General features: G+C 60.1%; 121 protein-coding genes, 1 tRNA gene and 1 pseudogene (1 of these 123 cut by a window edge). 66 read left to right on the top strand and 57 right to left on the bottom strand.

The genetic code is table 11. The annotated features are described in order from the left end of the window. Positions 1-190 carry the 3' end of an MFS transporter gene (locus tag BB029_RS17175; RefSeq protein WP_065940077.1) on the top strand. It extends 944 nt beyond the left edge of the window, so only the last 190 of its 1,134 coding nucleotides appear in the window; the start codon falls outside the window, past its left edge; it ends in the stop codon at positions 188-190. Position 191: 1 nt separating this feature from the next. On the opposite strand, the gene BB029_RS17170 is transcribed toward BB029_RS17175, so the two are convergent. After that, positions 192-713, bottom strand: coding sequence for a DUF3087 domain-containing protein (locus BB029_RS17170; RefSeq protein ID WP_065940076.1), 522 nt, complete (start codon positions 711-713; stop codon positions 192-194). 134 nt (positions 714-847) lie between these two features. Between BB029_RS17170 and BB029_RS17165 the strand changes: the two genes are divergently transcribed. Both BB029_RS17165 and BB029_RS17160 read left to right on the top strand, forming a co-directional pair. Next, positions 848-1,027 (top strand): hypothetical protein, encoded by a 180-nt coding sequence (locus tag BB029_RS17165; RefSeq protein WP_065940075.1) that lies wholly within the window; start codon positions 848-850, stop codon positions 1,025-1,027. A 12-nt stretch (positions 1,028-1,039) separates the two neighbouring features. Further along, complete coding sequence (locus BB029_RS17160) at positions 1,040-1,240, top strand: DUF6021 family protein (protein WP_065940074.1); 201 nt, start codon at positions 1,040-1,042, stop codon at positions 1,238-1,240. A gap of 32 nt (positions 1,241-1,272) precedes the next feature. Here the strand turns inward: BB029_RS17160 and BB029_RS17155 are convergent, their stop codons facing one another. Then, positions 1,273-1,509 carry a DUF6555 family protein gene (locus BB029_RS17155; protein WP_027606320.1) on the bottom strand — a complete coding sequence of 79 codons (237 nt, stop codon included), beginning with the start codon at positions 1,507-1,509 and terminating at the stop codon, positions 1,273-1,275. A gap of 120 nt (positions 1,510-1,629) precedes the next feature. On the opposite strand from BB029_RS17155, the gene BB029_RS17150 reads away from it, so the two are divergent. After that, the gene (locus BB029_RS17150; protein ID WP_065940073.1) at positions 1,630-2,469 is read left to right on the top strand and encodes an arylamine N-acetyltransferase; all 840 of its coding nucleotides are present in this window, start codon (positions 1,630-1,632) and stop codon (positions 2,467-2,469) included. Between the two features lie 122 nt (positions 2,470-2,591). Beyond that, positions 2,592-3,344, top strand: coding sequence for an outer membrane beta-barrel protein (locus BB029_RS17145; protein ID WP_065940072.1), 753 nt, complete (start codon positions 2,592-2,594; stop codon positions 3,342-3,344). A 126-nt stretch (positions 3,345-3,470) separates the two neighbouring features. Here the strand turns inward: BB029_RS17145 and nuoN are convergent, their stop codons facing one another. The 22 genes from nuoN to BB029_RS17035 all read right to left on the bottom strand — a co-directional run bounded on the left by nuoN (position 3,471) and on the right by BB029_RS17035 (position 29,586). Next, positions 3,471-4,934, bottom strand: coding sequence for an NADH-quinone oxidoreductase subunit NuoN (gene nuoN, locus BB029_RS17140; RefSeq protein ID WP_003174731.1), 1,464 nt, complete (start codon positions 4,932-4,934; stop codon positions 3,471-3,473). A 7-nt stretch (positions 4,935-4,941) separates the two neighbouring features. Continuing rightward, positions 4,942-6,474, bottom strand: a complete 1,533-nt coding sequence (gene nuoM / locus BB029_RS17135) for an NADH-quinone oxidoreductase subunit M (protein ID WP_017527174.1) — start codon at positions 6,472-6,474, stop codon at positions 4,942-4,944. A 39-nt stretch (positions 6,475-6,513) separates the two neighbouring features. Continuing rightward, complete coding sequence (gene nuoL / locus BB029_RS17130; RefSeq protein ID WP_065927062.1) at positions 6,514-8,367, bottom strand: NADH-quinone oxidoreductase subunit L; 1,854 nt, start codon at positions 8,365-8,367, stop codon at positions 6,514-6,516. Further along, the gene (nuoK, locus tag BB029_RS17125) at positions 8,364-8,672 is read right to left on the bottom strand and encodes an NADH-quinone oxidoreductase subunit NuoK (protein ID WP_003174727.1); all 309 of its coding nucleotides are present in this window, start codon (positions 8,670-8,672) and stop codon (positions 8,364-8,366) included. The genes nuoL and nuoK overlap by 4 nt, the downstream gene beginning before the upstream one ends. A 2-nt stretch (positions 8,673-8,674) precedes the next feature. Beyond that, positions 8,675-9,178, bottom strand: a complete 504-nt coding sequence (nuoJ, locus tag BB029_RS17120; RefSeq protein ID WP_003174726.1) for an NADH-quinone oxidoreductase subunit J — start codon at positions 9,176-9,178, stop codon at positions 8,675-8,677. Between the two features lie 9 nt (positions 9,179-9,187). Next, on the bottom strand, positions 9,188-9,736 hold the full coding sequence (gene nuoI, locus BB029_RS17115) for an NADH-quinone oxidoreductase subunit NuoI (RefSeq protein ID WP_003174725.1): 549 nt from the start codon (positions 9,734-9,736) through the stop codon (positions 9,188-9,190). An 11-nt stretch (positions 9,737-9,747) separates the two neighbouring features. Continuing rightward, positions 9,748-10,755, bottom strand: coding sequence for an NADH-quinone oxidoreductase subunit NuoH (nuoH, locus tag BB029_RS17110; protein ID WP_017137518.1), 1,008 nt, complete (start codon positions 10,753-10,755; stop codon positions 9,748-9,750). Next, on the bottom strand, positions 10,752-13,466 hold the full coding sequence (gene nuoG / locus BB029_RS17105; protein ID WP_065940071.1) for an NADH-quinone oxidoreductase subunit NuoG: 2,715 nt from the start codon (positions 13,464-13,466) through the stop codon (positions 10,752-10,754). Before nuoG ends, nuoH begins: the two co-directional genes overlap by 4 nt. A gap of 135 nt (positions 13,467-13,601) precedes the next feature. After that, positions 13,602-14,957 (bottom strand): NADH-quinone oxidoreductase subunit NuoF, encoded by a 1,356-nt coding sequence (nuoF, locus tag BB029_RS17100; RefSeq protein ID WP_027606325.1) that lies wholly within the window; start codon positions 14,955-14,957, stop codon positions 13,602-13,604. Continuing rightward, positions 14,954-15,451, bottom strand: a complete 498-nt coding sequence (gene nuoE / locus BB029_RS17095) for an NADH-quinone oxidoreductase subunit NuoE (RefSeq protein WP_010566874.1) — start codon at positions 15,449-15,451, stop codon at positions 14,954-14,956. Before nuoE ends, nuoF begins: the two co-directional genes overlap by 4 nt. 2 nt (positions 15,452-15,453) lie before the next feature. Beyond that, a complete protein-coding gene (nuoC, locus tag BB029_RS17090) occupies positions 15,454-17,238 on the bottom strand; it encodes an NADH-quinone oxidoreductase subunit C/D (RefSeq protein WP_065940070.1) in 1,785 nt (594 codons plus the stop codon). Between the two features lie 72 nt (positions 17,239-17,310). Beyond that, complete coding sequence (locus tag BB029_RS17085; protein ID WP_003174719.1) at positions 17,311-17,985, bottom strand: NADH-quinone oxidoreductase subunit B family protein; 675 nt, start codon at positions 17,983-17,985, stop codon at positions 17,311-17,313. A gap of 10 nt (positions 17,986-17,995) precedes the next feature. Then, complete coding sequence (locus tag BB029_RS17080; RefSeq protein ID WP_003219575.1) at positions 17,996-18,409, bottom strand: NADH-quinone oxidoreductase subunit A; 414 nt, start codon at positions 18,407-18,409, stop codon at positions 17,996-17,998. A 593-nt stretch (positions 18,410-19,002) separates the two neighbouring features. Beyond that, complete coding sequence (gene aceA, locus BB029_RS17075) at positions 19,003-20,328, bottom strand: isocitrate lyase (protein WP_003219577.1); 1,326 nt, start codon at positions 20,326-20,328, stop codon at positions 19,003-19,005. Positions 20,329-20,821: 493 nt separating this feature from the next. After that, entirely contained in the window at positions 20,822-21,559 is a 738-nt protein-coding gene (locus tag BB029_RS17070; protein WP_027606327.1) for a secretin N-terminal domain-containing protein, read from the bottom strand. 230 nt (positions 21,560-21,789) lie between these two features. Continuing rightward, a complete protein-coding gene (locus tag BB029_RS17065; RefSeq protein ID WP_065927066.1) occupies positions 21,790-22,212 on the bottom strand; it encodes a GNAT family N-acetyltransferase in 423 nt (140 codons plus the stop codon). Further along, the gene (locus BB029_RS17060) at positions 22,205-23,371 is read right to left on the bottom strand and encodes a cupin domain-containing protein (RefSeq protein WP_027606329.1); all 1,167 of its coding nucleotides are present in this window, start codon (positions 23,369-23,371) and stop codon (positions 22,205-22,207) included. Before BB029_RS17060 ends, BB029_RS17065 begins: the two co-directional genes overlap by 8 nt. Before the next feature lie 84 nt (positions 23,372-23,455). Then, the gene (gene purB / locus BB029_RS17055; protein ID WP_027606330.1) at positions 23,456-24,826 is read right to left on the bottom strand and encodes an adenylosuccinate lyase; all 1,371 of its coding nucleotides are present in this window, start codon (positions 24,824-24,826) and stop codon (positions 23,456-23,458) included. Positions 24,827-24,951: 125 nt separating this feature from the next. Further along, positions 24,952-25,575, bottom strand: coding sequence for a high frequency lysogenization protein HflD (gene hflD, locus BB029_RS17050; protein ID WP_027606331.1), 624 nt, complete (start codon positions 25,573-25,575; stop codon positions 24,952-24,954). Then, the gene (mnmA, locus tag BB029_RS17045; RefSeq protein ID WP_065940069.1) at positions 25,572-26,696 is read right to left on the bottom strand and encodes a tRNA 2-thiouridine(34) synthase MnmA; all 1,125 of its coding nucleotides are present in this window, start codon (positions 26,694-26,696) and stop codon (positions 25,572-25,574) included. Before mnmA ends, hflD begins: the two co-directional genes overlap by 4 nt. Positions 26,697-26,755: 59 nt before the next feature. Then, positions 26,756-27,202: an NUDIX hydrolase gene (locus BB029_RS17040; protein ID WP_065940068.1), complete on the bottom strand. Its 447-nt coding sequence runs from the start codon at positions 27,200-27,202 to the stop codon at positions 26,756-26,758. 158 nt (positions 27,203-27,360) lie between these two features. Next, positions 27,361-29,586, bottom strand: a complete 2,226-nt coding sequence (locus BB029_RS17035; protein WP_065940067.1) for an NADP-dependent isocitrate dehydrogenase — start codon at positions 29,584-29,586, stop codon at positions 27,361-27,363. Positions 29,587-30,079: 493 nt separating this feature from the next. On the opposite strand from BB029_RS17035, the gene icd reads away from it, so the two are divergent. Continuing rightward, the gene (icd, locus tag BB029_RS17030) at positions 30,080-31,336 is read left to right on the top strand and encodes an NADP-dependent isocitrate dehydrogenase (protein WP_027606337.1); all 1,257 of its coding nucleotides are present in this window, start codon (positions 30,080-30,082) and stop codon (positions 31,334-31,336) included. A 68-nt stretch (positions 31,337-31,404) separates the two neighbouring features. On the opposite strand, the gene cspD is transcribed toward icd, so the two are convergent. Further along, complete coding sequence (gene cspD, locus BB029_RS17025; RefSeq protein ID WP_065940421.1) at positions 31,405-31,713, bottom strand: cold shock domain-containing protein CspD; 309 nt, start codon at positions 31,711-31,713, stop codon at positions 31,405-31,407. A gap of 224 nt (positions 31,714-31,937) precedes the next feature. On the opposite strand from cspD, the gene clpS reads away from it, so the two are divergent. Beyond that, positions 31,938-32,306, top strand: coding sequence for an ATP-dependent Clp protease adapter ClpS (gene clpS, locus BB029_RS17020; protein WP_010567912.1), 369 nt, complete (start codon positions 31,938-31,940; stop codon positions 32,304-32,306). 29 nt (positions 32,307-32,335) lie between these two features. Continuing rightward, on the top strand, positions 32,336-34,606 hold the full coding sequence (gene clpA / locus BB029_RS17015) for an ATP-dependent Clp protease ATP-binding subunit ClpA (RefSeq protein ID WP_027606339.1): 2,271 nt from the start codon (positions 32,336-32,338) through the stop codon (positions 34,604-34,606). A gap of 170 nt (positions 34,607-34,776) precedes the next feature. Here the strand turns inward: clpA and infA are convergent, their stop codons facing one another. The 3 genes from infA to aat all read right to left on the bottom strand — a co-directional run bounded on the left by infA (position 34,777) and on the right by aat (position 36,539). Next, positions 34,777-34,995 carry a translation initiation factor IF-1 gene (gene infA / locus BB029_RS17010; RefSeq protein WP_002553999.1) on the bottom strand — a complete coding sequence of 73 codons (219 nt, stop codon included), beginning with the start codon at positions 34,993-34,995 and terminating at the stop codon, positions 34,777-34,779. Positions 34,996-35,095: 100 nt separating this feature from the next. After that, positions 35,096-35,803 carry an arginyltransferase gene (locus tag BB029_RS17005; protein ID WP_027606340.1) on the bottom strand — a complete coding sequence of 236 codons (708 nt, stop codon included), beginning with the start codon at positions 35,801-35,803 and terminating at the stop codon, positions 35,096-35,098. Between the two features lie 55 nt (positions 35,804-35,858). After that, positions 35,859-36,539: a leucyl/phenylalanyl-tRNA--protein transferase gene (gene aat / locus BB029_RS17000; RefSeq protein ID WP_065940066.1), complete on the bottom strand. Its 681-nt coding sequence runs from the start codon at positions 36,537-36,539 to the stop codon at positions 35,859-35,861. 498 nt (positions 36,540-37,037) lie between these two features. On the opposite strand from aat, the gene BB029_RS16995 reads away from it, so the two are divergent. Genes BB029_RS16995 through cysG form a run of 6 tightly spaced genes read left to right on the top strand, consistent with a single transcriptional unit; the run spans position 37,038 to position 44,540 of the window. Further along, entirely contained in the window at positions 37,038-39,446 is a 2,409-nt protein-coding gene (locus BB029_RS16995) for a DNA translocase FtsK (RefSeq protein ID WP_027606342.1), read from the top strand. 54 nt (positions 39,447-39,500) lie between these two features. Next, a complete protein-coding gene (gene lolA, locus BB029_RS16990) occupies positions 39,501-40,124 on the top strand; it encodes an outer membrane lipoprotein chaperone LolA (RefSeq protein ID WP_016975527.1) in 624 nt (207 codons plus the stop codon). A gap of 27 nt (positions 40,125-40,151) precedes the next feature. Continuing rightward, positions 40,152-41,474 (top strand): replication-associated recombination protein A, encoded by a 1,323-nt coding sequence (locus BB029_RS16985; protein ID WP_027606344.1) that lies wholly within the window; start codon positions 40,152-40,154, stop codon positions 41,472-41,474. Further along, the gene (gene crcB, locus BB029_RS16980; protein ID WP_027606345.1) at positions 41,474-41,848 is read left to right on the top strand and encodes a fluoride efflux transporter CrcB; all 375 of its coding nucleotides are present in this window, start codon (positions 41,474-41,476) and stop codon (positions 41,846-41,848) included. The genes BB029_RS16985 and crcB overlap by 1 nt, the downstream gene beginning before the upstream one ends. Before the next feature lie 16 nt (positions 41,849-41,864). Next, on the top strand, positions 41,865-43,145 hold the full coding sequence (gene serS / locus BB029_RS16975; protein WP_065940065.1) for a serine--tRNA ligase: 1,281 nt from the start codon (positions 41,865-41,867) through the stop codon (positions 43,143-43,145). Continuing rightward, positions 43,146-44,540, top strand: coding sequence for a siroheme synthase CysG (gene cysG / locus BB029_RS16970; protein WP_065940064.1), 1,395 nt, complete (start codon positions 43,146-43,148; stop codon positions 44,538-44,540). Positions 44,541-44,668: 128 nt separating this feature from the next. On the opposite strand, the gene BB029_RS16965 is transcribed toward cysG, so the two are convergent. The 6 genes from BB029_RS16965 to tusD form a co-directional block, all read right to left on the bottom strand. After that, positions 44,669-45,664: a glutathione S-transferase family protein gene (locus tag BB029_RS16965; protein ID WP_065940063.1), complete on the bottom strand. Its 996-nt coding sequence runs from the start codon at positions 45,662-45,664 to the stop codon at positions 44,669-44,671. Between the two features lie 88 nt (positions 45,665-45,752). Next, positions 45,753-46,754: a glycosyl transferase family protein gene (locus BB029_RS16960; protein WP_065940062.1), complete on the bottom strand. Its 1,002-nt coding sequence runs from the start codon at positions 46,752-46,754 to the stop codon at positions 45,753-45,755. Beyond that, positions 46,751-47,086 (bottom strand): TusE/DsrC/DsvC family sulfur relay protein, encoded by a 336-nt coding sequence (locus tag BB029_RS16955; RefSeq protein ID WP_065940061.1) that lies wholly within the window; start codon positions 47,084-47,086, stop codon positions 46,751-46,753. The genes BB029_RS16960 and BB029_RS16955 overlap by 4 nt, the downstream gene beginning before the upstream one ends. Further along, on the bottom strand, positions 47,083-47,361 hold the full coding sequence (tusB, locus tag BB029_RS16950; RefSeq protein WP_065940060.1) for a sulfurtransferase complex subunit TusB: 279 nt from the start codon (positions 47,359-47,361) through the stop codon (positions 47,083-47,085). The genes BB029_RS16955 and tusB overlap by 4 nt, the downstream gene beginning before the upstream one ends. Beyond that, positions 47,361-47,711: a sulfurtransferase complex subunit TusC gene (gene tusC / locus BB029_RS16945; RefSeq protein WP_027606352.1), complete on the bottom strand. Its 351-nt coding sequence runs from the start codon at positions 47,709-47,711 to the stop codon at positions 47,361-47,363. Before tusC ends, tusB begins: the two co-directional genes overlap by 1 nt. A gap of 1 nt (position 47,712) precedes the next feature. Further along, positions 47,713-48,105 (bottom strand): sulfurtransferase complex subunit TusD, encoded by a 393-nt coding sequence (tusD, locus tag BB029_RS16940; protein WP_065940059.1) that lies wholly within the window; start codon positions 48,103-48,105, stop codon positions 47,713-47,715. 157 nt (positions 48,106-48,262) lie between these two features. Between tusD and BB029_RS16935 the strand changes: the two genes are divergently transcribed. Beyond that, entirely contained in the window at positions 48,263-49,438 is a 1,176-nt protein-coding gene (locus BB029_RS16935) for a CaiB/BaiF CoA-transferase family protein (protein WP_065940058.1), read from the top strand. A 96-nt stretch (positions 49,439-49,534) separates the two neighbouring features. Here the strand turns inward: BB029_RS16935 and BB029_RS16930 are convergent, their stop codons facing one another. Then, positions 49,535-50,029 (bottom strand): SprT family zinc-dependent metalloprotease, encoded by a 495-nt coding sequence (locus BB029_RS16930; protein WP_027606355.1) that lies wholly within the window; start codon positions 50,027-50,029, stop codon positions 49,535-49,537. A gap of 129 nt (positions 50,030-50,158) precedes the next feature. Beyond that, positions 50,159-50,761, bottom strand: coding sequence for a Yip1 family protein (locus BB029_RS16925; protein WP_027606356.1), 603 nt, complete (start codon positions 50,759-50,761; stop codon positions 50,159-50,161). Between the two features lie 264 nt (positions 50,762-51,025). On the opposite strand from BB029_RS16925, the gene ttcA reads away from it, so the two are divergent. Both ttcA and BB029_RS16915 read left to right on the top strand, forming a co-directional pair. Continuing rightward, a complete protein-coding gene (gene ttcA / locus BB029_RS16920) occupies positions 51,026-51,850 on the top strand; it encodes a tRNA 2-thiocytidine(32) synthetase TtcA (RefSeq protein WP_065940057.1) in 825 nt (274 codons plus the stop codon). An 80-nt stretch (positions 51,851-51,930) separates the two neighbouring features. Beyond that, the gene (locus tag BB029_RS16915; RefSeq protein WP_027606358.1) at positions 51,931-52,602 is read left to right on the top strand and encodes a DNA-3-methyladenine glycosylase I; all 672 of its coding nucleotides are present in this window, start codon (positions 51,931-51,933) and stop codon (positions 52,600-52,602) included. Positions 52,603-52,609: 7 nt separating this feature from the next. Here BB029_RS16915 and BB029_RS16910 read toward each other — a convergent pair whose 3' ends face one another. Genes BB029_RS16910 through arsC form a run of 3 tightly spaced genes read right to left on the bottom strand, consistent with a single transcriptional unit; the run spans position 52,610 to position 53,965 of the window. Further along, on the bottom strand, positions 52,610-53,017 hold the full coding sequence (locus BB029_RS16910; protein ID WP_065940056.1) for a DUF2069 domain-containing protein: 408 nt from the start codon (positions 53,015-53,017) through the stop codon (positions 52,610-52,612). Next, positions 53,001-53,615, bottom strand: coding sequence for an NAD(P)H:quinone oxidoreductase (gene wrbA / locus BB029_RS16905; protein ID WP_027606360.1), 615 nt, complete (start codon positions 53,613-53,615; stop codon positions 53,001-53,003). The genes BB029_RS16910 and wrbA overlap by 17 nt, the downstream gene beginning before the upstream one ends. Then, complete coding sequence (gene arsC / locus BB029_RS16900; protein WP_065940055.1) at positions 53,612-53,965, bottom strand: arsenate reductase (glutaredoxin); 354 nt, start codon at positions 53,963-53,965, stop codon at positions 53,612-53,614. Before arsC ends, wrbA begins: the two co-directional genes overlap by 4 nt. A 115-nt stretch (positions 53,966-54,080) precedes the next feature. Here arsC and BB029_RS16895 point away from each other — a divergent pair, with 115 nt between their 5' ends. Further along, on the top strand, positions 54,081-54,542 hold the full coding sequence (locus BB029_RS16895) for a TlpA disulfide reductase family protein (RefSeq protein WP_065940054.1): 462 nt from the start codon (positions 54,081-54,083) through the stop codon (positions 54,540-54,542). Positions 54,543-54,682: 140 nt separating this feature from the next. On the opposite strand, the gene BB029_RS16890 is transcribed toward BB029_RS16895, so the two are convergent. The 4 genes from BB029_RS16890 to BB029_RS16875 all read right to left on the bottom strand — a co-directional run bounded on the left by BB029_RS16890 (position 54,683) and on the right by BB029_RS16875 (position 59,362). After that, positions 54,683-55,087 carry an META domain-containing protein gene (locus tag BB029_RS16890; protein WP_027607328.1) on the bottom strand — a complete coding sequence of 135 codons (405 nt, stop codon included), beginning with the start codon at positions 55,085-55,087 and terminating at the stop codon, positions 54,683-54,685. Then, positions 55,084-55,524: a hypothetical protein gene (locus BB029_RS16885; RefSeq protein ID WP_065940053.1), complete on the bottom strand. Its 441-nt coding sequence runs from the start codon at positions 55,522-55,524 to the stop codon at positions 55,084-55,086. Before BB029_RS16885 ends, BB029_RS16890 begins: the two co-directional genes overlap by 4 nt. Positions 55,525-55,595: 71 nt before the next feature. Continuing rightward, positions 55,596-56,585, bottom strand: coding sequence for a 2-hydroxyacid dehydrogenase (locus tag BB029_RS16880; RefSeq protein ID WP_065940052.1), 990 nt, complete (start codon positions 56,583-56,585; stop codon positions 55,596-55,598). 23 nt (positions 56,586-56,608) lie between these two features. Continuing rightward, positions 56,609-59,362 carry a response regulator gene (locus BB029_RS16875; RefSeq protein ID WP_065940051.1) on the bottom strand — a complete coding sequence of 918 codons (2,754 nt, stop codon included), beginning with the start codon at positions 59,360-59,362 and terminating at the stop codon, positions 56,609-56,611. 205 nt (positions 59,363-59,567) lie between these two features. On the opposite strand from BB029_RS16875, the gene BB029_RS16870 reads away from it, so the two are divergent. Both BB029_RS16870 and BB029_RS16865 read left to right on the top strand, forming a co-directional pair. Next, positions 59,568-60,296 carry a response regulator transcription factor gene (locus BB029_RS16870; RefSeq protein ID WP_065940050.1) on the top strand — a complete coding sequence of 243 codons (729 nt, stop codon included), beginning with the start codon at positions 59,568-59,570 and terminating at the stop codon, positions 60,294-60,296. Continuing rightward, positions 60,286-61,653, top strand: a complete 1,368-nt coding sequence (locus BB029_RS16865) for a sensor histidine kinase (protein WP_065940049.1) — start codon at positions 60,286-60,288, stop codon at positions 61,651-61,653. Before BB029_RS16870 ends, BB029_RS16865 begins: the two co-directional genes overlap by 11 nt. A gap of 3 nt (positions 61,654-61,656) precedes the next feature. Here the strand turns inward: BB029_RS16865 and BB029_RS16860 are convergent, their stop codons facing one another. Continuing rightward, positions 61,657-62,172, bottom strand: a complete 516-nt coding sequence (locus tag BB029_RS16860) for a DUF2062 domain-containing protein (protein ID WP_065940048.1) — start codon at positions 62,170-62,172, stop codon at positions 61,657-61,659. A gap of 135 nt (positions 62,173-62,307) precedes the next feature. On the opposite strand from BB029_RS16860, the gene BB029_RS16855 reads away from it, so the two are divergent. The 8 genes from BB029_RS16855 (at position 62,308) to murB (ending at position 69,163) form a co-directional block, all read left to right on the top strand. Next, positions 62,308-64,533 (top strand): ComEC/Rec2 family competence protein, encoded by a 2,226-nt coding sequence (locus BB029_RS16855; protein WP_256558352.1) that lies wholly within the window; start codon positions 62,308-62,310, stop codon positions 64,531-64,533. A gap of 109 nt (positions 64,534-64,642) precedes the next feature. Then, positions 64,643-65,278 (top strand): MotA/TolQ/ExbB proton channel family protein, encoded by a 636-nt coding sequence (locus BB029_RS16850; protein ID WP_065940046.1) that lies wholly within the window; start codon positions 64,643-64,645, stop codon positions 65,276-65,278. Next, complete coding sequence (locus tag BB029_RS16845) at positions 65,275-65,703, top strand: biopolymer transporter ExbD (RefSeq protein WP_027607319.1); 429 nt, start codon at positions 65,275-65,277, stop codon at positions 65,701-65,703. Before BB029_RS16850 ends, BB029_RS16845 begins: the two co-directional genes overlap by 4 nt. Next, on the top strand, positions 65,703-66,713 hold the full coding sequence (gene lpxK, locus BB029_RS16840; RefSeq protein WP_065940045.1) for a tetraacyldisaccharide 4'-kinase: 1,011 nt from the start codon (positions 65,703-65,705) through the stop codon (positions 66,711-66,713). The genes BB029_RS16845 and lpxK overlap by 1 nt, the downstream gene beginning before the upstream one ends. A 23-nt stretch (positions 66,714-66,736) precedes the next feature. Continuing rightward, the gene (locus BB029_RS16835; RefSeq protein WP_003174668.1) at positions 66,737-66,922 is read left to right on the top strand and encodes a Trm112 family protein; all 186 of its coding nucleotides are present in this window, start codon (positions 66,737-66,739) and stop codon (positions 66,920-66,922) included. Beyond that, positions 66,919-67,683, top strand: coding sequence for a 3-deoxy-manno-octulosonate cytidylyltransferase (kdsB, locus tag BB029_RS16830; RefSeq protein WP_065927093.1), 765 nt, complete (start codon positions 66,919-66,921; stop codon positions 67,681-67,683). The genes BB029_RS16835 and kdsB overlap by 4 nt, the downstream gene beginning before the upstream one ends. After that, complete coding sequence (locus tag BB029_RS16825; RefSeq protein WP_065940044.1) at positions 67,683-68,147, top strand: low molecular weight protein-tyrosine-phosphatase; 465 nt, start codon at positions 67,683-67,685, stop codon at positions 68,145-68,147. The genes kdsB and BB029_RS16825 overlap by 1 nt, the downstream gene beginning before the upstream one ends. Beyond that, positions 68,144-69,163 (top strand): UDP-N-acetylmuramate dehydrogenase, encoded by a 1,020-nt coding sequence (gene murB / locus BB029_RS16820; protein ID WP_065940043.1) that lies wholly within the window; start codon positions 68,144-68,146, stop codon positions 69,161-69,163. The genes BB029_RS16825 and murB overlap by 4 nt, the downstream gene beginning before the upstream one ends. Before the next feature lie 63 nt (positions 69,164-69,226). On the opposite strand, the gene BB029_RS16815 is transcribed toward murB, so the two are convergent. Next, positions 69,227-69,898 (bottom strand): Bax inhibitor-1/YccA family protein, encoded by a 672-nt coding sequence (locus BB029_RS16815; RefSeq protein ID WP_027607314.1) that lies wholly within the window; start codon positions 69,896-69,898, stop codon positions 69,227-69,229. A gap of 152 nt (positions 69,899-70,050) precedes the next feature. On the opposite strand from BB029_RS16815, the gene BB029_RS16810 reads away from it, so the two are divergent. After that, positions 70,051-70,141 (top strand) — tRNA-Ser (locus BB029_RS16810). Positions 70,142-70,256: 115 nt separating this feature from the next. Here BB029_RS16810 and BB029_RS16805 read toward each other — a convergent pair. The 9 genes from BB029_RS16805 to BB029_RS16765 all read right to left on the bottom strand — a co-directional run bounded on the left by BB029_RS16805 (position 70,257) and on the right by BB029_RS16765 (position 74,397). After that, a complete protein-coding gene (locus BB029_RS16805; protein ID WP_065940042.1) occupies positions 70,257-71,306 on the bottom strand; it encodes a tyrosine-type recombinase/integrase in 1,050 nt (349 codons plus the stop codon). 1 nt (position 71,307) lies between these two features. Next, positions 71,308-71,550 carry a DUF4224 domain-containing protein gene (locus BB029_RS16800; protein WP_065940420.1) on the bottom strand — a complete coding sequence of 81 codons (243 nt, stop codon included), beginning with the start codon at positions 71,548-71,550 and terminating at the stop codon, positions 71,308-71,310. Between the two features lie 251 nt (positions 71,551-71,801). Beyond that, on the bottom strand, positions 71,802-72,344 hold the full coding sequence (locus BB029_RS16790; RefSeq protein ID WP_065940041.1) for a phosphohydrolase: 543 nt from the start codon (positions 72,342-72,344) through the stop codon (positions 71,802-71,804). Continuing rightward, the gene (locus BB029_RS16785; protein WP_065940040.1) at positions 72,341-72,562 is read right to left on the bottom strand and encodes a hypothetical protein; all 222 of its coding nucleotides are present in this window, start codon (positions 72,560-72,562) and stop codon (positions 72,341-72,343) included. The genes BB029_RS16790 and BB029_RS16785 overlap by 4 nt, the downstream gene beginning before the upstream one ends. Continuing rightward, complete coding sequence (locus BB029_RS16780; RefSeq protein WP_065940039.1) at positions 72,559-72,978, bottom strand: hypothetical protein; 420 nt, start codon at positions 72,976-72,978, stop codon at positions 72,559-72,561. The genes BB029_RS16785 and BB029_RS16780 overlap by 4 nt, the downstream gene beginning before the upstream one ends. A 58-nt stretch (positions 72,979-73,036) precedes the next feature. Continuing rightward, positions 73,037-73,354 (bottom strand): pyocin activator PrtN family protein, encoded by a 318-nt coding sequence (locus BB029_RS16775; protein ID WP_065940038.1) that lies wholly within the window; start codon positions 73,352-73,354, stop codon positions 73,037-73,039. Further along, complete coding sequence (locus tag BB029_RS32920) at positions 73,347-73,526, bottom strand: hypothetical protein (RefSeq protein ID WP_141696558.1); 180 nt, start codon at positions 73,524-73,526, stop codon at positions 73,347-73,349. Before BB029_RS32920 ends, BB029_RS16775 begins: the two co-directional genes overlap by 8 nt. Then, positions 73,513-73,797, bottom strand: a complete 285-nt coding sequence (locus BB029_RS16770) for a phage antirepressor KilAC domain-containing protein (protein ID WP_065940037.1) — start codon at positions 73,795-73,797, stop codon at positions 73,513-73,515. The genes BB029_RS32920 and BB029_RS16770 overlap by 14 nt, the downstream gene beginning before the upstream one ends. 9 nt (positions 73,798-73,806) lie before the next feature. Further along, positions 73,807-74,397 (bottom strand): hypothetical protein, encoded by a 591-nt coding sequence (locus BB029_RS16765; RefSeq protein ID WP_065940036.1) that lies wholly within the window; start codon positions 74,395-74,397, stop codon positions 73,807-73,809. A 421-nt stretch (positions 74,398-74,818) separates the two neighbouring features. On the opposite strand from BB029_RS16765, the gene BB029_RS32285 reads away from it, so the two are divergent. Then, positions 74,819-75,970: a DNA cytosine methyltransferase gene (locus tag BB029_RS32285; protein WP_083236438.1), complete on the top strand. Its 1,152-nt coding sequence runs from the start codon at positions 74,819-74,821 to the stop codon at positions 75,968-75,970. Positions 75,971-75,991: 21 nt separating this feature from the next. Further along, complete coding sequence (locus BB029_RS32280; protein WP_083236437.1) at positions 75,992-77,719, top strand: ATP-binding protein; 1,728 nt, start codon at positions 75,992-75,994, stop codon at positions 77,717-77,719. A gap of 79 nt (positions 77,720-77,798) precedes the next feature. Here the strand turns inward: BB029_RS32280 and BB029_RS32275 are convergent, their stop codons facing one another. Further along, positions 77,799-78,446, bottom strand: coding sequence for a LexA family transcriptional regulator (locus BB029_RS32275; RefSeq protein WP_083236436.1), 648 nt, complete (start codon positions 78,444-78,446; stop codon positions 77,799-77,801). A 99-nt stretch (positions 78,447-78,545) separates the two neighbouring features. Between BB029_RS32275 and BB029_RS16745 the strand changes: the two genes are divergently transcribed. The 34 genes and pseudogenes from BB029_RS16745 (at position 78,546) to BB029_RS16590 (ending at position 107,151) form a co-directional block, all read left to right on the top strand. Next, positions 78,546-78,779: a hypothetical protein gene (locus BB029_RS16745; protein WP_065940032.1), complete on the top strand. Its 234-nt coding sequence runs from the start codon at positions 78,546-78,548 to the stop codon at positions 78,777-78,779. Between the two features lie 329 nt (positions 78,780-79,108). After that, positions 79,109-79,627: a phage regulatory CII family protein gene (locus tag BB029_RS16740; protein WP_065940031.1), complete on the top strand. Its 519-nt coding sequence runs from the start codon at positions 79,109-79,111 to the stop codon at positions 79,625-79,627. Further along, positions 79,515-79,835, top strand: coding sequence for a TraR/DksA C4-type zinc finger protein (locus BB029_RS34305; protein ID WP_371914625.1), 321 nt, complete (start codon positions 79,515-79,517; stop codon positions 79,833-79,835). The genes BB029_RS16740 and BB029_RS34305 overlap by 113 nt, the downstream gene beginning before the upstream one ends. After that, a complete protein-coding gene (locus BB029_RS16735; RefSeq protein ID WP_065940030.1) occupies positions 79,825-82,041 on the top strand; it encodes a VapE domain-containing protein in 2,217 nt (738 codons plus the stop codon). The genes BB029_RS34305 and BB029_RS16735 overlap by 11 nt, the downstream gene beginning before the upstream one ends. Then, positions 82,034-82,393, top strand: a complete 360-nt coding sequence (locus tag BB029_RS16730) for a hypothetical protein (RefSeq protein ID WP_065940029.1) — start codon at positions 82,034-82,036, stop codon at positions 82,391-82,393. Before BB029_RS16735 ends, BB029_RS16730 begins: the two co-directional genes overlap by 8 nt. Before the next feature lie 527 nt (positions 82,394-82,920). Continuing rightward, a complete protein-coding gene (locus BB029_RS16725; RefSeq protein WP_065940028.1) occupies positions 82,921-83,265 on the top strand; it encodes a phage holin family protein in 345 nt (114 codons plus the stop codon). A gap of 206 nt (positions 83,266-83,471) precedes the next feature. Further along, positions 83,472-84,074, top strand: coding sequence for a terminase small subunit (locus BB029_RS16720; protein ID WP_065940027.1), 603 nt, complete (start codon positions 83,472-83,474; stop codon positions 84,072-84,074). A 3-nt stretch (positions 84,075-84,077) separates the two neighbouring features. After that, a complete protein-coding gene (locus tag BB029_RS16715; RefSeq protein ID WP_065940026.1) occupies positions 84,078-86,114 on the top strand; it encodes a phage terminase large subunit family protein in 2,037 nt (678 codons plus the stop codon). A gap of 1 nt (position 86,115) precedes the next feature. Further along, positions 86,116-86,322 (top strand): phage head-tail joining protein, encoded by a 207-nt coding sequence (locus tag BB029_RS16710; protein ID WP_032889620.1) that lies wholly within the window; start codon positions 86,116-86,118, stop codon positions 86,320-86,322. Beyond that, a complete protein-coding gene (locus BB029_RS16705; RefSeq protein ID WP_065940025.1) occupies positions 86,322-87,803 on the top strand; it encodes a phage portal protein in 1,482 nt (493 codons plus the stop codon). Before BB029_RS16710 ends, BB029_RS16705 begins: the two co-directional genes overlap by 1 nt. Then, entirely contained in the window at positions 87,800-88,930 is a 1,131-nt protein-coding gene (locus BB029_RS16700; RefSeq protein ID WP_065940024.1) for a head maturation protease, ClpP-related, read from the top strand. Before BB029_RS16705 ends, BB029_RS16700 begins: the two co-directional genes overlap by 4 nt. Further along, complete coding sequence (locus BB029_RS16695) at positions 88,927-89,265, top strand: head decoration protein (protein ID WP_065940023.1); 339 nt, start codon at positions 88,927-88,929, stop codon at positions 89,263-89,265. The genes BB029_RS16700 and BB029_RS16695 overlap by 4 nt, the downstream gene beginning before the upstream one ends. Positions 89,266-89,327: 62 nt before the next feature. Continuing rightward, positions 89,328-90,323 carry a major capsid protein gene (locus BB029_RS16690; RefSeq protein ID WP_065940022.1) on the top strand — a complete coding sequence of 332 codons (996 nt, stop codon included), beginning with the start codon at positions 89,328-89,330 and terminating at the stop codon, positions 90,321-90,323. Between the two features lie 2 nt (positions 90,324-90,325). Next, complete coding sequence (locus BB029_RS16685; RefSeq protein ID WP_065940021.1) at positions 90,326-90,646, top strand: hypothetical protein; 321 nt, start codon at positions 90,326-90,328, stop codon at positions 90,644-90,646. Further along, entirely contained in the window at positions 90,643-91,302 is a 660-nt protein-coding gene (locus BB029_RS16680) for a hypothetical protein (protein ID WP_065940020.1), read from the top strand. The genes BB029_RS16685 and BB029_RS16680 overlap by 4 nt, the downstream gene beginning before the upstream one ends. Continuing rightward, positions 91,302-91,817 carry a hypothetical protein gene (locus BB029_RS16675; RefSeq protein WP_065940019.1) on the top strand — a complete coding sequence of 172 codons (516 nt, stop codon included), beginning with the start codon at positions 91,302-91,304 and terminating at the stop codon, positions 91,815-91,817. The genes BB029_RS16680 and BB029_RS16675 overlap by 1 nt, the downstream gene beginning before the upstream one ends. Positions 91,818-91,846: 29 nt before the next feature. Continuing rightward, entirely contained in the window at positions 91,847-92,380 is a 534-nt protein-coding gene (locus BB029_RS16670) for a phage baseplate assembly protein V (RefSeq protein WP_065940419.1), read from the top strand. 56 nt (positions 92,381-92,436) lie between these two features. Then, entirely contained in the window at positions 92,437-92,715 is a 279-nt protein-coding gene (locus BB029_RS16665; protein WP_065940018.1) for a hypothetical protein, read from the top strand. 5 nt (positions 92,716-92,720) lie between these two features. Continuing rightward, on the top strand, positions 92,721-93,047 hold the full coding sequence (locus BB029_RS16660; protein WP_065940017.1) for a GPW/gp25 family protein: 327 nt from the start codon (positions 92,721-92,723) through the stop codon (positions 93,045-93,047). Continuing rightward, complete coding sequence (locus BB029_RS16655; RefSeq protein ID WP_065940016.1) at positions 93,044-93,931, top strand: baseplate J/gp47 family protein; 888 nt, start codon at positions 93,044-93,046, stop codon at positions 93,929-93,931. Before BB029_RS16660 ends, BB029_RS16655 begins: the two co-directional genes overlap by 4 nt. Next, complete coding sequence (locus tag BB029_RS16650) at positions 93,928-94,536, top strand: phage tail protein I (protein ID WP_065940015.1); 609 nt, start codon at positions 93,928-93,930, stop codon at positions 94,534-94,536. The genes BB029_RS16655 and BB029_RS16650 overlap by 4 nt, the downstream gene beginning before the upstream one ends. Beyond that, positions 94,529-96,874, top strand: a complete 2,346-nt coding sequence (locus tag BB029_RS32265) for a phage tail protein (protein WP_083236435.1) — start codon at positions 94,529-94,531, stop codon at positions 96,872-96,874. Before BB029_RS16650 ends, BB029_RS32265 begins: the two co-directional genes overlap by 8 nt. Continuing rightward, the gene (locus BB029_RS16640; protein WP_065940014.1) at positions 96,871-97,479 is read left to right on the top strand and encodes a hypothetical protein; all 609 of its coding nucleotides are present in this window, start codon (positions 96,871-96,873) and stop codon (positions 97,477-97,479) included. The genes BB029_RS32265 and BB029_RS16640 overlap by 4 nt, the downstream gene beginning before the upstream one ends. 101 nt (positions 97,480-97,580) lie before the next feature. Continuing rightward, complete coding sequence (locus tag BB029_RS16635; RefSeq protein WP_065940013.1) at positions 97,581-98,747, top strand: phage tail sheath family protein; 1,167 nt, start codon at positions 97,581-97,583, stop codon at positions 98,745-98,747. Positions 98,748-98,759: 12 nt separating this feature from the next. Then, positions 98,760-99,263 (top strand): phage major tail tube protein, encoded by a 504-nt coding sequence (locus BB029_RS16630; RefSeq protein WP_065940012.1) that lies wholly within the window; start codon positions 98,760-98,762, stop codon positions 99,261-99,263. Positions 99,264-99,277: 14 nt separating this feature from the next. Further along, positions 99,278-99,553 (top strand): annotated as a pseudogene (locus tag BB029_RS33830) (phage tail assembly protein); the annotation flags it as partial. A 39-nt stretch (positions 99,554-99,592) separates the two neighbouring features. After that, a complete protein-coding gene (locus tag BB029_RS33825) occupies positions 99,593-99,877 on the top strand; it encodes a phage tail assembly protein (RefSeq protein WP_065940418.1) in 285 nt (94 codons plus the stop codon). A 150-nt stretch (positions 99,878-100,027) separates the two neighbouring features. Beyond that, entirely contained in the window at positions 100,028-102,892 is a 2,865-nt protein-coding gene (locus BB029_RS16620; protein WP_065940011.1) for a phage tail tape measure protein, read from the top strand. A gap of 10 nt (positions 102,893-102,902) precedes the next feature. After that, a complete protein-coding gene (locus BB029_RS16615; protein ID WP_065940010.1) occupies positions 102,903-103,748 on the top strand; it encodes a phage tail protein in 846 nt (281 codons plus the stop codon). Next, positions 103,723-103,929: a tail protein X gene (locus BB029_RS16610; protein ID WP_065940009.1), complete on the top strand. Its 207-nt coding sequence runs from the start codon at positions 103,723-103,725 to the stop codon at positions 103,927-103,929. Before BB029_RS16615 ends, BB029_RS16610 begins: the two co-directional genes overlap by 26 nt. A gap of 96 nt (positions 103,930-104,025) precedes the next feature. After that, positions 104,026-105,072, top strand: a complete 1,047-nt coding sequence (locus BB029_RS16605; protein ID WP_065940008.1) for a phage late control D family protein — start codon at positions 104,026-104,028, stop codon at positions 105,070-105,072. Between the two features lie 48 nt (positions 105,073-105,120). After that, on the top strand, positions 105,121-105,684 hold the full coding sequence (locus BB029_RS16600; RefSeq protein ID WP_065940007.1) for a glycoside hydrolase family 19 protein: 564 nt from the start codon (positions 105,121-105,123) through the stop codon (positions 105,682-105,684). Next, positions 105,666-106,208: a lysis system i-spanin subunit Rz gene (locus BB029_RS16595; protein ID WP_065940006.1), complete on the top strand. Its 543-nt coding sequence runs from the start codon at positions 105,666-105,668 to the stop codon at positions 106,206-106,208. The genes BB029_RS16600 and BB029_RS16595 overlap by 19 nt, the downstream gene beginning before the upstream one ends. Before the next feature lie 148 nt (positions 106,209-106,356). After that, entirely contained in the window at positions 106,357-107,151 is a 795-nt protein-coding gene (locus tag BB029_RS16590) for a DNA adenine methylase (RefSeq protein ID WP_065940005.1), read from the top strand. A gap of 121 nt (positions 107,152-107,272) precedes the next feature. Here the strand turns inward: BB029_RS16590 and BB029_RS16585 are convergent, their stop codons facing one another. Beyond that, entirely contained in the window at positions 107,273-109,171 is a 1,899-nt protein-coding gene (locus tag BB029_RS16585) for an acyltransferase family protein (protein ID WP_065940004.1), read from the bottom strand. 97 nt (positions 109,172-109,268) lie between these two features. On the opposite strand from BB029_RS16585, the gene BB029_RS32915 reads away from it, so the two are divergent. Beyond that, complete coding sequence (locus BB029_RS32915) at positions 109,269-109,499, top strand: hypothetical protein (protein WP_141696557.1); 231 nt, start codon at positions 109,269-109,271, stop codon at positions 109,497-109,499. 653 nt (positions 109,500-110,152) lie between these two features. On the opposite strand, the gene BB029_RS16580 is transcribed toward BB029_RS32915, so the two are convergent. Next, positions 110,153-111,315 (bottom strand): IS3 family transposase gene (locus BB029_RS16580; protein WP_141696496.1). Its coding sequence is split into 2 segments (ribosomal slippage): positions 110,153-111,063 and positions 111,063-111,315, totalling 1,164 coding nucleotides; the frame shifts between segments, so codons are not numbered across the junction. Between the last annotated feature and the right edge of the window lie 64 nt (positions 111,316-111,379).

Genomic DNA, 111,379 nt, shown 5'->3' with positions numbered 1-111,379 from the left:
CCCCGGTTCGCTGCGGGTGTCGGCCCTGGCGTCGAATGCGGTATGGCGTGACATCGGTGCGGGCCTCGGGCCACTGCTGGCAGGCCTGCTGTTGCCGGTGGCCTCGGCCCCCCTGGTGTTTGGCGTGGCGGGTGCGGCGATTGCGGTGAGTGCGTTGTTCTGCTGGCGCACCCGTGTGGCAGCAGACTGACTTACGTGCGTTTCAATCCTTCCAGCCAGGCGGGATCAAAGCGGGTTTGTTCGGTGTCGATCCCCAGCACGTGCATCTTCGCCTGATGTGCTTCGATTTCCCCCACCAACTGCGCCTGGGCACTGGAGTTGGCGTCCAGGGCGTGCATCTGCGTCAGCCCCAGGTGATAGAAACGCAGGACCTTCATCGCCGTCGGATCATTCGCCTGTACACGCTCGGTGACGGTGTGCATCACGTTGGTCACGCGCATCAGGGTGCGCTTGAGCTGCCAGCCATACACGGCCGGTGCCAGCCACGGTTGGGTGCGGAACGGGCCGCGCAGCAGGGCGACCGTTATCAACACCCCGGCGAATACGCCACCGACATTGAAGCGGAAGTTGTCACCGTCGGGTTCGCCGAACAGCATCACCGCCAGGCTCGACAGCAGCATGGCCAGGGCCACGAACAGCACGGCCACGATCAGCGTGCTGCGGCGCGTCTGTTGGCGATAGGTGACGGGGTCGCAGTGTTTGAGCTCGAACATCCGGTCCAGGTCTCCAGGGCGGGTAGGGGGACGGCATCTTCTCATGGTCAGCGGTCAGTGGTGGGGCAATCAAGTTGAACCATGATCTGGGGCAGTTTCTCTAAAACGCTGTAGTCCCTTTGAGGTCAACCACCATGCCCGAATACAAGCAGCCACCGCCCGGTACCCCGGACCCCGATCGCACGCCCGGCGAAGAGGAGCGCGACAACGATGCCTTGCGCCCCAATGACCCGAAAGAGCGTGACGCCCAGGATGATGTGGAGCGCGTCGAAGAAGACCTGGAAAACCTCCACGACAAAGCTCGCCCGCTATAACAGGAGACCATGATGAACAAGCGCTCGGATGGACCGCCCTCCAACGAACACGCCAGCGGCAAGGATGAGCTGGGATTTGACCCGGACTCGCCCGATGTGGCTGATCCGCAGGTTGATCCCATCGGTCCGGCCATCGCCCCGCTGGATAAAAAGGCCAAGGACGACGCGAAAAAAAAGCCGCCCTACGATCCGTTGGGCGACTTGAAGAAATGAACTGAGCCCCGCCAATGAGCGGGGCTTTTTATTTATCTGGGCGGCATCCAGGTGACGTCGGTAATGCCGTACTTTTCGGCCCACGGGCGCGTGGTTTTTTTCACTTGCTCATGGCCGACGCGGCCGATACGACTGACATGCGCAATGTCAGCGTCAACGGCTGCCCAGTGCCAGGCCTCGGCGTTGTTCATCACTTCGGCACGCACCACAAAGGACTTCGGTTGACCGTGCAGTTGGTAGTGGATGGTGTAGATTTTTGCGGTACTCATGTTGCCTCCCTGTCTTGTTATAGATGGAGAGGGAACGGTTTAAAAAGGTTCATTCAAAATGACAATCTGCATGCTTGCGCGGCATAGTGACGCATTGCTCCCGCGCCCAAGGATCGCGCCATGACCCTCCTGAACCACAGTCGCCTGTACCTGCAACGCCTGGGTTACGATGCGCCGCCACCGCCCACCCTGCAGACCCTGCGGGATTTGCAACTGCGTCATGTGTGCACCTTCGCCTTTGAAAGCCTGTCGACCCTGCTGCGCCTGCCGGTGCCGATCGACTTGCCCAGCGTCGAGCAGAAAGTCCTGTTCGATGGGCGGGGTGGGTATTGCTATGAGTTGAACCAGATGTTCCTGGCGCTGTTGCAGGAACTGGGCTTCGAGGCCCGCGGCATTACCGGGCGGGTGGTGATGGGCGGGCCACCGGAGGCTCGTACGGCGCGCACCCACCGCCTGAGCCTGGTGACCCTGGACGGCGTGCGCTACATCACCGACGTCGGCTTTGGTGGCATGGTGCCCAGCAGTCCGCTGCAGTTGGACACGCAAGCCGTGCAGGCCACGGCCCATGAGCCGTATCGCCTGACTCTCAATGAACAGGAGAGCAGCTACACCTTGTGGGCCGAGGTCGCGGGGGAGTGGCGTGGCTTGTATGTCTTCGATCTGCAAGTGCAGGCCGACATCGACTATGAAATCGGTAACTGGTACGTCTCGACCCATCCGGGATCGCCGTTCCTGGGTCAATTGAAAGTCGCACGCCTGGCAGCGGGCGAACGCCACACGTTAAACAACGCCCATTATGGGATTCACTATCTGGATCGGCCGAGTGACAAGCGTGTGATCCAGAGCGCCGACGAGCTGCTGGACGTGCTGGGCACTACCTTTGGGATTCGTGTGCCGGGTCACCCTCAGCTTGATTCAACCCTTGATGGCTTGGTAATGGCTGTACGCCAGGAGTATTGACCTAGAGCCATCGCTGAACCGTTTTACCTCCAGGTGGGGGCAAATTTTTCGAACCTTTGGTGCCAATCTGGGTTCGAAGCGTTTCCTGGATAATTTGCCCACCAGACAAGGAGATGTAAACGATGTCCAAACTATTCGGAAGCTTCCTCAAAAATTCCTCACTGCTGGCGCTGGTCGCCGCGCCAGCAGTGGTGTTCGCCGCACCGTCCACTGGCCCGATTTCTACCTTTGGGATCCTGGGCAGCTACAACGACTTCAAGCTCGAAGGCGGTAGTGAAAGTGATAAGGACCACATGCCCGAAGCCGGCCTTTTCTACAATTTCGGCAACAAGCTCACCGCCGAGTCGGGCTTTATCTACCAGGCAGGTGTGGAAGCCAAGTACGGTAAAAAGAGTGATAACAAACTCAAGGAAGGCCAGGCCGACCTGGATCTCGGCTGGCGTGCCGCGCTGGATGCGCGCAACTTCGTCGATGTGATCGTGGGCGGCGGTTACAGCTGGACCCGCTATGAGCTGGACTCGAACGACTACGACATGGAACTCACCAACAAGTCGCCGTTCGCCAAGGCAGCCCTGGGCTACAACCATCAGTTCGATGACATGACGCTGCGTTTCGAAGCCGGTGCGCGTCGCACCATTGATGGTCGTACCAAGCTCAAGGTGGACGGCGTGGGCAGCGACACCGTAGACCTCAAGGACCGCACTAACCCGTATGCGGAAGTCAGCCTGCTGATGAACCAGAAGGGCGACTTGCCGGTGATGGCGGGCCTTTACTACACCCGCACCGAATACAAGCTCGACGGTGATTCCGAAGTGGCCGATAACACTCGTCTCAAGCGGGATGAGTACGGGGTCAAGGTCGGTATCGCGTTCTGACGCGGTTGCAATGTAAAACGCCCCGAACATTCGGGGCGTTTTTTTGGGGGCTGTTGCAGGTCAGCCCAGAACGCAAAAACGGCGCCCTGGGGCGCCGTTTCTGTTGGTTCACATACCGCTAAGGGATCAAACCCCCAGCACCGCGTGCTGCACCAGGGTCAGCAACGGTTGTGGGTACACGCCGAGGAAGAAGGCGAGCAGGGCGATGGCCAGCAGCATCACGCCACCGGCTTTCTGTTCCCAGTGCAACTCGGCATCCACACGGCGCAGGTTTGGCTCGATCAGGTACAGGGTGACCATCACGCGCAGGTAGTAGAACACGCCGATGGCACTGCCCAGTACCAGGGACGCAACCAGCCACCACTCGTGGGCTTCGACACCGGTCGCGACGATGTAGAACTTGCCGATAAAGCCCGCGGTCAGCGGGATACCGGCCAGGGACAGCATCATCACGGTGAGTACGGCGGTCAGGTACGGACGGCGCCAGAACAGGCCGCGGTATTCGTACAGGGCGTCGGCGTCACGGCCTTTGTAAGGCGAGGACATCAAGGTGATCACGCCGAACGCGCCGAGGCTGGTGATCACGTAGGTGACCAGGTACACGCCGATGGCTTCCACGGCCAGGCCTTTGCTCGCCACCAGGGCGATCAGCAGGTAGCCGAAGTGGGCGATGGACGAGTAACCCAGTAGGCGCTTGAGGTTGTTCTGGGTCAGCGCCAGCAGGTTACCGAACAGGATCGACGCGATGGCGATCACGGTCAGTACGTTGCTCAGCACGCCGGTGTTGGCGGCAGGCGAGATCTGGAACAGACGCACCATCACCGCAAACACAGCGACCTTGGACGCGGTCGCCAGGAACGCCGCCACCGGCGCCGGGGCGCCTTCGTACACGTCCGGGGTCCACAGGTGGAACGGCACCAGCGACAGCTTGAACGCCAGGCCGATCAGCATCATCGCCAGGCCCAGTTGGGCGATCGGCGCGGGGCTGTTGGTGGCGGCCAGGGCGTGACCGATACCGGTGAAGCTCAGGCTGCCGGCTTCGGCGTAGAGCAGGGCCATGCCGAACAACAGGAACGCGGAACCGGCGGCCGACAGCACCATGTACTTGATGCCGGCTTCCAGGGAGCGCTTGTTGAAGAAGGCGTAGGCCACCAGGCCGTAGGTCGGGATCGACAGCAGTTCCAGGCCGATGAACAAGCCGGCCAGGTGCTGCGCGCTGACCAGCACGATACCGCCGGCCGCAGCCAGCAGGATCAGCAGGTACAGCTCTTCGCGGTTGCCCGGGTAGCCGGTGCCGCCTTCGCCGAGGTAGGCGTGGGCGAGGGTGACGCAGGCGAGGGTGGCGACGAGGATCAGCGCGATATACAGCAGCGCGAAGTCATCGACCATCATCAGCGGGGTCACCGCCAGTGGCGCGACCTTGAGTGCCGGGATAATCGACAGCAGGGCCAGGTTCAAACCGGCGCAGGACAGCAGGAACGTTTGTGAATGATTGCGGCGCCAGGCGATCGCCAGCATCACCACCACGATGGTGAGGCTGGTGATCAGCAGCGGCGCAAGCGCGATAAAGTGTTGGATCGTGAATTCCATAGCGCTCTTACCGGGCCGAAGCGAGTTGAGAGAAGGCGGTGCCGAACCACTGCTGCACGCCATGCATCGTCGCGGCAGAAGTGTCCAGGAACGGTTGCGGGTACACGCCGATGTAGATCAGCAATACCGCAAGGCCGAGCACCATGATCAGTTCGCGAGCATCCATCCCCTTGAGGACGGTGTCGGACTTGGCCGGGCCGAAGTAGGCGCGGTGGATCATGATCAGCGAGTAGACCGAACCGAATACCAGGCCGGACGTAGCAATGGCACTGATCCACGGCGTTTGCACGAAGGCACCCATCAGGATCAGGAACTCGCCGATAAAGTTGCCGGTACCCGGCAAGCCCAGGGACGCGGCGGCGAAGAACAGGCTGATCGCCGGCAGGTACGCAATGCGCGACCACACGCCGCCCATCTCACGCATGTCACGGGTGTGCAGGCGCTCGTACAACTGGCCACTCAGGATAAACAGTGCGGCGGCGGAGACACCGTGGGCCAGCATCTGGATCACGGCGCCTTGCAACGCCAGCTGGCTGCCGGAGTAGATGCCGATCAGTACGAAGCCCATGTGGGAAACGGACGAGAAGGCAATCAGACGCTTGATATCGGTTTGCGCGAACGCCAGGAACGCACCGTAGAAGATCCCGATCAGACCGAGGGTCATGGCAATCGGCGCGAACTCGGCCGAGGCATTCGGGAACAGCGGCAGGGCGAAACGCAGCAGGCCGTAGGCCGCCGTCTTCAGCAGGATACCGGCCAGGTCCACGGAGCCGGCGGTCGGCGCCTGGGCGTGAGCGTCAGGCAGCCAGGAGTGGAACGGCACCACCGGCAGCTTCACCGCGAAGGCGATGAAGAAGCCCAGCATCAGGATGTACTCGGTGGTCAGGGACATCTTGGTTTTCAACAGGTCGGCGTAGTTGAAGGTAATCACGCCCGTCGAGTTGAAGTTGACCAGTACCAGGCCCAGGATCGCCACCAACATGATCAGGCCGGAAGCCTGGGTGAAGATGAAGAACTTGGTCGCCGCGTAGATCCGGGTTTTCTTGCCGTCCGAAGAACTGTGACCCCAGAGCGCGATGAGGAAGTACATCGGCACCAGCATCATTTCCCAGAAGAAGAAGAACATGAACAGGTCGAGGGCGAGGAACACGCCGACAACGCCGCCCAGGATCCACATCAGGTTCAGGTGGAAGAAGCCTACGTGACGCTGGATCTCTTTCCAGGAGCAGAGTACCGAGAGGATACCCAGCAGGCCGGTCAGCAGGATCATCAACAGCGACAGGCCGTCGAGGGCCAGGTGCACGTTGATGCCGAAGCGCTGGATCCACACGTGCTTGAATTCAAGCGCGAACGTCGGATCGACACCCGGTGCCGGAGCGAATGAATAGTCGCCATGGGCCCACAGCCAGAGGCCGAGTGCGAGTTCCAGGGACATGGTCAGCAACGCAATCCAGCGGGGGAGGGTGGCGCCGAAGCGTTCACCCATCCAGCAGAGCAGGCCGCCGATAAAGGGGATCAGGATTAGCCAGGGCAGAATCATGACGGGCTCGTTTCCTTTCGCAAGTTCGCAAAGTTCATATCAGACCGCTACCACAACGATGGCGCCGATCACCAGCACGGCACCGGCCGCCATGGAAGCTGCATACCAACGCAACTGGCCGGTCTCGGTACGGCTCAGGGCGGTGTGACCGCCTTTGGCCGCGCGCGGGATCAAACCGATGGTCTGGTCGAGCGGGTCTTTACGCAGTACATGACTGATGGCCAGGTAGGGCTTGACGAACAGTTTGTCGTAGAGCCAGTCGAAGCCCCAGGCGGCGAACCACCAGGCCGAGAGGAAACGGCCGATGCCACTGTTGGCCACGGCGGTCACGAAGCGACGCTTGCCGAGGAACAGCAGGGCCGCCAGCAGGATGCCGGCGATGGCAATGGCGCCCGAGGCGATTTCCAGGCTGTGCTTGGCGGCGCCGCCGGCATGACCGGCGCTTTCCGGCAGCACACCGGCCAGTGGCGGGGTGATCAGCGCGCCGATGAAGGTCGACAGGATGATCAGCACCGACAGTGGCAACCAGTGGGAGATGCCATGGCCTGCGTGGGCTTCGGTCTTGGCTTCACCGTGGAAGGTAATGAAGATCAGGCGGAAGGTGTACAGCGAGGTCATGAACGCACCCACCAGGCCTGCGTACAGCAGGTTCTGGTTACCGCTGGCAAAGGCTTCCCAGAGGATTTCGTCCTTGGAGTAGAAACCGGCGGTCACCAGCGGCAGGGCGGCCAGGGCGGCACCACCGACGATGAAGCTGGCGTAGGCCAGTGGCAGTTTCTTCCACAGGCCGCCCATCTTGAAGATGTTCTGCTCGTGGTGGCAGGCCACGATCACCGCACCGGAGGCCAGGAACAGCAGGGCCTTGAAGAAGGCGTGGGTCATCAGGTGGAAGATCGCCGCGTCCCAGGCGCCGACGCCCAGGGCCAGGAACATGTAGCCGATCTGGCTCATGGTCGAGTAGGCGAGGATCCGCTTGATGTCGGTCTGCACCAGCGCGGCGAAGCCGGCCAGTACCAGGGTCACGCCGCCGACGATGCCCACCAGGTGCAGGATGTCCGGCGCCAGGGTGAACAGGCCGTGGGTACGGGCGATCAGGTAGACACCGGCGGTCACCATGGTTGCGGCGTGGATCAGTGCCGACACCGGGGTAGGACCGGCCATGGCATCCGCCAGCCAGGTCTGCAGCGGCAGTTGCGCGGATTTACCTACGGCGCCGCCCAGCAGCATCAGGGTTGCCAGGGTGATCCAGAAGTCGCCGACCTGGAATTTCTGCGGTGCCAGCACCAGCAGTTCCTGGATGTTCAGCGTGCCCACCTGTTGGAACAGGATGAACAGGCCGATGGCCATGAACACGTCGCCGATGCGGGTGACGATAAATGCCTTGAGTGCCGCGTTACCGTTGTTGCGGTTGCTGTAGTAGAAACCGATCAACAGGTACGAGCACAGGCCTACGCCTTCCCAACCGAAGTACAGGAACAACAGGTTATCGCCAAGCACCAGGAACAGCATGCTGGCGATAAACAGGTTGGTGTACGAGAAGAAGCGCGAGTAGCCCGCTTCACCGCGCATGTACCAGGACGCGAACAGGTGGATCAGGAAGCCCACGCCCACCACCACGCCAAGCATGGTGATCGACAGGCCGTCGACGTAGAGGGCGAAGTTGGGCTTGAAGCCTTCCACCGACATCCACTGCCACAGCACCAGGGTGTAGTGGCCACCTTCCGGCGGCGCCACGTTGAATTGCCAGATGACGTAGGCGGCAACGATGGCCGACAGGCCAATGGAGCCCACACCGATCAGGGCCGAGAGGTTTTCCGACCAGCGTCCGCGAGAGAACGACAGCAGCAGGAAACCGATCAGGGGAAATACGAAAGTCAGAAAGATCATGTTCATCCGCGCATCTCACTGGCAGCGTCGATATCAAGCGTGTGGAAGCGACGATACAGTTGCAGCAGGATCGCCAGGCCGATACTGGCCTCGGCGGCTGCCAGGCTGATCACCAGGATGAACATGACTTGTCCATCCGGCTGGCCCCAACGTGCACCTGCAACGATGAACGCCAGTGCTGCAGCGTTCATCATGATTTCCAGGCTCATCAACACGAACAGAATGTTACGGCGAACCATCAGGCCGACCAGGCCAAGGCAGAACAGGATGCCGGCGACCGCCAGACCATGCTCCAAAGGGATAGCAGGCATCGTCATTGCTCCTTGGCTTCGTTGCGGCCCAAGTGGAAGGCGGTGATGGCTGCGGCGAGCAGCAGCATCGAAGCCAGTTCGACCACCAGCAGGTACGGGCCGAACAGGCTGATGCCCACGGCTTTCGCGTCCACGGTGGTATGGCCGATGGCCTGGCCGCTCTGGTGAGCGAACAGCACATACAGCAGTTCACCCAGCAGCAGCGCTGCGAGGACAACCGGGCCGAGCCAGATGCCGGGCTTGAGCCAGACGCGTTCCTGGGCGACCGAGGCCGGCCCGAGGTTGAGCATCATCACCACAAACACGAACAGCACCATGATGGCGCCGGCGTAGGCGATCACTTCCAGCACACCGGCAAACGGCGCGCCGAGGCTGAAGAAGGTCATGGCCACGGCGATCAGCGAAATGATCAGGTAGAGCAGGGCGTGCACGGGGTTGGTGTTGGTGATCACGCGAAGCGTGGACACAACCGCGATACCCGATGCGAAATAGAAAGCGAATTCCATCTTTCTTCCTTAAGGCAGCAAGCTCTTCACGTTGATCGGCTCGGCTTCGTTTTGTGCGGCGCCTTTCGGCTTACCGGCAACGGCCATACCTGCAACACGATAGAAGTTGTAATCAGGGTTTTTACCGGGACCAGAGATCAAAAGATCTTCTTTCTCGTACACCAGGTCCTGACGTTTGAACTCGGCCATCTCGAAATCCGGTGTGAGCTGGATCGCGGTGGTCGGGCAAGCTTCCTCGCAGAGGCCGCAGAAAATGCAGCGCGAGAAGTTGATGCGGAAGAAGTCCGGGTACCAGCGACCGTCTTCGGTTTCAGCTTTCTGCAGGGAGATGCAACCCACCGGGCACGCCACGGCGCACAGGTTGCAGGCTACGCAACGCTCTTCGCCATCGGGGTCGCGGGTCAGCACGATGCGGCCGCGATAGCGCGGCGGCAGGTACACCGCTTCTTCCGGGTATTGCAGGGTGTCGCGTTTACGGAAGCCATGACCGAACACCATCACCAGGCTTCGCAACTGGGTACCGGTACCCTTAACGATGTCGCCAATATATTTGAACATGGGTCAAATCCTCACTGAACCGCGCCCGCTGGCGTGTTCAACAACACAACGGCAGCAGTCACCAGCAAATTGATCAGGGTCAGCGGCAGGCAGAAGCGCCAGCTGAAATCCATCACCTGGTCGTATCGTGGACGCGGAATGGAAGCGCGCAGCAGGATAAACAGCATGATGAAGAACGCGGTCTTCAGGAAGAACCAGAAGAACGCCAGCTGTGGCAGGATGCCGAACGGACCGTGCCAGCCGCCGAAGAACAGCGTGACCAGCAGGGCCGAGATCAAGATGATGCCGATGTATTCACCGACGAAGAACATGCCCCATTTCATGCCGGCGTATTCAATGTGGTAACCGTCGGCCAGTTCCTGTTCCGCTTCCGGCTGGTCGAACGGGTGACGGTGGGTCACGGCGACGCCGGCGATGAAGAAGGTACAGAAGCCGAAGAACTGCGGAATGATGAACCACAGGTTCTGCGCCTGGTACTCGACGATGTCGCGCATGTTGAACGAGCCGACCTGCACCACGATGCCCATCAGCGCGAGGCCCATGAACACTTCGTAGGACACGGTCTGGGCCGAGGCCCGCAGGCTGCCCAGCAGGGCGAACTTGTTGTTGCTCGACCAGCCGGCGAACAGCACCGCGTAGACCGACAGGCCGGCCATGGCGAAGAAGAACAGCAGGCCGATGTTCAGGTCCGCCACGCCCCAGGTCGGGGTGATCGGGATGATCGCGAAGGCGATCAGCAAGGCGCTCATGGCCACGACCGGTGCCAGGGTGAAGATCACCTTGTCGGCAAACGGCGGGGTCCAGTCTTCCTTGAAGAACATCTTCAGCATGTCGGCGGCGATCTGGAACATACCGAACGGGCCAACGCGGTTCGGACCGTAACGGTCCTGCCACCAGCCCAGCAGGCGACGTTCGACGAAGCTGAGCAGGGCGCCCGCGACGACCACGGCCAACAGGATCACGATGGCCTTGACGACCGAGATGATCACGTCGATCACTTCAGGGGTGAACCAGGTCATTGCGCTGCCTCCTGCAGACCGTCAACGGTTTTGCCGAAGATCGCCGGCGGAATGCCGGCGAGGCCTTTAGGCAGGGCAACCAGGCCGGCACCCAGCTCTTCGTTGATACGCAGCGGCAGACGCAGGGTCTGGCCGGCCACGGTCACGCTGAGCAGGGCGCCGTCGTTGACGCCCAGGCGGTCGGCTTCGGACTTGGCCACGGACACGTAGGCTTCGGGAATGCGCTCTTGTACCGGCGCGGCCTTGGAAGAGGTCTCTTCGCTGCCGAACAGGTGGAAGAACGGCACAACCTGCCAGGTGCCCTGGGCCGGGTTGAACGGACGCGGCACCGCAGCGAACCAGTTCAGCGCGTCGCCCTGGGTTTCGATCAGGCGGGTGCCCGGGTCGCCGGCGCGGATGTGACCACCGACTTCGTCCTGGAACTTGTTCCAGGCCTGTGGCGAGTTCCAGCCCGGCGACCAGGCAAACGGCACCTGCTGACGTGGCTCGACCGAACCCGAGTAACCTTCCATGGAGAAGGCGAATGCGGTGTCGTTGTCTTGCGGGGTACGCGGTTCGTGCACGCTGATGTCGGCGCGCATGGCGGTACGACCGGAATAACGCAGCGGCTCACGGGCGAGCTTCATGCCCTTGATGCGGAACGCGGCGGACGGTGCGGCGTCGACGATACGCGCCAGCTGCGGCGCGCTCGCGGCGGCTGCGGCGGTGACGTGGTCGAGCTGGGTCCAGTCGATCGGCTGGTTCAGCAGGGTCGCGCGCAGGGCATGCAGCCAGCGCCAGCCTTCGTGAACCAGGATGCTGGCGTCCATGTACTTCGGATCGAACACCTGGAAGAAGCGCTGGGCACGACCTTCCTGGCTGACCAGGGTGCCGTCGCCTTCGGCGAAGGTGGCGGCCGGCAGTACCAGGTCGGCGCGATCGCTGGTGGCGGTCTTCTGGTGGTCGGCGACGATCAGGACCTTGGCGGCATTCAGCGCAGCGTCAACCTTGGCGGCGTCGGTGCGGGTGTACAGGTCGTTTTCCAGCACCACGATCGCATCGGCGGTGCCGTCGATCACGGTTTGCAGGGCCGCGTCCAGGGACTCGCCACCGAGCATGGCCAGGCCGAGGCTGTTGGCTTCCGGCACCACCAGGCTGATGGAACCGTTCTTGTCGCGCAGCTTCAAGGCTTTGGCGATGTTGGCGGCGGCTTCGATCAAGGCCTTGGAACCCAGCGAGGTACCGGCAATGATCAATGGACGCTTGGCTGCCAGCAAGGCATCGGCAATGCGTTGGGCCAGTTCGGCGGCTTCAGTGTCCAGGCCTTCGACTGCCGGTGCGCTGGCGTCGAGGGCGTGGGCCACGGCGAAACCGATGCGGGCCAGGTCGTCCGGTGCGGCGTGGACGCATTCTTCGGCGATGTCGTCGAGCTTGGTTTCCGCCAGGCTGGCGATAAACAGCGGGTTCAGCGCGTGCTGGCCGATGTTTTTCACCGCAGCGTCGAGCCAAGGCTGGACGCGCATGGCGTCGGCCATGTCTTCGGCCTTGCCTTTGACCGACTGACGCAGGGACAGCGCGATGCGCGCGGCGGTCTGGGTCAGGTCTTCACCGAGCACGAAGATGGCATCGTGGTCTTCGATGTCGCGCATGTTCGGCACCGGGAGCGGGCTGTCGTTCAGCACCTGCAGGACCAGGCGGATGCGCTCCAGCTCACCGGCTTCGATACCGGAGTAGAAGTGCTCGGCACCCACCAGCTCGCGCAACGCGTAGTTGCTTTCGAGGCTGGCGCGGGGCGAGCCGATACCGACGATGTTGCGGCCGCGCAGCAGGTCGGCGGCTTTGTCCAGCGCCGCGTCCAGGCTCAGCTTGGCGCCATCGGCCAGCAGTGGCTGGCGTGGGCGGTCTTCGCGGTTGACGTAGCCATAGCCGAAACGGCCACGGTCGCACAGGAAGTACTGGTTGACCGAACCGTTGAAGCGGTTTTCGATGCGACGCAGTTCGCCGTAGCGCTCGCCCGGGGAGATGTTGCAACCGCTCGAGCAGCCATGGCAGATGCTTGGCGAGAACTGCATGTCCCACTTGCGGTTGTAGCGCTCGGAGTGGGTCTTGTCGGTGAACACACCGGTCGGGCAGACCTCGGTGAGGTTGCCGGAGAACTCGCTTTCGAGCACGCCGTCTTCAACGCGACCGAAGTACACGTTGTCGTGGGCGCCGAATACGCCGAGGTCGGTGCCGCCGGCGTAGTCCTTATAGAAGCGTACGCAGCGGTAGCAGGCGATGCAGCGGTTCATTTCGTGGGAAATGAACGGGCCCAGCTGCTGGTTCTGGTGGGTACGCTTGGTGAAGCGATAGCGGCGCTCGTTGTGGCCGGTCATCACCGTCATGTCTTGCAGGTGGCAGTGACCGCCTTCCTCACAGACCGGGCAGTCGTGGGGGTGGTTGGTCATCAGCCATTCGACAACGCTGGCGCGGAACGCCTTGGATTCTTCATCGTCGATGGAGATCCAGGTGTTGTCGGTGGCTGGGGTCATGCAGGACATGACGATACGACCACGGGTGTCGTTTTCGTCGGTGTACTGCTTGACCGCACACTGGCGACAGGCACCGACGCTACCAAGCGCGGGGTGCCAGCAGAAATACGGGATGTCGAGGCCGAGCGACAGACACGCCTGTAACAGGTTGTCCGCCCCATCGACTTCGAGCGCTTTGCCGTCTACGTGGATAGTGGCCATGGTTCAAAGTTCTTCGTTGGCCCGTTGTCAGCGGGCGTGGCTAATGGAATCTTGTTATTCATGTGCATCTACACAGCCTTCACGGCGTCAGCACATGAGCAGGCGAAGGGCACGGACCCTTCGCCTGTTTAAGCGTTACGCGCCGACTACGATCGGCCTTGCCAGAGGCGGGACGGCGGCGCTGGTGGGCGCGATGCCGGCTTCGAACTCCGAGCGGAAGTATTTGATTGCGCTGCCCAATGGCTCCACGGCGCCCGGTGCGTGAGCACAGAAGGTCTTGCCTGGGCCGAGGAAACCGACCAGGCCCAGCAGGGTTTCGATATCACCCTCGCGGCCTTCGCCGTTTTCCAGGGCCATCAGCAGCTTGACGCTCCACGGCAGGCCGTCGCGGCATGGGGTGCAGAAGCCGCAGGATTCACGGGCAAAGAACTGCTCCATGTTGCGCAGCAGCGAGACCATGTTCACGGTGTTGTCCACCGCCATCGCCAGGCCGGTACCCATCCGGGTGCCCACCTTGCCGATGCCGCCGGCATACATCTGTGCGTCGAGGTGCTCGGGGAGCAGGAAGCCGGTGCCGGCGCCGCCTGGCTGCCAGGCCTTGAGGGTGTAGCCGTCGCGCATGCCGCCGGCGTAGTCCTCGAACAGCTCGCGTGCGGTCACGCCGAACGGCAGCTCCCACAGGCCAGGGTTCTTGACCTTGCCGGAGAAGCCCATGAGCTTGGTGCCCATGTCTTCGCTGCCTTCGCGGGCCAACGATTTGTACCAGTCCACGCCGTCGGCGATGATCGCCGGCACGTTGCACAGGGTCTCGACGTTGTTCACGCAGGTCGGCTTGCCCCACACGCCCACGGCGGCAGGGAAGGGCGGCTTGGAGCGCGGGTTGGCGCGGCGGCCTTCGAGGGAGTTGATCAGTGCGGTTTCTTCGCCGCAGATGTAACGCCCGGCGCCGGTGTGCACGAACAGTTCGAAGTCAAAGCCCGAACCGAGGATGTTCTTGCCCAGCAGGCCTGCGGCCTTGGCTTCTGCCACGGCACGGTTGAGGTGCTTGGCGGCGGTGGTGTATTCGCCGCGCAGGAAGATGTAGCCACGGTAGGTTTTCAGCGCGCGGGCGCTGATCAGCATGCCTTCGATCAGCAGATGGGGCAGTTGCTCCATCAGCATGCGGTCTTTCCAGGTGTTGGGTTCCATTTCATCCGCGTTGCACAGCAGGTAGCGGATGTTGATGGATTCGTCTTTGGGCATCAGGCCCCACTTAACACCGGTGGGGAAGCCTGCACCGCCGCGACCCTTGAGGCCGGCGTCCTTCACGGTCTGGACGATGTCGTCCTGGGCCATGTCGGCGAAGGCCTTGCGCGCAGCGGCGTAGCCGTTCTTGGCCTGGTACTCGTCAAGCCATACCGGCTCGCCGTCGTCACGCAGGCGCCAGGTCAGCGGGTGGGTCTCGGCCGAACGCTTGATCAGGTTGGCCGGGCCGAAGGAAGTCAGGGTCATGGGTAGCCCTCGAGCAATTGGGTCACGCCAGCAGGCTGCACGTCACCGAATGTGTCGTCGTCGATCATCAACGCCGGCGCCTTGTCGCAGTTGCCCAGGCAGCACACCGGCAGCAGCGTGAAGCGGCCGTCCGGGGTGGTCTGGCCGAGGCCGATGCCCAGCTTGGCCTGGATCTCGCTGACCACTGATTCGTGGCCACCGATGTAGCAGACCATGCTGTCGCACACGCGAATGATGTGGCGGCCGACCGGCTGGCGGAAGATCTGGCTGTAGAACGTCGCCACGCCTTCAACGTCGCTGGCGGGAATGCCGAGGATCTCGCCGATGGCGTAGAGGGCGCCGTCCGGCACCCAGCCACGTTCCTTCTGGACGATCTTCAAGGCTTCGATCGACGCCGCGCGCGGGTCTTCGTAGTGATGCAGCTCGTGCTCGATGGCCGAGCGCTCGGTTTCACTCAAGGTGAAACGGTCTGTCTGGATAAGCGTGCTGTTCATGCTTAGCGGTCCACGTCGGCCATAACGAAATCGATACTACCCAGGTACGCAATCAAGTCCGCGACCATCTCGCCTTTGATCACCGAAGGGATCTGCTGCAAGTGGGCGAAGCTTGGGGTACGTATCCGGGTGCGGTAGCTCATGGTGCCGCCATCGCTCGTCAGGTAATAACTGTTGATACCCTTGGTCGCTTCGATCATCTGGAAGGATTCGTTGGCCGGCATTACCGGGCCCCACGAAACCTGCAGGAAGTGCGTGATCAGGGTTTCGATGTGCTGCAGCGTGCGCTCTTTCGGCGGCGGCGTGGTCAGCGGGTGATCCGCCTTGTACGGGCCGGCCGGCATGTTGCGCATGCACTGCTCGATGATCTTCAGGCTCTGGCGCATTTCTTCGACGCGCACGATGCAACGGTCGTAGGCATCGCCATTGGCGGCCAGCGGTACTTCGAACTCGAAGTTTTCGTAGCCCGAGTACGGACGCGCCTTGCGCAGGTCGAAATCGCAACCGGTGGAACGCAGGCCGGCACCGGTGACGCCCCATTCCAGGGCTTCCTTGGTGTTGTACTGGGCGACGCCGATGGTACGGCCCTTGAGGATGCTGTTGTCCAACGCAGCCTTCTGGTATTCGTCCAGGCGCTTGGGCATCCAGTCGATGAATTCCTTGACCAGGCGTTCCCAGCCATTCGGCAGGTCGTGGGCGACGCCGCCGATGCGGTACCAGGCCGGGTGCAGGCGGAAACCGGTGATGGCTTCGATGACCTTGTAGGCGCGCTGACGGTCGGTGAAGGTGAAGAACACCGGGGTCATGGCGCCGACGTCCTGGATATAGGTACCCAGGAACAGCAGGTGGCTGGTGATCCGGAAGAACTCGGCCATCATGATGCGGATGGTGTCGACGCGGTCCGGGACCTTGATGCCGGCCAGCTTCTCGACCGAGAGCACGTACGGCAGGTTGTTCATCACGCCGCCGAGGTAGTCGATACGGTCGGTGTACGGGATGAAGCTGTGCCACGACTGACGCTCGGCCATCTTCTCGGCACCACGGTGGTGGTAGCCGATGTCCGGTACGCAGTCGACGATTTCTTCGCCGTCCAGTTGCAGGATGATGCGGAAGGCACCGTGGGCCGAAGGGTGGTTCGGGCCCAGGTTGAGGAACATGTAGTCCTCGTTGGTGCCGGAGCGCTTCATGCCCCAGTCCTCCGGACGGAAGCGCGCGGCCTCTTCTTCAAGCTGCTGCTTGGCGAGGTTGAGGCTGAACGGGTCGAATTCGGTGGCGCGGGCAGGGAAGTCCTTGCGCAGCGGGTGACCTTCCCACGTTGGCGGCATCATGATGCGCGTCAGGTGCGGGTGGCCCGGGAAGTCGATACCGAACATGTCCCAGACTTCGCGCTCGTACCAGCTGGCGTTCGGCCAGATACCGGTCACGGTCGGCACGCTCAGGTCGCTCTCGGACAGTGCGACCTTGATCATCACGTCGCTGTTACGTTCGATCGACAGCAAGTGATAGAACACGGTGAAATCGGCGCCGCTCGGCAGGCCCTGGCGCTTGGTGCGCAGGCGCTCGTCCACGCCATGCAGGTCATAGAGCATGACGTACGGCTTGGGCAGGTTGCGCAGGAAGGTCAGGACTTCGACGAGCCTGGTACGCGCCACCCACAGCACCGGCATACCGGTGCGTGTGGCCTGGGCGGTGAAGGCGTCAGGGCCAAAACGGTTATTGAGTTCGACGACCACATCCTGGTCGTCTGCCTTATAAGGCGGGATGTACAGAGCACTGCCTGTAGTCATGGTTTTTTATCGCTTTCGGTCAACGTAAAGAATGAAGCCAGGTTTTCGTTCTATAAAAGAAGCGGTGCTGGATCAGACTTCGTCGGGGCTGCGCAGGTTGGTGACTGCGATTCGCTGTTCGCGGCGCTGTTCCTTTTGCGACGGCATCTCGGCGCGGTACACGCCTTGATCGCCGACGACCCAGGAAAGCGGGCGACGCTCCTTGCCAATCGATTCCTGCAACAGCATCAAGCCTTGCAGGAATGCTTCGGGGCGGGGCGGGCAGCCAGGCACGTAGACGTCCACGGGCAGGAACTTGTCCACCCCCTGAACCACGGAGTAGATGTCGTACATGCCACCGGAGTTGGCGCACGAACCCATGGAGATAACCCACTTCGGCTCGAGCATTTGCTCGTAGAGACGCTGAATGATCGGCGCCATCTTGATAAAGCAGGTACCGGCGATAACCATGAAATCCGCCTGGCGCGGTGATGCCCGGATAACTTCGGCGCCAAAGCGCGCGATGTCGTGGGGCGCCGTGAAGGCGGTGGTCATTTCCACGTAGCAGCACGAAAGGCCGAAGTTGTACGGCCACAGGGAGTTCTTACGTCCCCAGTTGACCGCGCCACTCAGCACGTCTTCGAGCTTGCCCATGTAGATGTTCTTGTGGACTTGGTCTTCTAACGGATCGGAAACGGTTTCCCGTTCGCCGATGGGGTACTGCTCGTTAGGAGCATCCGGGTCGATCCTGGTGAGATTGTATTGCATCGCCAAAGCCTCATTGTTTCAGCTTCGCTTGCCGCTTACGACGAGCTTCCGGAGCCCAGTCAAGGGCGCCCACTCGAAATAGGTAGACAAGGCCTGCCAACAGAATTGCTATGAAAACGAGGGCTTCGACGAATCCGGTCCAGCCGCTTTCGCGGACGGACACAGACCAGGCAAAGAGAAAGAGGGCTTCGATGTCGAAGATCACGAAGAGCATCGCGACCAGATAGAATTTGGCTGAGAGCCGCAAGCGGGCGCCACCTGTAGGCAGCATGCCGGATTCGAACGGTTCATTCTTGCTGCGGCCCCAGGCTTTTGACCCGAGGAGGCTGGACACACCGAGCATGAAGGCGCAAAGGCCGACAACACCGAGGAGGAAAATGGCAAAGCCCCAGTTGTGGGCCATGAGTCCTGTCGCTTCGGTCATGCTGGAAATCCTTAACAGAGAGCAAAGGTCTCTGAGCTCGAAAAAGTAACGATGCAGTGACGATATGTCGCACTGCAATCAATCGCGGTGATTTTATGGCTAAACACCGGGCAAGTAAAATTCCTAGGGCGAAATTATTCGATGGAATAAGCACATAGTGCACCTTCTTGGGGCTGTAGCCCTTGCGGGGCGGGCATTAGCGGGCATTTGATCAAATGTGTTTTGTTTAACCTGTAACGAAGTTTTTAGACTCTAAATGATAATGAATATTGTTTGCGTGGGGTTTAAGCGATTGTTTCTCATACAGCGGAGTAAGTTGCCGTTACTTGCCTGATTAGCGCGAGTTGTTGGAGCGGATCTTTTAACTGATTTATCTGCTGCGAATACCGCTCTGGATCAAGGTTTTGTACAAAATCTTCAGGTTGCGAGGGTTCCTCATGTGGGAGGGGTTGCCTCCTCCAACATTTGGCTTTGGTGAGTCAGCGTGATGTGTACCGGCAAAAAAAACGCCCCGAACCAGTCGGGGCGTGATTGTCGTGCGGCACTGCGGTTAGCTCTTTAACGGGTCCGCCGTGGCCGTGTACTCACATCGATCAGTGGAACTGCTCTTCTTCGGTCGAACCGGTCAGCGCGGTCACGGACGAGGTGCCGCCCTGGATCACGGTGGTCATGTCGTCGAAGTAGCCGGTGCCGACTTCCTGCTGGTGGGCCACAAAGGTGTAGCCCTTGGCGGCGTCAGCGAATTCCTGTTCCTGCAGCTTCACGTAGGCAGTCATGTCGTTGCGGGCGTAGTCGTGCGCCAGGTTGAACATGCTGTGCCACATGTTGTGAATGCCGGCCAGGGTGATGAACTGGTGCTTGTAGCCCATGGCGGACAGTTCGCGCTGGAACTTGGCGATGGTCGCGTCGTCCAGGTTCTTTTTCCAGTTGAAGGAAGGCGAGCAGTTGTAGGACAGCAGCTGGTCCGGGTATTCCTTCTTGATCGCTTCGGCAAAGCGGCGGGCTTCGTCCAGGTCCGGCTTGGCGGTTTCGCACCAGATCAGGTCGGCGTACGGCGCGTAGGCCAGGCCGCGGGCGATGGCCTGGTCGAGACCGGCGCGCACTTTGTAGAAACCTTCCTGGGTACGTTCGCCCGTCACGAACGGCTGGTCGTACGGGTCGCAGTCCGAAGTCAGCAGGTCTGCAGCGTTGGCATCGGTACGGGCCAGGATGATGGTCGGCGTGCCGGCAACGTCAGCCGCCAGGCGGGCAGCGGTCAGCTTCTGTACGGCTTCCTGGGTCGGTACCAGTACCTTGCCGCCCATGTGGCCGCATTTCTTCACCGAAGCCAGTTGGTCTTCGAAGTGCACGCCGGCCGCGCCAGCCTCGATCATGCTCTTCATCAGCTCATAGGCGTTCAGTACGCCGCCGAAACCGGCTTCGGCGTCGGCCACGATGGGCGCGAAGTAGTCGATGTAGCCTTCATCACCCGGGCCTTTACCGGCTTTCCACTGGATCTGGTCGGCACGACGGAACGAGTTGTTGATGCGCTTGACCACGGTCGGCACGGAGTCCACCGGGTACAGCGATTGGTCGGGGTACATGGATTCAGCGGAGTTGTTGTCCGCTGCCACTTGCCAGCCGGACAGGTAGATTGCCTGGATACCGGCTTTCACCTGTTGGACTGCCTGGCCGCCAGTGAGGGCGCCCATGCAGTTGACGAAATCTTTCTCGGGGCGGAAGGACGGCTTGGCACCTTGGGTGACCAGCTTCCACAGCTTCTCGGCGCCGAGTTTTGCAAAGGTGTGCTCAGGTTGAACCGAGCCACGCAGGCGGACGACGTCAGCAGCGGAATAAGCGCGGGTTACGCCTTTCCAGCGTGGGTTTTCAGCCCAGTCTTTCTCGAGGGCTGCAATTTGCTGTTCGCGTGTCAGTGCCATGGGGGAAAACCTCGTCGCATAGGTCTAGGTGGAAAATTCCATTTGCCAGCCACGTAGTGAATGCGTGGTTATGGCTGCTCGCTGACCAGAAGCTCAGGTGTTCAAGTCAAGTTCGGCGGGGCAGGCGACGGGATGAACGATGGCTCAAGGGGGAGTTGAGCAGGTAAGGGCGAACTGCGAACGGTCTTCGGGCATCGTGGGCCTTTGTACGATTCATCAGTGTGTAGCCGGGTTACCTGGTTAGCTTCCGTCCCTCGGGACAACTTCGTTCCAGTCGCAACCTCGTCAAACACACCTTGTGGGCGGTACAGACACGAATCGGCTCGGGTGGGTAGCTTGGAGCGGCGATCCGAAGGCCCTTGCCAGGGCCCCTGATTAGCGGGAGCGAGGCCATCATGCCCATGCTTTTTTGGATCGTCAAATGTTTTGTAGTGCTTTTTTTCAGGCACTACATCTTTAGTCTAATACGACTCATCAGTCAGTTTTTGGTGCTTCAGTTCAGGGTGTCGACCTTGACCCGCAATGTCAGGTCATCGCGGCCCTGGGTAGAGTAGCTGCGGGTTGTGGAGGATTTGTCGGCCTGGGTCTCGCGGTTGATGCCGGCCAGGGGGATCCATTCGCCAAGGCGCCCGCTGACGGTTGTGTCGGTACTTTGCACATTCACTACATCGGGACGTTCCTGGCTCATGCGGTCACGGTTGGTACTGATCGCCAGGTGCACGGTCTCGCCGGTGACGCTGGCGGTGACATAGAAGCCCTGGGTGACGTTGCGGTACTGGGTCTGGTTCTGCGGACGGCCGTAGGCGTCGGGTTGGGTTGTGGTCAGTGGCACGCTCTGGCCGACCTGGATCAGGGCGGGCACGCCTTCGCTGGCCTGGATCTGCTGGATGCCGCCGTCGCGGCTGGCGGTACCGTAGCTGATGATACGGGTCTGGCTGTCGCCGCTGTTCTGCTGGTTGTTTTCATTTGTATCGACGGTGATCAGCAGGCGCTTGGCCGGTGTGTCCAGCTGGGCGAGCAGCGCGCGCAGGTCCTGGATCTTGCCGGGGGCAGCGTTGACGATAAGCTGGTTGCCGTAGGCGCTGACGGTGCCGTCCTTGCCGATGAAGTTCTGTGCAACCGGGAGCAGGTCGGTGCTGGTGCGGTTGCTCAGGTTGACGACTTCGGTGTCGGCCATTGCCGAGCAGCTGGCGGTGAGGAGGAGGGCGGTGAGCAGGGTGCGTAGGGACATGTCCGTTATCTCTGCGAGTCGGTTAGGCTTGATAGTGCCAGTTTGTCGGCCTGGGGTGTAGTGAGCGGGCTTGCCTGTGGTGAGCGGGCTTGCCCCGCGCTGGGCTGCGTAGCAGCCCCTATAAAAAACGCCGCGTTCTTACGGAAAGAATGCGGCGTTTGGTTTGGGGCTGCTGCGCAGCCCAGCGCGGGGCAAGCCCGCTCACCACGGGCAAGCCCTTACAGCAGGGATCAGGCCCCGCGCACCATATCGACATGGGGAATCCCGACTTCCAGGAATTCCTCGCTGACGATCTTGAAGCCCAGTCGCTCATAGAACGGCGCCGCATACACCTGCGCACTCAGGAACTGCTTGGTCTGGCCCCGTTGCTCGGCCACGCCAATCACCGCTTCCATCAGCTTGTCGCCGACCTTCAGCCCGCGCCAGTCCTTGAGCACCGACACCCGGCCGATCTCGCCGCTGGGCAGCAGGCGCGCGGTGCCAATCGGAAAGTCGCCTTCGAATGCAAGGAAATGCACTGCGTCTGCGTCGTCCGCATCCCACTCAAGCTCAGGTGGAACCGATTGTTCAGCGATAAATACCGCTTCACGAATGCGCCGAATCTCGGCGATATCCTTATGCCAGTCCGCGACACCTACGTGAATCCTATTCATCGGCAAACCCCAGGCTTCCTTGCTTGACCAGCTCGCACAGCAGGTCACGGGCGTCTTCGTCCAACAGCCATTCGCCGAGGTTTTCGGCGTGCAGGGCATCGGCGGCGCAGACCAGTTTCAGCAGTTCGCGCAGTTTGCCCGGCAGGTAACGGCTCTGGCCGCTGGCGAACAGCAGGACGTCATCGTCGACTTCCGACCAGGCCATGCGCGCGCTTGGGTTGCGCACCAGGATCGCGCCGTCCTGCAGGCTGTTGATGAAGTCGTCTTCGCCCAGTTCTTCGCCTGCTACCAGTTCCGGGTAGCGCGGCTCGGTCATGAATTGGCCGAACCAGGTCAGCAGCATGCGCTCGTCGCTCATGTGCTCGGCCAGCAGGCTCTTGAGGCGGTCGAGGGCGTCGCTCTGGATCTGGTGCGGGTCGCTGACCGGCTGCGCGTCGGCGTCGGTGTAGCGCTCTTCGTCGGTCAGGTACTGGGCGAGGAAGTCGGTGAAGTGGGTCAGTACTTCTGCGGCGCTTGGGGCGCGAAAGCCCACCGAGTACGTCATGCAGTCATCTTCGGCGATGCCGAAATGCGCCAGGCGTGGCGGCAGGTAGAGCATGTCGCCCGGTTCCAGCACCCATTCGGCGCTTTCTTCGAATTCGGCGAGGATGCGCAGGTCGGCGTGTTGCAGCAGTGGGCTTTCGGAGCTGCACATCTGGCCGATCTTCCAGTTGCGCTTGCCCTGGGCTTGCAGCAGGAATACGTCGTAGTTGTCGAAGTGCGGGCCTACGCTGCCGCCGGGTGCGGCAAAGCTGATCATCACATCGTCGATGCGCCAGCTTGGCAGGAAGCGGAACTGCTCCAGCAACTCGGCCACTTCCGGCACGAACTGGTCGACCGCCTGCACCAGCAGGGTCCACTCACGCTCAGGCAGGGTGCTGAAGGCGTCTTCGGCGAACGGGCCGCGGCGCAGTTCCCACGGGCGTTCGCCGTGTTCGATCACCAGGCGCGATTCGACTTCTTCTTCCAGGGCCAGGCCGGCGAGTTCGTCGGCGTCGATCGGGCTTTCGAAGTCAGGGATCGCCTGGCGGATCAGCAGCGGTTTTTTCTGCCAGTAGTCGCGCAGGAATTCCCGTGCCGTGATGCCGCCCAGAAGTTGAAGAGGGATATCAGGATTCATGTGTAACCTATTGAAAAAAAGCACTTTTCAGACTGAAATAAAAACGCCCGGCGCGGCCGGGCGTCTCAAGGGGGCTTGCGCGAATCAGATGCGCTTGGCTTGCTCTACAGCGTTGCCGATGTAGTTGGCTGGGGTGAGCAGTTTCAGCTCGGCCTTGGCCGCGGCTGGCATGTCCAGGCCGTCGATGAAAGTTTGCAGTGCTTCAGGGCTGATGCCCTTGCCACGGGTCAACTCTTTCAGCTTCTCGTAAGGGTTTTCGATGTTGTAGCGGCGCATCACGGTCTGGATCGGCTCGGCCAGTACTTCCCAGCACGCGTCCAGGTCAGCGGCGATTTTCTGCGCGTTGAGCTCCAGTTTGCTGATGCCTTTGAGGCTGGCTTCGTACGCGATCACGCTGTGGGCAAAGCCCACGCCGAGGTTGCGCAGTACGGTGGAGTCGGTCAGGTCGCGCTGCCAGCGGGAGATCGGCAACTTGCTGGCCAGGTGCTGGAACAGGGCGTTGGCGATGCCGAGGTTGCCTTCGGAGTTTTCGAAGTCGATCGGGTTGACCTTGTGCGGCATGGTCGACGAACCGATTTCACCGGCAATGGTGCGCTGCTTGAAGTAGCCCAGGGAGATGTAGCCCCAGATATCGCGATCGAAGTCGATCAGGATGGTGTTGAAGCGCGCGATGGCGTCGAACAGTTCGGCGATGTAGTCGTGGGGTTCGATCTGCGTGGTGTACGGGTTGAAGCCCAGGCCCAGTTCGTCTTCGATGAAGGCGCGGGCGTTGGCTTCCCAGTCGATCTCCGGGTAGGCCGACAGGTGGGCGTTGTAGTTGCCGACAGCGCCGTTGATCTTGCCCAGCAGTGGGACTGCTGCGACTTGAGCGATCTGGCGCTCCAGGCGGTACACCACGTTGGCGAGTTCTTTGCCCAGGGTGGTCGGCGACGCCGGCTGGCCGTGGGTACGCGACAGCATCGGCACGTCGGCGAAACGGATGGCCAGCTCGCGGATGGCTTCGGCGGTCTGGCGCATCAGTGGCAGCATCACGTCATCACGGCCTTCGCGCAACATCAGGGCGTGGGACAGGTTGTTGATGTCCTCGCTGGTGCAGGCAAAGTGGATGAATTCGCTGACCTGGGCCAGTTCCGGCAGCTTGGCCGCCTGCTCCTTGAGCAGGTATTCGATGGCCTTGACGTCGTGGTTGGTGGTGCGCTCGATCTCTTTCACACGCTCGGCGTGCTCCAGGGAGAAGTTGTCCGCCAGTGCATCGAGTACAGCGTTGGCTTCGGCGGAGAACGCCGGCACTTCGCTGATGGCGGGGTGAGCGGCCAGGCGCTGGAGCCAGCGCACTTCAACCAGTACACGAGCACGGATCAGGCCGTATTCGCTGAAAATAGGGCGCAGGGCCTGGGTTTTGCCGGCGTAGCGGCCGTCAACAGGGGAAACCGCAGTGAGCGAAGAGAGCTGCATGGGGTGTTCTCGGACAGTCGGGCAACGAAATGGGGCGCGTATCATACATGAAAAAATCCGCCGGTCCGTTGCCAACTGACCGGCGTATTACGCGTAACGGCTTGAAAATAGCCTGTCGGTGCGACTTATTCGTTGCGCATCAACGGGTAAAGCTCTTTGAGCAATTTGCGTCGGCTGATCACCAGTTGCCAACGATGACCGCCCAATTGCCGCCACAACCGCGCCGAACGAATGCCGGCGAGCAGCAGTGCGCGGATTTTCGAGGCGTTGTTCGGTTGCTGCAGGTTGCGCATGTCGCCGTGCACCTGGATGCGTTGGCGCAAGGTGCTCAAGGTGTCCTGGTACAGCGCACCGCAGGCGGCGATCACGTTTTCGTGGGCCGGGCCGAAGTGTTCTACCTGGGACTGGATCTGTGGCAGGCGTTTGCCGATGGTTTCCAGCATGTCTTCGCGCTTGGCCAGCTGGCGCTCCAGGCCGAGCATCGACAGGGCGTAGCGCAGCGGCTCGCGCTGCAAGGTGCTGGGGTCGCGCTCCAGGGCGCCGATCAGGGCGCGATAACCTTCACGCAGTGCGAGGTCGTCGCCGCCGTAGACTTCCAGGGTGTCCTTGGGGTCGCGGATCAGCAGGCTGCCGAGCATGCAGGTCAGGCCGGCTTCGGTGACCTGGCCGGTCTTGGCGATCTTGTCCACCAGCACGGCGGAAAGAAATACCCCGCCGAGTGCCGTCAATTGCTCCTGGGTCGGGCTCATGCCGGGTTGCTCCAGGCTTCGGCGACTTCAATCACGCCGCCGCCCAGGCAGATTTCGCCGTCATAGAACACCACGGACTGGCCAGGGGTGACCGCACGTTGCGGGTCATCAAAGGTGGCGCGGTAGCCCGTCGCGGTTTTTTCCAGGGTGCAGGGCTGGTCGCTCTGGCGATAGCGTACCTTGGCCGTCAGGCGGCGCGGGGCGCTCAGGTCGATCGGGTTGACCCAATAGATCTCCGAGGCCAGCAGTGCGCCCGAGAACAGCAGCGGGTGTTCATTGCCCTGGCCGACGATCAGCACGTTGTGCTCCAGGTCCTTGACCAGCACGTACCACGGCTCTTCGCCGGCATCCTTCAAGCCGCCGATGCCCAGGCCCTGGCGCTGGCCGATGGTGTGGTACATCAAGCCATGGTGACGGCCGATCACTTCGCCGTCGGTGGTCTTGATCTCGCCCGGCTGCGCCGGCAGGTACTGCTTGAGGAAGTCGCTGAAGCGGCGCTCGCCGATAAAGCAGATCCCGGTGGAGTCCTTCTTCTTGGCGGTCGCCAGGCCGTGTTGCTCGGCGATCCTGCGCACTTCGGGCTTTTCCAGCTCGCCCACCGGGAACAGGGTCTTGGCGATCTGTTCACCGCCGACGGCGTGCAGGAAGTAGCTCTGGTCCTTGTTCGGGTCCAGGCCCTTGAGCAGTTCGGTGCGGCCATCGATGTCGCGGCGACGCACGTAGTGGCCAGTGGCAATCAGGTCGGCGCCAAGGATCATGGCGTAGTCGAGGAACGCCTTGAACTTGATTTCGCGGTTGCACAGGATGTCCGGGTTCGGCGTGCGACCGGCCTTGTATTCGGCCAGGAAGTGCTCGAACACGTTGTCCCAGTACTCGGCGGCGAAGTTGGCGGTGTGCAGCTTGATACCGATCTTGTCGCACACGGCCTGGGCGTCCGCCAGGTCGTCCATGGCGGTGCAATATTCCGTTCCATCGTCTTCTTCCCAGTTCTTCATGAACAGGCCTTCCACCTCATAACCCTGCTCCATGAGCAGAACGGCGGAAACGGAAGAATCCACGCCGCCGGACATGCCGACGATGACGCGCTTCTTTTGTGTGTCAGAAGGGGCTGGATCACGCATAGGGTTTCAACGGGTGTCTTGAAAAAGGACGCGATTCTAACAGGCCTGGGCCCGCAAGGCTAAAGAGAAGGGCGGATCAATTCCAGGCTGTGACGCTGGCCGGCCAGATAATCATCGATACAGCGGATGATCAGCTCGCTGCGCCAGGCGTCGCGCACGGCCATCAGCTCGTCACGGCTCAGCCAGCGGGCGCGCAGGATGCCTTCGTCCAGTTGATAGTCCGGATGGTGTTTCAGTGCCTTGGCAATAAAGCAGACGCGTTGATAGGTAACCCCGTTGCTGGGTGCGGTGTACAGGTAGATGCCGACGATGCCGGTGGCTTCCACGTCCCAGCCGGTTTCCTCGAGGGTTTCGCGCACGGCGGCCTCGGTCAGGGTCTCATCTGGGTCGAGGTGGCCGGCAGGCTGGTTGAGCACGGCGCGGCCGCCCTTGAGTTCTTCGACCATCAGGAATTTGCCGTTATCTTCGACGATGGTGGCGACGGTGATGTGGGGTTGCCAGGTCATGGGGGGGCTCGATTCAAGATATGACGCGGTGTTTGGGCAGAATTGCGGCCAGTGTGGGAGGGGCAAGCACTCTCCCACATTGAATCCGGTTTCTTCTGTTGAGCGGTAGAAACAGAAACCCCGGCGCAGGGCCGGGGCTTCTTTGCATCCTTACAACCTTACTTCAACTTGGCAATTGCCGCGTTGAGGGTGTTGCTTGGGCGCATGGCCTTGCTGGTCAGCTCCGGGTTCGGCGCGTAGTAGCCGCCGATGTCCACTGGCTTGCCCTGTACGGCATTGAGCTCGGCAACGATGGTTGCTTCGTTCGCGGCCAGGGTCTTGGCCAGTTCGCTGAATTGGCCTTGCAGTGCCGTGTCTTCGGTCTGGGCGGCCAGGGCCTGGGCCCAGTACAGCGCCAGGTAGAAGTGGCTGCCGCGGTTGTCGATGTTGCCGACTTTGCGCGATGGCGACTTGTTGTTGTCGAGGAACTGGCCGGTGGCCTGGTCCAGGGTCTTGGACAGCACCAGGGCTTTAGGGTTGTTGTACGTCACACCCAAATGCTCGAGGGAAGCGGCCAGGGCCAGGAACTCGCCAAGGGAATCCCAGCGCAGGAAGTTCTCTTCCAGCAGCTGTTGCACGTGCTTCGGTGCCGAGCCGCCGGCGCCGGTTTCGAACAGGCCGCCGCCATTCATCAGCGGCACGATGGACAGCATCTTGGCGCTGGTGCCCAGCTCCATGATCGGGAACAGGTCGGTCAGGTAGTCACGCAGCACGTTGCCGGTCACCGAGATGGTGTCCAGGCCCTTGCGGGTACGTTCCAGGGTGAACTTCATCGCGTCGACCGGCGACATGATGCGGATGTCCAGGCCTTCGGTGTTGTGGTCTTTCAGGTAGGCCTGGACTTTCTCGACCACGACGCCGTCGTGTGCACGCTTGGGGTCCAGCCAGAAGATGGCCGGGGTGTTGCTGGCGCGGGCGCGGTTGACGGCCAGCTTGACCCAGTCCTGGATCGGTGCGTCTTGGGTCTGGCACATGCGGAAGATGTCGCCGGCTTCGACTTTCTGTTCCATCAGCAGGTTGCCCTTGCTGTCGGTCACGCGGACGACGCCGTCAGCCTTGACCTGGAAGGTCTTGTCGTGGGAGCCGTACTCTTCGGCTTTTTTCGCCATCAGGCCAACGTTCGGCACGCTGCCCATGGTGGTAGGGTCGAAGGCGCCGTTGGCCTTGCACTCTTCGATCACCGCCTGGTAGATGGTGGCGTAGCAGCGATCCGGGATCACGGCCTTGGTGTCGTGCAGCTGGCCGTCGGTGCCCCACATCTTGCCGGAGTCACGGATCATGGCCGGCATCGAGGCGTCGACGATGACGTCGCTCGGCACGTGCAGGTTGGTGATGCCTTTGTCGGAGTTGACCATCGCCAGGGAAGGGCGAGCGGCGTAGACCGCCTGGATGTCAGCTTCGATCTGCGCCTGCTGCTCGGCCGGCAGGGCCTTGATGCGGGCGTACAGGTCGCCGATGCCGTTGTTCAGGTTGAAGCCGATCTGTGCCAGCACGTCTGCGTGCTTGGCCAGGGCGTCTTTATAGAACTCGGCAACGATCTGGCCGAACATGATCGGGTCGGAGACCTTCATCATGGTGGCTTTCAGGTGGACCGACAGCAGCACGCCTTGTTTCTTGGCGTCTTCGATTTCAGCGGCGATGAAGCTGCGCAGGGCTTTCTTGCTCAGTACCGCGCTGTCGATGATTTCGCCGGCCTTGACGGTGGTCTTTTCTTTCAGGACGGTGGTGGTGCCGTCCTGGGCGACCAACTCGATCTTGACCTCGTCAGCGGCTTCGATTTGCACGGCTTTTTCGCTGCCGTAGAAGTCGCCGTTGCTCATGTGGGCAACGTGGGACTTGGAGTCCGCAGCCCAGGCGCCCATCTTGTGCGGGTGCTTGCGAGCGTAGTTCTTGACCGACAGCGGCGCGCGGCGGTCGGAGTTGCCTTCGCGCAGTACCGGGTTCACGGCGCTGCCCTTGACCTTGTCGTAACGGGCACGGGTTTCTTTTTCCGCGTCGGTGGTTACGGTTTCCGGGTAGTCCGGCAGGGCGTAGCCCTGGGCCTGCAGTTCCTTGATCGCCGCTTGCAGCTGCGGGGTCGAGGCGCTGATGTTAGGCAGCTTGATGATGTTGGCTTCAGGGGTAACGGCCAGGTCGCCCAGTTCGGCGAGGTGGTCCGGTACGGCCTTGGTGCCCAGTTGCTCGGGGAAGCTTGCGAGGATGCGCCCTGCGAGGGAGATGTCGCGGGTTTCCACGGCAATATCAGCGGAAGCGGTGAAGGCCTCTACGATAGGCAGCAGTGAATAGGTGGCGAGGGCTGGGGCTTCGTCGGTGAAGGTGTAGATGATCTTCGAGCGGGTGGGCATATTCGGATTAACTCTCTTCTTTGCTGAAAGCGTGCGCAGAAACTCGAGATGCGCCGGGTGGAGCGCGTTCGTTCAAAGTCATCCATGAGCGAAAGGTCGAGGTTTCTTCGCGGTGATGTTGGGTTGCATCAGTCGAGCGTCAAGCGGGTGGACTATTGTATTAGTCCTGCTTTGTAGCGGAGGGCCCTGTTCCAGAGCGGTCTGCCATCGTGACTCTTTGGTCAGCGGCGGCATTATACATAGGTCGCTATGCTTACGCCGAGCCTTCATACAAAAGGTGTGTCGTCCATTGGTCTAAAGGTCGCAGGTACCGGGTTACGCCTAAAGTCGCACGAAGTGCTCAAGATTGGCGCTTTTCCCTTTGCTTTCAGGCTTGTAGGCGACAATTTATGCTGTTTTCGATGCAAATGAGCATGGCGCGAGGTTTCAGTCGCCATTTATCTGGAGTAGGCTCGAACGCAGCCAGATGTTCAATCCATAGATGGAGTTCAGCATGGGATACAAGAAGATTCAGGTTCCGGCAGTCGGCGACAAAATCACCGTCAATGCAGACCATTCTCTCAATGTTCCTGACCAACCGATCATCCCGTATATCGAAGGTGACGGTATTGGCGTCGACATCAGCCCGGTGATGATCAAGGTGGTCGACGCAGCTGTTGAAAAGGCCTACGGCGGCAAGCGCAAGATCTCCTGGATGGAGGTGTACGCCGGCGAGAAAGCGACCCAAGTCTACGACCAGGACACCTGGCTGCCCCAGGAAACCCTGGATGCGGTCAAGGATTACGTGGTGTCCATCAAGGGGCCGCTGACCACTCCGGTAGGGGGCGGCATTCGTTCGCTGAACGTGGCCCTGCGCCAGCAACTCGACCTCTACGTCTGCCTGCGCCCGGTGCGCTGGTTCGAAGGTGTGCCCAGCCCGGTCAAGAAACCAGGCGACGTGGACATGACCATTTTCCGCGAAAACTCCGAAGACATTTACGCCGGGATCGAGTGGAAGGCCGGCTCGCCGGAAGCGACCAAGGTCATCAAGTTCCTCAAGGAGGAAATGGGCGTCACCAAGATTCGTTTCGACCAGGATTGCGGCATTGGGATCAAGCCGGTATCGCTGGAAGGTACCAAGCGCCTGGCGCGCAAGGCCCTGCAATATGTAGTGGATAACGATCGCGACTCGCTGACCATCGTGCACAAGGGCAACATCATGAAGTTCACCGAAGGCGCCTTCAAGGAATGGGCCTACGAAGTGGCGGCTGAAGAGTTCGGTGCGACCCTGCTGGACGGCGGCCCGTGGATGCAGTTCAAGAACCCGAAGACCGGCAAGAATGTGGTGGTCAAGGATGCCATCGCCGATGCCATGCTCCAGCAGATCCTGTTGCGTCCGGCCGAGTATGACGTGATCGCGACCCTCAACCTGAACGGCGACTACCTGTCCGACGCCCTGGCGGCAGAGGTGGGCGGTATCGGGATTGCGCCGGGTGCCAACCTGTCCGACACCGTGGCCATGTTCGAGGCCACCCACGGCACTGCGCCCAAGTATGCGGGCAAGGACCAGGTCAACCCGGGCTCATTGATCCTGTCGGCGGAAATGATGCTGCGTCATATGGGCTGGACCGAAGCGGCCGACCTGATCATCAAGGGCACCAACGGCGCTATCTCGGCCAAGACCGTGACCTATGACTTCGAGCGCCTGATGGACGGTGCGAAGCTGGTGTCGTCGTCGGGCTTTGGGGATGCGCTGATTTCGCATATGTAAGTCAGCGTTATAAAAAACCGGCCATTCAGGATGGCCGGTTTTTTTACAGGCTGTTACTCAAAAGCAGATCAGGCCGTTTGTTTCTTTTTTGGTTGAGTGGGCTGTTCTGCTTTGCGCTTCGTTTCATGTGTTTCGTCGTGGGCTTTTTCGGGTGTAGCTGCGCAGGCTGCACAAATTTCGACGGCGTGCAGCCCTTTCGGTCCTTGAATGATTTCAAACTCCACAGGTTGGCCCGCCTTCAGCGTCTTGTATCCTTCCATGTTGATCGCTGAATAATGCGCAAAGAGATCTTCGGACTTCCCGTCCTCTACAACAAAACCATACCCTTTGGCATTGTTGAACCACTTGACCTTGCCACTGATCTTGACGCCAGACATACCCATATCCCTCTGCACCAGACTCCATCACTGGAGTATCATCCAGTTTATCCGTCCTAACCCGAATAAATAAGGTTGACTGCGCGGACCTTTTTTACCCACTGTGGGTTCTATTGGTTGTAACACCGATTTGCCGATAGTCAAGGCGACTGAACGGTCAGAGTTGAAATTCTGACAGGTCGCCCCCACCACTGTATTTGAACCACTGACGAACCTTTCTTTCCATGCATGCAATCAGCCAGATTCGACTAACATTCAATCAGGATCGACCGGATCACGAACACGATGACGACGGTTCTGCAGGCATTGCTGTTCAGGAGGCCAAGCCTGCTTTACAGGCGCCGCCGATGTACAAGGTGGTTTTGTTCAACGATGACTACACACCGATGGATTTCGTGGTCGAAGTGCTCGAGGTGTTTTTTAACCTGAACCGCGAGTTGGCGACCAAGGTAATGCTGGCCGTTCACACAGAAGGACGGGCAGTATGTGGAGTGTTTACCCGTGACATCGCCGAGACAAAGGCCATGCAGGTCAACCAGTACGCCAGGGAAAGCCAGCATCCGCTACTCTGTGAAATCGAGAAGGACGGTTAACGCCGACCACTTGGGTATGAGGTGAAGCTATGTTAAACCGCGAGCTCGAAGTCACCCTCAATCTTGCCTTCAAGGAGGCTCGTTCGAAGCGTCATGAGTTCATGACCGTCGAACACCTGCTGCTGGCACTTTTGGATAACGAAGCTGCCGCCACGGTTCTGCGTGCGTGCGGCGCCAACCTCGACAAGCTCAAGCATGACCTGCAGGAGTTTATCGACTCCACCACGCCACTGATCCCCGTGCATGACGAGGACCGTGAGACCCAGCCAACCCTGGGCTTCCAGCGGGTATTGCAACGTGCTGTTTTCCACGTACAGAGCTCCGGTAAGCGTGAAGTCACAGGCGCCAATGTGCTTGTGGCGATATTCAGCGAACAGGAAAGCCAGGCAGTGTTCCTGCTCAAGCAGCAGAGCGTTGCCCGTATCGATGTCGTCAACTACATCGCCCACGGTATCTCCAAGGTGCCTGGGCACGGCGATCATTCCGAGGGTGAGCAGGATATGCAGGACGACGAGGGCGGTGAGTCTTCTTCTTCAAGCAACCCGCTGGATGCCTATGCCAGCAACCTCAACGAGCTGGCGCGCCAGGGACGGATCGACCCGCTGGTGGGGCGTGAGCTTGAGGTGGAGCGCGTAGCGCAGATCCTGGCGCGCCGTCGCAAGAACAACCCGTTGCTGGTGGGTGAGGCGGGCGTGGGCAAGACCGCGATTGCCGAAGGCCTGGCCAAGCGCATCGTCGACAACCAGGTGCCGGACCTGCTGGCCAACAGTGTCGTCTACTCCCTTGACCTGGGCGCGTTGCTCGCCGGGACCAAGTACCGTGGCGATTTCGAGAAGCGCTTCAAGGCCCTGCTCGGCGAGCTGAAAAAACGCCCGCAGGCGATCCTGTTCATCGACGAGATCCACACCATCATTGGTGCCGGTGCGGCATCCGGTGGGGTGATGGACGCTTCCAACCTGCTCAAGCCATTGCTGTCGTCGGGTGATATCCGTTGCATCGGTTCGACCACCTTCCAGGAATTCCGCGGCATCTTCGAGAAAGACCGTGCCCTGGCGCGTCGCTTCCAGAAAGTCGACGTGTCCGAGCCGTCGGTCGAAGACACCATCGGCATCCTGCGTGGGCTCAAGGGGCGGTTTGAAGCGCACCACGGCATCGAGTACACCGATGAGGCGCTGCGTGCGGCGGCCGAGTTGGCGTCGCGCTACATCAATGACCGGCACATGCCGGACAAGGCCATCGATGTGATCGACGAGGCCGGGGCCTACCAGCGCCTGCAGCCGGTCGAGAAGCGTGTTAAGCGCATCGACGTGCCTCAGGTCGAGGACATTGTCGCGAAGATCGCGCGGATTCCACCAAAACACGTCAACAGTTCTGACAAGGAGCTGCTGCGTAACCTGGAGCGCGACCTCAAGCTCACCGTGTTCGGCCAGGACGCAGCAATCGACGCGCTGTCCACCGCGATCAAGCTGTCGCGTGCGGGCCTCAAATCGCCGGACAAGCCCGTCGGTTCGTTCCTGTTCGCCGGTCCTACCGGTGTCGGCAAGACCGAGGCGGCACGGCAATTGGCCAAGGCCATGGGGATCGAGCTGGTGCGCTTCGACATGTCCGAATACATGGAGCGTCACACCGTGTCGCGCCTGATCGGTGCGCCTCCGGGCTATGTCGGTTTCGACCAGGGCGGCCTGTTGACCGAAGCGATTACCAAGCAGCCCCATTGCGTACTGCTGCTCGATGAGATCGAGAAGGCCCATCCGGAAGTCTTCAACCTGCTGCTGCAGGTGATGGACCACGGGACCCTGACCGACAACAACGGGCGCAAGGCGGACTTCCGCAATGTCATCCTGATCATGACCACCAACGCCGGTGCCGAGACGGCCGCGCGGGCTTCGATCGGCTTTACCCACCAGGATCACTCGTCCGATGCGATGGAAGTGATCAAGAAGAGCTTCACGCCGGAGTTCCGCAACCGCCTGGACACCATTATCCAGTTTGGTCGCCTCAGCCATGAGGTCATCAAGAGTGTGGTGGACAAGTTCCTTACCGAGCTTCAGGCGCAGTTGGAAGACAAGCGCGTGCAACTGGATGTCACGGAAGCGGCACGCAGCTGGATCGCCGAAGGTGGCTACGATGCGGCAATGGGCGCTCGCCCGATGGCGCGTCTGATCCAGGACAAGATCAAGCGGCCGCTGGCCGAAGAGATCCTGTTTGGCGAGCTTTCCGACCATGGTGGCGTGGTGCATATCGACCTGAAGGATGGCGAGCTGACCTTCGAGTTCGAAACCACGGCTGAAATGGCCTGATCGTTCTGTAACAACGCAAAAGGCGCCGAAAGGCGCCTTTTTGCTGTCTTGAAATGCAATTCTCAGAATGGGGCTTGCCCCCCCCCCCCTCCCGCAGGATCCCTCGGTGTTTGAGAAATCCCATGCACACAAAAACGCCCGGCATAACCGGGCGTCTTGTATTGACTTGCTTAGCGAGCGCGGTAAGTGATACGCCCTTTGCTCAAGTCATAGGGCGTCAGCTCGACGCGCACTTTGTCACCGGTAAGAATACGAATGTAGTTCTTGCGCATCTTGCCGGAGATATGCGCGGTTACGACGTGCCCATTTTCCAACTCCACACGAAACATGGTGTTGGGCAGGGTGTCGACGACAGTGCCTTCCATTTCGAAGCTGTCTTCTTTCGACATGCAGTAAAGCCCTCGGTATCCAGTGAATGGCCCGGTGCAACTGCGCCAGGCAAAAGCGGCGTGCATTGTGCCCGAAAAAGGGTGTTTAAGCCAAGGGGTTCTAGTTAAGCGTGACCCATCTTTGATTAATCAGCAGTTCTATGGGGCGATATTGGGTCTTGTAGTTCATCTTTTTGCAGTTCTTGATCCAGTATCCGAGGTACACCGCCTCGAGTTCCAGGCGCAGTGCTTCACCGATTTGCCAGAGGATCGCGAAGCGCCCGAGGCTGCGCCGCTCTTCGGCCGGCTCGTAGAAGGTGTAGACCGCTGACAGGCCGTTAGGCAGCAAATCGGTCACGGCGACGGCCACCAGGCGGCCGTCCGCGCGAAATTCGTAAAAGCGCGAGAACGGCAGGTCACGCACCAGGAAGGTGGAAAACTGGTCGCGGCTGGGTGGGAACATATCGCCGTCGGCGTGGCGCTGCTCGATATAGCGCTGGTACAGGTCGAAATACTCTTCGGTGAATCGTGGCTTGGCAGCTGCCACCGTCAGGTCGGCATTGCGCTTGAGGATGCGCTTCTGATTGCGGTCCGGCAGAAACTGCGCCACAGGGATGCGTGCCGGCACGCAGGCATTGCAGTTCTGGCAGTGGGGCCGGTACAGATGATCGCCGCTGCGTCGAAAACCCATTTCCGAGAGATCGGCATACACGTGCACATCCATCGGCTGGCTGGGGTCGAGGAACAGCGTGGTGGCCTGCTCGTCGGGCAGATAGCTGCAAGAGTGGGGTTGAGTGGCATAAAACTTCAAACGCGCCAACTCGGTCATGATCAACCCTCGGATAAGCTTTGAAATAAGTGTAAGCCAGGAGCGCGCAAGTCGCCTAAGAAACCCACGGTCCTGCGTTGGGTTGGTCCAGATGGTCACGCAGGAAACCTGCAAAGTCGCTGCGGGATATGGCGCGGGCACCCAGGCTGTGCAGGTGGTCGTTGGGCATCTGGCAGTCGATCAGTACAAAGCCCCAGGCCTGCAATTGCCGGGTCAATGTAGCAAAGCCGAATTTCGAGGCGTTATCGGCGCGGCTGAACATCGACTCGCCGAAGAACAGCTGGCCCATCGCCAGGCCATACAGGCCGCCGACCAGCTCGCCGTTGTCCCATACCTCTACCGAATGGGCGTAACCGCGTTGGTGCAGCGTCAGGTAGGCGCTCTGTATGCCTTCGGTGATCCAGGTGCCATCGGCATACGCGCGCGGCGCGGCGCACGCCTGGATGACGGCGGCAAAGTCCTGGTCGAAGGTCACGGTATAGCGCTGCTGGCGCAATAGTTTGCCCAGGCTGCGGGAGACGTGCAGCTCGTCGGGGAATATCACGGTGCGCGGGTCCGGCGACCACCAGAGGATCGGCTGGCCCTCCGAGAACCAGGGAAAGCAACCGTGGCGGTAGGCTTGCACCAGTCGCTCGGCCGACAGGTCGCCGCCGGCGGCGAGCAGGCCATTGGGTTCCCGCATGGCCTTGGCCAGCGGGGGGAATGTCAGTGAGTCGCGTTGTAACCAGGTCAGCATGGCATCCAGGCTTGCGGAAGGGGAGGGGAGTGGCAGGCGGATCGCCTGCCCCAAGGGGTGTGATTATTGTCGACGCAGCGCTGTGGGGCCAGCCCGAATCGGCTGTTGGCGTGCATAAGCGTGAGCGGGTGTTTCTGCAACTCTCTGCGTGAGGCGTGGTCGTAATCGGGTCTGGCCCATGCAGGCCATTTGCCAAGCTTGCCTGGATTGGTAAAAACAGCTCATAAGCCTTTGTCAGCAAAGACAATGCATGCTCAAATTGAACATGTTGTGACACACAATTGGCTATGCTGCCTGAAGAAAGCCAAGTGGCGTGGCAACCGCAACACAAACCCGTACAATGCGGCCATTGTGGCGTTATCGCCATTTCATCCAGCAATCGCCCAGTGTTAAAAGTAGATTCCACGACGTTCGTTCATTTTTCAGCTGCTCGGATTGGGCAGTATTTGCACTTATTCAACAGATGGACGCGCTAACAGGCGCAGGAAAAGACCCGTTTTGAAGAAATCCGCCGCAACACCTAAAGCAGCCGTCGTGCCGGCCTGGCGCCAGCACCTGCACTATCGACTCAAGGAAGGCGCGCTGATCGCTATCGGCGCGCTGTGCCTGTTCCTGATGATGGCCTTGCTCACCTATGGCAAGGACGATCCGGGCTGGAGCCACAACAGCAAGATCGAAGACGTGCAGAACTTCGGAGGGCCTGCCGGTTCCTACAGCGCCGATATCCTGTTCATGGTGCTGGGTTACTTCGCTTACATTTTCCCTTTGCTGCTGGCGATCAAGACCTGGCAGATCTTCCGCCAGCGTCATGAGCCGTGGCAGTGGAGCGGCTGGCTGTTTTCGTGGCGCCTGATCGGCCTGGTATTCCTGGTGCTGTCCGGTGCCGCGCTGGCACATATTCATTTCCACGCGCCTACCGGCCTGCCGGCGGGCGCGGGTGGGGCGCTGGGCGAGAGCCTCGGCGACCTGGCGCGCAAGACCCTGAATATCCAGGGCAGCACCCTGATGTTTATCGCGCTGTTCCTGTTTGGCCTCACCGTGTTCACCGACCTCTCGTGGTTCAAGGTGATGGACGTGACCGGCAAGATCACCCTCGACCTGCTGGAGTTGTTCCAGGGCGCTGCCAACCGCTGGTGGGCCGCCCGGGTCGAACGCAAGCGCATGGTGGCCCAGTTGCGCGAGGTGGATACCCGCGTCAACGAAGTGGTGGCCCCAAGCACACCGGACCGCCGTGAGCAGGCCAAGGTCAAGGAACGCCTGATCGAACGCGAGCAGGCCCTGAGCAAACACATGTCGGACCGCGAGAAGCAGGTGCCGCCGGTGATCGCCCCGGCGCCGCCCAAGCCGGCCGAGCCGAGCCACCGCGTGCAGAAAGAGAAACAGGCGCCGTTGTTTGTCGACAGCGCCGTGGAAGGCACCTTGCCGCCGATCTCGATCCTCGACCCGGCCGAAAAGAAACAACTCAACTATTCTCCTGAGTCCCTGGCGGCCGTCGGCCATCTGCTGGAAATCAAACTCAAGGAATTCGGCGTCGAGGTGTCGGTGGACTCGATCCATCCCGGCCCGGTGATTACCCGTTACGAAATCCAGCCGGCTGCCGGCGTTAAGGTCAGCCGCATTTCCAACCTGGCCAAGGACCTGGCGCGCTCCCTGGCCGTGACCAGCGTGCGCGTGGTGGAAGTGATCCCGGGCAAGACCACCGTGGGTATCGAGATTCCCAACGAGGATCGCCAGATCGTGCGCTTCTCCGAAGTGCTGTCGACGCCCGAATACGACAACTTCAAGTCGCCGGTCACCCTGGCCCTGGGCCACGACATTGGCGGCAAGCCGGTGATCACTGACCTCGCCAAAATGCCTCACCTGCTGGTGGCCGGTACCACCGGTTCGGGTAAATCGGTGGGCGTGAACGCGATGATCCTGTCGATCCTGTTCAAGTCCGGCCCGGAAGACGCCAAGCTGATCATGATCGACCCGAAGATGCTCGAGCTGTCGATCTACGAAGGCATTCCGCACCTGCTCTGCCCGGTGGTCACTGACATGAAGGACGCCGCCAACGCCCTGCGCTGGAGCGTGGCCGAGATGGAGCGCCGCTACAAACTGATGGCGAAGATGGGCGTGCGTAACCTGTCGGGCTTCAACGCCAAGGTCAAGGAAGCCCAGGACGCCGGCACGCCGCTGACCGACCCGCTGTACAAGCGCGAAAGTATCCACGACGAGGCTCCGCTGCTGGGCAAGCTGCCGACCATCGTGGTGGTGGTCGACGAGTTCGCCGACATGATGATGATCGTCGGCAAGAAGGTCGAGGAACTGATCGCCCGTATCGCCCAGAAGGCGCGGGCGGCGGGTATCCACTTGATCCTCGCCACCCAGCGTCCGTCGGTGGACGTGATCACCGGCCTGATCAAGGCCAACATCCCGACCCGCATGGCGTTCCAGGTGTCGAGCAAGATCGACTCACGGACCATCATCGACCAGGGCGGCGCCGAGCAACTGCTGGGCCACGGTGACATGCTCTACATGCCGCCGGGCACCAGCCTGCCGATCCGGGTTCACGGCGCCTTCGTGTCCGACGATGAAGTGCACCGTGTGGTGGAAGCCTGGAAGCTGCGTGGCGCGCCTGAGTACAACGACGACATCCTTGCTGGTGTCGAAGAGGCCGGCAGCGGCTTCGACGGTGGCAGCAGCGGTGGCGACGACGATGCCGAAACCGACGCGCTGTACGACGAAGCCGTAGCCTTCGTGCTGGAAAGCCGCCGCGCCTCGATTTCTGCGGTGCAGCGCAAGCTGAAGATCGGCTATAACCGCGCTGCGCGCATGATCGAGGCCATGGAAAACGCTGGCGTCGTCACTGCAATGAACACCAACGGCTCGCGCGAAGTCATCGCCCCCGGGCAGATGCGCGACTGATTCCGTGCCGCGTGGCAGCACGCGGCGCGCCCTTACGACTCAATGAGGACTCCCATGCGTCTTATCCGCATGCTGTTGTTGCCGGCACTGGCCCTGACCGCTGTTTCGGCCCACGCTGACCCGGCCTCCGTCGCCAGCCTGAAAAACCTGTTGGACAAATCCCAGACCCTGACCGCGCGCTTCTCCCAGCTCACCCTGGATGCCGGTGGCACCCAGTTGCAGGAAACCGCCGGCGAGATGGCCGTGCAGCGCCCAGGGCTGTTCTACTGGCACACCGAAGGCAAGGCCGAGCAGACCATCGTCTCGGACGGCCAGAAAGTCACCCTGTGGGACCCGGACCTGGAGCAGGCCACCATCAAGAAGCTCGACCCGCGCCTGAACCAGACGCCGGCGCTGCTGCTGTCGGGCGATGTGTCGAAAATCAACGACAGCTTCGACATCACCTCCAAGCAGACCAGCAACGTGATCGAGTTCACCCTCAAGCCGAAATCCAAGGACACGTTGTTTGACACGCTGTCCCTGTCGTTCGGCAACGGCGTGATCAACAACATGCGCCTGGTCGACAGCGTCGGCCAGCGCACCGATATTCTGTTCTCCGGGGTCAAGGCCAACCAGCCGGTACCGGCGTCCAAGTTCAAGTTCGACATCCCCAAGGGTGCCGACGTGATCCAGGAATAACCTGCCCAGAGGTTTCAAACGCTGCCCATGGATCTGTTTCGAAGTGACCCGATTGCCCAGCCTTTGGCCGCGCGCCTGCGCTCGACCAACCTGGATGAGTACGTCGGTCAGGAACACCTGCTCGCTCGCGGCAAGCCGTTGCGCGAAGCCCTGGAGCAGGGTGCGCTGCACTCGATGATCTTCTGGGGGCCGCCGGGCGTGGGTAAGACCACCCTGGCGCGGCTGCTGGCAAAAGTCTCGGATGCACACTTCGAAACGGTCTCGGCCGTGCTGGCCGGGGTCAAGGAGATCCGCCAGGCCGTCGAGGTGGCCAAGCAGCAGGCCGGACAGTACGGCAAGCGCACCATCCTGTTTGTCGACGAAGTGCATCGCTTCAACAAGTCGCAGCAGGATGCGTTTTTGCCCTACGTCGAGGATGGCACGCTGATTTTTATCGGTGCGACCACCGAAAACCCTTCGTTTGAGTTGAACAACGCGTTGCTCTCGCGGGCGCGGGTCTATGTGCTCAAGAGCCTCGACGAAGCCGCGATGCAAAAGCTGTTGCACCGCGCCTTGAGCGAAGACAAGGGCCTGGGCAAGCGTCAGCTGAGCCTCAGCGATGAAGGCTTCAAGATCCTGCTCAGCGCTGCCGACGGCGACGGTCGCCGCTTTCTCAACCTTTTGGAGAACGCCTCCGACCTGGCCGAAGACGGCAGCGAGATTGGCGTCGACCTGTTGCAAAGCCTGCTCGGCGATACGCGTCGGCGTTTCGACAAGGGCGGCGAAGCCTTCTACGACCAGATTTCGGCGCTGCACAAGTCTGTGCGTGGCTCCAACCCGGACGGCGCGCTGTATTGGTTTGCGCGCATGATCGACGGCGGCTGCGACCCGCTGTACCTGGCGCGCCGCGTGGTGCGCATGGCCAGTGAAGACATCGGCAACGCCGACCCGCGCGCCCTGAGCCTGTGCCTGGCCGCCTGGGAAGTGCAGGAGCGCCTCGGCAGCCCGGAAGGCGAGCTGGCGGTGGCCCAGGCCATCACTTACCTGGCCTGCGCACCGAAAAGCAACGCGGTGTACATGGGCTTCAAGTCCGCCCTGCGTGCGGCCGCCGAACACGGCTCCCTCGAAGTGCCGCTGCACCTGCGCAATGCGCCGACCAAGTTGATGAAACAACTGGGCTACGGCGATGAATACCGCTATGCCCATGATGAGCCGGACGCCTATGCCGCCGGCGAAGACTATTTCCCCGATGAGCTTGAGCCGCAGCCGTTCTACCAGCCGGTGCCCCGTGGCCTGGAGCTGAAGATCGGTGAAAAGCTCAATCACCTCGCCCAACTCGACCGCCTCAGCCCCAAACAGCGGAGAAAGTAGTGTTCAAGACGATTCTTGCCGTGTCCGCAGCCGGCATCGCTGGTACATTATTGCGTTTCGCCACCGGTACGTGGGTGAGCGCCAATTGGCCGAAGCATTTTTATGCGGCGACCCTGGCGGTCAACCTGGTGGGTTGCCTGATCATCGGGTTGTTGTACGGCTGGTTCCTGTTGCGCCCGGAAGTACCGATTGAAATTCGCGCCGGCCTGATTGTCGGCTTTGTAGGCGGTCTGACGACCTTTTCATCCTTTTCACTGGATACGTTGCGCCTGCTGGAAAGCGGGCAGGCCCTGGTCGCCTTCGGCTACCTCGGCATCAGCGTGTTCGGCGGGCTGCTCGCCACCTGGGCCGGCCTGTCCTTGACCAAACTTTGATAAACGAGAGACCGACATGCTCGATTCCAAACTGTTACGTAGCAACCTTCAGGACGTAGCGGACCGCCTGGCATCCCGTGGCTTTGCCTTGGATGTTGCGCGCATCGAAGCGCTGGAAGAACAGCGCAAGACCGTCCAGACCCGCACCGAAGCACTGCAGGCTGAGCGGAATGCGCGTTCCAAATCCATCGGTCAGGCCAAGCAACGTGGCGAAGACATCGCGCCGTTGATGGCGGACGTCGAGCGCATGGGCACCGAGCTGTCCGACGGCAAGGTCGAGCTGGAAGGCATTCAGTCCGAGCTGGATTCGATCCTGCTGGGCATCCCCAACCTGCCGCACGAGTCCGTGCCGATTGGCGAAGACGAAGACGGCAACGTCGAAGTGCGTCGCTGGGGCACGCCAACGGCCTTTGATTTCGAGATCAAGGACCACGTCGCCCTGGGCGAATTGACCGGTGGCCTGGATTTCGAAACCGCCGCCAAGATGTCCGGTGCGCGCTTTGCCTTGCTGCGCGGCCCGATTGCACGCATGCACCGTGCCCTGGCGCAGTTCATGATCAACCTGCACACCGGCGAGCACGGTTACGAAGAGGCTTACACGCCGTACCTGGTGCAGGCGCCGGCGCTGATGGGCACCAGCCAACTGCCGAAGTTCGAGGAAGACCTGTTCAAGATCAGCCGCGATGGCGAAGCCGATCTGTATCTGATCCCGACCGCCGAAGTGTCGCTGACCAATATCGTTGCCGGCGAGATCCTCGACGCCAGGCAACTGCCGCTCAAGTTCGTCGCCCACAGCCCGTGCTTCCGCAGTGAAGCCGGTGCGTCGGGGCGTGACACCCGCGGCATGATCCGCCAGCACCAGTTCGACAAGGTCGAGATGGTGCAAGTGGTCGAGCCGTCGACCTCCATGGACGCCCTGGAAGGCCTGACCGCCAACGCCGAACGCGTCCTGCAGCTGCTGGAGCTGCCGTACCGCGTCCTGGCGCTGTGCACCGGCGACATGGGCTTCAGCGCCGTGAAGACCTACGACCTCGAAGTGTGGGTACCCAGCCAGGACAAATACCGCGAGATTTCGTCGTGCTCCAACTGCGGTGATTTCCAGGCCCGGCGCATGCAGGCGCGTTTCCGTAACCCGGAAACCGGCAAGCCGGAGCTGGTGCACACTCTCAACGGTTCGGGCCTGGCTGTAGGTCGCACCCTGGTGGCCGTGCTGGAAAACTACCAGCAGGCTGACGGTTCGATCCGCGTACCTGAAGTGCTCAAGCCTTACATGGCGGGCGTCGAGGTCATCCGCTAAATGGAATTCCTGCCGCTGTTTCATAACCTGCGCGGCAGTCGTGTGCTGGTCGTCGGCGGGGGGGAGATTGCCTTGCGCAAATCCCGCCTGCTGGCTGACGCCGGCGCCGTGCTGCGGGTGGTTGCTCCCCAGATCGAAGACCAGTTGCGCGAGTTGGTGCAGGGCAGTGGCGGGGAATTGATTCTGCGCGGTTATCAGGAGGCCGACCTGGAAGGCTGCACCCTGATTATCGCGGCGACCGACGACGAGCCACTGAACGCGCAAGTGTCCAGTGACGCCAAGCGTCGTTGCGTACCGGTCAATGTGGTGGACGCGCCGGCCTTGTGCAGCGTGATCTTCCCCGCGATCGTCGACCGTTCGCCCTTGGTGATCGCGGTGTCCAGCGGCGGCGATGCGCCGGTGCTGGCGCGCTTGATCCGGGCCAAGCTGGAAACCTGGATTCCGTCCACCTACGGCCAACTGGCCGGGCTGGCGGCGCGCTTTCGTGCCCAGGTCAAAGGCTTGTACCCGGATGTGCAGCAGCGTCGGGCATTTTGGGAGGAAGTGTTCCAGGGCCCGATTGCCGACCGTCAGTTGGCCGGGCAGGGCGATGAGGCTGAGCGTCTGTTGATCGAAAAGGTCAACGGCGCACCGCCTTATGCGCCGGGCGAGGTATATCTGGTCGGTGCCGGCCCAGGCGACCCGGACCTGCTGACCTTCCGTGCCCTGCGCCTGATGCAGCAAGCCGACGTGGTGCTGTACGACCGTTTGGTGGCGCCGGCGATTCTGGAACTGTGCCGTCGTGATGCCGAGCGCATCTACGTCGGCAAGCGCCGCGCCGACCACGCCGTGCCGCAAGACCAGATCAACCAGCAACTGGTGGACCTGGCCAGGCAAGGCAAGCGCGTGCTGCGCCTCAAGGGGGGCGATCCGTTCATCTTTGGTCGTGGCGGTGAAGAAATCGAGGAACTGGCGGCCCATGGCATCCCGTTCCAGGTGGTGCCGGGGATCACCGCAGCCAGTGGTTGCGCGGCGTACGCCGGGATTCCGCTGACCCATCGCGACTACGCGCAGTCGGTACGCTTTATCACCGGGCACTTGAAGAACGGGACGTCGGACCTGCCTTGGAGTGACCTGGTAGGGCCGTCGCAGACCCTGGTGTTCTACATGGGCTTGATTGGCTTGCCGATCATCTGTGAGCAACTGATCAAGCATGGGCGTGCCGCGGATACCCCAGCGGCGTTGATCCAGCAGGGCACCACGTCCAACCAGCGCGTGTTTACCGGCACCCTGGCAGACTTGCCGCGCATGGTGGCGGAGCATGAAGTGCATGCGCCGACGTTGGTGATCGTCGGTGAGGTGGTGGTGCTGCGCGAGAAGTTGAAGTGGTTTGAAGGCGCCCAGTCACAAGTCTAGTACTTGCACACACATCAACTGTAGGAGTGAGCTTGCTCGCGAAAATCGTCAACGATAACGCGCCCATCCTGAATGCACGCGGTGTTTTTTAGTTCTTCGCGAGCAAGCTCGCTCCTACGGGTTTTGTATCAGCTCCAAACGCCTTTGCTGGTTAGCTTCACTCGATCATGCCCGGCATCAAACGCCTGCAACGGCCCCTTCGGCACAATCGCCGTCGGGTTGATGGTGCGGTGGCTCCCATAGTAATGCCCCTTGATGTGCTCGAAATCCACCGTCTCGGCCACGCCTGGCCACTGATACATCTCCCTCAGCCAATTCGACAGGTTCGAATAATCGGCAATCCGCCGCAGATTGCATTTGAAGTGGCTGTAATACACCGCATCAAAACGAATCAGCGTGGTGAACAAGCGCACATCCGCCTCGGTCAGGTATTCGCCGGCCAGGTAGCGATGATCGCCCAGGTGCTGCTCCAGGTGGTCCAGTTCGGCAAATACATCGTCAAACGCGCTTTCATAGGCTTTTTGTGAGGTGGCAAAGCCTGCGCGATACACGCCATTGTTCACGGCCGGGTAGATCCGCTCGTTGAGCCCATCGATGGTCGCGCGCAGCGGCTTGGGGTAGAAGTCCAGGGTGTTGCCGGTCAGGCCGTTGAACGCGCTGTTGAACATGCGGATGATCTCCGCCGATTCATTGCTGACGATGCGGTTGAGCTGCTTGTCCCACAGCACCGGCACGGTGACGCGGCCGGTGTAGTCGGCGGTGTCGGCGGTATAGCGCTGGTGCATGAATTCGAAACCATCGAGCTTATCGCCGGTGGAGCCGTGGGCCTTGTCGAAGGTCCAGCCGTTTTCCAGCATCAGCCAGCTGACCACGGACACGTCGATCACGCTTTCCAGGCCCTTGAGCTTGCGCAGGATCAGGGTGCGGTGGGCCCAGGGGCAGGCCAGGGACACATAGAGGTGATAACGACCGGCCTCGGCCTTGAAGCCGCCTTCGCCGCTGGGCCCAGGCTGGCCATCGGCGGTCACCCAGTGGCGGCGCTGGGCCTGTTCGCGCTGGAAAGCGCCATCTGCGCTACTTTCGTACCACTGGTCTTTCCAGTGTCCTTCGATCAGCAAACCCATGACTGGCTCCTTGGCTAATAAGCGTTGGAGCCCAGTCTAAAGGGATGAGTTCGAACTAAAAGCGCAAAGACCGGGCGTGAATGATCGATTAAATCGATTTGTCCCGTGCATCCCAGTATTGCCGAGCCAATTCGAACGCCTGTTCCCGTGGGTGGCCGAGGCCGCGCAAGGCCAGGGCCATGGTGGCGATCAGCGCCAGTTGCGGGTAGCTGTCCTCTACGTCGCCGCGCCACACGGCCTTCAGGTGATCAGGCTCCAGGGTTGCCGGCTTGACGTGGCGCTGGTCGGAGAGGGCGGGCCATTCTTCATCCCAGCTTTCGCCACCGGTGGTGCCATAGAGGTGGCTGATCGTGTCGGGGTTGATCTCGACTTCGCCGCCGTCGCCCTTGACCACGATCACATGGTCGCCAAGCAGGCCGCTGGCATCGCGGTGCACGCCCTGGTAACCGGGGTGGAAAATGCTTTGCAGGCCGCAGCGCGCATTCAGCGGGTTGAGCAGGCGCGCCAGGGAGTGGATCGGCGAGCGCAGGCCGAGGGTGTTGCGCAGGTCGATCATGCGTTGCAGTTGCGGTGCCCAGTCGCCCAGCGGGATAAACGCCAGGTTGTCTTGTTCAAACGCCGTCCCGACCTGCTGCCAATTGCGGCACAGCGGGATGTGCAGGGTTTCGAGCAATTGTTCGGTGTACAGCCGGCCCGCCGTGTGTGCGCCGCCGCCGTGCATGAGGATGCGCACGCCATGTTGCGCCAGGCACTTGGCGGCCAGCAGGAACCACGGCAGGTGGCGCTTCTTGCCGGCGTAGGTCGGCCAGTCGATGTCCACATTCAGCGCGGGGGCGTCCAGGCGTTCACGCACGGCTTCGGTAAAACCGGCGAGTTCTTCCGGGCTTTCTTCCTTGTGGCGCAGCAGCATCAGGAAGGCGCCGAGCTGGGTGTCTTCAACTTTTTCGTCGAGCAGCATGCCCATGGCTTCGCGGGCCTCTTCGCGGGTGAGGTTGCGCGCGCCGCGCTTGCCTTTGCCCAGGATGCGCACGAACTGCGCAAACGGATGCTCGGCAGGGGTTTCAAGGGTCAATGGGGCAAAGTCGGTCATAAGCAATTCGTCGGCCGGGGCAGGCCCGCCAGCTTGGCGGCGAGTTTGGCGGGAGTGCCGTTGAACAGTGTGTTGAGGTGCAGGCTGTTGCCCTTTTGCGGGCCGAGCTTCAAGGCGGTGTACTTGATCAGCGGGCGCGTGGCGGGGGACAGCTGGAACTCGGCATAGAACTGGCGCAGCAGCTCGAGGACCTGCCAATGGTCCGGGGTCAGCTCCAGGGCCTCGGCGGCGGCCAGGGCCTCGGCCACCTCAGGGGACCATTCGTTCAGGTCGACGAGGTAACCGTCCTTGTCCAGCTCGAGGGTGCGCGCGCCTACGGTCAGGGTGTTCATAGCCAAGTGTTGACCTTGCTGTAGTCGAGCGACAGCTGCACGAAACCCGGGTAGTCCACGCTGTCGGCCCAGTCCGGCAGCGGCAGGTTGCGTGCCTGCATGTCTTCGGCCAACACAAAGACCTTCACGCCCTTGGTGCGCAGGGCCGGGTCGTGCAGCCCGTAGGCGCCATCGCCGCAGAGCAGGATCGCATCCTCGGCGCCACAGATACGCAGGCAACTGGCGAGGCGGCTATCGGTAAAAGGAGAGTGAGATACCACATGTAAAGTCGACATCAGAGGGTTATCACCTGGTCGTAACGGTCAATCAGCCTGGAGATCGCTTCGCTGTCCAGCGACTGGGCATTGGCCGGCTGCGTCAGCCCGCGCTCACCCAGGCTGTGGCGGCAGGCGAACACCTCATCGATGCCGAACAGGCCCAAGGCCTGCAGGTTGGCGCTGAGGTCTTTTTGCTGCACGGCCTTGGCGTCCTGGTGCGGCGCCAGTTGGAACACGCCGTCATCCATGAACAGCACGCCGATCGGCAGATCAAACGCGCCCCCGGCCAGCACGATATCCAGCGCTTCGCGCGCGCTCGGCCCGGACCAGGGCGCCTGGCGGCTGATCACTAGCAAGGATTTGGACATGTCACGGCCCTCCAAAACAGATCAGGCGGTCGGCGGCCTGGGCGGCGTCGTGCAATTGCCCCAGGCCCGACAACGCCCAGGGCGCATCCAGGTTGGCCGCGCTGCGTTGATAGCGCGTGGCTTCCTCGGCATTCAGCACGCCACGACGCAAGGCGGCAGCGATGCACACCACGCCATCGAGCTGATGCGCATTGACCAACTCGCGCCATTGACGGGCGATGTCCTGCTCATCCTGGGGTGCAACGATGTTATTGGAGGCGCCGTAGACCCCGTCCTGATAGAAAAACAGCCGCACAATCTCATGCCCGCCGGCCAACGCTGCCTGTGCAAACAGCAGGGCGCGGCGCGAGGAGGGCGCGTGGGCGGCGGAAAACACTGCAATCGCAAACTTCATGGAACACTCTGCAAGCAAACGTGGGGCAATGATAAAGCCGCTGCCACGAAAAAGCCCGCCATGATCAAAACGGTCACCCTCGATGATCGTTCTGACGATTGCCGGTAGGCGCCAGGCTGCCTAGTCTGTGGCAATCCGAAACCCAAATGGAGTCTCCATGTCAGGTCCCTTGGCGTCCCTCAAAGTGCTGGATTTTTCCACCTTGCTGCCCGGCCCGTTTGCTTCCTTGATGCTGGCGGACATGGGCGCCGAGGTACTGCGCATCGAGTCCCCCACGCGCATGGACCTGCTGCGGGTGCTGCCGCCCCATGACCGGGGGACTTCGGCCAGCCATGCCTATCTCAATCGCAACAAACGCAGCCTGGCGCTGGATTTGAAGCAGGCCCAGGCGCTGGAGATCGTGCGCGAACTGGTCAAGGACTACGACATTGTCCTCGAACAATTTCGCCCCGGCGTGATGGAACGCCTGGGTCTGGGGTACGAGGCGCTGAAGGCGATCAACCCGCGGCTGATTTATGTGTCGATCACCGGGTACGGCCAGACCGGGCCCTATAAGGACCGCGCCGGGCATGACATCAACTACCTGGCGCTGGCCGGGGTCGCCAGTTACACCGGACGCCGGGACAGCGGGCCACTGCCCTTGGGCGTGCAGTTGGCGGACGTGGGCGGCGGTTCGCTGCATGCGGTGGTGGGGCTGCTGGCGGCCGTTATCGCCCGTCAGCAAAGTGGGGTCGGGCAATACCTGGATGTGAGCATGACCGATTGCTCGTTCAGCCTGAATGCCATGGCCGGCGCGGGTTACCTGGCGTGTGGTGTGGAGCCTGAGCGGGAGGGCCATGTGCTCAATGGCGGGAGTTTCTACGATTACTATCGCTCGCGAGATGGGCGCTGGATGTCGGTCGGCAGCCTGGAACCGGCTTTCATGCAGCAATTGTGTGAAGCGTTGGGCCGCCCGGAGTTGGCCGCGCAGGGCTTGAAGCCTGAGCAGCAGCCGGCGCTTAAGCAGGCCTTGCAGGTGGAGTTCGAGAAGCGCAGTTTCGAGCAGTTGTGCGAGCTGTTTGCCGGGGTGGATGCCTGCGTGGAGCCGGTGCTGACACTCAGCGAAGCCGTGGCCCATCCGCAACTGAAGGCGCGGGCGCTGGTCAGCCAGGTGCCCAGGGGCGACGGCTCGAGCCAGGCGCAGATGGCCTGCCCGTTGAAGTTTTCGGAAGGGTTGCCAGCGTCCCGGCACATTGGCGTCGCCGTGGGCGCGCACAGTGATGAAGTGTTGGCGGAGCTGGGCTTGAGCCCGCAGCGCATCAGCGAGCTTCGCAGCTCCAAGGTGATTATGTAGTGGCTGGGCGGACGCTATCGGGAGCAAGCCCCCTCCCACAGGTTGATCGTATTCACAGGCCTGAATGTGGGAGGGGGCTTGCTCCCGATGAGGCCTTTATTCCACCCTGGTTTCGCCGGTAAACACCAAGGTCTGCCGACACCGCCTGCACAAATACCGCCGCCCCTGAGCCACCATGCCATGGCGTTGCGACGAAAACGGGAAGTCGCTGTCGGCACACGGGCACCGGTAGATATAACGGGTCACCTGGCGACGCTTCACGGCATAGGTGTGGCAGCGGTCCGGCGGCAGTTCGTAGACCCCACGCATGATCAGTTGCCATTCCTCGCCATGGGGCTGGATGCGCTCGCCAAACAATTGGTGGGCAATCAGGTGCGCCACCTCATGGGCCACGGTCTGTTTCAGGAAGTGTTGGCTGTTTTCTCGGTACAACTGTGGGTTGAAGCGCAGCAGGTTCTCGTGCAAATGCGCGACACCGGCCTTCTGGCCCCGCAGCTTGAGGCTGACCTGGGGGCGTTTGAAGCTTCGTTTGAAAAAGGATTCGGCTTGCAGGAAACAATCTTCGACGCGGGTATTGAGTTGCTCGGGCATGCTGTACATATCTCCAGAGACGTCCAGTATGCCGCAAAGCGGGGTGTTTCCGAATCTGTCAGGCGCCGAATGGTCATCCATCATGTACAAAGCCACCTTGCGGTGGCCTTGCCTTTGCCATTGAACGGGTCAGTTCGTGTAGATCGGCCCCACGCCCAGGCCCCAGACGATCACGGTGAACGCCATGATCGCCACCAGCACCACCAGCCCTACGGCCAGTATCGAACTGGAAAACAGGAAGCCTTCATCCGGGTCGATGCTCATGAAGGTCGGTACGCCGACATACAGCAGGTACACCGTGTAGCAGATCGCCGCAGTGCCCACCACCATGCCCAGCCACATATGCGGGTAGAGCGCCGCCAGCCCGCCGATGAACAGCGGGGTCGCGGTATAGGTGGCAAACGCCACGCACCGCGCCATGCTGGGGTTGGCGTCGTAGGTGCGGGCCATCCAGTGAATGAACGCGCCCATCACTGCTACGCCGCCGAGCATGGCCGCGTAGGACATGAGGGTCATCCACAGCGCACTTTCCTGGGTCAACATGACCGGGGAGCGGTTGCCGATGACCCAGCCGACCTGGGTGGTACCGATAAAAGCCGATACGGCGGGGATCGCCGCAAGAATCAGGGTGTGAGTGAGGTACATGTGGCCGATGCTTTCTTCTTTATCGCCACGAATTTCCCGCCATTCCTGGTCGGGATGGGTAAACAGCCCCACGACGTGATGGATCATGCCAGTCACTCCTGTCGTTATTACCATCGCCCCCCATCGGAGCGCCCACGGGCCAAATGGCCACAAAGGTCTGGATATATGTGTGCGACCTCAAGTCGCAGTATAGGAAGGGATGACCGGAATAACCGTAGGGCCTTTAGAGCAAATTGCGCTGTAAACAAGGGGCCTAATCGCGGCGGGGTCTTTTACTGTTAGCCCTTTAGCTGTTTTTTTTGCGTAAAATACCCGGCTTTTCGTCACACACCTCCAGCGGATCCAAGCGCCATGGGCACTCTTACGGTCAACCAGAACAAACTGCAAAAACGCCTGCGCCGCCTGGCCGGTGAGGCAGTCGCCGATTTCAACATGATCGAGGACGGCGACAAGGTCATGGTCTGCCTCTCCGGCGGCAAAGACAGCTACACCATGCTCGACGTGCTGCTGCACCTGCAAAAGGTCGCGCCGATCAAGTTCGAGATCGTTGCCGTCAATATGGACCAGAAACAACCGGGCTTCCCCGAGCACGTGCTGCCGGCCTACCTCAAGGCGCTGGGCGTCGAGTACCACATCGTTGAAAAAGACACCTATTCGGTGGTCAAGGAACTGATCCCTGAAGGCAAGACCACCTGCTCGCTGTGCTCGCGCCTGCGCCGTGGCACGCTCTACACCTTTGCCGATGAGATCGGGGCGACCAAGATGGCCCTGGGTCATCACCGCGACGATATCGTCGAGACCTTCTTCCTCAATATGTTTTTCAACGGCTCGCTCAAGGCCATGCCGCCCAAGCTGCGTGCCGATGACGGGCGCAACGTGGTGATCCGCCCGCTGGCGTATTGCAACGAGAAGGACATCCAGGCCTACTCCGACTTCAAGCAATTCCCGATCATCCCGTGCAACCTGTGCGGCTCCCAGGAAAACCTGCAGCGCCAGGTGGTCAAGGACATGCTGGTGGATTGGGAGCGCAAGACCCCCGGGCGTACCGAAAGTATCTTCCGCAGCCTGCAGAACGTGCAGCCGTCGCAATTGGCCGACCGCAACCTGTTCGACTTCACCAGCCTGAAAATCGATGAGACTGCCGCGCCGCGTTTCGTCAATGTTGTGAACCTCTGAGCTCATTCAACGCTCTGACACACGGCGCTCGCGGGCGCCGTTTTCAATTCCATTGCCAGCATTCAACAGCAGGAGAGGGCATGCGCGATTACAAGTGGCTGCACGAATATTGTCTGAACCGCTTCGGTTCAGCGGCCGAGCTGGACGCCCACCTGCCGGTGCCCAAGACCCCGGCGCAGTTACGCAAGATCAGTGATGATCGCTACCTGTCGACCTTGGCGCTGCGCGTGTTTCGCGCCGGCTTGAAACACAGCGTGGTGGATGCCAAGTGGCCGGCCTTCGAGCAGGTGTTCTTCGGCTTCGACCCGGAAAAAGTCGTGCTGATGGGTGCCGAACACCTGGAGCGGCTGATGCAGGACACGCGCATCATCCGTCACCTGGGCAAGCTCAAGAGTGTGCCGCGCAATGCGCAGATGATCCTGGACATCGAGCAGGAAAAAGGCAGCTTCGGCGCATTTATCGCTGACTGGCCGGTGACCGATATCGTTGGGTTATGGAAATACCTGAGCAAGCACGGTCATCAGCTGGGCGGGCTGTCGGCCCCACGCTTTTTGCGGATGGTGGGCAAGGATACTTTTGTGCCGAGCGATGACGTGGTCGCGGCATTGAATGCGCAGAAGATTGTCGACAAGGCACCCACCAGCCTGCGCGACCTGGCCACGGTGCAGGCTGCGTTCAACCAGTGGCATGCCGAGAGTGGGCGGCCGATGTGCCAGCTGTCGATGATGCTGGCCTATACGGTGAATCACTGACCGGGTTCTAGGGTGTGGCCAACCGGCGGTTCAACTGGTGCCGCCAGCGCACATACAGCAGCGCCGTGCAAAACACCGCCAGGCTGGCCAGCATCTCCAGCACCCCGAACCACTGCCGGTTCGGGTCATACGCCGCCAGCGCGCCCTTGATGAAATACAGGTTCACCGCAAAGCACATCCACGAATGCCCGCGCGCGCTGCCGATGATCATCCCCGGCGCCAGCACCAGCAGCGGCACCAGTTCGATCAGCAGGATCACCCACGGGCGTGCCCCGTGCAGGTCGGCGACGAACAGGTAGTACCCGCACAACAAACCCACCAGGGCGAAAAACGCCAGCAGGCTTAACGCGCGTGCCGCCTTGACCCGTGGCTCCAGCCACGCTTGCGGCGGTAGAACCTTAGGCTTCCTGGCCACGGCCGTTCTCCAGCAGCGTGGCGGTCTTGGCCAGGCGCAGGCCCAGGGCCCGGCACAGGGTGATTTCATGCGGGTCGAGCAGGCGCTTGCCATCCGGCCCGGCATGGTGGCTGGCGCCATACGGCGTGCCGCCGCCCTGGGTGTCGAGCAGCGCCTGTTCGCTGTAGGGCAGGCCAGTGATCAGCATGCCGTGGTGCAGCAGCGGCAACAGCATCGACATCAGCGTGGTTTCCTGGCCGCCATGCAGGCTGGCGGTGGAGGTGAACACCCCGGCCGGCTTGCCGACCAGCGCCCCGGTGAGCCACAGGTTGCTGGTGCCATCGAGGAAGTACTTGAGCGGCGCGGCCATGTTGCCGAAGCGCGTCGGGCTGCCCAGGGCCAGGCCCGAGCAGTTTTTCAAGTCATCGAGGCTGGCGTACAGCGCGCCTTCGTCCGGGATGCTCGGCGCCACGGCTTCGCATTCGGTGGAGATCGCCGGTACGGTGCGCAGCCGCGCTTCCATGCCGCCTTGCTCGATGCCCCGGGCAATCTGCCGAGCCATTTCGCTCACCGAGCCATTGCGGCTGTAATACAACACCAGCACATACGGCGCAGTCACGGCAGGATCTCCAGCACGTTCTCTGGCGGACGGCCAATGATGGCTTTATCGGCGGTTTCCAGGATCGGGCGTTCCATCAGCTTGGGATGTTCGGCGATCGCGGCGATCAACTGCGCTTCGCTGAGGCTGGCGTCGGCCAGGTTGAGGGCCTTGTATTCGTCTTCGCCGGTGCGCAGCAGTTGGCGGGCGCTGATGCCCAGCTTGGCCAGCAGTGTCTTCAATTGCGCGGCATTCAGCGGGTTTTCCAGGTAACGCACCACGGTGGGGGCGAGGCCTCGGGCTTCCAGCAGTTCGAGCGCACCGCGGGATTTCGAGCAGCGCGGGTTGTGATAAAGCGTCAGATCGGTCATGTGCGGGTCGCATCTTGCGTAAGGTGGCGGGTATTCTACCTGCGCGGCGTCCTGTCCTTAAACCGTAAGAGGCGATAGGTCGCAGCCAACGTTCATTTTTGCGAAGGAATACCCCATGACAAGGCGACTGATCGGTGCATTGGCGATCATCACAACCCTGCTGCTCAGCGGCTGCGGCAATGACTACGGCGTTGACCAATACGGCCAGAAGGTTGCGGCCGAGCGCCTGGATAAACAGTGGCTGGTGGTCAACTACTGGGCGGAATGGTGTGGCCCGTGCCGTACGGAAATCCCTGAGCTCAACGCTCTGGCGGAGCAGTTGAAGGGGCAGGGCGTGGGGGTGTTCGGGGTCAACTTCGACAATGTGCAGGGTGCAGATCTGAAGGAAGCCAGCGACAAACTGGGGATCAAGTTCACCGTGCTGGCACAGAACCCGGATGGGATCTTCGAGATTCCGCGCAGCGAAGCGTTGCCGGTGACCTATATCATCGATGACAAGGGCAAGGTGCGCGAGCAGTTGATGGGTGAGCAGACGGCGGAAGGGGTGCTGGCCAAGCTCAAGGCTTTGCGCGGCTAGAGTATTGTCCTCGATCAAATGTGGGAGGGGGCTTGCCCCCGATAGCAGTGTGTCAGTCAATACATCAGTGACTGTTACACCGTCATCGGGGGCAAGCCCCCTCCCACATTTAAATCTCACCAACCTGTAGATCGGTGGAATCAGCCCTCTTCGAGCCACAGGCGAATCGGCTTGCCTTCGGCCGGCCAGAAGCGGGTCTGCTCGATCGGCGAGATGTCCCAGCGCTGTACGCCTTGCAGGGCCTGGAAGAAGCGCTGTTCCTGCTCCATCAGGGCCTCGGCGCAGAGCTTGCGGGTGCTGCCAAGCTTGCCGAAGCTGAGTTTGTCGCCCTCAAGGGTGTACGGCGCGAACCAGTGGTTGCAACCGCCGTTGCCGTAGGCACGCCCATCGGCGCCGAGGGTGACGGTCAGGTGTGCGTAATCCATCAACGGCCGCTCACCAATCCACTCCACCACGTAGCTGTGATCCTGCTTGAGCTTGGCCGCGTCACCGGCGCAGCCACTCAGGGCCGCACCGACGGCGGCGAGCAGAAGCAGGCCTTTCATTGCCCGGCCTTCTGGCATTTCGGGCAACGGTGCTTGTCGCCTTCGCTGGACCAGCCCAACTCGGCAATGCGTGCGTTGGCGGCCGGTTGCAGCGGCTCCTTGGTCAGCTTGGTTTCCACCGCGAATTCAAATTCCAGCACGGTGTCGCAGCTGTCGCAGTTGACCTTCCAGGTGTGAATCTCCAGCTCGCCGAACTTCGGCCCGCGGGCCATGGCGACCCACTGGCCGGCAGGGCGGATGGAGTAGCGCGCGTCACCTTCGACGGTAAGACGCATGGACAAGGTTTTACTGCCGCGCAGAGTGACGATCAGCACGTCGTCATGCTTGATCGAACCACCGTTGCCGGTGACCTGGTAGCGGCCCGGCACCAAGGCACGGCATTCGATCAGGGTGTGTTGCGGGCTCAGCAAGCTGAAGCGGAAATCGTGTTCGGCCATGGATCCTCCAAATAGGCGCGGCATCCTATCACGGGTGCCTGCTGATCATGAGCCTGGTATGTGACCGCTGATCATCCTTCGACGAGGTTCTGCGCCCGGCCATCGGCCCATGCCGCAATATTGGCCAAGGTGGTGCCGGCAATCGCCGCCAGGGCTTCGCGGGTGAGGAACGCCTGGTGTGCGGTGACGATCACGTTGGGGAAGGTCAGCAGGCGCGCGAGCACATCGTCCTGCAAGGGCAGGTCGGAGCGGTCTTCGAAAAACAGCTGGGCTTCCTCCTCGTAGACATCCAGCCCCAGATAGCCGAGCTGGCCGTCCTTGAGTGCTTCGATCAGCGCCGGCGTGTCGACCAGGCCGCCGCGACCGGTGTTGATCAGCATGGCGCCGGGTTGCATCCGCGCCAGCGAGTGCGCATTGATCAGGTGCTTGCTGTCGGCGGTCAGCGGGCAGTGCAGACTGATGATCTGCGCCTGGGCCAAGAGCTCCGGCAGGCTCACATAGTCAGCGCCGAGGGCCTGGACCTGCGGGTTGGGGAACGGGTCGTAGGCGAGCAGCCGGCAACCGAAGCCCGCCATGATCCTGGCGAACGTGGCGCCGATCTGGCCGGTGCCGACCACGCCGACGGTCTTGCCCACCAGGTCGAAGCCGGTGAGGCCATGGAGGCTGAAATCGCCGTCGCGGGTGCGGTTGTAGGCGCGATGCAGGCGGCGGTTGAGGGCGAGGATCAGGGCCACCGCGTGTTCGGCGATCGCATGGGGCGAATAGGCCGGGACGCGCACGATGGTCAGGCCCAGGCGTTTGGCGGCAGGCAGGTCCACATGGTTGTAACCGGCCGAACGCAACGCGATCAACCGCGTGCCGCCCTTGGCCAGGTGTTCCAGCACCGGGGCGCTGAGGTCATCGTTGATAAAGGCGCAGACCACCTCGTGGTGTTCGGCCAGGGCGACGGTGTCGAGGTTGAGCCGGGCGGGTTGGAATTGCAGTTCCAGGCCGCGCGGCAAGGGTTCGCCGAGGAAACTGTCGCGGTCGTAGGTCTGGCTGCTGAAAAGAATCACGCGCATCAAAGGCGTCCTTTTTGATGAGTTCAGGCGCTGACCCGCGCTTCACTGGCCAGCCGTGCAATGGCCATGTCCAGTTCATCCAGCGCGGTCATGGCCTTGGCGTCGTCCTGCTTGAGCAGGGTTTCGGCGCGCTGGCAGGCGGCGCGCAGTTGCGGCACGCCACAGTAGCGGGTGGCGCCGTGCAGGCGGTGGACGCGTTCGATCAGGGCCAGGTTGTCCTTGGCCTCGCGGGCGACGTGAATGGCCTGGCGGTCGGCTTCCAGGGAGGCCAGCAGCATGGCCAGCATGTCGGCCGCCAGATCGGTCTTGCCGGCGGCCAGGCGCAGGCCTTCCTCGTGGTCCAGCACCGGCAATTGCACCCCGGGGCCCAAGCCTTCGACGGCGCGCTCCGGCACCTGGTTGCGCAGGGCCAGGCCGGTCCATTTCAGCACCACCTGGGCCAGTTGCCGTTCGCTGATGGGTTTGGTCAGGTAGTCGTCCATACCGCTTTGCAGCAGGGCGCGCTTTTCGTTGGCCATGGCGTGGGCGGTGAGGGCGACCACCGGCAAGGGCGTGCCATGGCGCTCGCTTTCCCACTGGCGGATCGCCTCGGTGCTCTGGCGTCCGTCCATGCCCGGCATCTGCACGTCCATAAGCACCAGGTCGAAGGTGTCCTGTTTCACCGCGTCGACCGCTGCGTAGCCGCTTTCCACTGCACGGACCTGCGCGCCCATGTCTTCCAGCAGGGTTTGCACCAACAGCAGGTTTGCCGGGTTATCGTCGACACACAGCACACGCGGCGCACGGCTGGACAACGGCTCGCCCGGTTCACTGCGGGACGGCCGCGGGCTGATCAGGTCGGACAGCGCACGGCGCAGCTTGCGGGTACACGCCGGCTTGGCCTGCAACTGGCTGTTGGGGTTAGGGACCGACTCGTTGAACAGCATCTGTTCGGTGGTGGGGCACAGCACCAGCACTTTGCAACCCAGGTGTTCGAGGTCCCACAGGTGTTGGTTGAGGCGCTCGGGCGGGATATCGTTGGCGGTCACGCCGAGTACCGCGAGGTCGATAGCCTGCTCGGTCTGGTGAGCGCTGGTGATGCCGTTGGTCAGGCTTTCCAGGGTATTGAACGGCGTTACTTCCAGGCCACAGTCTTCCAATTGGTGCTGCAGGGCCTGGCGCGCCAGGTCGTGGTTTTCCAGCACCGCCACGCGATGGCCCAGCAACGGCGCGCAGGGCAGGTCTTCGACGTCGTCGCGGGTCTTGGGCAGGTTCAGGCTGATCCAGAACTCAGAGCCTTCGCCCGGCGTGCTGTCGACGCCGATTTCACCGCCCATTTGTTCGATCAGGCGCTTGGAAATCACCAGGCCCAGCCCCGTACCGCCGGGCTGGCGCGACAGTGAATTGTCGGCCTGGCTGAACGCCTGGAACAACGCCCGCACGTCCTGGCTGGACAGGCCGATGCCGGTGTCCTGCACGCTTATGCGCAGTTGCACGCTGTCTTCCTGCTCGTCCTCGATCATCGCCCGGGCCACGATGGTGCCTTCGCGGGTGAACTTGATCGCATTGCTGATCAGGTTGGTGAGGATCTGCTTGAGCCGCAGCGGGTCGCCCACCAGCGCCAGCGGCGTGTCGCGGTACACCAGGCTGACCAGTTCCAGCTGCTTGGCATGGGCGGCGGGGGCGAGGATGGTGAGGGTGTCTTGCAGCAAATCCCGCAGGTTGAAGGGGATGCTGTCGAGCACCAGCTTGCCGGCCTCGATCTTCGAGAAATCGAGGATTTCGTTGATGATGCCCAGCAGGTTGTCGGCGGATTTTTCGATGGTGCCCAGGTAGTCCAGCTGGCGCGGGGTCAGCTCGCTTTTTTGCAGCAGGTGGGTAAAACCGAGTATGCCGTTGAGCGGCGTGCGGATTTCATGGCTCATGTTCGCCAGGAACTCGGACTTGATGCGGCTGGCCTCCAGGGCCTCCTTGCGCGCCAGGTCCAGCTCGATGTTCTGGATCTCGATGGTTTCCAGGTTCTGGCGCACGTCTTCGGTGGCCTGGTCGATGCTGTGCTGCAATTCTTCCCGGGCATTTTGCAGGGTTTCGGCCATGCGGTTGATGCCCGATGCGAGTTGATCCAGCTCCTGGCTGCCCAAGGGTGGCAGGCGGGTTTCCAGATTGCCGTCCTTGAGTTGGGCCACCGCTTGTTTGATCAGGCCAATCGGCGCGTTGATCGTACGGCTGATGCGCAAGGCCAGGGCCGCGGTGCAGATCAGGCCGATGGCAATCAGCAGCAGGCTCGCGAACAGGCTGCGATAGCCGCGCAGCAACATACCGTTGTGGGACAACTCCACCTCGACCCAACCGAGCAGGCGATCGGCTTCATCGGGGATCAAATCGCCCGCCAGGTTGCGATGGCGACCAAACACCGGCAGCAGGTAGCGCGTGGCGTCGTTGCCGGTGCGCTGCAGCAGGTGGGAGCTGTTGCCCACCGGCGGCTGGTTGAGCATGGTCGGGCCGGCATGGGCCAGGGGCGTGCGGTCCGGCGCCAGGAACGCCACGGTGCGCACGTCCGTCTGTTCCAGGGATTGGGTGGCGATACGCTCCAGCAGGTCGGTATTCCTGCTGCCCATGGCCGGAGCCACCAGGGGCGCCAGCTGCTCGGCGATCATTTCCCCGCGTTGCAGCAACTGGGCCTGTAACTCCGAGAGCTGCATCCAGGTGAAGTACCCTCCCAACAACAAGGCCATCAGGCTGGTCGGTAATAAGGTCAGCAACAGTACGCGGCCTTTTATCCCCATTCTTTTAAGCACGCCACTCTCCTGCTACCACACTGATATCAATCTTCCGCGCCGGCATCCGGCCCGCGCCACCTGCGCAGTGTAGCCATTTGCGCGGCCTGGAATCTTGCAAATTAATGACAGAGGGCAATCTTCGGGCCGTTGGACGCCGTGTGGCGATTGCCTGCGGCGGGGTTATCTTGAATAATCAGTGATTGAGAATGACTTGCAGACGCTAATGAATCCCGCGGCAGTTGGCCTACCCCGTATCCTTACAATTGAAGATGACCCCGTGCTGGGTGCCTATGTGCATGAGCATTTGGGGCGCTGTGGCTTCCAGGTCACCTGGTGCCAGAACGGTCAGCAGGGCCTGGAGATGGCGCGCGACCAGGCATTCGACGTGGTGTTGATGGATATTCTGCTGCCGGGCCTGGATGGCTTGTCGATCCTCACCCATTTGCGCCGGAGCCATTCGATTCCGGTGATCCTGATGTCGGCCCTGGGCGCTGAAACCGATCGCGTCAGCGGTTTTCGCCTGGGTGCCGATGATTACCTGCCCAAACCCTTCAGCATGGTAGAGCTGCGCGTGCGTATCGAAGCCATCCTGCGGCGGGTGGCCCTGGATCGGCGCCCGTTGCCGACGCTTGCGCCCGTGCGCGAGGATACCCGCACGCTGCGTTTCGATGACGAGCTGTGCGATGTTTTTCATCAAGGCCACTGGGCGGGCCTGACCCGCAGCGAATATCGCCTGCTGGAAACCCTGCACCGCAACGCTGAAGAAGTCCTCAGCAAAGCCTTCCTCTACCAGCACGTGTTGCAACGGGGTTATGCGCCCCATGATCGCAGCCTCGACATGCATATCAGCCAGATCCGCCGCAAGCTCAAGGCCATCGGCTACACCGAGCGTGAGGTGCGCACGGTGTGGGGCAAGGGCTATGTGTTGAGCGGTCACGACGATGGGCTTTGAGGCATCGCTGAAACGGCTGCCGGGCAGGCACTCGTTATTCTGGAAACTTGCCTGCCTGCTGATCGCCTTCTGTTTGCTGATGATCTGGCTCAGTTGGTCCTGGGGCCGGTACATGGAGCAAAAGAACGCCTACCTGTCCGATGAGGCCAGGAGCACCTTGAGTGGTTATGCGGTCGGCGCCGAGCAGGCCTGGAACCAGGGCGGCAATGCCGGCGTTGATGCGTGGCTGCAGGCAATGGGCAAGCGCGAAAGCACGTGGATCGGGGTGATCGGCAATGACTTGCAGTCGTTGAGCAGCTACCCGCTGACCGATACGGAAAGCCAGCGCCTGACCTTCCTTCGGGGCCTGGACTGGCCGGTCAGCCGCCACGTCAAGGGGTTGCCGTGGTTGAAGATCCCGTTTGTGGTGGATCCGGGCGCCGGTTCGCTGGTGATTGAACTGCCGCAGCGCTTTATGCCGGGGCGCTACCAACTGTTCTGGCGGGTGGTGACCAACGGCGTGATTCCCGGCCTCTTTACCTTGTTGCTGTGCGTCGGCCTCTATCGGTTGCTGATCATGCCCCTCAATCAACTGCGCGAGCAGGCCAACGCATGGCGTGCCGATCAGTTGAATACGCGGATGTCCCACGACGCCACCAGCCGCCAGGACGAATTGGGCGAGCTGGGGCGCGCGTTTGATCATATGTCCGAGCGCTTGCAGGGTACGGTGATGCTGCAACAGCAGCTGTTAAGGGACATGTCCCATGAACTGCGCACGCCCTTGAGCCGTTTGCGGGTGGCCTGTGACAGTGAGCAGGATCTTGCGCGCCTGCGTGAGCGGCTGGGGCGGGAGATCGACGCCATGCAGCGCCTGGTGGAAGACAGCCTGCAACTGGCCTGGCTGGATACCGAGCGGGCGCCGCTGCCCAAAGAAGATATTCAGGTGCAAGCGCTGTGGGACATGCTGCGCGAGAACGCGTGCTTTGAAAGCGGTTGGCCGGCATCGCGGCTGCCCTGCCTTCTGGGCGCCGACAGTTGGGTGAGGGGCAACCTGAATGCCCTGGCCCAGGCCCTGGAGAATATCCTGCGCAACGCCATACGCCATTCCCCGGCGGAGGGGGTCGTGTGCCTGGATGGCTGCCGCGAGGGGGAGTATTGGCACCTTTGGTTGGAAGACCAGGGCGGGGGAATCGATGAGCAGGATCTGGAGCGAATCTTTGCGCCGTTTACGCGGCTGGACGGTTCGAGGCCCGGCGATGGTGGCTTCGGGCTGGGCCTGAGCATCGCGCGTAATGCCGTGCAACGCCAGGACGGCAGCCTGTGGGCGGAAAATACCGGCCAGGGCTTGCGTGTGCACCTGCGGTTGCCGGCGCGATAGGTCTCAGCCTCGGCGCTGCCTGCGCTTTTTCCATTGGTGCGCGACCCACCAGCGCCAGTACCCCATGGTCAGGCAGTAGGCCAGTGCGCCCAGCACCAGCCCCAACACCACCGAACCCAGCAGGAAGGGCTGCCACAGCGTGCTCAACTGGCCGCTGATCCACTCCCAGGTCAGGTCGTCGGGCAGGCTGCGCGGTGGCACATTCATCAGCCATGCGCCGGTCATGTAGGTGCAGATGAACACCACCGGCATGGTGATCGGGTTGGTCAGCCATACCAGGCTGATGGCGATGGGCATATTGCCGCGCACGGTGATCGCCAGCACTGCCGCCAGCAGCATCTGCAACGGGATCGGGATAAACGCCGCGAACAAACCTACGGCCATGGCGCGTGCCACGGAGTGCCGGTTCAGGTGCCAGAGGTTCGGGTCGTGCAGCAACGTGCCAAGAAACTGTAATGACTTGTGTTCCCTGATACTGGTGGGGTCGGGCATGTACCGTTTGAATAAGCGCCGAGGCATAGGGGGTCCAGGTCAGTTCGAGGGGCAAGTATGCCCGCATTCTATAAACAGAAAATTCAGACTTTGTGACAAAACATCATAGGACACGCTGGGCCCTCGTCTAAGACTGAGTGGATCACTTGAAAAGGAGTGTTCATGAAGACAGGGATGTTCGCGCTCGCGCTGGGGTTGCTTGCCTTGCGCTTTCTACCGGCGCTGCCGCCGACGGGATGGCTGATAGCCATGCTGGTGCTGGCATTGATGCTATTGCCTTTTCGTACGTCGCCACTGGCATTTTTCCTGCTGGGCTTGAGCTGGGCCTGCATCAGCGCGCAGTGGGCGCTGGATGATCGACTACGGCCGGTGCTGGATGGCCAGACGCGATGGCTGGAAGGCCGTGTAACCGGGTTGCCGCAGCAGACAGGGACGGGCGTGCGTTTTGAGCTGGCCGACAGCCAGGCGCGCAACGCCCGGTTGCCCAAGCGCATCCGGGTGTTTTGGCACGGCGGGCCGCCGGTACGCAGTGGCGAGCGCTGGCGTCTGGCCGTGACGCTGAAACGGCCTGCCGGGCTGCTCAATTTTCACGGTTTCGATCAGGAGGCCTGGCTGCTGGCCCAGCGCATTGGCGCCACCGGCTCGGTGAAGGATGGTGAGCGCTTGGCGCCGGCGCGTCATGCCTGGCGTGACACGGTCCGCCAACGCCTGATGGCGGTGGACGCCCAAGGCCGCGAGGCGGGCCTGGCGGCTTTGGTGCTGGGGGATGGCTCCGGGCTGGCGGCCGAAGACTGGCAGGTGTTGCAGGACACTGGCACGGTGCACCTGTTGGTGATTTCCGGCCAGCACATTGGCTTGCTGGCGGGGTTGATCTACGGGTTGGTCGCGCTACTTGCACGCTACGGCTGCTGGCCCCGTACCTGGCCGTGGCTGCCGTGGGCGTGCGGCCTGGCGTTTGCCGCCGCGCTGGGGTACGGCCTGCTGGCAGGGTTTGGCGTGCCGGTGCAACGGGCCTGCGTCATGGTGGGGCTGGTGTTGTTGTGGCGCCTGCGCTTTCGTCATCTGGGGTTTTGGTGGCCGTTGTTGCTGGCACTCAATGGCGTGCTGATCCTGGAGCCACTGGCCAGCTTGCAACCCGGATTCTGGCTGTCCTTCATGGCTGTCGCGGTGCTGGTCCTGGGATTTGGTGGGCGGTTGGGGCCGTGGAGTGTCTGGCAGGCATGGACACGTCCCCAGTGCTTGATTGCCGTTGGTCTGTTTCCTGTGTTGCTGGTGCTCGGCTTGCCCGTCAGCGTCAGTGCGCCGCTGGCCAACCTGGTTGCCGTGCCGTGGATCAGCCTGGTGGTGTTGCCCCTGGCCTTGCTGGGGAGCGCATTGTTGCCGCTGCCGTATGCCGGGGAGGGCGTGTTGTGGCTGGCGGGCGGGGCGCTTGACGGGTTGTTCCGGGGCTTGGCATGGCTCGCTGGGCAAATGCCTGCCTGGATACCGGCCGAGGTGCCCCTGGGTTACTGGCTGATCAGCCTGGTCGGCGCGGTGCTGTTACTGCTGCCCAGCGGCGTGCCGTTTCGGCCCCTGGGCTTGCCGCTGCTGTTGTTGGCCGTATTTCCACCCCGCGAGCTCGTGCCTCATGGGCGGGTGGAGGTGGTGCAGCTGGATGTCGGGCAAGGTCAGGCCTTGATCCTGCGTACCCGCCATCACACGTTGCTCTACGATGCCGGCCCGCGTTCGGGGACGGTTGACCTCGGTGCCCGTGTGGTAGTGCCTGCGTTGAAAAAGCTCGGCGTCGGGACGCTGGATATGATGCTGCTGAGCCACGCCGACGCCGATCATGCCGGTGGGGCGTCGGCTGTTGCCCGAGGGTTGCCGATCCGGCGTGTCGTGGGCGGTGAAACCGAGGGGTTGCCCGCGTTTCTCGCAACGCAGCCCTGCGTCAGCGGCGAACGGTGGGAGTGGGACGGTGTGGCATTCGAGCTGTGGCAGTGGCCTGATGCGATTGATGGCAACCCCAAGTCCTGTGTTCTGCAGGTCCAGGCCAATGGCGAGCGGCTGCTGCTCACGGGGGATATTGATCGGGCTGCCGAACGAGCATTTCTCGCGTCTTCGCTGGCCGTGCGCACCGATTGGCTGCAGTCGCCTCACCATGGCAGCCGCAGTTCGTCGTCGTGGCCTTTTCTACAGCGGCTGGCGCCCACGTCGGTGCTGATTTCCCGTGGGCGTGGCAATGCGTTCGGCCATCCTCACCCGCAGGTGGTGGAGCGCTACCAGCGACTGGGCAGCCAGATATACGACAGTGCCGAGCTGGGCGCGGTGCGTGTGCAATTAGGGGCTTTCCAGCCACCGACTGTTGCGCGTAGTCAACGCCGTTTTTGGCGCGAAACGTTACCCTGAGCCGGCCATGCCAAAGACCGGCGCCTGGGACAGACGGGTCCATGGCCGACGAACCCCGCCGCCGAACCTATATGGTAAAGTGGCGCACTTTTTCGAGGGGACATTCACTGTGTGGGAATTGGTCAAATCTGGCGGCTGGATGATGTTGCCCATCATCCTGAGCTCCATCGCCGCACTCGGCATCGTTGCCGAACGTTTGTGGACCCTGCGCGCCAGTCGCGTCACCCCCGAGCATCTGCTGGGGCAGGTCTGGGGCTGGATCAAGAACAAGCAGCTGGACAAGGACAAACTCAAGGAACTGCGCGCCAACTCGCCCCTGGGTGAAATCCTCGCCGCCGGCCTGGCCAATTCCAAGCATGGTCGCGAGATCATGAAAGAGTGCATCGAAGAGGCCGCCGCCCGGGTCATCCATGAACTGGAGCGCTATATCAACGCCCTCGGCACCATCGCCGCCATGGCGCCGTTGCTCGGCTTGCTGGGGACGGTACTGGGCATGATCGATATTTTCAGCTCGTTCATGGGCTCGGGCATGACCACCAACGCGGCCGTACTGGCCGGCGGCATCTCCAAGGCCCTGATTACCACGGCGGCGGGCCTGATGGTCGGTATTCCGTCGGTGTTCTTCCACCGTTTCCTGCAGCGGCGCATCGATGAGCTGGTGGTTGGTATGGAGCAGGAAGCCATCAAGCTGGTGGAAGTGGTGCAGGGTGACCGTGATGTGGACCTGGTTGGGGGCAAAGCGTGAAATTTCGCCGCAAGCAACGGGAAAATGTCGACATCAACCTCGCGTCGTTGATCGACGTGGTGTTTATCCTGCTGCTGTTTTTTGTCGTCACCACCACCTTCACCCGGCAGACCGAACTGCGTGTCGACCTGCCGGAAGCCGTGAGTGGTTCGCCGGCCGAAGACCAGGAAGTCAAGCAACTGGACATCGCCATCAGCGCCGACGGGGCGTTTTCGGTGAATAACCAGGTGCTGGAGAAAAACGACCTCGCCAGCCTCATGGCGGCCCTGGAGAAAGAGTCCGGCGGCGATACCAAGATGCCGTTGTCTATCAGTGCCGATGGCAAGACCCAGCACCAGGCCGTGATCACGGCGATGGACGCCGCCGGCAAGCTCGGTTTCAGCCATCTGCGCATGAGCACTGTCGAGGCGGCGAGCCAACCCTGATGGCCATGTCCGATCGTTTGCTCAAGGCCTGGTACGAGGGCCATCTGGCGCTTGCGTTGTTGCGTCCGCTGGAATCGTTGTATCGCCGGGTGGTGCAGCGCAAGCGCGCGCGGTTCCTGGCGGGAGAGGGCGAGATCTATCAATCGCCGGTGCCGGTGGTGGTGGTGGGTAATATCACCGTGGGCGGCACAGGCAAGACGCCGTTGATCCTGTGGTTGATCGAACACTGCCGGCGCAGAGGCCTGCGGGTGGGTGTGGTCAGTCGCGGCTATGGCGCCAAGCCGCCGCAGTTGCCCTGGCGCGTCGAGGCCAGCCACAGCGCCACTGTGGCGGGCGACGAGCCTTTGCTGATCGTGCAGCGCTGCGGCGTGCCCCTCATGATCGATCCTGATCGCAGTCGTGCGGTGCAGGCCTTGCTTGCCAGCGAGACCCTCGACCTGATCCTCTCCGACGACGGGCTGCAACACTACCGCCTGGCCCGTGACCTGGAACTGGTGCTGATCGACGCCGCCCGTGGCCTGGGCAATCGCCGTTGTCTGCCGGCGGGGCCATTGCGCGAACCGGTTGAGCGTTTGCACAGTGTGGATGCACTGCTCTACAACGGTGCCGGCTCGGATCGCGACGATGGCTTTGCGTTTCGCCTGCAACCCACCGCACTGGTCAACCTGCACAGCGGCGAGCGCCAGTCGGTGGCGTACTTTCCTGAGGGGCAGCAGGTACACGCGGTTGCCGGTATCGGCAACCCGCAACGTTTCTTCAACACCCTCGAAACGCTACACTGGCAGCCGATTCCCCATGTTTTTGCCGACCACGCGCCCTACAGCGCCGAGGTCTTGAATTTTACCCCGTCATTGCCACTGGTCATGACCGAGAAGGACGCGGTGAAGTGCCGCGCCTTTGCCCAGCCCGACTGGTGGTACCTTGCGGTGGATGCGGTGCCGTCGCCGGCGTTCGTCGCCTGGTTCGACACGCAGCTGATGCGCCTGCTGCCCGCCCGTCTTTTGCCTTAAATGCTGCTATCCAGGAAACACTCATGGACACCAAACTGCTCGACATCCTCGCTTGCCCGATCTGCAAAGGCCCGCTCAAGCTCAGCGCCGATAAAACCGAGCTGATCAGCAAGGGCGCCGGCCTGGCGTACCCGATCCGTGATGGCATCCCGGTGATGCTGGAAAGCGAAGCCCGCACCCTGACCACCGACGAGCGCCTGGATAAATGACCACCGCCTTTACCGTTGTCATTCCTTCCCGCTACGCCTCGACACGCCTGCCGGGCAAGCCGCTGCAACTGATCGGCAGCAAGCCGATGATCCAGCTGGTGTGGGAGCAGGCCTGCAAAAGCAGCGCTGAGCGTGTCGTGGTGGCCACTGATGACCCGCGCATCATCGAGGCCTGCAAAGGGTTCGGCGCCGAAGCGGTGCTGACCCGTGAAGATCACAACTCCGGCACTGACCGCCTGGCCGAAGTGGCCACGCAGTTGGGCCTGGCGCCAGATGCCATCGTCGTCAATGTGCAAGGTGACGAGCCGTTGATCCCGCCGGGCGTGATCGACCAGGTGGCCGCTAACCTGGCCGCCCACGGTGAAGCGCGTATGGCGACCCTGGCTGAGCCGATTGAAGACATCGACACCCTGTTCAACCCGAACGTGGTCAAGGTGGTCAGTGATGTCAACGGCCTGGCGCTGACCTTCAGCCGTTCGACCTTGCCCTGGGCGCGTGATGCCTTCGCCAGGAACCCTGACCTGTTGCCGGAAGGGGTGCCGTACCGTCGCCATATCGGCATCTACGCCTACCGTGCCGGTTTTCTGCATGACTTCGTGAGTTGGGGCCCGTGCTGGTTGGAAAATACCGAATCCCTGGAGCAGCTCCGAGCCCTCTGGCACGGCGTACGTATCCACGTGGGGGACGCCCTGGAAGCACCGCCTGCGGGTGTCGATACCCCGGAAGACCTTGAGCGCGTCCGTCGCCTGCTGGGGGCCTGATGGAGGTTCTGTTTGTCTGCCTGGGCAATATCTGCCGCTCGCCCACCGCTGAGGGCGTACTGCGCCATAAATTGCGCGAAGCCGGGTTGGCGGGGCAGGTCGACGTAGCGTCCGCCGGCACCGGCGAGTGGCATGTCGGCAACCCGCCGGACCAGCGCAGCCAACGTGCGGCGCTGGTGCGCGGCTACGATTTGTCGGCCCAGCGGGCCCGGCAGGTCTCCCGCGCCGACTTTGCACGCTACGACCTGATCCTGGCCATGGACCACAGCAACCTGCGCAACCTCAAGGCCATGCAGCCCGGCCAGGGCAAGGCGGAGCTGGACCTGTTCCTGCGGCGCTATGAGGCTGAAGTGGACGAGGTGCCGGATCCCTACTACGAAGGCGAACAAGGCTTCGAACGGGTCCTGGACTTGATCGAGCAGGCGTGTGATTTACTGGTGATCGAATTGAAGGGACGGTTATGACCTTGCAAGTGCGGGCGCAGGTGTCGCTCAAGCCATTCAACAGCTTTGGCATTGATGTGCGGGCCCGACTGTTTGCCGAAGCCCGCAGTGACGCCGATGTGCGCGAGGCGCTGGCCTATGCGTCGACCCAGGCGTTGCCTGTGCTGGTGATCGGCGGTGGCAGCAACTTGCTGCTGACCCAGGACATTCCTGCCCTGGTGTTGCGCATGGCCACCCAGGGCATTCGTGTGCTGCAGGATGATGGCGTGCAGGTGGTGGTCGAAGCCGAAGCCGGCGAAGCCTGGCACCCGTTTGTACTGTGGACCCTGGAACAGGGCTTCTGCGGCCTGGAAAACCTCAGCCTGATCCCCGGCACCGTCGGTGCTGCCCCCATGCAGAACATCGGCGCCTACGGCGTGGAGATCAAGGACGTCTTTGCCGGCTTGACCGCCCTCGATCGCCAGACCGGCGAGTTGCGCGATTTCAGCCTGGAAGAATGCAACTTTGCCTACCGTGACAGCTTGTTCAAGCATGAAGTCGGGCGCTGGCTGATCCTGCGGGTACGCTTTGCCCTGAGCCGCGCCAGCCACCTCAAGCTCGACTACGGCCCAGTGCAGCAGCGCCTGGCGGGGCAGGGGATCACCGAGGCGACACCAAGCGATGTCAGTCGCGCGATTTGCAGCATCCGTAGCGAAAAATTGCCCGACCCGGCAGTGCTGGGCAATGCCGGCAGCTTCTTCAAGAACCCGCTGGTACCCAAGGCCCTGGCTGAAGAGTTACAGGCGCAGTATCCGGACCTGGTGGCTTACCCGCAGGCGGATGGGCAGATGAAACTGGCCGCTGGCTGGCTGATCGACAAGGCCGGCTGGAAGGGCTTTCGTGACGGCGATGCCGGCGTGCATGCCCTGCAGGCGCTGGTGCTGGTCAACTATGGCGGCGCCACGGGGCACGATATTGCCAGCCTGGCCCAACGTATCCAGCGGGATATCGCCCAGCGTTTCAAGGTCGAGCTGGAAATGGAACCTAACCAGTATTAATGCCGTGAAAACAAAAATGCCCCGTATCTTTCGATACGGGGCATTTTTTATGCAGCGAGTAAATCAGTCGTCGCGGCTCATGATGCCGAAGATCTGCAACAGGCTGATAAACAGGTTGTAGATCGACACATACAGGCTGACGGTCGCCATGATGTAGTTGCGCTCACCGCCGTGGATGATGGCGCTGGTCTGGAACAGGATGCACACGGAGGAGAACAGCACAAAACCCGCGCTGATCGCCAGTTGCAGGCCGCTGATCTGGAAGAACATGCCCGCCACCACCGCCGCCAGCAACACGAAGAAGCCTGCGGTGATGAAACCACCCAGGAAGCTCATGTCCTTGCGGGTGACCAGCACGTAGGCCGACAGACCACCAAACACCAGGGCGGTCATGGCAAACGCCGAGCTGACCACTTCCGCACCGCCGGCCATACCGAGGTAACGGTTGAGGATCGGGCCGAGGATAAAGCCCATGAAGCCGGTCAAGGCAAACGCCGACACCAGGCCCCAGGCCGAGTCACGCAGCTTGTTGGTCAGGAAGAACAGGCCATAGAAACCGATCAGTACGACAAAGATATTCGGGTAGCCGACGTGCATCTGCTGGGCCACGAACGCCATTAAGCCGCTGAATGCGAGGGTTAGGGCGAGCAGTCCATAGGTGTTGCGCAACACGCGGCTGACTTCAAGCTGCTCAGCCTGCGCGTTACCATTCACTGCGTAATTCTGTTCGCGCATGGCGACACTCCTTCGGTTTTGAAACGTTCAGTCGCAAAGATCATAACAGACGCTCTGTAACAAGCGATGGCGAGAGTTTGACAGTGTGTTTCATTCGGGTATTATGGCGCCCGCTGAGACAGGATGGGCTATCCTAATCCTGTGATGCACAAGGGAAATTGGCAGAGTGGTTGAATGCACCGGTCTTGAAAACCGGCGAACGTTAATAGCGTTCCCAGGGTTCGAATCCCTGGTTTCCCGCCAAGATTCAAACGAAAGCCCCGCACTGCGGGGCTTTTGTGTTTCTGGGGTTTGGGTGGAACACGACGGTTTTTGAGAGGCGTTCCGAAACTTTCGAGCAGGCGTTCCGAAACTTTGCCTATTTGGAGGGTTTAGCGGTGGCGCCAATCCGCCTGTAAACTCGCTTGGTGATCTCCTGTTTGCTATGGCCCAGTAGTAGGCTTGCATCGCTGATATCGGCGATTTCCGATGCTGCCTTGGGCCGGATATCACGAAACTGAAACCCTCCAATTTTTGCTGCAAGCATAGGGTCGCCCTGATCCAGGGCATTCTGCTGCGCCTTTTCCCTTGCCTTGTCCCAGCGCAATCGCAACATGCCTTTCGTCATCCTCTTCCCGTACTTGTTGATCAGCAGGTATTTGGATGAGTGGTGAGCGTTTCTTTCTGTTATCTCCCGAACCAATTTTCCCAGGCTATTTTCCCCTGTTTCCGTTCGCATCAAAATTCTGAGCTTTTGTCCTGTTTTGCCCTGGGTGACTAGGAAGTAGTTGCCATCAATATCGTCGCTACGCATTACGATCACATCGGCCGGCCGCTGGCCTGTCAGATAGGCCAGATCCATCGCTTCCTTGAGCTCCGGTCCTGCCGACCCATAAACCGCATCCCAAACCACCGCATTGGCGTAGTAGTCGCGTGGCACCTCTTTGTTCTTCCTGACGCCTTGGCACGGATTCTCCCGCTCGGTAAGTCCCCACTCTCGTGCCATATTGAACACGTGAGACAGAAGGGCAATTTCCCGGTTGGCCCTAACCTTGGCTGTGCGTGCATCACGATATCCGGCGATATTGGCCGGCGTGATGGAGTCGATCGGGGCACAGTCGAACGTGGGCCGTAGTTGTTTTAGTTCGGCCAGGTTGTCTTTCTGAGTACGCTCGCCTTTTTTCGGGATGACGTCGCGGACATACCGATCAAAGATTCCTTTCATGATTGTCAGGTCTGCTGGCTTTTCTTTCGCCTCCAGTTCTGCCCACTTCAATCGAGCCTTGTTCAGGTCTCCGCCTAGTGGAATCTCCTTTCCCGTCGAATCTCTGTAGTAATAACCGACCCAGACCTTGCCGTTCTTACGAGGGCGTTTGCGCCGCACCATTCCAGGGGGCAAGTCCCTGTTTTCTGTGTTTCGAGGTCGCATTTCAGTTCACTCTTGAGAAGTCTGGCGTCCAAACTGGTCGAGTCGGCGGCGGGCTCTGTTCGACTAGTGTTGTATTGGTCATGCCGAACTTCATGCGAGCGTACATGCGGCCAACTAATGGTCGACCGCCACGGCTTTCGATGAATACCCAGCTACGTTCTTTAAGCCATCTCCGCTGATGGGCTCGCTGTTTATAGCCAGTAAGGTCGGCCAGCTCTTCTTCTGACAGGATTTCGGTATCGATGGTTTTGGCGGGTAGACGGGGCGTATACCCCACGGCAGGCTGCGCGAGCGGGCGTTCCTGAGCGTTAAGCGTTGCATCGGCGAGCGCTGCCCCGCGCAGCTTTTCGTGGGGTATAAGTGCCTCGGCAGTGGCGCTGGAAGAGGCAATAATGCCTGCTGCTGCGCAGCAGAGACTGTTTGTTTCTAGCGTGTCGACGCCACCTGCAGCGCGGAGCAAAGCGGGCAGGGCATTGGCGTTGTCCTGGTGGTTCTTCATGCCGCTTTCCTCCGTTGTTCGATAGCGAGTTGGTCCATCAGTCGCTGGTGGTAGGTGATGCGCGCTTCTGCGGCAGGCCATGCGCGGATGGTTTCAGCCATGGGTTCTATGCCGACCAAGCAATCCCAGATAGCCGGATTGGTTGACATGAGGTCGCGTCGTTCGGTCGCCAGCGCAATCAGGTCGGCCTTGTAGATGCAGGCGGGAAGTTCTGGGGCAATGTCGAACCGCTCGCAAACGCGCCACCAGATACAGTCCTCGAAGTGTTGGTAGGCGCTGATCCACTGCTTGAGTGGTCGCGTCATGTCGCCCAGGTACGCCTCGGGCGCATCGTGGAGCAAGGCCACGAGTTTGTGTTCTTCCGGCACCAGCTCGGCGACGATGCAGCAGTGCTGAGCCACGCTGTAGAACTCGCGGGTGTGGCCGTTGAAGCGGCACAGGTTTGCCAGCGAGTGGGCGATGTCCCGTGGGTCGATCATGTCGGCGTCGGGCTCGAACAGGTCAAAGTGCTTGCCGGTATGAGTGAGGATGCAGTTCATGCGGCCTCCTTCACTAGATCGGCCAGCAGCAGTGCATTCTTGGTGTCCTTGTGCAGTTTGCGCACTGCGTCGTTGCCAATCAGCACGGTTAACTGCCGGTCAAGCTCCTTACGAAAGCGCGTCAGCTCCTGCAGCTCGGTGGTGGCTTTGGTGTATTGCTGATGCAATTTGCCGGCTGCCTCTGGGGTAAGGCGCGGCATTGGGATTACTTGGCTCATGCCGCATCCTCCTGTGCTACCGGCTCCAGAAGAACCGCCATGGCGAGGGCTTGGTTGCGGAGCGCAATGGTGTCTCGTTCGAGTTTTTTACCTGTGCGAAATGCGCTGAATGTCTCCGCTGCGATTCGCAGTTGTTCCGCGATGGCCAGCAGGGTTTGATGTTCTGGTTCCCCAAGTTTTGAGGCGGCTATGGCGCGCTCGTAGCGGGTGTAAAGCTGCTGGTAGTGTTCTCGTGCCTGGTTAAGCGACAGCTCCAGGTTGCGGACGGTTTGAGAGTTGTCGGAATGCTGAATGGCCATTCCTTCATCAATGCCCTCAACGCGTCCGTCGATGAGGCCGCCGCGATACCCGGCCCAATAGGTAAGGCCGACGAGCAAGATGAGGACAATCAGTGCGCAGATTTGAATTGCGGTCATGTGGTGTGCTCCTGGTGATGTTATTGGCTGGTGGTGACAGCTGTTCTGTTTGAGGGTGTTACTCGTTGGTGTCGTCCTGCTGTCGCTGCATGTCTTCGTCGGCCTTGTAGGCACGGATGTCGATCAGTGAGGCGACGTGCCGGATATGTGCGTACTTCGGCGCCTTGCGACTGGTGTCCAGCGTGGTGATGGGAAGCTGGATGCGACCGCTGCTGATCTCGGCCACGAACGATTGTTCGTTGAGATTGCGGAAGTACTGTTCGCGCACTTTGTCCAACGGGATCAGGACGTCGCCGAAGATGCGGTAGAGCAATTCGATGGTGGCTGACTCCGGTGCAGGGTGCAGGCGGAGCGGGTTTTGTGTTGTGTTACTCATGGCTTTGTTGGGCCTCCTTGCGTTGTGTTCTTGCCGGATGGTTCCAGGCATTCAGGCAGTGGCGTTTGGTCAGCTCCCGCAGATGCTCGGGCACTTCGAGGAGCGCGGCGTTGCGCTCCTCGCGTGTGCGCATGGCGACGATCTGGCGGGCGTACTCCCTAGGCCACGTCACGGTTGTCTGCCGGGATGACTGGCAGTTCGAGCCCCAGTTGCTCGGCGAGCCAGGGCATGCCGGCTTGCCGAACCTTGGTCGATTGGCTGTACTGCATGCCGGCAGTCTCGTGGTACCAGTTACCGTTCTTGATCCGCAGGTACTCACGGTCACGGACGGGGAAGGCCGGCAAGTTGCGGTCGTTTAGCAAGCCCTTTTCACGCATGAGCGCAATCAGCTTGGGGCGAGTGATGCCAAAGTACTTGGCGGCTTTTTCCAGGCTACGTTCCACCACGGCCTCCTATGCTGCATGCGCGGCAGGTGTCGCTGCTGCGGCCAAGTGGTTGATGGATTCGACGACCATGCCGTACAGCTCGACGTCGGTCCCGTATACCGTGAAGCACTTAGTGCGCGGCGACTTCACGCCTATGCCCATGATGGTGGTGATGCCGGAGCGGGTTCTATTGCGGTGAACAGCCAGGTAAATGGGCTGCTCGAAGCCCAGCTCGAGACTGATCGCGCCGCCGGTGCGTACCAGCTCGAACACTTGTTGCTTGTGTTCAACATCAAAAGCGCCATAGCGGCGGTTTGCGTGAAGAGTCGGCGCTGATTCAGGCAGTGCGGTGGGATTGGCCGGGCCGTTGGCAATTTCTTCGATGAAGTCGGCCAGTTTGAGGTGCATTTTTTTGCTGTTGGTCAGGGTCAGCGTGTGGCGTTCGGTGCCTAGCTCAACGGTGAAGTGCGTGTCTGCTTTGCTGCGTTCGACTTTCAAGCGAAAAGCCAGCACATCGCGACGTGGCGTAGTGCGCAGCGTGTGGTTGAAAGTCTCGCTGAGATTGACCTGGGCATGCAGAAGGGCAAGGGTGCGGTTGTCGAGTTTGAACTTGCTCATGCTGCGTGCCCTCCGCCATTCGGATCGAATGGTGCGGGCGCGGTGCGCTGTTTTAGCTTGGGTTTGGATGCGATGAAGGTGCACCCGCAATCTTGCGCCAGGCGGCGAATCTCGAAGATGCGGAGGGGGTTGGCTACGGCCGGGTGGATGTGCAGGGTGGCTGTGGTGTGCATCGTGTTGCCTCGCTCTGTGGTGGAAGAGTGAGGAGAAAAATAACCTTTAAGGTTATTTTATTCAATAGACACTTAACCAAAATGGTATTTTTGCCTGTAATTTCGTCCGCGTCTTCAGGTTGTGACTTTTAGCCAAACCGTACGGAAATCGTGGGAGATGAAAGCTTGTGACTGATTTTTTTGATTTTTTTGTGAACGAATAGCTACCATCTTGATATTATCGAGTGATTTAGACATAGAGAATTTGAATGGATTCTTCAATAGAACCTCCGACGATTATTGATCTTTTTTGCGGCTGTGGAGGTTTTTCCTTAGGGGCGGAGCTTGCTGGGTTTCATACACTAGCGGCGGTGGATATTGACTCCACCATCCAATCCGGGTATCGGAAAAATTATCCTCATACCAGGGCAATCGAAGGAAACGTGGCTGAAATAATGCTGAGTGATTGGCATCAGTTGATTGGCTCAGTTCGACCTGACGGGATTATCGGCGGTCCTCCCTGTCAGGGTTTTAGCCGAATCGGTAAGCGACAGAAGGACGATCCGAGAAATAATTTGGTTCATCACTTTTATAGGCATATTAGAGAGTTAGATCCGAAATTTTTTATCATGGAAAATGTCCAGGGTATATTGGATGAAGATAATGTCGATACCTTAATGCAAGGAATCGAGCAAGTATCTGGTCGATTTGAAATATTAGGCCCATTTGTAATCAATGCCGCAGATTTCGGTGCGCCTACGAATCGTTATAGGGTTTTAGTGGTTGGTTATAACCCACTAGAAGTGTCTCCTCTTTCATTGGAGCAGTTCACTGGTCGAAAGGTTGAGAGATTAACAACTGTTGAAGATGCAATTTCTGACCTGCCTTCGCCGACCGCTACCACTAACAGTACAGAATTTTCCTGGAGCAAGTATCCTAAAATTGGGCGGTCAGGTATTTCTAATTACGCAAAGAGAATGCGGCAACCTCCACCTGTCGGTATCGGTTGGCCTGAAGCTTTAACAAAGTTAAAGTTAGGGCTCATCTCTGGGCTCGCAGAAACGAAGCATACTCCTGCTGTTTCGGCACGTTATGCTGCTACCCCTCCTGGAAAAGCTGATCCAGTAAGTAAGTCGTATAAACTAAAGTGGGACGGGCTTAGTCCAACCCTGCGTGCAGGGACGGGGTCGGACAAGGGATCTTTTCAAGCGGTCAGGCCACTTCATCCGGTAGATGGTCGGGTAATTAACGTACGTGAAGCTGCTCGGCTCCAAGGCTTTCCTGATTGGTACGTATTCCATCCTGCCAAGTGGCATAGTTTTCGAATGATTGGAAACAGTGTTTCACCTATTGTATCTTTTGGATTGCTTTCTGAAGTTTACAAAAAACTAAAAATTTCGAAGAAGATTTCGGCTGCGTAATAAGCATGGAGAGCAATTCTAATGAGTAAGGCTGAAGAAATTACTGTCGATACTAGGCCGAGTAAGGCAGTTGTTGTCGATAGTCTCACGCGTGACATTAGTATTGAGGCATGTATTTTTGACTTGATTGATAATTCGATCGATGCAGCCAGAAATACAATGATAAAGCTCAACCCCAAGGTTGGTGCAGAAGCTCTTCCTGAGAGTTATCAGGGATATACAATTGATATAAGTATTAGTGGTGGCGTTTTTTCAATCGATGATAATTGTGGTGGTATTACAGTTCGGCATCTAGAAAAATCTGTTCTTCGATTTGGTGAGCGTTCAGCTCATCATATGGGGATCGGAGTGTTTGGGGTCGGGCTAAATCGTGCACTATTTAGAATCGGTAAGGTTACACACCTTGACTCTGATACAGGTCTGGAGCGTTCCGTTCTCGACTTTAATACAGATGATTATTTAGCGACAGATGACTGGGGTTTAAAGGCCACAAAGCTCCCATCCGCTGGGAAAGTTGGTACAAAGATTGAAATTAGTTCCTTCTCCAATGAGACCTCGCAGCTTTTTGCAGGGAGCGATTGGGTAGGGGGAATCATTGTTGAAGCTGGTCGGCGATATGGACGCTTCATTGATAAAGGGCTTTTGATCAAGATCAATGGTGGTGAGGTAGATAGTCATATTATTCGAATTCGCCCCGATAGCCCCTACGGAATAGATTCGAAGTTTTTTAAAGTGTCCGACGAGATATCTGTGTTGATAGAGTCGGGTCAGCATTTGCATCATCGATTTTCGGCAGAGCAAGATTATAATAAGTCTAGGAACGCGGGTTTGACAGGGGAGTACGGCTGGAACGTTTTCTGCAATGAGCGGGCTGTCTTGATATCTGATCGTACAAGGAAAAGCGGCTGGTTAACGAAATTCCATACGGAATTTTATGGCTTTGTTGGACATGTGTATTTTACTTGTAAGGATCCATCCAAGCTTCCTTGGAATACTACGAAGTCAGATGTAGATCTTAACAACGTCGCATACCAAGCTGCTCTGGATGATATGTCTAAGTTTGCGTTGAAGTGGCGGAAAAATTCCGGTGATGCTAAACAGAAAAAAAAGGATCTGGAACCACTCACCCCCACTCCTACCGCGAATCCCGCTCCGGTTCCTGCCCCAGCTCCTAGTGCGGGCCCTACCCCTGCTAATGGTCCTAAACCTAAGGCTCCAATTAAGAAGCCGATTCAAAAAATCGATCACAATCAGTTTGTAACTGTGCTGCCCCAAGATATAGATCAGCGTCATTGTTATGATAAGCACTTGGCATTGGTTCATGAGGCGCAGAGACTAAACCTTGGTGACCTTACTTATTCTGGTCTTGTTTTAATTCGGATGCTGTTTGAGGCTAGTGCAATTTGCTTTTTGACAAGAAAAGATAAGTATGGAGAACTGCGCGAAGTAATAATCTCCAACAGGAACGCGGAAAGGGAAAAGTACGGTAAAGAAAAACTTACCGCGAAAGAAGAAAAGAATTCTGAACCTACGGTTGATGAGGTTATACTTTTCTTGCAGGGGCATGAAGATATTTGGGATGATGCAATAAGGAATAAGATAAAGCACAGCCTGACAAAGTTTTCCGGATTTAAGTCAACTTTGAATAGTGCTGCACATAATACGTTTCAGATGCTTAATAAGTATGAGGCGTTTAAGATACGTGATGCTGTTCTTCCGATATTGCGCTATCTTATAGAAAAAGAGTGATAAGTTTTCTATATATGGGTTTTTGACGTCTAGTGTAATTTTCTTCTCCCTTAGACGTATCTAAGGGGGAAGTTGTACTTCATAAGTCGGAAATTTTCCATCTTGCTCTTCCGCAAATACTCCATTCTTCTGTCATACGAATAATTCGCTCTGGCCAATCTGGATTCAGTGCATAGAGGTACTGTTCACTGCCTTCTTGCTTTAACTGCTTGAGGGTTGCAGCCTGATCACTTGTTCTTTTTGCCGCAACAAAATGACCTGGTAATGCTTCGAGTGATGGATCTATAACGATCTTATCGCCTGCGACAAACTTTGGCTCCATACTCATCCCCTCCACACGCAAAATGAAGGCTCGTGGGCCGACGGGTCCAGGTGCGTCGATCCACTCCTCAGCATCTCGTGGGTCAAAACTTCCATGAGCTTCACACCATGCTCCTGCCGCAATTGACCCGATCACTGGCAGTTTGCGTCCCGTATGACTTAGTACAGTGGCATTGTTGAACTCGCCTATGCCGTAGGGCATATCGAGATATCCATCATGAAGGTGCAATGCCTTCTCAATCTCTCGAGCTATCTGATCGCCAATGCCTTTGGTGGGGTTTTTACCCCCAAATGCACTCACTTGAGCAGGTGCTTTGCCCAGTTGTTCGGCGATGTCAGTCAGGCGGAGCTTTCTCTCTGCCAGGACTCTTCGGAAATTTTGCAGTCGGGTATCTGAGATTTTCATGTGTCAATTCTGGCCGAATTAACCTTATGGGTGAATGTCCTTTTGGGTGTTGCTAAAAACAACCTGTAAGGTTAAATTTGGCGTCTGGAGGTACACCACATGAAACTTCGCGAATATATCAACCGTTTAGATTCAGATGACCTCACGGCCTACGCTGAGCGTTGCCGGATTGCTGTGAGCTACCTGCGTCTTCACGTCAAATATGCGAGCAAGGATCCTAGCGTCTCTTTGATCAAGTCTTTGACCCGTGAAAGTGAAGGCTGTGTCTCGCTAGCTGAGGTCCTGGAGCATTTTGGTATCACTGAAAACGTTTCGGATAACAAAGCAGCATAGTCAGAAAAAAGGCGACCCAAGGGCCGCCCAGTTCCTCCCGGCACCCACCACCACAGTGCTGTCGGGTCGCGATAAAGAGTGGCGGGCACACCACATGCAAACCGCCTCTCTTTACCGCGCTACCAAGACACGGATGTCTTGGGTTGCTGCCTTTTCCACCACAGATTGGGCAGCTGTTGCGCTAGGGGTGAGCAACGGATTGCTCGCCCCGGCACGGTGCCGGTGTCGATCCCGAAGATCTAGCCGGCGTTTGGGCCCTTTCAAGCCACGCGGCAAATGTATCACCACTGCATGTCGCGCGGCACTGGCAACTGTTAAGGATTAATGCCATGAGCCGAATTGCTCTGAGTTCTGTTGAGCGAGCGCAGCGGGAAGTTCTGCCGCTCGACCTCGCGCTTTACCACGCTGCTCGGGACTATCCCGGTGGTGCTGCTGCAATTGCCGCCACCACTGGCAGAAACGCCACCACCCTGCAGCACAAGCTTTCTCCAACCCATCCCAGCCACACGGTGAACATTCAGGAGTTCGGCGAGATCCTGGAGTTGACCAAGGACCGCCGCATTCTGGATGCGGTTCATGCCTTGGTCGGCGATACGACCTGGCAGGAGCTGGCCGAGGCGTACACCAACGACATGCCCGAAACGCTGACCACCGGCATTGCTGAGTACTTCCGGCAAGTGGCGGATTTGGCTGATACCTGGGCCAAGAGCATTGGCGATGGGGTTGTGACGGACGATGAACTCGCCGCGATACGCCTGCAGGTGTTTCGGGGGATTCAGGGGCTGTTGGGGATGTTCAATCGCGCCACGTACGTTAACCAGACGACGCGGGGTGCTGACCGTGGCTGATTGGGCGGATATGGCAGGGGAGATACTGGAACGTTCTGAGGAGGCTTTCGCTGCGCGCAAGCCTGTGCAAGTAGCTGAGTCGCGCAAGACCTGCATCGACTGTAAGGAGCCTATCTCTCCTGCGCGTCGTGCGGCTTCGCAAGGCTGCACGCGTTGCACGGAGTGCGAAGAATTCAAGGCCAAGCAAGGGGTGCATTATGCTCGATGAGGTGTTGGGTCAATTCGCAAACTATGGCCTTGAGCCTGAGCACCCGTTGATTTACGGCAAGCTGACCCGCTGTAAGACGGCGCAGGACAAGGGCAAGGAAAAGAACGGTTGGTATGTTGTCCACGAGCACCGAACGGAAAAAGGCGAGACGCTAATTTTCGGCAGCTTTGGTGATTGGCGTTCGGGCGAGTCACAGAAGATCAAGGTCAAGGCTGGCCGGATGTCGCCAGAAGAGCGTGAGGTGATGCGTGCTCGGCAGGAGGACGCCAAGCGTCGAGCTGCCGAGATCGCTGCCAACGCGGCGCGTCGTGCGGCGAATCGGGCGGCGGGGCTGTTCAAGCGGATGCCGGAGAAGGGCCGCAGCGATTATCTGGATCGAAAGCAGATCGTTGGTTTCGGCGTTCGTTATGCACCGCGCTCCGGCGCATTTTTGGTGCCCATGTGCAACGTGCGCGATCAAATTGTCGGCCTGCAGGTGGTGTTTCCAACCAAGCAAGAAGACACTGGCCGGGACAAATCCTATTGGCCTTACGGCATGTCGAAGGAGGGTGCTTTCCACCTGATCGGGCCTCACCCGGAGCCGGGTGAACCGGTATTGGTGTGTGAGGGCTACGCCACCGGCGCCAGCCTGCACATGGCGACATCGCTGACGGTGGCCATCGCCTTCGATGCGGGCAATTTGCTGGTGGTGTGCAAGGCCATGCGCGAGCGCTTCCCTGGTTGCCCGCTTATTTTGTGCCGGGACGATGATTGGAAGACCAAGCGGCCGAATGGCGATCCCTGGAACCCTGGTGAAGAGAAGGCGAACAATGCCGCGTTGATTGTTGGCGGCCAGGTGGTCGCGCCGATCTTCTCCGGTGAGCGGGAAAACAAGTGGACCGACTTCAACGACCTACATGTTGCCGAAGGTTTGGAGGCGGTGCGCCGTCAGGTGTTGGCGGTGGTCAAGCCACCGGCTGCCGGAGGTTGGAAGGACATGCTGGCTCGCAGTGAGAGCGGTGCCTTGATCGCGCATATGCAAAACGTCGAGTTGATCCTGGCCAACGATGAGCGTTGGGCCGGGGTCATCAGTTACAGCGCGTTCAGTTCAAAGATCGTGAAGCTGCGTGCGGCGCCTTATGGCGGCGGCACGGGCGATTGGGCGGATATTGACGACGTGCGGGTGATGAAGTGGCTCGCGCAGCAGTACAACTTGCGGGTCAAGGCCTCGCATGTGATCGAAGCGGTGAGCGTGGTTGCGTATGACCACGCGTTTCATCCAGTGCGTCAGTACTTGCGCAAGTTGGAATGGGATCGCGTGCCACGCCTTGAAAGTTGGCTCACCGAAGTTATGGGCGTCAAGGCCACTGACTACTCCTCGAAGGTCGGCAAGCGCTGGTTGTTATCTGCTGTTGCGCGGGTGATGAAGCCGGGCTGCAAGGCTGACTCGGTGATGATTCTGGAGGGCGCTCAGGGCGCCGGTAAGTCAACCGCGATGAGCATCCTCGGCGGCGAGTGGTTCATGGATACGCCGTTTGCGCTGGGTGACAAGGACGGCTTTCAGGCGATCCGGGGCAAGTGGATCGTTGAGCTGGGGGAGCTGGACAGCTTCAACAAGGCTGAGAGTACGAAGGCCAAGCAGTTCTTCTCGGCGTCTACCGACACTTATCGCGAGAGCTATGGCCGCAGAACGATGGACGTGCCACGCCAGTGTGTTTTCGTGGGTACTACCAACCAGGATGAGTATCTGAAGGACGCCACCGGCAACCGGCGTTACTGGCCGGTGGCGTGTACCAAGGTTGATCTGGAGCTGTTGCGCTCAATGCGCGATCAGCTATGGGCCGAGGCGGTGTTCTGCTACGACGCGGGCGATCTCTGGTGGGTGACCTTGGATGAGGCGGCGATGTTCGGCGAAGAGCAGGACGAACGCTTTGTGGTGGATGAGTGGGAAGGGCCGATTCTGACCTGGCTTGAAGAGTCGCAGATCGGCGAGACCACCACCGGCAGCGAGGTGTTAACCAGTGCGTTGAAGTTGGACTTCGGGCATTGGGGCAAGCCGGAGCAGATGCGGGTCGGGGCGATCATGCATCGGTTGGGATGGCGACGTGTACGGTTGACGGCGTTGGCTAAGAGTGGGCAGCGGCCTTGGGCTTACAAGAAGCCGGCAGGGTGGGGTGGTGCTTCGGCGTTGAAGCGGGAACCGATTGAGGAGCCTTGCTTTGATTAAGGAGATCGATTCGCTGCTTCGGTTGTGGGCGCAGGAGCTGCACTCGGAACATTCAAAAGGGGGGCTGGCTGGGGGAAATATGGTTGCCATGATGATGGAAAGCAACGGGCAACTGATCAGGGGGCGGCGTGCCTTCCGTGCGCCGCTGGAGAGTTCGTTGGACATAGAGCTGATCGTGAGCAAGCACTTGGCACCTGAGCTGGTCACGGTGGTGCGGGAGCATTACTGCACGCTCGATGTGGATATGCGCTTGCGGTATGCCCACTGCGGTTGTGGCCGCGACACGTACTACCAGCGTTTGCATGATGCGCATCTGCAGATCTACTGGGTGCTGATGGGGAAGGCTGCGTGACCCCAGGCATCGCTCCGGTTGTGGTTGTCCCACAGGCCCGTCTTGTCTCGCTGCGTTTTGATGCAGTGGGACAGGTGCGGGCCTTGTCGTTGTTGGGCTGTCCCACCGTCCCGCCACAAAGAGCCTCCCGCCCGTGTAAGCGTAGCGGCAGCAGTACGCGCGTTTCACGCGCATGCGTGTTCTTTAAATTTCTCCTTTACACGAGAAGGGAAAGAAATAAGTAGGACAGTGGGGCGAAGCCCCGAATTTAGGCGTTCTTAGGCGTCCCACTCCGACTCCGAATGGTGGGACAGATGGGACGCCGCCGAAACAGCAGAATGCCGGGGTGGGATATTCGCAGACATTCGCTAGGCGTTCACCCGGTGTTACCCACTTATTCACCGGGTGGCATTAAACCGGGGTTGCTGCCACCGGAATCCACCTGTAAAAAGTAGTCATCTTCGATAGGTGCGACCGCAGATAGCGGGACACACCACCACACTGAACCCGGCCATTGCGCCGGGTTTTTGCGTTTATGGGGTAGGGCGATGACGAACGAGCAGCAAGCGCTTATTGATATGCCGATCTGGATGGTGATCGTACTGTCCCTGGTCGGCGGGATTTCCGGCGAGGCATGGCGGGCCGACAAGGCGGGGGTGAGCGGTTGGTCTTTGGTTCGCCGCTTGCTGCTGCGGTCCGGAGCCTGCGTGGTCTGCGGGCTTTCCACCATGATGTTGTTGCACGCCTCGGGCATGTCGGTGCTGGCAGCGGGCAGCATCGGCTGCCTCACCGCGATGGCCGGCGCCGATGTCGCCATCGGGCTGTACGAACGCTGGGCCGCCAAGCGGTTGGGCGTGTGCGATGTGCCTCCTTCGGGTAGTGGTCAGGCCTGATGTGCTGGAGGCCACGGAATACGTGGCTCGTAGCGAATTGCACCAAAATGACGCGCCGAAAAGTTGCCGGGGACCCTGGCGGCATCCGAGGGACACGGGGCATGAAACCCGCGGGAAAGCGTTAGCGGATGGGCTGCCAGCTTACTGAAATTCAATCCATTGAAATTGAAAGGTTTCCATTGAAAAGCCGTTGAAAAGGAGGGCTTATGACGGATCCACTGTTCCTGTCTAAAAGCGCTTTCGCGGTTCGCATCGGCAGGACGCCGAGTTACATCACCTGGCTCAAAGGCAACAATCGCCTGGTGCTGTCGCCGGACGGCAAGATGGTCGACGTGCTGGCAACCGAAGCGCTGATCCTCGAAACCGCGGACCCCAGCAAGGCCGCCGTCGCTGCTCGACACCAGCAAGACCGGATTCAGCGTGACGTTTACAGCCAACTGTCCCCCCTGGTCGAGCCGACTAACACGGCTGCGCCGCAGCAGCCTATTGCTGTCGGCGCCAAGGGCCACGACTTCCAAAAGGCTCGCGCCATGCGCGAACACAACCTGGCGCAGCTAGCCGAGATCGAGCTGCACAAGGCGCAGGGCTCCCTGGTCGCAAGGGATGCCGTCGAGCTGGGTGCTTACAACGCCGGGCGCCATCTGCGTGACCAGTTGTTCGGCCTACTGCCCCAACTGTCCCACAAGTTGGCAGTGATGACCGACCCCTGGGACATCGAAAAACACCTGACGGCGACACTCCGTAAATCACTGGAAGAGGCTGAGCGCATGTCCTCGTCCGACCTTGAACGAGCGATGACAGCGAGCTGACCTATGAACACGGAATTTCCTGACGGTGACCGTGCGTACCGTGAGGCGTATTTCCGTGGGCTACGACCCGACCCAGACCTCTGGATCGACGAGTGGGCCGACGAGTACATGCGCATCCCGCGCGACACGGGCGCGCCTGAGCCCGGCCAGTATCGGACCGAACGTACTCCGTACGCTCGCGAACCCATGCGCTGCTTGTCGCCGGCCCACCCGTGCCGGCGAGTGGTCACCATGGTGGCTTCGCAACTGATGAAAACGCAGATCGCCTTGAACTGGATGGGCGGCCTGATTCACATGGCACCGTCCAACATTCTGGCGCTGCTGCCCAGCCTGAGCCTGTCCAAGCGGGTCTCCGGGCGGATCAGCAAGACGATCAAGGCCACCCCGGAACTGGCGAAGCGTGTAGCGGCCAGCCGCTCGCGGGATGCCCGCAACACCATGGACACCAAGGAGTTCGAGGGCGGCGCCTTGTACGTCACCACTGCGGGCTCGGCGGCCAACTTGTCCGAGCTGTCGGCACGCTACATCTACGGTGATGAGGTCGACCGATGGGAAAACGATGTCGGCCAAGAAGGTGACCCCGTCGTGCTGGCCGAAACACGGGCTACAAACTTCGGGCGCAACGCCAAGATCTACTTCTCCAGCTCGCCCACGTACAAGGGCGCTTCGCGGATCGCGGACCTGTTCGAGTCCAGCGACCAGCGTTACTACTACGTGCCATGCCCAACCTGCGGGCACATGCAGGTACTGGAATGGGAGCGGCTGCTCTACAGCAAGGACTACCGCACGGTTCACTACCAGTGCGCCGCGCCTGAATGTGATGTGTTGATCGAGGAGCATCACAAGACCGACATGCTCGCCCGTGGCGAGTGGCGTGCCCATGGCAGCGGCGATGGCAAGACGGTGGGTTTCCACCTGAACGCGCTCTATTCGCCGATTGGTTGGAAGGACTGGGCCTCGCTTGCCGAGGAGTTCGAAGACGCCAAGAAGGCCCAGGCCAAGGGTGACATGGGCCTGATGCAGGTGTTCTACAACACCCGCCTCGCCAAGGTCTGGGACAGCGCGCAAGAGCAGACCAAGGCTGAGGTGTTGGTCGCTCGAGCACGGCTGGAGACCTACACCCTCGGCAGCATGCCGGTGGGCGTGCTCATGCTAACCGGCGCAGTCGACGTCCAGGCCAACCGCCTGGAGCTGATGGTGATGGGCTTCGGCGTCGGTATGGAGCGTTGGGTGGTTGATCACCAGGTGATCTGGGGCGACCCGGCCGACGAGCGTACCTGGGCGGTGTTGGATGAAAAACTCAAGGTTCGATACCGGCATCCTTGCGGTGTAGCCCTGGCGATCCTGGCGACGGGCGTCGACTCCGGCGGTCACCATACCGACGAGGTGTACCAGTTCTGCCGTGTGCGGCGCTGGCGCAATATCTTCGCCATCAAGGGTGCGAGCAAGCCCGGCAAACCGGTGATTGCTCAGCGGCCGTCTATGGTCGACGTGACCTGGAAGGGCCAGACCGAACGTGGCGGCGCCGAGCTGTGGTTTGTCGGTACCGACACCGCGAAGGACTGGATCTACAACCGCTACGCCTTCGAGGACGGCCCCGGTTCGCTGCACTTTGCCAACGACCTGCCGGACGAGTTCTTTGCCCAGTGCGTGGCCGAGCGCAAGGTCGCCCGGTACGTCAAAGGCTACAAGCGTATCGAGTGGGTCAAGGGCAAGGCCGAGCGCAACGAAGCGCTCGACCTGATGGTGTACTGCCTGGCGATGGCGCATTACCTGGGCATCAACCGCTACCAGGAACACGACTGGGAGCGGGTACGCCAAGCGCTGGCTCAGTCCGGTTTGTTCGACGATGTGTTGGGCGTCAAGCCCGTACAAGGCGAGCGCGTTGACGCTGACGAAACACCGGCAGCGGCACCGACACCGGTTGCGGCGCGTCAGTCGCTACCCGCACCGTCACCTGCTGCACCTGTCGCCCAACCGCGACCCGCCGCACCCCCTCAACGCCGCAGCTCCACCAGCGGTTATCTGAAGAGACGCTGATATGTCGTTTACCCCGAAGCACCTCGAAGCCATCGAGCGCGCCATCGCACGCGGTGAAAAGACCGTGCGCTACAGCGACCGCACTGTGGAATACCGCTCCATCGACGAACTGCTCAAGGCCCGCGACGAGATCCGCACGTCGCTGAGTCAAGCCGCCGGGCCGCGCTCTCGCGTGATCCGGCTTACCCATGGAGGCAAGGGAATCTAATGGCCCGACATTATCCGACGCTGACCCGTAACGGATTCTTGCTGCCGTCGAACATCAAGGCCAGTTACGAAGGCGCCGGTGAGGGCCGACGTTCGGCCAGTTGGGAAGCCTCCGACAACGGCATCAACAGCATCAACACCCCGGCCCTGCGCAACCTACGTGCGCGTTCGCGGGCGGCGGTGCGCAATGACCCGTACGCGTTCAACGTCATCGACAAACGCGTCAGCAACCTGATCGGCACCGGCATCACGCCCAGGCCGACCACGGACGACGCCGAGTTGCGCAAGCTCAAGCAGCAGTTGTGGGATGACTGGGTGGATGAGGCGGACGCCGATGAGCTGACCGACTTCTACGGCATGCAGGCTCTGGTGGCGCGCACCGTTGAAACGGCCGGCGAATGCTTTGTGCGATTGCGACCCCGCAGCCCGAGCGAAGGTTTGGCAGTGCCACTGCAGCTGCAGGCGCTGGCCCCTGAGTTTGTCCCTCATGACAAGTTCGAGACGGCCAAAAACGGCAACGTGATCCGCGCTGGGATCGAGTTCAACCCGGCGGGCAAGCGTGTGGCGTATTACATGTACCTGTCGCATCCCCGCGACTCGTCGTCGTTGAACGCTGGCTACAACCAGTTGGTGCGTGTACCGGCAACACAGGTGCTGCACATCTTCGAACCGATGGAGCCAGGGCAGTTGCGCGGCGTCCCACGTTTGGCCCCGGTGCTGAAGCGCCTGCGCAGCTTGGATAACTACGACGACGCGGTGCTGTTCCGGCAGGAAGTGGCGAACCTGTTCGCGGGCTTCATCAAGCGCCCTGCGCCGGACGCTGTGCAGCAGCCTCGCGATCCCACTACTGGCATGCCATTGGTCCTTGATCGCGACGGCTTCACGCCGATGGTCGCGTTGGAACCCGGCACCATGCAGGAGCTGGGGCCAGGTGAAGAGGTGGAGTTCTCCAAGCCACCGGATGCCGGCAACAACTACCCGGACTTCATGCGGCAGCAACTGATGGCTGCGGCGGCGGGTTCGGGCACGCCTTACGAAATCCTCACCGGCGACATGCGCGAGGTCAACGACCGGGCGCTGCGGGTGGTTCTCAACGAGTTTCGGCGGCGCCTGGAGCAACTGCAATTCGGCGTGTACGTGCATCAGCTGTGTCGGCCGGTGCGAGCCGCGTGGATGGACATGGCGGTGTTGTCCGGCGCCCTGGTGCTGGAGGACTACGCGCAACGTCGACGCGAATATCTACGCACACGTTGGGTGCCGCAGGGATGGGCCTACATCCAGCCGGTGCAGGACGTACAGGCGCGGCGGATGGAAGTGCAGGCGGGCTTTGGTTCACGCAGTGAGATGTGTCTGCGCAACGGCTACGACGCGGAAACCATCGACGCTGAAAACGCGGCCGACCTCGCCAGGTCCACTGGCCTCGGCCTCAACTACACGACTCTTGATGCCATCGAGCCTATAGATGACAAGGAATTACCATGAGTAAAAAAGCCAAACCCCGCGTTTATGACAAGGCGGGCAAGCAGGTAAAGGTCGCCGATAAAAGCTGGTACACCTTTCAGGCCAGCGGCGAAGCCGAACAGCGCAGTATCGAAATCTTCGTGTACGGCGAGATTGGCGCCTGGGGCGTCACCGCCAATCAGTTCGTGCAGGATCTGCGCGCCATGGATGACGGCGCGTCCCCGGTAATCGTCGCGTTCAACAGCATCGGCGGTGATCTGTTCGACGGTCTGGCGATCCACAACGCGTTGTCCCGGCTGGGCGAGCGCTGTACGGGGCGCATTGATGCCCTGGCGGCGAGCGCGGCCAGTGTCGCGGTGTGCGGCGCTCACCGGGTAGTGATCGCAGCCAACGCCATGCTGATGATCCACAACCCCTACACCTTCACCGGTGGTGATGCTGAAGACTTCCGCCGCGTCGCCGATGTGCTGGATCAGACCCTGGAAGCGATTATCGCAGCCTACAAGGCCAAGGCGCCGGACATCGACGAAGCCGAGCTGCGGCGCATGGTCAACGCTGAAACCTGGCTCACGGCCAATGAGGCGGTGGCGCTGGGCTTGGCCGATGAAGTCGGCGACGGCCTCAAGGTCAGCGCCTGTCTCGGCCAGGGCAGCGTTTTGCAGCGCTTCCAACATGCGCCGCCTGAGCTGCTTGCCCAGTTGGACGAAGAGCCTGAAGCAGAACTGCCGGAACCCGATCCAGCCCCAGTGCTGGACGCGGCCAAGCTGGCCCTGATGGTCACGCAGGGATGTGCAGCGGCCGGCATCAGCAACCTGGTGGACCCGATCCTCGCTGCGACGAAGCTGGAAAGCGAAGCGGTGATCCGGGCGGCACTGACCAATGCAAAAGCCTTGCACGGCCTCTGTGTCGCGGCACGCCTGCCAGAGCTGACGGGCGAATTCATCACGGCGGGCCTGGACGAAGGTGCAGTCCGTGCGCGGCTCTTCGACAAGCTGGTAGGCAGCGGCGGCGGCTTCGAAATCAACAACAGCTTGCCGCTGGACGATGACCCGGCCCCAACGGTCAAGGGCAAACAGGTAGACACTCACGCAATCTGGGCCACCCGTCAGGCGGCACAGAACGGTAACTCGAAAGGAGCAAAAGCATGAAAGTTGAATCGATGCACGCAGGCGAGTTCCTGCTGTCCGAGGGCGCCGGCAACATTTCCCGCGAAGCGATCAATGTCGCTGCTGGTGCCGCCCTGGAACCGGGTCAGATCCTGGGCCTGGTCACCCTCACCAGCGAGTTTGCCCCGTATCAACCAACCGCCGAGGACGGCACCGAAAACGCCATTGCCATCCTTTACGGTCCGCTGGGCGAATCGGATGTGCCACGTCGCGGGCGCGCCATCGTGCGGCTGGCCGAAGTCAGCGAAGCGCACTTGACCGGTCTCGACCCTGCTGCCGAGAAGGCCCTGGCAAACCATTTTGTGATCGTCCGCTAAGACGCTCACCCCATTTATCCATCCCGCCGAGCGCGGGATTTTTCGTTTCTGGAGAGTACCCCATGGCCGAGATCGCCATTTTTGAAGACGATGCGTTCAGCGTCTCCTCGTTGACCGCTGCAATCAATGACCAGGAATATCTGCCGGGCCGCATCAGCAGCCTGGGTCTGTTCCGCGAAGAAGGTATCAGCACGCTGACAGTGCAGATCGAGAAGGACGGCGACACTCTGGCCCTGGTGCCGGCGGGTGAGCGTGGTACCTCGGGCTTTGTGGTCGGCGACACCAAGCGTCAGATGATCCCATTCAACACCGTTCATCTGCCTCAGCGCTTCACCATCAAGGCCGACGAGATCCAGGGCATTCGCGCGTTTGGCACTCGCAGTGAGTTGCAGGCCGTGCAGGATGTAGTCAACAAGCGACTGGCGAAAGCGCGCCGCCAGTTGGACGCCACTCACGAATTCCAGCGTATGGGCGCCTTGAATGGGCAGATCCTGGACGCGGACGGCAAGACTTCGTTGCTGGATATTTACAAGACCTTTGGCGTGGTCCGCAAGAAGCTGCCAATGGGGTTGGGTAACCCCGACACTGAGCTGCGAGTGCGCGCCGGTGAAGCGCTCGATATGCAAGAGGAAGCGCTGGGGAGCATCACCAGCACCGGATCCCGCGCCTTCTGCGGCAAAAACTTCTGGAACAAGCTGATCGTCCACAAGTCGGTGAAGGAGACCTACCTCAACACTATGCAGGCCGCATCCTTGCGTGGCGATGCCCGTGAAAGCTTCGAGTTCGGCGGGATCGTCTGGGAGCGCTATCGCGGCAAGGTGGCGGGTGTTTCGTTCGTCCACGACGACAAGGCCCTGCTGATCCCTGAAGGCGTCCCTGACCTGTACATCTCGTCCTTTGCACCGGCCGACTATATGGAAACGGTCAACACCCAAGGCATCCCGTACTACAGCAAGATTGAGCCGCTGCCCTTCAACAAGGGTGTGGCCGGTGAAGCCCAGTCCAACCCGCTGCACCTTTGCACGCGGCCCCTGGCGCAGATCCTGCTGGAGCTTTGACTGTGGGCTTTCGCGACCTGGTCGCCGAAGTCGACGCGGTGGTGTTCGAAACACTGGGCGATACCGCACGGATCGAGGGCCGCGAAGAACCAGTGTTTGGCATGTTCGCGGCGCCCTGGTTGCAGCCGAAGCTCGGCAAGCTCAATACCGGCTTACGTGAGCCTCGGTTTGAGATCCGCGTGAGCGATTCGCATGGCCTTGAGCGCGGGCTATTGGTCAGCATCGATCTGCCTGCCTTGGATGGCGGCGGCGATTACGACCTGCTGCAGCTGGAGCCGAGCGGCGACGGTCTGGTCGCCTTGATCCTGAGGTTACGTCCATGAGCATTGGTAGCTACTACAAGCCCTCGGCGGGCGGCGGGATGATCTCCATCCAGTCGTCAGCCACAGACCTGCAAGCGTTTCAGGAATTCGCCAAGTTGGTGCCCAAGGCTGCGGCCACTGCTCACCGTCGAGCCATCAACAAGACGCTGGGGTGGTTGCGTACGCATATCGCCCGAGCGGTGAGTCGGCAAGAGCGCATTGCTGTCGCGGCGGTGCGTCAACGGTTGCGCAGCTACCCGGTGTCCGGCGGGGCTTCGAGCGGCAAGCTGTGGTTCGGTTTGAACGCTATCGAGTCCAGCCGGATCGGCCGCGCGCGACAGACAGGCAGCGGTGTATCGGTGGCGGGGCGGCGGTATCAAGGCGCGTTTCTCAAGAAGGTTTACGGCAACAGACCGGACATCTGGATCCGTACTGCGAGCAAGCACTTCAACGCGGACGACTACCCTGACAGCACGGTGTCGCCGGGGCGCGGGCCGAGTTCGGGGTGGGTGGCGGAAAACGGCAGTCGTTTTCCGTTGGCAAAGGCCAAGGTGTCTCTGGAGCAAGCCCGTCCTCACTTTGAAAGCTGGGTACAAAAGGCCGATGAACGCTTGCTTGAGATCCTGAAACAGGAACTTAACTTTGAGCTGCAGAAGTATCTCAAGAGGATCGCGTAATGGTTGACGAACCTTTTAGCTTGGATCAGCTTTACCAGTCGGTCGAGCAGCACCTGGTGCGGCATCTGCCAGGAGTTCAGACAGTAAGGGCCTGGCCGAACATCCAGGACCGCATTGCCCTGCCGGCGGTGTTTCTTGAGCTGGCTGAGATTGAACCAGGTACCGACATCGGCACGGGTGAAACCACGTTGGTGTGCAAGTTCGAGGCGCGCATTATTGTTGACCCGATCCATTCCCTTCATCAGCAACAGGCGGTGCAGTTGGTTACTCAGCTTGCCGTTTTACTGCGGGCCCAGACCTGGGGACTTGAGGTTGAGCCGGCCGAGTTCGTTCAAGCCCTGCAGGACTGGACCCAGCCGGCGTTGGATGGCTACACCGTCTGGCTGGTGGAATGGACGCAGCAGATTTACGTCGGCCCCGAGGAATGGCCTTGGCCTGATCAACCCCCTGGATCGCTGCTGTTCGGATTTAACAACGAGGTCAAAGACGGCTTTGTGCCAGCGGAGGACGTGTGAGCGGCTATGCCAGCGCCCAGCATGACCGCATGCTCGCCGGGGTGGTGAAGGATTGTTACGTGGTGGCCGTCGACCTGACCGCCTCGCCGCCGGTATGTCGGGTTTCCGATGGCGAATGGGTCAGCGCTTGGGTGCGCTGGCACAGCATCGCCGCCGGTAAGGCCAGGCACTGGCGGGCACCATCCATGGGCGAGCAGGGTGCTTTGGTCAGTGCCAGCGGTGACGTAGCGCAAGGTACCTTCATCCCGGGCTTATATGGCAATGCTGGCCCACCACCGGATAACCGCGATCATGTGGAAGTTTGGCGTTTTGATGATGGCGGCTCGCTGATTTACGACTGGCAGGCCAAGAGCTACAGCATCACTCTACCGAGCGGTACGGTGAGCATTAAAGTCGCCAGCACAGAGGCGGTTATCACGGACAGCGCCGTTAACGTGACCACCGGCAACATCAATCTGAAAGCGGCGGTGCTAATCGACGGAGCGTTACACGTTACAAAGGGCATCACCAGCGCCGGCGCGATCATCGATGCCGGTGGTAACAGCAACCATCACACGCATTAATTTCAACTCACGAAAGCCCGCCCAGTGCGGGCTTTTTCATGCCTGGAGTCTGTCTTATGAGTAAGTCTAGAACTGACAGCGATTCGGCCGAGGTCGCCGAAGCTATCGTGGTTCCTGGGTTGAAGCCCGCACCGCTTGGTATTCCCGCGACTGCTGACGCGTTGGAATCCATCGGCCCCGCACGCGTGTTTCGCGACAAGGTTTTCACCTCGCGCACACTGGTCCTGCCCAGCGGCGAGACGCTTCCTGTTATCGCGGGGCGCGTTACCGCGTTTGGGGATGATCAATATGCGTTCTTGAAAACACATCCAGATCTGGAGCAATTGGTGGAGTAATCAAAATGATCGGAATGGACCGCCATACCGGCCAGCCCATTTCCGGCATCGCGCACTTGCGCCAATCAGTTCCAGACATTTTGGGCACGCCGCTGGGCAGCCGCCGGCACCGGATGGATTACGGCAGCAAGTTACGGCGGTTTGTTGACTTGCCCGTCAATGAGGGCTGGAAAAGCGCCGTACAGGCTGAAGTCGCTCGTGCCCTTGGGCGCTGGGAGCCGCGTTTGAAGCTGGACCAGGTGCGCGTTCTGTCTGTTATTGGCGGGCAAATCAACCTGAGGATCGTCGGGCAATACCTGGGCGACGGTGTCACGCTGGAGGTGGCCGTATGAGTATCGTAGATCTGTCGTCGTTGCCGGCTCCGACCGTGTTGGAACCGCTGGACTTCGAAGAAGTTTATCAAGAAGGGCTGGGGGTTTTTCGCGGATACATGGGTGGCAACTGGACTGCCGCGCTGGAAAGCGATCCCGTGGTGAAGGTGCTGGAAGTTGGCGCATACATCAAGGTCGGCAATCGCGCCCGGGTCAACGATGCCGGCAAAGCGGTGTTGCTGGCGCATGCCATTGGCGGTGACCTTGATCACTTAGGGGCCAACGTCAATCTTAAGCGGCTGGTCATCCAGGCCGAAGATCTGCTGGCAGTACCGCCCGTGTCAGAGGTCAAGGAGGACGACGATCCGTTTCGCGAGCGTATCCAGTTGGCCTATGAAGGGTTGACCACGGCCGGCCCGCGTAACAGCTACATCCTTCATGCGCGCAATGCCTCGGGGTTGGTGGCCGATGCGACCGCCGAAAGTCCGGCACCTTGTGACGTTACGGTAACGGTGTTGAGTTTGGACGGTGAAGGCGAGGCGTCGCCGGAACTGCTGGCTACGGTAGCCGTCGCGCTGAATGACGATAACGTGCGCCCCGTGGCTGATCGGGTGACGGTGCAGAGCGCCCAGGTGATTCGTTACCAAATTGAGGCGATTTTGCACATGACCAGCGCTGGGCCCGAATCGGATGCCAGTTTGGCCGAGGCGAAAAGTCGATTGGGGGCCTGGATCAATCCGCGCAAGCGGCTGGGTGTTGAGGTGGCGCGGTCCGGGATTGATGCTCAGTTGCACGTTGCCGGCGTGTCCCGGGTTGAGCTGGTCGGATGGCAGGACGTGGCCCCAACCAAGGCTCAGGCGGCGTTCTGTACGGGCTACACCGTGAAGTTGGCAGGGCAGACATGAAAAGCCTACTGCCACTTAATAGCACGCAACTGGAACGGGCCATGGAGGCGACGTTTTTTGAGAAAACGATCATCCCGCTGCGGACCCTTTACAACGCCAATACCTGCCCGGTCCATTTACTGCCCCACCTGGCGTGGGCGTGGTCGGTCGACCGCTGGGACTACCGATGGACCGAGGCGACCAAGCGGGCCGCTATTAAGGCGTCTTACTACATTCATGCCCACAAAGGGACCATCGGCGCGCTGCGCCGTGTGGTCGAGCCCCTGGGCTACCTGATCGAGATTATCGAGTGGTTCAACACCGTGCCACCGGGTGTGCCGGGTACCTTTGCGCTGAAAGTCGGGGTTCTCGACACCGGGATCAACGAGGAGATGTATCAGGAGTTGGAGCGCCTGATCGACGACGCCAAGCCGGTCAGCCGGCACCTGACAGGGCTGGCGATCAGTCTCGAAACTCAAGGCGTTTTGAATATCAGTGTTGCCCTGTACGAAGGCGACGAAATCGACGTTTACCCGCCAGTCATGCGTGACATTGAGGTCACCGGGTCTTTCGGTGTGGTTGGGCGTGAACACTCTATTGACACCCTGGACGTTTATTATGATTGATGCGAATTCCCAGTTTTTCGCCATCCTCACGAACGTGGGAATGGCTAAGCAGGCGAACGCTGACGCGCTCGGCATTCCCTGGAAGTTCACTGATATGGGCGTGGGTGATGCAAACAATACTGACCCCATCCCCAGTGCTTCGCAGACTCGCCTGATCAACGAATGGCGCCGCCGTCCTTTGAATCAAGTTAGGGTTGATCCGGCGAACCCGGCGGTGATAATTGCTGAGCAAATTATTCCGGCCGATGAAGGTGGTCGATGGATTCGCGAGATTGGTGTGTACGACGCGGACGGCGATCTTGTGGCGGTCGCGAACTGCGCGCCGACCTACAAATCGCTGCTATCCCAAGGATCGGGCCGCACGCAAGTAGTGCGGATGAATTTCATTGTATCCAGCACTGGCAACATCACGCTCAAGATTGACCCTGCCGTGGTGCTGGCAACTCGTGAGTATGTCGATCTGCGGATTCTGGAGGAGCTTTACAAGCTCGACAGCAAGCAGTCGGTACGTGTGGCCTCCACGGGCAACATCGCTTTGGCGGGACTTCAGACTATTGATGGCATTGTTCTGGTGGCAGGTGATCGGGTTTTGGTGAAAAACCAAACGGTCGCTAAAGACAACGGCCTGTACATCGCAGCCGCAGGTGTTTGGACTCGGACGCTGGATGCCGATACCAGTGCCGAGGTGACATCGGCGCTGCTGGTGTCTGTTGAGCAGGGCGCTACGCTGGCCGATACCCGCTGGCAACTGGTCACCGATGGCGTGATTGTCCTGGGCGTAACGGCCCTGACGTTCCAGAACGTAACCCAAGGTTTTGCGCCGATTAACTCCCCGGCCTTCTTGGGCACTCCAACGTCTCTGACCGCGCCTCAGTTCGATAACAGCACCCGGCTTCAGACCACGGCATTTGCCAAGCGAATGGGGGTGGAGTATTCGGGCTTCGCGCCGCTCACAGCCAGCACGGTGCTGGGCGCTTCAAGCGTGGGTGGAATTGTAGCCGGCGCATCTGCTACACCGATCAACATCACGTTGCCGCCTACCGCCGGGGTTCCTGATGGGGCGTCGGTCGAGGTGGTGAGCGCTGGGGCTGGTGCGGTGACTGTTCTGGCGGCCGGGCTGGATGTATTGGCCTCTCAGACCGCCGGGGTGATACCCGTTGTCTTGGGCATGGGGGATAGCGCCAAGTTCGTGAAAGTATCGGGTACCTGGCGCTTGCGTGGCGGGTCTATGGCGCTCAAGTATGCCGCCGTTATGTCGGGTTCAAATTGGATTACGCAGCCACTGTTCACTAACGATAAGTCGATGGCTACGACTGAATACGTCATGCGTGCATCCGGTAGCTATCGTGGCTTTACCAATGCAGTGGCCGCCGCGTCTTTGACCACCGCAGCTGTAGGCACGCTGGTCACAACCATAGGGACGTTTACGCTGACGATGCCAGCGGCTAATGCCGTGCCATCAGGTAGCGCGATTCATTTTCGTAACATCGGCAACGGTGTCGTGACGGTGGCTTGTGCTGGGGCTGACTGGATCAACGGCGGTAACGGCAGCCAGCCCACCAGCATTTTGCTGCAACCAGGTGCAACCCTCACCCTTGCCAGTAACGGCGCCAATGCATGGTGGGCGTCTGGTTCGGCTCAGTTGCAGTTTTCCAAGGTGTTCGGCTATACCCCGGATCGGTTTGATAGCACCAAATTGTTCGCGACTACCGAATTCGTAAAGCAGGCAGGTATGGAGTGGAGCAGTTTCAGTTCTGTGTCCGGAAGCACGGTGCTTACTAATGGGAGCGTCGGGAGCATCGTTAACGTTGGGGCTGCCGCAGCCGTGACCATAACCCTGCCAACAACTGCGCCTATCGCGTCTGGCGGGATGATCAAGGTGGTAAGCGGTGGTGCTGGCGCAGTAACAATATCTGGGTCGAACGGCGAGCTTTGTACGAACTTGAGCGGTAGCGCTATTACCCTTGTTCTTGGTCAGGGGGATTCGGCGATATTGGCGCGCCTGACGGGCGAGTGGCGATTGGTCGGTGGCTCTGTTGCGCTTAGACATGCTGCCATGTTTGCTGGATCGACTTCCGCGAGCGGCCACCAAAAGTTGCCGAATGGCCAGCAAGAGTGCCGAGGGACATTTATTGCCAGCGCAACGTCGGGTGCCCCGGTTGCTGTGAGCTTCCCACTCGGATTTGGCCGGGTTGATGAGGTGGTTATCACGCCAGTTAACGCATCAACTACTACCTCGTCCGCTTGGCATGACTCTGCGTCCAACTCGGGGTTCAACGGGCGCTGCAATATTCCCTCAGCAGTTTGTCACTATATTGCAAAAGGAGCAGCGGCATGACGGTCTGGGCAAAGTGGTCTGATGATGACCAGAGCTTTCTGTTCTCGGACAGCGACAACGGCGGGACTGAACTCACGCCAGACGAATACGACACTCTGATGGCGGGCCTTCATCAGGGGCAGATTCTGGTGTCTGTCGATGGCGCCCCGGTGCTGGCGGCTCTGCCTGCAGCGCCACCGCCTGCAATTTGGGCTAAGTGGGTCGAACAAGATCAGCGCTTTCTGTTTTTGGATCGCGACAACGGTGGATTGAAGATCACCGTTGAGGAGCATGCAGAACTGCTGCAAGGTCAAGCTGGCGGCCAGGTGCTCGCTTTGTCAGAAAACGACTATCCGATGTTGATTGATCCGCCTAAGCCATCGCCGGACTTTCTAGCATCTGTTGAGCGTCTATGGCGAGACGGGCAGCTTGCGGAGACTGATGGCGTTGTTTCGCGTCACCGGGACGAGCTGGAAGAGAGCCAGGAAACCACATTAACTGCCGATCAATACGCAGAGCTTCAGTCCTACCGCCGAGCCCTTCGCAACTGGCCGGAGGCGGGAGAGTTTCCGTTGATTGAACATCGCCCGCCGACGCCTCTCTGGCTGGCTGGTCAAATCGAATAAACGCCCCGCACTGACGGGGCGTTTTCTTTTCCGTTACACGCAACACGAACAACCACGGCCTCGCTCACGCGGGGCTTTTTCGTTTCTGGAGATTGAACCCTATGAGTTTCTTTCACGGCGTTACCACGACCGACATCAAGACAGGGGCGCGCACTATTTCCTTGCCGTCGTCTTCCATTATCGGGCTCTGCGACACCTTCACCCCGGGCGGGCTGGATGGCGGCACTGCCAAGGCCGGCGAGTTGAAGTTGATCACCTCTGAGCGCGAAGCCATTGCCGCTTTCGGTGCTAATTCGGCGATCACCAAGGCTTGTAAGGCGATCTATACCAAGGCCAAGGCGGTGATCGTCGCCATCGGCGTGCCGAAGCTGGAAGACGCGGCGCTGCAAACCTCGGCGATTATCGGCGGGGTTCTGGTGTCGGGCCAGCGCACCGGTCTGCAGGCGTTGCTCGACGGCAAAAGCCTGTTCAACGCACAGCCGCGGCTGTTGATTGCGCCAGGGCACACGGCCAAGCAAGCGGTGGCAACCGCGCTCGATGGCTTGGCGCAGAAGCTTCGTGCAATCGGCATTCTCGACGGTCCTGGCACCACCGATGAGGCCGCCATGCTCTACGCCGATAACTTCGGAAGTCGCAACCTGTTCATGGTTGACCCGGGCGTGCAGTACTGGGACACCGACCTCAGTCAGACGGTTGATGCGCCGGGCTCGGCCTGGGCAGCGGGTCTGTTTGCCTGGACCGATGCTGAATATGGCTTCTGGGCGTCGCCGTCGAACAAAGAGTTCACCGGTATCACCGGCACGACCCGGGCTGTCGAGTACCTGGATGGCGACGAGACGTGCCGAGCCAACCTGCTGAACAACGCCAATATCGCGACGATCATCCGCGACGACGGCTATCGCCTGTGGGGTAACCGCACTCTGTCGAGTGATCCGAAGTGGGCCTTCGTCACACGCGTTCGCACGCTGTTCATCCTCATGGATGCGGTGCAGGCCGGCCACAAGTGGGCGGTAGACCGCTCGATCACCAAGACCTACGTCAAGGATGTGACTGACGGCCTGGAAGCGTTCATGCGCGACCTGAAAGCCCAGGGCGCGATTATCAATTTTGAGGTGTACCCGGACACCGAGCTGAACACGGCCAGCCAGATCGCCCAGGGCAAAGTTTATTGGCGCATCCGCTTCACCGACGTGCCGCCGGCAGAAAACCCGAATTTCCTTTTCGAAGTCACCGATCAGTGGATGACCGAAGTTCTTGAAGCAGCCTAAGGGGCCTGGAAAATGATTCCTCAAACTTTGTTTAACACCAACCTGTTTGTTGACGGCGTGAACTTCTCCGGCGACGTGCCAAGTCTGACCCTGCCCAAGCTGACGGTTAAGACCGACGAGTATCGCGGCGGTGGCATGGCCGGTCCCATCGAGATGGCCCAAGGGCTGGAAAAAATGGAGCCGTCCTTTGTCACCAAGGGCGTGCGTCGTGAGTCGTTGAAGCACTTCGGCTTGGCCGATGGCTCGGCCTTCAACGCGACGTTCCGAGGGGCTTTCAGGGGGCAAAAGGGAGCAGTGACGGCCGTAGTTGCCACCATTCGCGGTTTGCTCAAAGAGGTCGACCTGGGCGACTGGAAGGCCGGTGATCCGGCGGAGATCAAGCACGCCGTTGCGGCGTCCTATTACAAGCTCGAAATCGACGGCCGCGTCATGTACGAAATCGACATGGTCGCGGGTATTCAAGTCGTCGACGGCAAAGACCAGCTTGCCGACATTCGCGCCGCACTCGGCCTTTAAGGGAATAGATCCAGATGAATCAAGCAACTGCTAAAAAAGTGCCGGCCTGGTTGTCTCTCAGCGCACTGGCTGCCGTCGTGACGCTCACGCGTCCAAGCAACGCCAACGGCGTGCTGGTCGAAACGTTCACCTTGCGTGCCCCGGTGGTGCGCGAAGTACGGGCAGCCGACAAGGCGTCGAATGGTGATGAGGAACAGCGTGAGCTGATGTTATTCGCAGGGTTGGCGGAGGTGGGTGTCAAGGATCTTGAAGGCCTCAAGCTGACGGACTATCGCCGTGTTCAAGCCGCTTATTCGCACCTGGTCCCCGAAACCGACTACACGGACGAAATGCCGGCGTGGTTGTCGGTGACCACCGATCAGGCAGTGGTGACGCTTTCCTGTCCGAGTGAAATCAACGGGGTGTCGGTCGATACATTGGCCCTGCGCTCCCCGACAGTGGGCGATGTGCGCGCGGCCAATCGAGACGCTGCCGGTGATGCCGAGCAGCGCGAGCTGGTGTTGTTTGCCTCGCTGGCCGGTGCACCTATCGCAGATCTGGAGGGCCTAAAGTTGGTTGATTTTAACCGCCTGCAGGCCGGCTATTTTCGCATGGACCAAGACGACGGGATTTGATCCTGCCGTCATAAAAATGGCTGCGAAACGTCTGGCGGCGGAAACCGGATTTTCCGCCGCCGAGATTCAGTCAATGCCGTTTGCTGAGATGGTGTGGTGGCTCACGGATTGAGCCGCCTTCGGTAAGGCTGTGCAAATGGGGGCCATGACATGGCGAACAAACTCGCTCTCGGGCTAGTGATCGGCGGCGCCGTCAGTTCGACGGTCGGCGCTGCTTTCAAGGATGTGACTGGGCGAATCAAACGCCTTGAGGCTGAAGGCAAAAAGTCGCGCGTTCTGCAAAGTACCATCGGCGACACGATTCGCCTGCGGGATGAGTGGAAGAAAGCACACGACAGCGGCTCGGCTGGGGCGTCCAAGCTGCTGGGCCGGTTGAACTCAAACCTCGATAGTCTGAAAAAGCAGGGGATCGAGGTCGGCCGGTTGGAGAAGGCCTACCGCTCTATGGGGCAGGCTGCCAACAAAGCCGAGCTTAAAGCCAAGGGGCATCAGCAGCTTGAGGCTGGTGGCAAGGGCATGAAAAGCGCGGTCGGCGCAGCCGTCGTTGGTGTCGGTGTGCTGGCTGTTCCGACGAAAGTTAGCGCCGACTTTGGGGCCATTGTTCGTGACATCGCGATCAAGGCTGGCATTGCCAACAAGCCTCAAGAACAGGAGATGTCGCGCAAGATCATTGATACCTCGCGTGACACCGGCATGGCGCGTAATGACGTGGCCGACGTGGTTAACCAGTTGGTCGGCGCCGGTATGGAGTTGAGCAAGGCCCTCGAATATGCGCCGGTCGCGGCCAAGTTTGTTGTGGGCCAAGGGTCGAACGGTGTCGACACGGCGAAGATGATCAATGCCCTGGGGCAAAACGCCAAGATTACTGACGCCAAGCAGATGCAGCAGGCGCTGGAGGCGATTGCCTATCAAGGGCAGGCGGGCAGCTTTGAAGCGGCCGACATGGCTAAATGGTTCCCTGAGCTGTTGGCTAACATGGGTAGCCTGGGCATCACCGGCATGGATGCGGTGACGCAGTTGGGTGCCATGCTGCAAGTGCAGATGAAGTCTGCCGGCGGCGCCGATGAGGCAGCCAACAACCTCAAAAACTGGATGAGCAAAATCGGCTCCGGCGATACCGTTAAGGCATATGCCAAGGCCGGTATCGACTACAAGGGCTCGATGCAGACCGGTTTGCAGAACGGTATGTCCACGCTGGAAACCAGCATGGCGTTGGCGCAGAAGTATATTCAAGCCACCGATCCGAAGCGTGCAGCGGCGATGGCCGAGGCCACGGCAAAAATCAGCAAGGAATCCGACCCAGAGAAAGCCAAGGCCATGATGGCCTCGCTGGAGGAATCCTTGCGCACTGGCGACCTGTTCGCTGACATGCAGGTGAAGGCCGCCCTGTCTGCCTACATGCAGAACAAGGCGCTGTACAGCCAGCTCAAAAACGATTCGCGTGATGCCACGGGCATTCTCGACAAAAACCTCAGCGAGCGGCGTGAGGCGTCGTCGCAGAAGTGGGCCGAAATGGCTCAGTCGATGGATGATGCTATGCGCAGTGTGGGGGACGCCCTGCGCCCTGTCACGGACACCGTGGCCGATACACTGACCAGAGTCACCAAGGGTATTACCTCGCTGTCTGACAGCGCGCCCGGGGTGGTGACGGGTATCGCGGCGGTCGGTGGCGGGTTGATTGCGCTCAAAGGCCTGCTCAGCTCCTTCAAAATCGCTAAAGGGTTGCTCAACGTGGCGCGGGGCTCGTTGGGTGGTAAGTCTGGCGAGGTGCAAAAGGTCTTTGTGACCAACGCTGAGGACGGCAACGGCGGCGGAAATAATGGCGAACCCAAAGGTAAGGCCGGCAAAGCGCTGTCGCTGGTGGAGACCGGGCTCAAGGCGGTTGCTGCCTTCAAGGGCCAGTCCGTCGATGGCGACGCAGATGCGGCGGGGGAGGGGGGCAAGAAGCCGGGCAAGTTCGATGTGATAGCGACCGGCCTCAAGGTGGTTTCTCTTGCCAAGGACGCCGCCTCAGGCGCTGATGATGGTGGTGGTGCGGCGGGATTGGATGGTGACGGGGTCAAGAAAGTTTTCGTGGTCAACGCTGGATCCCTTGGTGGCAGTGCCGGAGGCCCTGGGGAGGCACGTCGGCGTAAGCCCGGGTCAAAGCGAAACCCTCCGCGACGTCGGTCGACGCCACCACGAGCGAGTCGACCACCGCGACCGCCAGTGCCACGGCCCCCGGTACCCATTCCACGGCCGCCGATTCCGCCGGTTCCGGTGCCTAGCGGTGCTTTGTCCAAGCTGGGCGGGGTAGTGCAAGCGGTCGGTAAGATCGGTAAAGCCGCCAAGATGATACCCGGGGGCTCGCTGATGGAGGCCGGCGCTATGGCCTTCGAGACCTATGAGACAGCCAAGACCAAGGATGAAAAGGCCGAGGGCTATGGCGCTGCCGCCGGCAACCTTGCTGGCACTATGGCGGGCGCTGCAGCCGGGGCCGCGATTGGCTCCGTGGTGCCGATCATTGGCACTGCCATTGGCGGGCTGGTGGGTGCTTATTTGGGCAGCATGGGTGGCTCTGCACTGGGTGGCGCAGCAGGTAAATCTTGGTTTGGTGGTGATGACGAAAAGCCCGCTCCACCGGTAACGCCGTTGCTGATGGTGCCCCGGCCGGGTCCAGTTATCCCGAGCCTGGCCACCATGGGCAAGTCATTCAATGGCGCGAATGGTTCGGGTGCGCTGCTGATGGCGCAGGCACCTCAGGCACCTGCGATGGGGGATGCAGCACGCTCCCTGGCAGTGTCTGCGCCGACCAAATCGGCGGCGGTGGCAATTCAGCCTAAAGAGACGGAGAAGCCCGCACCGGCCAAGGTGGATCAGAAGTTTGAATACTCACTGAGCATGCCGGTAGCGGTGCAAGGGGATGTGAAAGACCCGCAGCGCCTGGCGCAAGACCTCATGCCGCACATGCGGTTAATGATGGCGGATGCGGCCAAACAAAACGCTGCGAAGCTGTACGACGAACCGCACCTGTAAGGAGGTCTCCATGGCTTACATGGAACAAATGCTGTCGAGCCTCAAGTACTTGGTCGAGGCTGGGGAGGCTGGGCGGCGCAGTGCTGACGGCATGCTGGGGCCGGTCAATGGCGCCATTCGGGAGTTAACCGGCGCGGCGTCCGAGCTGGAAAACATCCCGTTCGTGGGGCCGACTGTCGGTGCCAAGCTGCAGCGGGTGATGCGCGGCGTGGATGCAGCACAGGCCAAGGTCGGCCAGGTGGTATCCGTGTACGGCCGTGCGACACGGGCGGCCGCCGAAGTTCAGGAACGGATGGGCGCGCTGAAAGAACAGGCAGGTAAGGCTGCGACGGCGATCAATAAGATCGCCGGAAAGGTCAGCCCATCATTAGCCAACATCGTGCCCACCAGCGCATTTGCCATGGATGCCACACCGGCACCGGAAGCCGTGAAGCCGTTCCCGCACTTGCTGATTATCCAGCCTCGTGACCCCAAGGAGCAGCCCTACTATTTCAACCTGGACACTGCGGCCTTTGACGAGCTGAGCCGCTCGACCGAATTTCGCTGGGCCTCACAGGAGCGTTTGTCGCGCCGCCCGGCGCAGCAGGCTGTAGGCATCGGAGACGACAAGTTAACGCTCAAAGGGACGATTTACCCGGGGTTCAAGGGCGGGCTTAAGCAGCTCGACACGTTGCGCAGCATTGGGGCCAAGCTTCAGCCGCTGAGCCTGACCACCGGCTACGGCGATGTGATCGGCAACTGGTGCCTGAAAAACATCAACGAGGAGCAGGGCGCGCTGTTGCACGGCGGGATTCCGCGTAAACAAGGGTTCAGTCTGGAGTTTGTGCGCTATGGCGACGACATGCAGAACGTCTGATGGGGACATGCTCGATGTCATTTGCCATAACGTTTATGGCCATCTGAACGGCACTACTGAGGCGGTGCTGGACGCCAATCAGGGGCTGGCGGATGAACCCCAGCCCTACCGGGCCGGCGTGGTGATCTATCTGCCGGATCTGCCCAGCCCGACCGGGGAGGGGGTCAGCTTGTGGGATTGACCTCGTGCGCTCCCGCCGCCGGCGGCCCGTTGCGTTACGCGTAACGGCCATTTGTTTTTGACCCGCCATGTGCGGGCTTTTTTTGGGACTAAATCCATGACACCGATGTTTCGAATCGTGGCGGATGGCGCCGATGTGACGGCCAAAATCAATGATCGGTTGCTGCTACTGCGCACCTCTGACAAGCCCGGGATGGAGTCCGACGAGTTTGAATTGCGCATCGATGACCGAGATGGGCAGGTGCTGCTGCCTCGGCGTGGCAGCTCTATTGAGGTCTACCTGGGCTACGCGGAAACATCGTTGATGCGCCTGGGGCGTTACGCGGTGGACACGGTCGAAGTGTCGGGGCCGCCGGAAACGATAGTGATCAAGGGCAAGGCCAGCGACATGCGCGGCAGTGGCAAGACCATCCGTAGCGGAAGCTGGGAGGACGTGCCACTGTCAAAAATGGTGGCCGACATCGCGGCGCGCAATGGTTGGCAGGCGGTGTGTCCGGTGGCAACGAAGGTCGCCCGGGTGGATCAACTCAACGAGTCCGATTTTAATTTCATCACGCGCCTTGCCAAACAATACGACTGCACTGCCAAGGTGGCCGACGGCAAACTGTTGGTGATGCCGCGTCAAGGCAGCCAGACTGCCAGCGGCAAGACGTTCGGCGCGATCACCCTGACGAAGAGCGATCTCAGTCGATGGCAATTCAGCCTTGGGGATCGCAACTCGCACAAGGCAGTGGCGGCCAAGCATCAGAACAAGAAGGACGGCAAGCTGTCGGTGGTCACCGTTGATAACGACGACGCCCCGGATGGATTGCCGGCGGTGCATACCGATCGGCATATCTACCCGAACAAGACCGCCGCCGAGGCTGCCGCCAAGGCACGGCTGGCGGCGTTCAATCGCTCGACCGCCGACGTGCGTTTTGAGATGCCTGGCCGGACAGACATTTTTGCCGAACGCCTGATCAACGCCCAGGGCTTCAAGGTCGGCCTTGATGGCGAGTATCTGGCGGATTCGGTCGAGCAGGTGTTCACCCAGTCTGGCTGGTCGACCACGGTGGAGTGCAATGCGGGCAAGCAAGGCAAATCCAAAGGCAAGAAAAAGAAAGAAACGAAGCCGCTCAAGGTAGTGAGCGTCGAGAAGCAGTAGTGCATCCCATCGCCGCCTGAGTGCGGTTTTTTTATGTCTGGAGTTTTTATGTCTGTTACCGAGCAACAGCTGCAACGCATCATGCCGAACGCCCGCCGCCAAGCGGGCGTTTTTGTATCTGCCCTGAACGCGGCCATGGGGCACCGACAGATCAACACACCCAAACGGCAGGCCGCGTTCCTCGCGCAGGTCGGTCACGAGTCGGGTCAACTGCAGTACGTCCGTGAGCTGGGCGGCGATCAGTACCTGAGCAAATACGACACCGGCACCCTGGCTGCCAAACTCGGTAATACCCCGGAGCCAGACGGCGATGGACAGCGCTATCGTGGTCGCGGTCTGATCCAGATCACCGGTCACGACAACTACCTGCGCTGCAGCCTGGCATTGTTCGGCGATGAGCGATTGCTGCGCACGCCGGAGTTGCTCGAACTGCCCGAGTGGGCAGCAGAGTCTGCAGCATGGTTCTGGTCGGTAAACGGCTTGAATGCTCTTGCGGATCAGGAGCAATTCAACACCATCACCCGGCGGATCAACGGCGGGTTGAATGGCCTGGAGGATCGCCTGCAGATCTGGGCAAGGGCGAGGGAGGTGTTATGCGTCTCCTCGACCTGATCCCTGCTCAATACCGCATCGCGGCCATCGGTGTGTTGCTCATGATCTTGGCAGCCGGGTCTGCGGGCTTGGCATGGACCGCTCAAGGCTGGCGTTATGGCCAGCAGCTGGAGCGCCAGGCCAGGCTGCAGGCTGACACCCTCAACGAGTTATCCCAAGCCGCTGCTGCCCTGCAGCGCACTGAGCAGGAAAAGCGCTTCGCCCTGGAGCAGCGCCTGCAGAACAAAGACGAAACCCACCACAAGGAATTGACCGATGAGCAAACGAAGCAGGCTCGTCTGCGTGATCGCCTGGCTACTGCTGATCTGCGGTTGTCAGTCGTACTCGCCGCCACCGATGCCACCAGCAGCTGTTCAGTGTCAACCACCGCCACCACCGGCCGCGTGGTTCATGGCCCCACAAGAGTCCAACTTGACCCAGCGCATGCTCAACGAATTATCGGAATCACCGATGCCGGCGACCAAGGATTGATCGCCCTGCGGGCCTGTCAGGCCTACGCAAAAGAAGTCTCTACACCGAAGTAAAAGGAGCGGCCGGGCAGGATGCGTCCACATCCAACCCGGCCACCTTCCCCGCAGAATGTCCCTGCAAGTCCAGCCAAGGCTCCTGCTTCGTGCACAAAGCGGAGCGAGCCTAGCACTGTTTATCCATACAGCAAAGGTCTTGCTTTATATGTCCACACCCATCATCCCTTGGATGGGCGGCAAACGCCGCCTGGCCGACCGCCTTATCCCGCTCTTCCCACCCCACGAATGCTACGTCGAAGTCTTTGCCGGCGGCGCCGCGCTCTACTTCATGCGTCCCCAGGCCGCGCCGGTTGAAGTCCTCAACGACATTAACGGCGACCTGGTGACGCTGTACCGCGTCGTGCAGAACCACCTAGAAGAGTTCGTGCGCCAGTTCAAGTGGGCGCTCAGCTCCCGGCAGGTGTTCGAGTGGCAGAAGATGACCCGCCCTGAAACCCTCACCGATATCCAGCGTGCCGCTCGCTTCTTCTATCTGCAGCACCATGCCTTTGCCGGCAAGGTGACGGGGCAGACGTTTGGTACCGCAACCACTGGACCAGCCATCAACCTGCTGCGGATCGAGGAGAACCTGTCTGCAGCATGGCAGCGGCTGTCCGGCACCTACGTTGAGAACCTGCCCTGGTTGGACTGTGCTGAGCGCTACGACCGCGCCCATACCTTCCACTATATGGATCCGCCTTACTGGCAGACCGCTGGCTATGGGGTGGACTTTCCCTTTGAGAATTACGAGCGCATGGCTGATTTTATGCGGCGCTGCAAAGGCAAGGTGATGGTCAGCATCAACGATCACCCAGACATCAGGCGGGTGTTTGACGGCTTTTATTTTGAGACTGTCGATATTCGCTACAGCACCGCCAACCAACGACAGGGGACGGCCGAGGTGAGCGTGGAGTTGGTTGTCATGAATTGGGAGCGAAACATTTTCGGAGGGCTTTTTTAGCCAGCAATAGGAAAAGGCAAGCCATAAATTGGCTTGCCCATGTTCTTGTTTTCTATGTTTGACTTCCCGTTTGAAGTTTGAATGTTTGGTAAAAATCCTTGCGACTCTGTTTTTATTACTTCTACCAAAGGCTTTTCGTATTGGCCAAAACGTCAAATGCTTTTGCAGAGCCGACGTATGATAGGTGTCCCGAATCGCGGTACATAGGTACGCCATCTAGAATAGTTCGACAAGCTTTCTCGTCACACAGGGCGTCGCTTAATCGAACGACTTTGACCTTGTGTTTTGTCTCAATAGTATTCAGTAGAGTGATAAGTCCTGCATTGTATTGCTTGTAGGCACCCAGCGGTATACTACAGTCCGTTGGTGCCGTGCCTGTCGATAGGAGTTGCTCCATACAGGTGATGTTTTCATTACCTACTGATGGTGGTGGGCCAATTACAATGATTTCCTTCCCAAGTCGCTTTAGCGTTTCAATGGTGTTGCCTAAGTCGGCTTCGGCGAGGTCCAAATTAGTAGGTATTATGCGGGTTGGATTGTTAGCCTCAGGATCCCGGATCTGCATTTTATTGCCGGGAACGGTGTACTGCCAAAATGAAGCTGCAAGTATTACTGTTTTGATATTTTTATCGGTCTTTATTGCGGAAATCACGCTGTTATTAAAGTCTATGCAGTAATTGGATACTTTCTCAGCGTCTATACGCGCAGGGTTGTAGGGAGCAGTGTTCAAGAAGGGTGGGCAGGCACTATATGTTGCCTGAATAATTCCGTCTTTCCTATGGTTTTTGATGCCTTCAATAGTATGCATAGCATACGAATCTCCCCAGACTATGCTGCTTGCAGATCTCGAGGTTTGGCATTTCTCGTTTTCTTGAAATTGGTAGTAGTCGCAAGATTGGTCTAGCCCGTAATTGGGTCTTCGAATATGTGCGAAGTCTATGGCGGTATTATGAGTGTTGGCTGCAATATACTGCGTTGAAACCAATATGGCAGCCCCGATGATTACAAAACCAGCAAGTTTTGGTCGAGAAATTTGCACCTGACGGCTGGGCTGTTCAATAAAGCGATACAGTACAATCGCGGCTGTTATTGACGCTATCAGTAATATCAATTGAGTTGTAAGCGTAAATTTGGACGTGAAGACAGTGTGGGCGAAAACAATGATCGGCCAATGCACGAGATACAAAGAGTAGGAAATATCCCCAAGGTTGACGAGTGGTTTTACCAAGCGGGATTCATTTGCTATCGTGCTATTGCGCCATATAATTACAAGGGTGGAGAGACAAATAATTATTGCGCCCAGTCCAGGATGGCTCCACTCATATCCCATAACTGGTATTGTCAGGATTGCCATTAGAGCAACCACAAAAAGAGCTTTAGGGATTTTGATAGAAAACTGTTGTGCTGCTAGATAGCCTGCGGACCCAATTAGCAATTCCCAAGCGCGGGTCGGCAGCAGGTAAAAGGCTGCAGAAGGATTAAACTGATTCAGGTAGAGGCAGGCCGCAACGCTAGCAATGAGTAGGCTGAGAACTATACGCAACCAGTATCGAGAGGGTGATAGGATGAGCACTAGGGGGAAAATTAGGTAGTACTGCTCCTCCACTGCTAGTGACCACATATGTAGTAAGGGTTTGGTTGCGGCGTCCGCATCAAAATAGCCAGTCTGTGTCAGTAGCACAAAGTTTGTTGTATAACTGACAGCTCCGGCAACTTGATAGAATAGATTCCTGATTTCTATTGAGTTTAATAGAGCGTAGGCGCCGAGACAAGTTACTAAAATCGTGACATAAGCGGCGGGTACGAGACGTTTAGCGCGTCTGTAATAAAAGTCTGCAAGGCTAAAATCTTTCTTGAGTATTTTACTAGCAATGAGGCCAGTTATCAGATAGCCGGAAATGACAAAAAATATGTCTACGCCGAAAAAACCTGATTTGAATGCGCTGAACCCCAAATGATCTATTACGACAAATGCAACAGCAAGTCCTCTAAGGGCTTGTATGTCGAATCTATAATTCATACGTCCTCTGTACGTTTATTGTTGGTTCCCAGTTGGAACTTTTTAACAAGCTTTATCCTTCACGCAGGTTCCAGTCGGCATAAGGTCTTGTCGAGTGATGGCTGAACAATACCATGGGTTGATACCTGCCGGCACCGCTGACCGTTCGGTCGGCTCGATCATTCCCTTGCCTTCGTCGAACATTCTGCCTGCCACCTTGCGCGCAGCGGCTACCGAAAATTTCTCGCAAGCCGGCGTCTCACTCCACGCTCTGAGTTCCTTCTTGATGGATCTGCCTTATCCAATCATCGACACGTTGCTGCTCACGCGGTCAGCTACCGGTTTGTAAGGGGGGGTGATGATCTGTACGAGCTGTGGCTTGCTGAAAAACAGAAGGCTAGCGGGTTTTAGGGCAAAATTAGGGCAGAATAGGGGCCGCTGTTGGCCGCCTTACGCCAAGGGCGAGGGGGGAGAACACCGTATTTTCTGGCCTTAAGCGGCCCGCAGGCGTACAGGCAGGGGTTCGAATCCCTATCTATATCGCTCGTTACATCACTCCAGTTATCGCACGTCGCGACTTCCAGCCGGATGCCCGAAAGCGTCGTCGAATGCGAGCTCCGCAATCTGCCGTAACGGTTGGGAGCTGCCCTCCATTCGATGCACAAGTACAAACCACCTGTGGCCGCTGTGAGGTGCCTCATCAATGTTGACCCCACTCGGCCCACCTTTAACAAGCTTCAAGCAATGAGGCCAGTGAGGCTCATAGAAAGACTTTCCTTCGTTCTTCGGCTTGGCAAGGTAATTGGAGGAGCGCTCTTTGTAGTCCGCGTTGTACTGTGCGTTGAATAAGTGGCTTTGAACACGCCTTCGTACTCCTCCGCATTCGCCGCGGTAGATCGCACGAAGTGTCCCTCGCTGTAGACTGCAGATGTTTCCGTCTACGGCACGATCTGAAAGGATGACGTAGAAGCCCGCGCCCCTAAACACATGTTTATGTAGTGGTCAACTAATCCCGGACACGACGTTAAGTTTTTTCTCGGCCTGAGCCGGTGGCAGCCCACCATTAAATTGGTGCGGTCGAATCCAGTTGTACCGGTGCATCAAAAAATGGCTGATATCCCGCTGAGCTTGTTGGGCCGTCGTGTAGCCCATGGTCGGTATCCACTCGGTTTTCAGGCTCCTGAACACCCGCTCCATCGGCGCGTTATCCCAACAATTTCCTCGCCGGCTCATGCTCTGACGCATGCGATATCGCCAAAGGCGCTGACGAAAACTCCGGCTTCCATATTGCGAGCCCTGGTCGGAGTGGAACAGCAGACCTTGAGGCTTCCCTCGCTGCTCGTAAGCCATGTCCAAGGCCTTGATGACCAAGTCCGCATCCGGCTTTCCCGACAACGCCCAGCCCACAACACGGCGGGCAAAAAGATCTAGGACAACCGCCAGATACTGCCATTTCCCTTGAGCCCAGATGTAAGTGATATCGCCACACCAGACGTGGTCAGGAGTGGGCACATCAAACTCCCGGTTCAAAATATTAGGAATGTCGGGCCGCTCGACCGTCGCCTTTTTGTAAGCGTGCGATCCCGGTTGTTTGCTGACCAACTCCAGCTCGCGCATCAGGCTGCGCACTTTGAATCGCCCGATCTGCTCGCCGTCGTCCTGCATCATGGCCATGATGCTACGGCTACCGGGAGCACTGCGGCCTTGGGTGAACAACTCGTTCACCCGACTGCGCAATCGAAGGCGTTCTACTTCCGGTGTGCGGCGCCTGAGGCGCCGAGCGTAGTAGCACGAGCGGGTCACTTCAAACACCTTGCACAGCCAATCAACCGGCTCGTGGATGCTCAACTGGTCAATCAGCGCGAACGCTCGAGATCTTCCGACATCAAGAGCGCGGTAGCCTTTTTTAAGATCGATTTTTCCCGCTCAAGGCGAGCAATTCGGGCTTCCAGCTCTTGGATTTTCTGCTGCTCCGGGGTCAGCGCTTTGCTCTGCGGGGTGACGCCCGTGCGTTCTTGTTGCACCTGGTCGACCCATCGGCGCAAAGCCGACTCCCCGACACCAAGCGAGCGGCTGGCCTCAATGAAGCTGTAATCCTGCTTGAGAACGAGGTCGGCGGCCTCGCGTTTGAATTCAGGGGAAAAGGTACGGCGTTGTTTGGTCATCTGACACCTCGTTCTGGCGAGCATTCTCGCCTAAATGGGTGTCCGGTTTCATTAGACCACTACA

The organism is Pseudomonas sp. S3E12, from assembly GCF_001702295.1.
Classification (GTDB): Bacteria; Pseudomonadota; Gammaproteobacteria; order Pseudomonadales; family Pseudomonadaceae; genus Aquipseudomonas; species Aquipseudomonas marginalis.
This window is presented reverse-complemented; position numbering and strand designations above follow the sequence as displayed.

Bases quoted from the DNA above. Each gene is read 5' to 3' on its own strand.
- BB029_RS17170 (WP_065940076.1), bottom strand. From the start codon at position 713: ATGTTCGAGCTCAAACACTGCGACCCCGTCACCTATCGCCAACAGACG.
- BB029_RS17165 (WP_065940075.1), top strand. From the start codon at position 848: ATGCCCGAATACAAGCAGCCACCGCCCGGTACCCCGGACCCCGATCGC.
- BB029_RS17160 (WP_065940074.1), top strand. From the start codon at position 1,040: ATGAACAAGCGCTCGGATGGACCGCCCTCCAACGAACACGCCAGCGGC.
- BB029_RS17155 (WP_027606320.1), bottom strand. From the start codon at position 1,509: ATGAGTACCGCAAAAATCTACACCATCCACTACCAACTGCACGGTCAA.
- BB029_RS17150 (WP_065940073.1), top strand. From the start codon at position 1,630: ATGACCCTCCTGAACCACAGTCGCCTGTACCTGCAACGCCTGGGTTAC.
- BB029_RS17145 (WP_065940072.1), top strand. From the start codon at position 2,592: ATGTCCAAACTATTCGGAAGCTTCCTCAAAAATTCCTCACTGCTGGCG.
- nuoN (WP_003174731.1), bottom strand. From the start codon at position 4,934: ATGGAATTCACGATCCAACACTTTATCGCGCTTGCGCCGCTGCTGATC.
- nuoM (WP_017527174.1), bottom strand. From the start codon at position 6,474: ATGATTCTGCCCTGGCTAATCCTGATCCCCTTTATCGGCGGCCTGCTC.
- nuoL (WP_065927062.1), bottom strand. From the start codon at position 8,367: ATGAACATGATCTTTCTGACTTTCGTATTTCCCCTGATCGGTTTCCTG.
- nuoK (WP_003174727.1), bottom strand. From the start codon at position 8,672: ATGCCTGCTATCCCTTTGGAGCATGGTCTGGCGGTCGCCGGCATCCTG.
- nuoJ (WP_003174726.1), bottom strand. From the start codon at position 9,178: ATGGAATTCGCTTTCTATTTCGCATCGGGTATCGCGGTTGTGTCCACG.
- nuoI (WP_003174725.1), bottom strand. From the start codon at position 9,736: ATGTTCAAATATATTGGCGACATCGTTAAGGGTACCGGTACCCAGTTG.
- nuoH (WP_017137518.1), bottom strand. From the start codon at position 10,755: ATGACCTGGTTCACCCCTGAAGTGATCGACGTGATCATCTCGGTCGTC.
- nuoG (WP_065940071.1), bottom strand. From the start codon at position 13,466: ATGGCCACTATCCACGTAGACGGCAAAGCGCTCGAAGTCGATGGGGCG.
- nuoF (WP_027606325.1), bottom strand. From the start codon at position 14,957: ATGACCCTGACTTCCTTCGGCCCGGCCAACCTGATCAAGCGTTCGGCC.
- nuoE (WP_010566874.1), bottom strand. From the start codon at position 15,451: ATGAACAGCACGCTTATCCAGACAGACCGTTTCACCTTGAGTGAAACC.
- nuoC (WP_065940070.1), bottom strand. From the start codon at position 17,238: ATGACTACAGGCAGTGCTCTGTACATCCCGCCTTATAAGGCAGACGAC.
- BB029_RS17085 (WP_003174719.1), bottom strand. From the start codon at position 17,985: ATGCAATACAATCTCACCAGGATCGACCCGGATGCTCCTAACGAGCAG.
- BB029_RS17080 (WP_003219575.1), bottom strand. From the start codon at position 18,409: ATGACCGAAGCGACAGGACTCATGGCCCACAACTGGGGCTTTGCCATT.
- aceA (WP_003219577.1), bottom strand. From the start codon at position 20,328: ATGGCACTGACACGCGAACAGCAAATTGCAGCCCTCGAGAAAGACTGG.
- BB029_RS17070 (WP_027606327.1), bottom strand. From the start codon at position 21,559: ATGTCCCTACGCACCCTGCTCACCGCCCTCCTCCTCACCGCCAGCTGC.
- BB029_RS17065 (WP_065927066.1), bottom strand. From the start codon at position 22,212: ATGAATAGGATTCACGTAGGTGTCGCGGACTGGCATAAGGATATCGCC.
- BB029_RS17060 (WP_027606329.1), bottom strand. From the start codon at position 23,371: ATGAATCCTGATATCCCTCTTCAACTTCTGGGCGGCATCACGGCACGG.
- purB (WP_027606330.1), bottom strand. From the start codon at position 24,826: ATGCAGCTCTCTTCGCTCACTGCGGTTTCCCCTGTTGACGGCCGCTAC.
- hflD (WP_027606331.1), bottom strand. From the start codon at position 25,575: ATGAGCCCGACCCAGGAGCAATTGACGGCACTCGGCGGGGTATTTCTT.
- mnmA (WP_065940069.1), bottom strand. From the start codon at position 26,696: ATGCGTGATCCAGCCCCTTCTGACACACAAAAGAAGCGCGTCATCGTC.
- BB029_RS17040 (WP_065940068.1), bottom strand. From the start codon at position 27,202: ATGACCTGGCAACCCCACATCACCGTCGCCACCATCGTCGAAGATAAC.
- BB029_RS17035 (WP_065940067.1), bottom strand. From the start codon at position 29,586: ATGCCCACCCGCTCGAAGATCATCTACACCTTCACCGACGAAGCCCCA.
- icd (WP_027606337.1), top strand. From the start codon at position 30,080: ATGGGATACAAGAAGATTCAGGTTCCGGCAGTCGGCGACAAAATCACC.
- cspD (WP_065940421.1), bottom strand. From the start codon at position 31,713: ATGTCTGGCGTCAAGATCAGTGGCAAGGTCAAGTGGTTCAACAATGCC.
- clpS (WP_010567912.1), top strand. From the start codon at position 31,938: ATGCATGCAATCAGCCAGATTCGACTAACATTCAATCAGGATCGACCG.
- clpA (WP_027606339.1), top strand. From the start codon at position 32,336: ATGTTAAACCGCGAGCTCGAAGTCACCCTCAATCTTGCCTTCAAGGAG.
- infA (WP_002553999.1), bottom strand. From the start codon at position 34,995: ATGTCGAAAGAAGACAGCTTCGAAATGGAAGGCACTGTCGTCGACACC.
- BB029_RS17005 (WP_027606340.1), bottom strand. From the start codon at position 35,803: ATGACCGAGTTGGCGCGTTTGAAGTTTTATGCCACTCAACCCCACTCT.
- aat (WP_065940066.1), bottom strand. From the start codon at position 36,539: ATGCTGACCTGGTTACAACGCGACTCACTGACATTCCCCCCGCTGGCC.
- lolA (WP_016975527.1), top strand. From the start codon at position 39,501: ATGCGTCTTATCCGCATGCTGTTGTTGCCGGCACTGGCCCTGACCGCT.
- BB029_RS16985 (WP_027606344.1), top strand. From the start codon at position 40,152: ATGGATCTGTTTCGAAGTGACCCGATTGCCCAGCCTTTGGCCGCGCGC.
- serS (WP_065940065.1), top strand. From the start codon at position 41,865: ATGCTCGATTCCAAACTGTTACGTAGCAACCTTCAGGACGTAGCGGAC.
- cysG (WP_065940064.1), top strand. From the start codon at position 43,146: ATGGAATTCCTGCCGCTGTTTCATAACCTGCGCGGCAGTCGTGTGCTG.
- BB029_RS16965 (WP_065940063.1), bottom strand. From the start codon at position 45,664: ATGGGTTTGCTGATCGAAGGACACTGGAAAGACCAGTGGTACGAAAGT.
- BB029_RS16960 (WP_065940062.1), bottom strand. From the start codon at position 46,754: ATGACCGACTTTGCCCCATTGACCCTTGAAACCCCTGCCGAGCATCCG.
- BB029_RS16955 (WP_065940061.1), bottom strand. From the start codon at position 47,086: ATGAACACCCTGACCGTAGGCGCGCGCACCCTCGAGCTGGACAAGGAC.
- tusB (WP_065940060.1), bottom strand. From the start codon at position 47,361: ATGTCGACTTTACATGTGGTATCTCACTCTCCTTTTACCGATAGCCGC.
- tusC (WP_027606352.1), bottom strand. From the start codon at position 47,711: ATGTCCAAATCCTTGCTAGTGATCAGCCGCCAGGCGCCCTGGTCCGGG.
- tusD (WP_065940059.1), bottom strand. From the start codon at position 48,105: ATGAAGTTTGCGATTGCAGTGTTTTCCGCCGCCCACGCGCCCTCCTCG.
- BB029_RS16935 (WP_065940058.1), top strand. From the start codon at position 48,263: ATGTCAGGTCCCTTGGCGTCCCTCAAAGTGCTGGATTTTTCCACCTTG.
- BB029_RS16930 (WP_027606355.1), bottom strand. From the start codon at position 50,029: ATGCCCGAGCAACTCAATACCCGCGTCGAAGATTGTTTCCTGCAAGCC.
- BB029_RS16925 (WP_027606356.1), bottom strand. From the start codon at position 50,761: ATGATCCATCACGTCGTGGGGCTGTTTACCCATCCCGACCAGGAATGG.
- ttcA (WP_065940057.1), top strand. From the start codon at position 51,026: ATGGGCACTCTTACGGTCAACCAGAACAAACTGCAAAAACGCCTGCGC.
- BB029_RS16915 (WP_027606358.1), top strand. From the start codon at position 51,931: ATGCGCGATTACAAGTGGCTGCACGAATATTGTCTGAACCGCTTCGGT.
- arsC (WP_065940055.1), bottom strand. From the start codon at position 53,965: ATGACCGATCTGACGCTTTATCACAACCCGCGCTGCTCGAAATCCCGC.
- BB029_RS16895 (WP_065940054.1), top strand. From the start codon at position 54,081: ATGACAAGGCGACTGATCGGTGCATTGGCGATCATCACAACCCTGCTG.
- BB029_RS16890 (WP_027607328.1), bottom strand. From the start codon at position 55,087: ATGAAAGGCCTGCTTCTGCTCGCCGCCGTCGGTGCGGCCCTGAGTGGC.
- BB029_RS16885 (WP_065940053.1), bottom strand. From the start codon at position 55,524: ATGGCCGAACACGATTTCCGCTTCAGCTTGCTGAGCCCGCAACACACC.
- BB029_RS16880 (WP_065940052.1), bottom strand. From the start codon at position 56,585: ATGCGCGTGATTCTTTTCAGCAGCCAGACCTACGACCGCGACAGTTTC.
- BB029_RS16870 (WP_065940050.1), top strand. From the start codon at position 59,568: ATGAATCCCGCGGCAGTTGGCCTACCCCGTATCCTTACAATTGAAGAT.
- BB029_RS16865 (WP_065940049.1), top strand. From the start codon at position 60,286: ATGGGCTTTGAGGCATCGCTGAAACGGCTGCCGGGCAGGCACTCGTTA.
- BB029_RS16860 (WP_065940048.1), bottom strand. From the start codon at position 62,172: ATGCCTCGGCGCTTATTCAAACGGTACATGCCCGACCCCACCAGTATC.
- BB029_RS16855 (WP_256558352.1), top strand. From the start codon at position 62,308: ATGAAGACAGGGATGTTCGCGCTCGCGCTGGGGTTGCTTGCCTTGCGC.
- lpxK (WP_065940045.1), top strand. From the start codon at position 65,703: ATGGCCATGTCCGATCGTTTGCTCAAGGCCTGGTACGAGGGCCATCTG.
- BB029_RS16835 (WP_003174668.1), top strand. From the start codon at position 66,737: ATGGACACCAAACTGCTCGACATCCTCGCTTGCCCGATCTGCAAAGGC.
- kdsB (WP_065927093.1), top strand. From the start codon at position 66,919: ATGACCACCGCCTTTACCGTTGTCATTCCTTCCCGCTACGCCTCGACA.
- BB029_RS16825 (WP_065940044.1), top strand. From the start codon at position 67,683: ATGGAGGTTCTGTTTGTCTGCCTGGGCAATATCTGCCGCTCGCCCACC.
- murB (WP_065940043.1), top strand. From the start codon at position 68,144: ATGACCTTGCAAGTGCGGGCGCAGGTGTCGCTCAAGCCATTCAACAGC.
- BB029_RS16815 (WP_027607314.1), bottom strand. From the start codon at position 69,898: ATGCGCGAACAGAATTACGCAGTGAATGGTAACGCGCAGGCTGAGCAG.
- BB029_RS16805 (WP_065940042.1), bottom strand. From the start codon at position 71,306: ATGCGACCTCGAAACACAGAAAACAGGGACTTGCCCCCTGGAATGGTG.
- BB029_RS16790 (WP_065940041.1), bottom strand. From the start codon at position 72,344: ATGAACTGCATCCTCACTCATACCGGCAAGCACTTTGACCTGTTCGAG.
- BB029_RS16785 (WP_065940040.1), bottom strand. From the start codon at position 72,562: ATGAGCCAAGTAATCCCAATGCCGCGCCTTACCCCAGAGGCAGCCGGC.
- BB029_RS16780 (WP_065940039.1), bottom strand. From the start codon at position 72,978: ATGACCGCAATTCAAATCTGCGCACTGATTGTCCTCATCTTGCTCGTC.
- BB029_RS16775 (WP_065940038.1), bottom strand. From the start codon at position 73,354: ATGAGTAACACAACACAAAACCCGCTCCGCCTGCACCCTGCACCGGAG.
- BB029_RS16765 (WP_065940036.1), bottom strand. From the start codon at position 74,397: ATGAGCAAGTTCAAACTCGACAACCGCACCCTTGCCCTTCTGCATGCC.
- BB029_RS32285 (WP_083236438.1), top strand. From the start codon at position 74,819: ATGGATTCTTCAATAGAACCTCCGACGATTATTGATCTTTTTTGCGGC.
- BB029_RS32280 (WP_083236437.1), top strand. From the start codon at position 75,992: ATGAGTAAGGCTGAAGAAATTACTGTCGATACTAGGCCGAGTAAGGCA.
- BB029_RS32275 (WP_083236436.1), bottom strand. From the start codon at position 78,446: ATGAAAATCTCAGATACCCGACTGCAAAATTTCCGAAGAGTCCTGGCA.
- BB029_RS16745 (WP_065940032.1), top strand. From the start codon at position 78,546: ATGAAACTTCGCGAATATATCAACCGTTTAGATTCAGATGACCTCACG.
- BB029_RS16740 (WP_065940031.1), top strand. From the start codon at position 79,109: ATGAGCCGAATTGCTCTGAGTTCTGTTGAGCGAGCGCAGCGGGAAGTT.
- BB029_RS34305 (WP_371914625.1), top strand. From the start codon at position 79,515: ATGAACTCGCCGCGATACGCCTGCAGGTGTTTCGGGGGATTCAGGGGC.
- BB029_RS16735 (WP_065940030.1), top strand. From the start codon at position 79,825: ATGCTCGATGAGGTGTTGGGTCAATTCGCAAACTATGGCCTTGAGCCT.
- BB029_RS16725 (WP_065940028.1), top strand. From the start codon at position 82,921: ATGACGAACGAGCAGCAAGCGCTTATTGATATGCCGATCTGGATGGTG.
- BB029_RS16720 (WP_065940027.1), top strand. From the start codon at position 83,472: ATGACGGATCCACTGTTCCTGTCTAAAAGCGCTTTCGCGGTTCGCATC.
- BB029_RS16715 (WP_065940026.1), top strand. From the start codon at position 84,078: ATGAACACGGAATTTCCTGACGGTGACCGTGCGTACCGTGAGGCGTAT.
- BB029_RS16710 (WP_032889620.1), top strand. From the start codon at position 86,116: ATGTCGTTTACCCCGAAGCACCTCGAAGCCATCGAGCGCGCCATCGCA.
- BB029_RS16705 (WP_065940025.1), top strand. From the start codon at position 86,322: ATGGCCCGACATTATCCGACGCTGACCCGTAACGGATTCTTGCTGCCG.
- BB029_RS16700 (WP_065940024.1), top strand. From the start codon at position 87,800: ATGAGTAAAAAAGCCAAACCCCGCGTTTATGACAAGGCGGGCAAGCAG.
- BB029_RS16695 (WP_065940023.1), top strand. From the start codon at position 88,927: ATGAAAGTTGAATCGATGCACGCAGGCGAGTTCCTGCTGTCCGAGGGC.
- BB029_RS16690 (WP_065940022.1), top strand. From the start codon at position 89,328: ATGGCCGAGATCGCCATTTTTGAAGACGATGCGTTCAGCGTCTCCTCG.
- BB029_RS16680 (WP_065940020.1), top strand. From the start codon at position 90,643: ATGAGCATTGGTAGCTACTACAAGCCCTCGGCGGGCGGCGGGATGATC.
- BB029_RS16675 (WP_065940019.1), top strand. From the start codon at position 91,302: ATGGTTGACGAACCTTTTAGCTTGGATCAGCTTTACCAGTCGGTCGAG.
- BB029_RS16670 (WP_065940419.1), top strand. From the start codon at position 91,847: ATGCTCGCCGGGGTGGTGAAGGATTGTTACGTGGTGGCCGTCGACCTG.
- BB029_RS16665 (WP_065940018.1), top strand. From the start codon at position 92,437: ATGAGTAAGTCTAGAACTGACAGCGATTCGGCCGAGGTCGCCGAAGCT.
- BB029_RS16660 (WP_065940017.1), top strand. From the start codon at position 92,721: ATGATCGGAATGGACCGCCATACCGGCCAGCCCATTTCCGGCATCGCG.
- BB029_RS16655 (WP_065940016.1), top strand. From the start codon at position 93,044: ATGAGTATCGTAGATCTGTCGTCGTTGCCGGCTCCGACCGTGTTGGAA.
- BB029_RS16650 (WP_065940015.1), top strand. From the start codon at position 93,928: ATGAAAAGCCTACTGCCACTTAATAGCACGCAACTGGAACGGGCCATG.
- BB029_RS32265 (WP_083236435.1), top strand. From the start codon at position 94,529: ATGATTGATGCGAATTCCCAGTTTTTCGCCATCCTCACGAACGTGGGA.
- BB029_RS16640 (WP_065940014.1), top strand. From the start codon at position 96,871: ATGACGGTCTGGGCAAAGTGGTCTGATGATGACCAGAGCTTTCTGTTC.
- BB029_RS16635 (WP_065940013.1), top strand. From the start codon at position 97,581: ATGAGTTTCTTTCACGGCGTTACCACGACCGACATCAAGACAGGGGCG.
- BB029_RS16630 (WP_065940012.1), top strand. From the start codon at position 98,760: ATGATTCCTCAAACTTTGTTTAACACCAACCTGTTTGTTGACGGCGTG.
- BB029_RS33825 (WP_065940418.1), top strand. From the start codon at position 99,593: ATGCCGGCGTGGTTGTCGGTGACCACCGATCAGGCAGTGGTGACGCTT.
- BB029_RS16620 (WP_065940011.1), top strand. From the start codon at position 100,028: ATGGCGAACAAACTCGCTCTCGGGCTAGTGATCGGCGGCGCCGTCAGT.
- BB029_RS16615 (WP_065940010.1), top strand. From the start codon at position 102,903: ATGGCTTACATGGAACAAATGCTGTCGAGCCTCAAGTACTTGGTCGAG.
- BB029_RS16610 (WP_065940009.1), top strand. From the start codon at position 103,723: ATGGCGACGACATGCAGAACGTCTGATGGGGACATGCTCGATGTCATT.
- BB029_RS16605 (WP_065940008.1), top strand. From the start codon at position 104,026: ATGACACCGATGTTTCGAATCGTGGCGGATGGCGCCGATGTGACGGCC.
- BB029_RS16600 (WP_065940007.1), top strand. From the start codon at position 105,121: ATGTCTGTTACCGAGCAACAGCTGCAACGCATCATGCCGAACGCCCGC.
- BB029_RS16595 (WP_065940006.1), top strand. From the start codon at position 105,666: ATGCGTCTCCTCGACCTGATCCCTGCTCAATACCGCATCGCGGCCATC.
- BB029_RS16590 (WP_065940005.1), top strand. From the start codon at position 106,357: ATGTCCACACCCATCATCCCTTGGATGGGCGGCAAACGCCGCCTGGCC.
- BB029_RS16585 (WP_065940004.1), bottom strand. From the start codon at position 109,171: ATGAATTATAGATTCGACATACAAGCCCTTAGAGGACTTGCTGTTGCA.
- BB029_RS32915 (WP_141696557.1), top strand. From the start codon at position 109,269: ATGGCTGAACAATACCATGGGTTGATACCTGCCGGCACCGCTGACCGT.